Source organism: Mycobacterium sp. ACS4054, from assembly GCF_001667275.1.
Lineage (GTDB): Bacteria > Actinomycetota > Actinomycetes > Mycobacteriales > Mycobacteriaceae > Mycobacterium.
In genome coordinates this window covers 1-111,744 of record NZ_LZHV01000064.1, presented here as the reverse complement: position 1 = coordinate 111,744, position 111,744 = coordinate 1, and the positions used below count along the sequence as shown (strand labels likewise).

Annotated in this window: 91 protein-coding genes and 4 pseudogenes; 41 read left to right on the top strand and 54 right to left on the bottom strand. The window is 69.4% G+C overall.

The genetic code is table 11. The features are described from left to right. Positions 1–216, top strand: a pseudogene (locus A5730_RS25015) (hypothetical protein); the annotation flags it as partial. 1 nt (position 217) lies between these two features. Here the strand turns inward: A5730_RS25015 and A5730_RS21310 are convergent. Further along, positions 218–454 (bottom strand): hypothetical protein, encoded by a 237-nt coding sequence (locus A5730_RS21310; RefSeq protein ID WP_231994750.1) that lies wholly within the window; start codon positions 452–454, stop codon positions 218–220. A gap of 89 nt (positions 455–543) precedes the next feature. On the opposite strand from A5730_RS21310, the gene A5730_RS21305 reads away from it, so the two are divergent. Continuing rightward, positions 544–1,392, top strand: coding sequence for a sigma factor (locus A5730_RS21305; protein ID WP_067904958.1), 849 nt, complete (start codon positions 544–546; stop codon positions 1,390–1,392). 6 nt (positions 1,393–1,398) lie between these two features. On the opposite strand, the gene A5730_RS21300 is transcribed toward A5730_RS21305, so the two are convergent. From A5730_RS21300 to A5730_RS21260, 9 genes are all read right to left on the bottom strand, one after another. Next, positions 1,399–2,664, bottom strand: coding sequence for a hypothetical protein (locus A5730_RS21300; RefSeq protein WP_082946934.1), 1,266 nt, complete (start codon positions 2,662–2,664; stop codon positions 1,399–1,401). A 19-nt stretch (positions 2,665–2,683) separates the two neighbouring features. Next, positions 2,684–3,448 (bottom strand): SDR family NAD(P)-dependent oxidoreductase, encoded by a 765-nt coding sequence (locus A5730_RS21295; RefSeq protein WP_067904910.1) that lies wholly within the window; start codon positions 3,446–3,448, stop codon positions 2,684–2,686. Beyond that, positions 3,445–5,778: a CaiB/BaiF CoA-transferase family protein gene (locus tag A5730_RS21290; RefSeq protein WP_067904907.1), complete on the bottom strand. Its 2,334-nt coding sequence runs from the start codon at positions 5,776–5,778 to the stop codon at positions 3,445–3,447. Before A5730_RS21290 ends, A5730_RS21295 begins: the two co-directional genes overlap by 4 nt. A gap of 19 nt (positions 5,779–5,797) precedes the next feature. After that, the gene (locus A5730_RS21285) at positions 5,798–6,766 is read right to left on the bottom strand and encodes an enoyl-CoA hydratase/isomerase family protein (protein WP_067904905.1); all 969 of its coding nucleotides are present in this window, start codon (positions 6,764–6,766) and stop codon (positions 5,798–5,800) included. A 24-nt stretch (positions 6,767–6,790) separates the two neighbouring features. After that, positions 6,791–7,639 (bottom strand): mycofactocin-coupled SDR family oxidoreductase, encoded by an 849-nt coding sequence (locus A5730_RS21280; protein ID WP_067904903.1) that lies wholly within the window; start codon positions 7,637–7,639, stop codon positions 6,791–6,793. Beyond that, positions 7,639–8,841 carry a cytochrome P450 gene (locus tag A5730_RS21275; protein ID WP_067904900.1) on the bottom strand — a complete coding sequence of 401 codons (1,203 nt, stop codon included), beginning with the start codon at positions 8,839–8,841 and terminating at the stop codon, positions 7,639–7,641. Before A5730_RS21275 ends, A5730_RS21280 begins: the two co-directional genes overlap by 1 nt. A 229-nt stretch (positions 8,842–9,070) precedes the next feature. Beyond that, complete coding sequence (locus tag A5730_RS21270) at positions 9,071–9,757, bottom strand: TetR/AcrR family transcriptional regulator (protein WP_067904897.1); 687 nt, start codon at positions 9,755–9,757, stop codon at positions 9,071–9,073. A gap of 60 nt (positions 9,758–9,817) precedes the next feature. Continuing rightward, positions 9,818–10,714: a glycine betaine ABC transporter substrate-binding protein gene (locus A5730_RS21265; RefSeq protein WP_231994742.1), complete on the bottom strand. Its 897-nt coding sequence runs from the start codon at positions 10,712–10,714 to the stop codon at positions 9,818–9,820. Continuing rightward, complete coding sequence (locus A5730_RS21260; RefSeq protein ID WP_067904894.1) at positions 10,711–11,496, bottom strand: VOC family protein; 786 nt, start codon at positions 11,494–11,496, stop codon at positions 10,711–10,713. The genes A5730_RS21265 and A5730_RS21260 overlap by 4 nt, the downstream gene beginning before the upstream one ends. An 85-nt stretch (positions 11,497–11,581) precedes the next feature. Here A5730_RS21260 and A5730_RS21255 point away from each other — a divergent pair, with 85 nt between their 5' ends. Next, positions 11,582–12,181 (top strand): preprotein translocase subunit SecD, encoded by a 600-nt coding sequence (locus A5730_RS21255; RefSeq protein ID WP_067904890.1) that lies wholly within the window; start codon positions 11,582–11,584, stop codon positions 12,179–12,181. 1 nt (position 12,182) lies between these two features. Continuing rightward, on the top strand, positions 12,183–13,016 hold the full coding sequence (locus tag A5730_RS21250; protein ID WP_067904888.1) for a sugar phosphate isomerase/epimerase: 834 nt from the start codon (positions 12,183–12,185) through the stop codon (positions 13,014–13,016). A 15-nt stretch (positions 13,017–13,031) separates the two neighbouring features. On the opposite strand, the gene A5730_RS21245 is transcribed toward A5730_RS21250, so the two are convergent. The 4 genes from A5730_RS21245 to A5730_RS24495 form a co-directional block, all read right to left on the bottom strand. Continuing rightward, positions 13,032–13,766, bottom strand: coding sequence for a class II glutamine amidotransferase (locus A5730_RS21245; protein WP_231994741.1), 735 nt, complete (start codon positions 13,764–13,766; stop codon positions 13,032–13,034). Positions 13,767–13,881: 115 nt separating this feature from the next. Then, the gene (locus tag A5730_RS21240; protein WP_067904953.1) at positions 13,882–14,952 is read right to left on the bottom strand and encodes a putative zinc-binding metallopeptidase; all 1,071 of its coding nucleotides are present in this window, start codon (positions 14,950–14,952) and stop codon (positions 13,882–13,884) included. 534 nt (positions 14,953–15,486) lie between these two features. Further along, on the bottom strand, positions 15,487–16,710 hold the full coding sequence (locus A5730_RS21235; protein WP_082946933.1) for an FAD-dependent oxidoreductase: 1,224 nt from the start codon (positions 16,708–16,710) through the stop codon (positions 15,487–15,489). Beyond that, positions 16,710–18,311, bottom strand: coding sequence for an arylsulfatase (locus tag A5730_RS24495; protein WP_197506307.1), 1,602 nt, complete (start codon positions 18,309–18,311; stop codon positions 16,710–16,712). The genes A5730_RS21235 and A5730_RS24495 overlap by 1 nt, the downstream gene beginning before the upstream one ends. 113 nt (positions 18,312–18,424) lie before the next feature. Between A5730_RS24495 and A5730_RS21230 the strand changes: the two genes are divergently transcribed. Then, positions 18,425–19,444: a nitronate monooxygenase family protein gene (locus tag A5730_RS21230; protein WP_067904882.1), complete on the top strand. Its 1,020-nt coding sequence runs from the start codon at positions 18,425–18,427 to the stop codon at positions 19,442–19,444. Here A5730_RS21230 and A5730_RS21225 read toward each other — a convergent pair. The 5 genes and pseudogenes from A5730_RS21225 to A5730_RS21205 all read right to left on the bottom strand — a co-directional run bounded on the left by A5730_RS21225 (position 19,439) and on the right by A5730_RS21205 (position 24,485). Continuing rightward, positions 19,439–20,263 carry a class I SAM-dependent methyltransferase gene (locus A5730_RS21225; protein WP_067904879.1) on the bottom strand — a complete coding sequence of 275 codons (825 nt, stop codon included), beginning with the start codon at positions 20,261–20,263 and terminating at the stop codon, positions 19,439–19,441. The two genes, A5730_RS21230 and A5730_RS21225, sit on opposite strands and share 6 nt — an antisense overlap. Continuing rightward, on the bottom strand, positions 20,260–20,730 hold the full coding sequence (locus tag A5730_RS21220; protein ID WP_067822960.1) for a GbsR/MarR family transcriptional regulator: 471 nt from the start codon (positions 20,728–20,730) through the stop codon (positions 20,260–20,262). The genes A5730_RS21225 and A5730_RS21220 overlap by 4 nt, the downstream gene beginning before the upstream one ends. A gap of 94 nt (positions 20,731–20,824) precedes the next feature. Next, positions 20,825–22,092, bottom strand: a pseudogene (locus A5730_RS21215) (amidohydrolase family protein). A gap of 37 nt (positions 22,093–22,129) precedes the next feature. Next, on the bottom strand, positions 22,130–22,903 hold the full coding sequence (locus A5730_RS21210; RefSeq protein WP_067904876.1) for a class II aldolase/adducin family protein: 774 nt from the start codon (positions 22,901–22,903) through the stop codon (positions 22,130–22,132). Next, the gene (locus tag A5730_RS21205; RefSeq protein WP_067904873.1) at positions 22,890–24,485 is read right to left on the bottom strand and encodes a class I adenylate-forming enzyme family protein; all 1,596 of its coding nucleotides are present in this window, start codon (positions 24,483–24,485) and stop codon (positions 22,890–22,892) included. Before A5730_RS21205 ends, A5730_RS21210 begins: the two co-directional genes overlap by 14 nt. Positions 24,486–25,392: 907 nt before the next feature. Between A5730_RS21205 and A5730_RS21200 the strand changes: the two genes are divergently transcribed. After that, complete coding sequence (locus A5730_RS21200) at positions 25,393–25,752, top strand: SHOCT domain-containing protein (protein WP_067904870.1); 360 nt, start codon at positions 25,393–25,395, stop codon at positions 25,750–25,752. Here A5730_RS21200 and A5730_RS21195 read toward each other — a convergent pair. From A5730_RS21195 to A5730_RS21180, 4 genes are all read right to left on the bottom strand, one after another. Further along, positions 25,729–26,253, bottom strand: coding sequence for a hypothetical protein (locus A5730_RS21195; RefSeq protein WP_067904867.1), 525 nt, complete (start codon positions 26,251–26,253; stop codon positions 25,729–25,731). The two genes, A5730_RS21200 and A5730_RS21195, sit on opposite strands and share 24 nt — an antisense overlap. Further along, positions 26,246–27,598 carry a molybdopterin-dependent oxidoreductase gene (locus tag A5730_RS21190; RefSeq protein ID WP_082946937.1) on the bottom strand — a complete coding sequence of 451 codons (1,353 nt, stop codon included), beginning with the start codon at positions 27,596–27,598 and terminating at the stop codon, positions 26,246–26,248. Before A5730_RS21190 ends, A5730_RS21195 begins: the two co-directional genes overlap by 8 nt. A gap of 88 nt (positions 27,599–27,686) precedes the next feature. Then, positions 27,687–29,093 (bottom strand): acyl-CoA desaturase, encoded by a 1,407-nt coding sequence (locus A5730_RS21185; protein ID WP_067904865.1) that lies wholly within the window; start codon positions 29,091–29,093, stop codon positions 27,687–27,689. A gap of 16 nt (positions 29,094–29,109) precedes the next feature. Then, the gene (locus A5730_RS21180; protein WP_067904862.1) at positions 29,110–30,207 is read right to left on the bottom strand and encodes a ferredoxin reductase; all 1,098 of its coding nucleotides are present in this window, start codon (positions 30,205–30,207) and stop codon (positions 29,110–29,112) included. Positions 30,208–30,457: 250 nt separating this feature from the next. Between A5730_RS21180 and A5730_RS21175 the strand changes: the two genes are divergently transcribed. Next, entirely contained in the window at positions 30,458–31,306 is an 849-nt protein-coding gene (locus A5730_RS21175) for a DMT family transporter (protein ID WP_067822980.1), read from the top strand. Here A5730_RS21175 and fadD1 read toward each other — a convergent pair. From fadD1 to A5730_RS21130, 9 genes are read right to left on the bottom strand one after another with little or no spacing between them, the layout of a single operon-like run. Next, positions 31,303–32,895 (bottom strand): fatty-acid--CoA ligase FadD1, encoded by a 1,593-nt coding sequence (fadD1, locus tag A5730_RS21170; RefSeq protein ID WP_067904858.1) that lies wholly within the window; start codon positions 32,893–32,895, stop codon positions 31,303–31,305. The two genes, A5730_RS21175 and fadD1, sit on opposite strands and share 4 nt — an antisense overlap. After that, complete coding sequence (locus A5730_RS21165; RefSeq protein WP_067904855.1) at positions 32,892–34,493, bottom strand: NAD(P)/FAD-dependent oxidoreductase; 1,602 nt, start codon at positions 34,491–34,493, stop codon at positions 32,892–32,894. Before A5730_RS21165 ends, fadD1 begins: the two co-directional genes overlap by 4 nt. Next, entirely contained in the window at positions 34,490–35,446 is a 957-nt protein-coding gene (locus A5730_RS21160; RefSeq protein WP_067904852.1) for an alpha/beta hydrolase, read from the bottom strand. Before A5730_RS21160 ends, A5730_RS21165 begins: the two co-directional genes overlap by 4 nt. A gap of 29 nt (positions 35,447–35,475) precedes the next feature. Next, positions 35,476–35,877, bottom strand: a complete 402-nt coding sequence (locus A5730_RS21155) for a Zn-ribbon domain-containing OB-fold protein (RefSeq protein WP_067904849.1) — start codon at positions 35,875–35,877, stop codon at positions 35,476–35,478. Between the two features lie 2 nt (positions 35,878–35,879). Beyond that, positions 35,880–37,082 carry a thiolase family protein gene (locus tag A5730_RS21150; protein WP_067904846.1) on the bottom strand — a complete coding sequence of 401 codons (1,203 nt, stop codon included), beginning with the start codon at positions 37,080–37,082 and terminating at the stop codon, positions 35,880–35,882. Next, positions 37,079–37,522 carry a MaoC family dehydratase gene (locus tag A5730_RS21145; protein ID WP_067904843.1) on the bottom strand — a complete coding sequence of 148 codons (444 nt, stop codon included), beginning with the start codon at positions 37,520–37,522 and terminating at the stop codon, positions 37,079–37,081. The genes A5730_RS21150 and A5730_RS21145 overlap by 4 nt, the downstream gene beginning before the upstream one ends. Before the next feature lie 7 nt (positions 37,523–37,529). Continuing rightward, a complete protein-coding gene (locus A5730_RS21140; RefSeq protein WP_067904840.1) occupies positions 37,530–38,030 on the bottom strand; it encodes a MaoC family dehydratase N-terminal domain-containing protein in 501 nt (166 codons plus the stop codon). Then, a complete protein-coding gene (locus A5730_RS21135; RefSeq protein WP_067904837.1) occupies positions 38,027–39,145 on the bottom strand; it encodes an acyl-CoA dehydrogenase family protein in 1,119 nt (372 codons plus the stop codon). The genes A5730_RS21140 and A5730_RS21135 overlap by 4 nt, the downstream gene beginning before the upstream one ends. Positions 39,146–39,162: 17 nt before the next feature. After that, positions 39,163–40,341: an acyl-CoA dehydrogenase family protein gene (locus tag A5730_RS21130; RefSeq protein ID WP_067904834.1), complete on the bottom strand. Its 1,179-nt coding sequence runs from the start codon at positions 40,339–40,341 to the stop codon at positions 39,163–39,165. 247 nt (positions 40,342–40,588) lie between these two features. Here A5730_RS21130 and A5730_RS25010 point away from each other — a divergent pair, with 247 nt between their 5' ends. Beyond that, a complete protein-coding gene (locus A5730_RS25010) occupies positions 40,589–40,753 on the top strand; it encodes a hypothetical protein (protein WP_197281170.1) in 165 nt (54 codons plus the stop codon). An 11-nt stretch (positions 40,754–40,764) separates the two neighbouring features. On the opposite strand, the gene A5730_RS21120 is transcribed toward A5730_RS25010, so the two are convergent. Together A5730_RS21120 and A5730_RS21115 are read right to left on the bottom strand one after the other, a co-directional pair. After that, positions 40,765–43,437 (bottom strand): FHA domain-containing protein, encoded by a 2,673-nt coding sequence (locus tag A5730_RS21120; protein WP_082946935.1) that lies wholly within the window; start codon positions 43,435–43,437, stop codon positions 40,765–40,767. 309 nt (positions 43,438–43,746) lie between these two features. Next, positions 43,747–44,784 (bottom strand): alpha/beta hydrolase, encoded by a 1,038-nt coding sequence (locus tag A5730_RS21115; protein ID WP_067904828.1) that lies wholly within the window; start codon positions 44,782–44,784, stop codon positions 43,747–43,749. A 185-nt stretch (positions 44,785–44,969) separates the two neighbouring features. Here A5730_RS21115 and A5730_RS21110 point away from each other — a divergent pair, with 185 nt between their 5' ends. Then, positions 44,970–45,815, top strand: a complete 846-nt coding sequence (locus A5730_RS21110; RefSeq protein WP_067904825.1) for an SDR family NAD(P)-dependent oxidoreductase — start codon at positions 44,970–44,972, stop codon at positions 45,813–45,815. A 4-nt stretch (positions 45,816–45,819) separates the two neighbouring features. Here A5730_RS21110 and A5730_RS21105 read toward each other — a convergent pair whose 3' ends face one another. The 4 genes from A5730_RS21105 to A5730_RS21090 all read right to left on the bottom strand — a co-directional run bounded on the left by A5730_RS21105 (position 45,820) and on the right by A5730_RS21090 (position 50,265). Further along, positions 45,820–46,323 carry an isoprenylcysteine carboxyl methyltransferase family protein gene (locus A5730_RS21105; protein WP_067904822.1) on the bottom strand — a complete coding sequence of 168 codons (504 nt, stop codon included), beginning with the start codon at positions 46,321–46,323 and terminating at the stop codon, positions 45,820–45,822. Positions 46,324–46,334: 11 nt separating this feature from the next. Further along, the gene (locus tag A5730_RS21100) at positions 46,335–47,441 is read right to left on the bottom strand and encodes a type III polyketide synthase (RefSeq protein ID WP_369829906.1); all 1,107 of its coding nucleotides are present in this window, start codon (positions 47,439–47,441) and stop codon (positions 46,335–46,337) included. A gap of 114 nt (positions 47,442–47,555) precedes the next feature. Further along, positions 47,556–49,790 carry a molybdopterin-dependent oxidoreductase gene (locus tag A5730_RS21095; protein ID WP_082946930.1) on the bottom strand — a complete coding sequence of 745 codons (2,235 nt, stop codon included), beginning with the start codon at positions 49,788–49,790 and terminating at the stop codon, positions 47,556–47,558. A 49-nt stretch (positions 49,791–49,839) separates the two neighbouring features. Continuing rightward, a complete protein-coding gene (locus tag A5730_RS21090) occupies positions 49,840–50,265 on the bottom strand; it encodes a PPOX class F420-dependent oxidoreductase (protein ID WP_067904815.1) in 426 nt (141 codons plus the stop codon). Between the two features lie 176 nt (positions 50,266–50,441). On the opposite strand from A5730_RS21090, the gene A5730_RS24840 reads away from it, so the two are divergent. The 4 genes from A5730_RS24840 to A5730_RS21075 all read left to right on the top strand — a co-directional run bounded on the left by A5730_RS24840 (position 50,442) and on the right by A5730_RS21075 (position 53,579). After that, entirely contained in the window at positions 50,442–50,618 is a 177-nt protein-coding gene (locus A5730_RS24840; RefSeq protein ID WP_156349483.1) for a hypothetical protein, read from the top strand. Between the two features lie 45 nt (positions 50,619–50,663). Then, positions 50,664–51,107, top strand: coding sequence for a nuclear transport factor 2 family protein (locus tag A5730_RS21085; protein ID WP_067904938.1), 444 nt, complete (start codon positions 50,664–50,666; stop codon positions 51,105–51,107). Positions 51,108–51,261: 154 nt separating this feature from the next. Further along, positions 51,262–52,650, top strand: coding sequence for a wax ester/triacylglycerol synthase family O-acyltransferase (locus tag A5730_RS21080; RefSeq protein ID WP_067904811.1), 1,389 nt, complete (start codon positions 51,262–51,264; stop codon positions 52,648–52,650). Between the two features lie 26 nt (positions 52,651–52,676). Next, positions 52,677–53,579, top strand: coding sequence for an alpha/beta fold hydrolase (locus A5730_RS21075; RefSeq protein WP_197506306.1), 903 nt, complete (start codon positions 52,677–52,679; stop codon positions 53,577–53,579). Between the two features lie 62 nt (positions 53,580–53,641). Here A5730_RS21075 and A5730_RS21070 read toward each other — a convergent pair whose 3' ends face one another. Continuing rightward, the gene (locus A5730_RS21070; protein WP_067904809.1) at positions 53,642–54,124 is read right to left on the bottom strand and encodes a nuclear transport factor 2 family protein; all 483 of its coding nucleotides are present in this window, start codon (positions 54,122–54,124) and stop codon (positions 53,642–53,644) included. Positions 54,125–54,503: 379 nt separating this feature from the next. Here A5730_RS21070 and A5730_RS21065 point away from each other — a divergent pair, with 379 nt between their 5' ends. Beyond that, entirely contained in the window at positions 54,504–58,928 is a 4,425-nt protein-coding gene (locus A5730_RS21065) for an HAD-IC family P-type ATPase (protein WP_082946929.1), read from the top strand. Positions 58,929–58,933: 5 nt separating this feature from the next. On the opposite strand, the gene A5730_RS21060 is transcribed toward A5730_RS21065, so the two are convergent. Genes A5730_RS21060 through A5730_RS21050 form a run of 3 tightly spaced genes read right to left on the bottom strand, consistent with a single transcriptional unit; the run spans position 58,934 to position 61,934 of the window. Beyond that, the gene (locus A5730_RS21060; protein ID WP_067904804.1) at positions 58,934–59,530 is read right to left on the bottom strand and encodes a PaaI family thioesterase; all 597 of its coding nucleotides are present in this window, start codon (positions 59,528–59,530) and stop codon (positions 58,934–58,936) included. Further along, entirely contained in the window at positions 59,527–60,327 is an 801-nt protein-coding gene (locus tag A5730_RS21055; protein WP_067904801.1) for a mycofactocin-coupled SDR family oxidoreductase, read from the bottom strand. Before A5730_RS21055 ends, A5730_RS21060 begins: the two co-directional genes overlap by 4 nt. Further along, positions 60,324–61,934, bottom strand: a complete 1,611-nt coding sequence (locus tag A5730_RS21050; RefSeq protein WP_231994739.1) for an NAD(P)/FAD-dependent oxidoreductase — start codon at positions 61,932–61,934, stop codon at positions 60,324–60,326. The genes A5730_RS21055 and A5730_RS21050 overlap by 4 nt, the downstream gene beginning before the upstream one ends. A gap of 202 nt (positions 61,935–62,136) precedes the next feature. Between A5730_RS21050 and A5730_RS21045 the strand changes: the two genes are divergently transcribed. The 6 genes from A5730_RS21045 to A5730_RS21020 all read left to right on the top strand — a co-directional run bounded on the left by A5730_RS21045 (position 62,137) and on the right by A5730_RS21020 (position 67,614). Then, positions 62,137–63,321: an acyl-CoA dehydrogenase family protein gene (locus A5730_RS21045; protein WP_055405611.1), complete on the top strand. Its 1,185-nt coding sequence runs from the start codon at positions 62,137–62,139 to the stop codon at positions 63,319–63,321. Between the two features lie 9 nt (positions 63,322–63,330). After that, entirely contained in the window at positions 63,331–64,239 is a 909-nt protein-coding gene (gene bphC, locus A5730_RS21040; RefSeq protein ID WP_067904928.1) for a biphenyl-2,3-diol 1,2-dioxygenase, read from the top strand. Next, entirely contained in the window at positions 64,236–65,702 is a 1,467-nt protein-coding gene (locus tag A5730_RS21035) for an FAD-dependent oxidoreductase (RefSeq protein ID WP_067904798.1), read from the top strand. The genes bphC and A5730_RS21035 overlap by 4 nt, the downstream gene beginning before the upstream one ends. A 136-nt stretch (positions 65,703–65,838) precedes the next feature. After that, positions 65,839–66,648, top strand: coding sequence for an IclR family transcriptional regulator (locus A5730_RS21030; protein ID WP_156745882.1), 810 nt, complete (start codon positions 65,839–65,841; stop codon positions 66,646–66,648). Beyond that, positions 66,645–66,995 (top strand): hypothetical protein, encoded by a 351-nt coding sequence (locus A5730_RS21025; protein ID WP_067904792.1) that lies wholly within the window; start codon positions 66,645–66,647, stop codon positions 66,993–66,995. The genes A5730_RS21030 and A5730_RS21025 overlap by 4 nt, the downstream gene beginning before the upstream one ends. After that, complete coding sequence (locus tag A5730_RS21020) at positions 66,988–67,614, top strand: Dabb family protein (protein WP_067904789.1); 627 nt, start codon at positions 66,988–66,990, stop codon at positions 67,612–67,614. Before A5730_RS21025 ends, A5730_RS21020 begins: the two co-directional genes overlap by 8 nt. Positions 67,615–67,752: 138 nt before the next feature. Here A5730_RS21020 and A5730_RS21015 read toward each other — a convergent pair whose 3' ends face one another. Next, the gene (locus A5730_RS21015; protein ID WP_067904786.1) at positions 67,753–68,640 is read right to left on the bottom strand and encodes an SDR family NAD(P)-dependent oxidoreductase; all 888 of its coding nucleotides are present in this window, start codon (positions 68,638–68,640) and stop codon (positions 67,753–67,755) included. Then, positions 68,637–70,568 carry an NAD(P)/FAD-dependent oxidoreductase gene (locus tag A5730_RS21010; protein ID WP_067904783.1) on the bottom strand — a complete coding sequence of 644 codons (1,932 nt, stop codon included), beginning with the start codon at positions 70,566–70,568 and terminating at the stop codon, positions 68,637–68,639. The genes A5730_RS21015 and A5730_RS21010 overlap by 4 nt, the downstream gene beginning before the upstream one ends. A 102-nt stretch (positions 70,569–70,670) precedes the next feature. Here A5730_RS21010 and A5730_RS25460 point away from each other — a divergent pair, with 102 nt between their 5' ends. From A5730_RS25460 to A5730_RS20975, 7 genes and pseudogenes are all read left to right on the top strand, one after another. After that, entirely contained in the window at positions 70,671–70,964 is a 294-nt protein-coding gene (locus A5730_RS25460; protein WP_369829905.1) for a hypothetical protein, read from the top strand. Continuing rightward, entirely contained in the window at positions 70,964–72,103 is a 1,140-nt protein-coding gene (locus A5730_RS21000) for an acyl-CoA dehydrogenase family protein (RefSeq protein WP_067904777.1), read from the top strand. Before A5730_RS25460 ends, A5730_RS21000 begins: the two co-directional genes overlap by 1 nt. Then, positions 72,100–73,125 carry an acyl-CoA dehydrogenase family protein gene (locus tag A5730_RS20995; protein WP_231994738.1) on the top strand — a complete coding sequence of 342 codons (1,026 nt, stop codon included), beginning with the start codon at positions 72,100–72,102 and terminating at the stop codon, positions 73,123–73,125. Before A5730_RS21000 ends, A5730_RS20995 begins: the two co-directional genes overlap by 4 nt. A gap of 69 nt (positions 73,126–73,194) precedes the next feature. Continuing rightward, entirely contained in the window at positions 73,195–73,671 is a 477-nt protein-coding gene (locus A5730_RS20990) for a nuclear transport factor 2 family protein (RefSeq protein WP_067904774.1), read from the top strand. Next, entirely contained in the window at positions 73,671–74,540 is an 870-nt protein-coding gene (locus A5730_RS20985; RefSeq protein ID WP_067904771.1) for an SDR family oxidoreductase, read from the top strand. The genes A5730_RS20990 and A5730_RS20985 overlap by 1 nt, the downstream gene beginning before the upstream one ends. A gap of 1 nt (position 74,541) precedes the next feature. Next, positions 74,542–75,502 (top strand): annotated as a pseudogene (locus A5730_RS20980) (alpha/beta hydrolase); the annotation flags it as partial. A gap of 67 nt (positions 75,503–75,569) precedes the next feature. Beyond that, positions 75,570–76,646 (top strand): hypothetical protein, encoded by a 1,077-nt coding sequence (locus A5730_RS20975; protein ID WP_067904764.1) that lies wholly within the window; start codon positions 75,570–75,572, stop codon positions 76,644–76,646. An 85-nt stretch (positions 76,647–76,731) separates the two neighbouring features. On the opposite strand, the gene A5730_RS20970 is transcribed toward A5730_RS20975, so the two are convergent. Further along, positions 76,732–77,019, bottom strand: a complete 288-nt coding sequence (locus tag A5730_RS20970) for a ferredoxin (protein WP_067904922.1) — start codon at positions 77,017–77,019, stop codon at positions 76,732–76,734. A gap of 4 nt (positions 77,020–77,023) precedes the next feature. Next, complete coding sequence (locus A5730_RS20965; RefSeq protein ID WP_067904761.1) at positions 77,024–78,154, bottom strand: Rieske 2Fe-2S domain-containing protein; 1,131 nt, start codon at positions 78,152–78,154, stop codon at positions 77,024–77,026. A 102-nt stretch (positions 78,155–78,256) separates the two neighbouring features. Here A5730_RS20965 and A5730_RS20960 point away from each other — a divergent pair, with 102 nt between their 5' ends. Continuing rightward, entirely contained in the window at positions 78,257–79,957 is a 1,701-nt protein-coding gene (locus A5730_RS20960; protein WP_156745879.1) for a 3-ketosteroid-delta-1-dehydrogenase, read from the top strand. Positions 79,958–80,088: 131 nt separating this feature from the next. Here the strand turns inward: A5730_RS20960 and A5730_RS20955 are convergent, their stop codons facing one another. Continuing rightward, positions 80,089–80,778 (bottom strand): PadR family transcriptional regulator, encoded by a 690-nt coding sequence (locus A5730_RS20955; RefSeq protein WP_067904758.1) that lies wholly within the window; start codon positions 80,776–80,778, stop codon positions 80,089–80,091. A gap of 87 nt (positions 80,779–80,865) precedes the next feature. On the opposite strand from A5730_RS20955, the gene A5730_RS20950 reads away from it, so the two are divergent. After that, complete coding sequence (locus A5730_RS20950) at positions 80,866–81,786, top strand: TIGR03619 family F420-dependent LLM class oxidoreductase (protein ID WP_067904755.1); 921 nt, start codon at positions 80,866–80,868, stop codon at positions 81,784–81,786. Positions 81,787–81,790: 4 nt separating this feature from the next. Here A5730_RS20950 and A5730_RS20945 read toward each other — a convergent pair whose 3' ends face one another. Further along, positions 81,791–82,624 carry a hypothetical protein gene (locus tag A5730_RS20945; protein ID WP_231994748.1) on the bottom strand — a complete coding sequence of 278 codons (834 nt, stop codon included), beginning with the start codon at positions 82,622–82,624 and terminating at the stop codon, positions 81,791–81,793. Positions 82,625–82,695: 71 nt separating this feature from the next. On the opposite strand from A5730_RS20945, the gene A5730_RS20940 reads away from it, so the two are divergent. After that, complete coding sequence (locus A5730_RS20940) at positions 82,696–83,820, top strand: FAD-dependent oxidoreductase (protein WP_067904752.1); 1,125 nt, start codon at positions 82,696–82,698, stop codon at positions 83,818–83,820. Positions 83,821–83,829: 9 nt separating this feature from the next. Here A5730_RS20940 and A5730_RS20935 read toward each other — a convergent pair whose 3' ends face one another. Then, on the bottom strand, positions 83,830–85,278 hold the full coding sequence (locus A5730_RS20935; RefSeq protein WP_369829904.1) for a multicopper oxidase family protein: 1,449 nt from the start codon (positions 85,276–85,278) through the stop codon (positions 83,830–83,832). Between the two features lie 184 nt (positions 85,279–85,462). On the opposite strand from A5730_RS20935, the gene A5730_RS20930 reads away from it, so the two are divergent. The 10 genes and pseudogenes from A5730_RS20930 to A5730_RS25455 all read left to right on the top strand — a co-directional run bounded on the left by A5730_RS20930 (position 85,463) and on the right by A5730_RS25455 (position 94,903). After that, on the top strand, positions 85,463–86,719 hold the full coding sequence (locus A5730_RS20930) for an APC family permease (protein ID WP_067904748.1): 1,257 nt from the start codon (positions 85,463–85,465) through the stop codon (positions 86,717–86,719). Positions 86,720–86,743: 24 nt separating this feature from the next. Continuing rightward, positions 86,744–87,061: a helix-turn-helix transcriptional regulator gene (locus A5730_RS20925; RefSeq protein ID WP_067904745.1), complete on the top strand. Its 318-nt coding sequence runs from the start codon at positions 86,744–86,746 to the stop codon at positions 87,059–87,061. Continuing rightward, a pseudogene (arsB, locus tag A5730_RS20920) lies at positions 87,058–88,534 on the top strand (ACR3 family arsenite efflux transporter). Before A5730_RS20925 ends, arsB begins: the two are co-directional and overlap by 4 nt. A gap of 23 nt (positions 88,535–88,557) precedes the next feature. Then, the gene (locus A5730_RS20910) at positions 88,558–88,965 is read left to right on the top strand and encodes an ArsI/CadI family heavy metal resistance metalloenzyme (protein ID WP_067904736.1); all 408 of its coding nucleotides are present in this window, start codon (positions 88,558–88,560) and stop codon (positions 88,963–88,965) included. Between the two features lie 46 nt (positions 88,966–89,011). Next, positions 89,012–89,509 (top strand): flavin reductase family protein, encoded by a 498-nt coding sequence (locus A5730_RS20905; RefSeq protein ID WP_067904733.1) that lies wholly within the window; start codon positions 89,012–89,014, stop codon positions 89,507–89,509. Between the two features lie 2 nt (positions 89,510–89,511). Then, complete coding sequence (locus A5730_RS20900) at positions 89,512–90,192, top strand: pyrimidine reductase family protein (protein ID WP_067904730.1); 681 nt, start codon at positions 89,512–89,514, stop codon at positions 90,190–90,192. Positions 90,193–90,379: 187 nt separating this feature from the next. Further along, positions 90,380–90,673: a hypothetical protein gene (locus tag A5730_RS20895; protein ID WP_369829907.1), complete on the top strand. Its 294-nt coding sequence runs from the start codon at positions 90,380–90,382 to the stop codon at positions 90,671–90,673. A gap of 99 nt (positions 90,674–90,772) precedes the next feature. After that, positions 90,773–92,545, top strand: coding sequence for a serine/threonine protein kinase PknE (locus A5730_RS20890; RefSeq protein ID WP_067904724.1), 1,773 nt, complete (start codon positions 90,773–90,775; stop codon positions 92,543–92,545). Continuing rightward, positions 92,542–93,369, top strand: coding sequence for a DUF1707 domain-containing protein (locus A5730_RS20885; protein ID WP_067904721.1), 828 nt, complete (start codon positions 92,542–92,544; stop codon positions 93,367–93,369). Before A5730_RS20890 ends, A5730_RS20885 begins: the two co-directional genes overlap by 4 nt. A gap of 28 nt (positions 93,370–93,397) precedes the next feature. Next, a complete protein-coding gene (locus A5730_RS25455; protein WP_067904718.1) occupies positions 93,398–94,903 on the top strand; it encodes a serine/threonine-protein kinase in 1,506 nt (501 codons plus the stop codon). A 3-nt stretch (positions 94,904–94,906) separates the two neighbouring features. On the opposite strand, the gene A5730_RS20875 is transcribed toward A5730_RS25455, so the two are convergent. From A5730_RS20875 to A5730_RS20860, 4 genes are all read right to left on the bottom strand, one after another. Continuing rightward, positions 94,907–97,084, bottom strand: a complete 2,178-nt coding sequence (locus A5730_RS20875) for a glutamine synthetase III (protein WP_067904716.1) — start codon at positions 97,082–97,084, stop codon at positions 94,907–94,909. Positions 97,085–97,190: 106 nt separating this feature from the next. Further along, complete coding sequence (locus A5730_RS20870) at positions 97,191–98,672, bottom strand: MFS transporter (RefSeq protein WP_067904713.1); 1,482 nt, start codon at positions 98,670–98,672, stop codon at positions 97,191–97,193. Between the two features lie 58 nt (positions 98,673–98,730). Next, positions 98,731–100,524 carry an N-acetylglutaminylglutamine synthetase gene (gene ngg, locus A5730_RS20865; RefSeq protein WP_067904710.1) on the bottom strand — a complete coding sequence of 598 codons (1,794 nt, stop codon included), beginning with the start codon at positions 100,522–100,524 and terminating at the stop codon, positions 98,731–98,733. Then, positions 100,521–102,326, bottom strand: coding sequence for an N-acetylglutaminylglutamine amidotransferase (locus A5730_RS20860; protein WP_067904707.1), 1,806 nt, complete (start codon positions 102,324–102,326; stop codon positions 100,521–100,523). The genes ngg and A5730_RS20860 overlap by 4 nt, the downstream gene beginning before the upstream one ends. A gap of 460 nt (positions 102,327–102,786) precedes the next feature. On the opposite strand from A5730_RS20860, the gene A5730_RS20855 reads away from it, so the two are divergent. After that, positions 102,787–103,092, top strand: coding sequence for a DUF732 domain-containing protein (locus A5730_RS20855; protein WP_231994743.1), 306 nt, complete (start codon positions 102,787–102,789; stop codon positions 103,090–103,092). On the opposite strand, the gene A5730_RS20850 is transcribed toward A5730_RS20855, so the two are convergent. Further along, positions 103,093–111,744 (bottom strand): non-ribosomal peptide synthetase (locus A5730_RS20850; protein WP_156745878.1); only part of this gene is annotated, 8,652 nt, incomplete at its 5' end.

The following is a 111,744-nucleotide window of genomic DNA, read 5'->3' as shown; positions in this document are numbered from 1 at the left end:
TACGCCCGCAGCCGGCGCACCGACATCAACGACCTCACCTTCGCCTGCGGCCCGCATCACCGCCTGCTCAAACCCGGTGGCTGGCGCACCCGCAAAAACACCCAAGGCCACACCGAATGGATCCCCCCGCCCCGCCTGGACAGGGGCCGGCCCCGCACCAACACCTTCCACCACCCCGAGAAACTGCTTCGGGATGACGATGACGATGGGCCTTAGCTCAGTGAGGGCTTTGGTCAGGCAGCTCGGCGAATCGCTTCTTGACGTCGTTGTACCAGCCCATCGACTTAATCGGGTGACGCCAGCGGCCCTTCATGTCCTCGCGCGCGGGCACGTGGGCGTCATCGCCGGCCGCAACGATCTCTTTGAGGTGCCGGTCTTGCGCCTTGATGATCTCGTCGGCGCTCGCACCGCGGTGCACGAGGTCGCAGGGGCCACCGAGGTCCTGGCAAGTCATGGTCTTCAAGGGTCCTCCTCCTCTGGTCACACCGGGCCCTCCCGGTGCGTCAGGATGGTGACGCATCCGACGACGAAAGTGTGACCGCCATGGTGAGCGACCACCAGCTCCGCGACGGCTTCGAGACCGAGCGACCTCGCTTGCAGCGCATCGCGGCCGGGGTCCTGGGCGACGCCGACGCGGCACAGGACGTCGTACAACAGGCGTGGCTCCGCTTGCATGCCACCGAAGAACCGATCGACAACCTGCCGGGCTGGCTCACCACCGTGACCTCGCGGCTCTGCCTCGACCGGTTGCGGGCCCGCACGCCTGTGCCGACGGAGTCGATCGAAGTCGAGGCGACGGCACCCGATCCCGCGGACGACGTGGTGCTGGCCGACACGGTCGGCATCGCGCTGCAGGTGGTGCTGGACCGGTTAACGCCCACCGAGCGGGTGGCGTTCGTACTGCACGACAGCTTCGGCGTCGACTTCGAGTTGATCGCCTCGATGCTCGACACGACGCCGGTCGCGGCGCGCAAGCTGGCGTCTCGGGCCCGGGCGAAGGTCCGTCCGCCGGCGCCCGAGGATGCCCTGGCGGACTGGGAGATTGTGGACGCCTTCATGGCCGCGGCGCGGCAGGGCGACTTCACCCGCCTGCTGGAGCTGTTGGCTCCCGACGTAACGGTCTCCGCCGACGCGGCCGCGAGCGCGCTCGGCACGCCGACGCGCCTGGAAGGCCGCGATGAGGTGGCCAACTTCTTCAACGGCGCTGCCGCGGCTGCCTTCCCGGTCTTCGTCGAGGATCGCCCGGGCTACGCCTGGATCCACCGCGGCGAGGTCAAAGTCGCCTTCGACTTCGCCGTCGAGGCCGGGCGGGTGCACCGCTTGCAGTTCCGCGCTGCCGACGACTTGCTGGCCGGGGTGCGGCGCCGGGTGGGCGGGACCACGCGGGACTGAGCGCGGTCAACGCGGCAGTTCGGCGAGGGCGGCGTCAAGAAGCTCACCGACATCTTGCCGCTCCCAGAGGAACAACAGGTTCGACAGCATCTGCAGCGGCGCCCGCACGCTCTCCTCGTCGCGGATCAGAGGATGCTTGCGACTGTCCGGTATCGCCTCGAATCGCCTGCGGATCAACGCCGGCACGCCCAGGAGCCACCCGACGCCCATCGACGCCGCATACAGCAGCATGTGCCGGCGCAACCGCGCGGGATCGAGTTTCGGCCCGCCGCAACGACATAACTCGCCCACGAACAGCTCCAGCAGCTCGTCGAGATGAAACTCCCACAGCTCGGTTTCGGCGCCGGACATGGCTCCCCAGATCGCCATGCCCAGGTTCAGCTGGCCGACGCACCCCCAATCCATCAGGCCGCAGCGCAGAACTCGGTCGGCGTCGCGCCAGAACCATGCGTTGTCGATGTTGGCGTTCCAATGGCACAGGGCGACGTAGTCGGAGTCACCGGCCAGCAGGCCCGCGATCGTCTGCTCGTGACGCGCCAAACGCGGCACATCCGCGCGCAGTCGCGCGAGGAATTCCGGTGAACAGGCGGGAAGCAGCCCCGGCCGGTCCTGGGCGAATTGGGCCAGTTGGTCCACCCGGCGTTCCAGCTTGTCCGCCGTCAGAGGCGCGCGCTCCCCCACCGTTGCGGCGGCCACGTCCAGCGGGAAGGGTGCGGTGAGTTCCGGCGGCAGCCGCCCGGACCGATGGGTGCCGGCCAGCCGGGCCAGCGCGGCGAGCAGCGCGCGGTAATGCTCGACGGGTCGGGGCATCTGGTAATCGAGGCACTTGTGGTACTGCGGTTCGATCCCGTTGTCGCCGAACCGGATTCGCTCGGTGACGAGGATCCCGGTGCCGCTGCGGCGATGATAGTCGGCGAACTGCACCTCGGGGACCGCGATCGGAAACTCCGGCGCCCGCGACAGCGCGGCGAACCGAACCTCCAGCTCCATCTGTGTCTTTCCGCGATCACGCGCCGGGTCCTCGAAGTCGCGCGAAAACTTGACAAACAAATCGGTGTGCAGGCCCGGGGTGGGCTCGGCGTATTCCACCGAGAGCATCACCTTGCGCCCCGTGCTGCCGCCGTCGACCTCGCGAAGCGCCGCAACGCGGGTGATGCGGTTGTCGCGCAGCGCCCCCGACGCGAGAAACGCCTCGGTGAGAAACTCCGGCCCGCCGGTGCTCAGCGCGGCGGGGTCGGCCGGAAACGCCAACCGGTAGTGGTCTCCGACCACCCAATGCGAAGTCAATTGATTACCAGGTTTGTTCGGCCGCTCGCACCAGCATGTGATTGACGGCCACCCGGCGATCGCGCGTGATCATGAACAGCACCGCGTCGGCGATGTCCTCCGGACGCAACTTGACCATGCCGGCGGTCTGGCGCTCGAACGCCTCCCGCGACGGCTCGGCGAGGTGGCTGAAGATCTCGGTGTCGACCGTTCCGGGGCCCACCACGCCGACCCGCACCCGCTTGCCGAGCACCTCCTGGCGAATCCCCTCGCTGAAGGCGTTCACCCCGAACTTGGTCAGCGAGTACACGGCGGTGTTGGGTCGGGCGACCCAGCCGGCGGTCGAGCTGATGGTGACCAGATCGGCCACGCCGCGCGGCGAGTCGGCCGCGGCGTCGATCAGGTGCGGGAGCGCCGCGCGGGTGACATACAGGACCCCCTGCACGTTGACCGTCACCATGGCGTCCCAGTCCCGCAGCGAGGCTTCGGCCGCCGGCCCGGATTGCATCAGGCCGGCGTTGTTGACCACGGTGTCGAGCCGGCCGAACTCCGCGACCGTGCGCTGCACGGCCGCCGCCACCTGTTCGGCGTCGGTGACATCGGCGGTCACGGCCAGCGCTGTGCCACCGGCGGATTCGATGTCGGACGTCAGCTCGGCGAGCCGGTCCCCGCGCCGCGCGAGCAGTGCCACCGCCGCGCCCTCGGCGGCCAGCGCCTTGGCCGTCGCCGCGCCGATGCCGCTGCTGGCCCCGGTGACCAAGGCCGCTGTACGTGCAAGTATCCCCGTCATGCGCCCAGTATCTCGTGTAGCACGTACTCGGTGTGCTCGCCCAGCTCCGGCGCGCCCCGGCCGACGCGGGCCGGGTTCCACGCCATGCGCCAGGGCGGCCCGACGATCGGCCGCTGGCCCTCGCGGTGATCGCTGACGAACCGATACAGCTCGCGGTCCCACAGCCGTTGGTCGCCGATGACGTCGACCGAGGTGGCGCTCTTGCAGGCCGGAACCCCCGCCGCGCGCAGGCGGTGGGCGAGTTGCTCGGCGTCGTGGTTTCGCGTGAGCTGCGCCAGCTCGACGTCGAGTCTTTCGGCGTGACAACGCCGTTGGCTCGTGGTGGCGTAGCGTCGTTCCCGGGTCAGGGATTCGTCGCCGAGCACGCCGCACAGCGCGTGCCATTGCGCGTCGTCGGCCACGGCCACCGCTATCCAGGCGCCGCCCGCGGAGGGGTAGCAGCCGTGCGGGCACATGTCCGGGTGATGGTTGCCGTCGGGGCCGAGCGGCCGCCCGGTCAGCGCCTGCTCGAGGAGGCGGTCGCCGATCATCGACGACAGTGTCTCCACGGCCGAGAGGTCCACGAATTGCCCGGTGCCGGTGAGTTCGCGATGCAGCAGCGCCACCACGGCCGCGTACGCGGCCGCCGCGCCGACGGTCGAATCACCGTAGCGCATGCTCGTTCCGAGCGGCGGCCCACCGGGATAGCCGACCAGCGAGGCGACGCCCGCCAGGGCGGCAAAGCATGGCGCGTAGCCGGTTTGGTGGCCCAGCGGTCCGTCATTGCCCCACATCTTGATCGACACGGAGACGATGTCCGGCTTGATCCGGGTGAGCGCCGAATACCCCAGGCATTGGCGTTCCATCGCGCCCGGGCGCAGGTTGTTGATGACGATATCGCTGCGGGCGATCAGCTCGCGCAGACTGGCCATGCCCTCCGCGGACTTGATATCCAGGTCCACGCTCAGGATTTCGGGGTTGATGCTCAAGAAGTACGGCGCGTGGTCGATGTCGGTCCCGCCGTAGGCGCGCATCTCCTCGGGGCTGCCCGCGGTTTCGATCTTGATGACCTCGGCGCCCAGCATGGCCAGCAGCTTGCCCGCGTAGGGGCCGGCCCACACCTTGGTGAGCTCGACGACCCGCACCCCTTGCAGTGGGCCGCCGCGCGGCTGCCGGGGCGGCTTGAGTTGCGCGGACGCGACCCGCGGCCGCGGGCGCGGCGCGTCGAGGCCGTCCAGCACCGGCCTGCTGTGCTGGCCGAGAGTCGGTGCGGCGGAGGTGATTCGGGCCGGGGTGGCGCTGAATTTGTAAGGCACCGTCGGATACGCCGCGTCGCCCAGCACGGGGTGCCTGACCCGCTGGAAGAACCCCCGGTGGCGGTACTGCGCGGACCCGTGCAGGTCCGCGGCGCCGTTCACCGGCACGAGCGGCACGCCCAGGCGCTGCGCCCGGTCGGACGCCTCGTCCTTGGCGAGGTCGCGGACCCACGCCGCGAAGCCGCGCTGAAACGCCGCGACCTTCTCCGCGGTGACGGAGAACTCCAGCCAATCGTCCTCGAACGCGCACAGCCAGTCCGGGTGGCCCAGCAGTTCCTTCAGGCCCACCCAGTGGGCGCGGCTGGTCATGTACAGGTAGACGTAACCGTCGGCGCACGCGAAAAACGCTGCGGGGCCGGCCTGGTCGTAGTCGCCGCGATGACCCGCCGCGGTCACCTCGCCGGTGACGAATCGGCCGAGGATGCAGTCGGCGCGGGAGGCCAGCACGGCCTGTACGGAGAGGTCGATGGACTCGCCCTGGCCGCTGTGCAGGCGCCCGAAGAGCGACGCCGCGACGCAGAGCGCGGCGTCCAGTCCGGCTTCGTAATCGGCCAGGAACCGGCCCGGCCCCTGCAGGGGCGGCTTGGCGGGATCCGGGTGGCTGGGCGTGTGGTATCCCCAACCGCTGGCGTGGAAGACGTTGATGCTCTTGGCATTGCCGAACTCGGCGGCCGCGCCCCGCCCGAACGGGGTGATCGAACACAACACCACATCGGGATGGTGCTGCGACCAGTCGGCGTCGCGGTCGTCGATGACGGCGTCCGCGGTGCCGATGAGCCGGTGCAGGGCCTCGACGCCGGCCGTCGAAACCTGATCGAGCACCACCGACCGCTTGTTGGTGTTGAGGTACGCGAACAGCGCGCTGCCGTCGCGCCCGTCGGCAAGGATGGGCGCCATCGCCCGCGTCGGGCTGCCGCGCTCCGGCGCCTCGACCTTGATGATCTCGGCGCCGAAGTCGGCCAACAGCTTTCCGCAGTACTCCCCCGCGACGGATCCCGCCAGCTCGACGACCCGGAAACCCGTCAGCGCCGACATGCGAGCTCTCCCACGGCGGTCAGGGCTTGGCGCGTCCCGAGCGGCTCAGGCGCCACTCCGGCGGGAAGTTCAGGTCGTTGTCCTTAACGACGTTGTTCAGGCCCTTTTCGAAGGTGCCCTCGGTCAGGTCGACCTCTTGCGCGTCGTTGGTGATCAGCGGCAGCATGCCCTCGACCATGCCGGTCAGCAGGCTGCCGAAGTATTCGCCCTTGTGCTGTTTGTAGAGCTCCAGGAAGGTCTTCTGGACCGCGACGGTGTCGGTCGGGCGGGAGCGCGAGCACGCCAGCGCGTATTTCTCCGTCTCGGCCTCCAGCTTCTCCCGCGGCACCACGCTGTTGACGAAGCCGCAGTCGTACATCTCCTTGGCGCTGAATGGGCGCCCGGTGAACAGCATTTCGGAGAACTTGCGCAGGCCCATCGTCTCGGCCCACCACCACAGCCGCGGGCCCCAGCCCACGTAACGGAAGGCCGGGTGCCCGAACAGGGCGTCGTCGCTGGCGATCACCAGGTCGGCGTCGCCCGCCTGGTAGAAGTGCCAGCCATAGCAGTAGCCCTTGGCCTCGATTATGCTGATCTTGCGCAACTCCTGCAGCGGCCGGTTACCCGCGCGGGCCTTGGCGTAGAAGTCGGTGACGGTCGACAGGTAGCGATACGATCCGCCGGGCGGGTACTTCACGTCGTCGTCGTTGATCGCGAGCTCGTGCAGCAGCGACAGGCCCGGGTTCTCCAGCATCGGCCGCTGTTCGGGCAGGTCCCCGCCGCTGCCGAAATCCTCGCCCTCGCCGCGGATCACGACGACCTTCACGTCGTCGTCGACGTTGCACTTGTGGATCAGGTCGGCATAGTTCTGCCGCATGCCCAGGGTGGTGGCGTTCTGCGCGTCGGGACGATCGAACGTGATGTAGGCGATCCGGTTCTTCTTGTCCTTCTCGAACTTGATGTACTGCTCGGCTTCCTTTTTCAGTTCTTCGTAGTCGTATTCGGGCATCGTCTTCTCCTCTTGAATTGGCGCCTATTTGAGCAAGCTGCCCGCGTCGACGGGAAGCGAAACGCCAGTGACATAACGCGATTCGTCAGAGGCGAAGAACAACACCGCGTTGCTGATGTCCGCGGGTTCCACCCAGGGCACGGGCAGCGTGTGCATCATCTGGGAGATGGGGGCGAAGTCCTCCGGCCCAGGGTTTTCCAGGTCCGGACGGAAGAGCCGGAACGTGTTGTCGTTCATCACCATCGTGGTGCTGACCTGGGTGGGCAGCACCGAGTTGACCCGGATCATGTGCTGGCCCAGTTCGACGGCGAAGGCGCGCATCAGGCCGATCACGCCGTGCTTGGCCGCGACGTAATGGCCGGTGTTCGGGTACGCCTTGCGCCCACCGACCGAGCTGGTGAGCACGATCGATCCGCCGCGGCCGCCCGAAAGGATGTGCGGTACACCCGCTTTGACCGTGTGCCAAACGCCGGTCAGGTTGATGTCGATCATGTCCTGCCAGACGTTCTCGCGGATCTTGTGCAGCTTCCTGCCATCGGTCCCCACGCCGGCGTTCGCGACGATGATGTCGAGGCGCCCGAGCTGTTCGACACCCGCGTCCACCGCCGATTTCAGCGCCTCGTAGTCGCGGACGTCGACCTGCGCGGTGACGATGCGCCGGTTCTGGGCCTTCACCAAGTCGGCCGTCTCGGCCAGGTCCTCGGGTGTCGAATGCGGATAGGCCAGGTTCTCGATCGGGCCGCAGACATCGATCGCGATGATGTCGGCGCCCTCCTGCGCCAAGCGCACCGCGTGGCTGCGGCCCTGACCGCGGGCGGCGCCGCTGACGAACGCGACTTTTCCCTCTACCCGGCCCTGGACGCGACCCGTCATCAGGGCACCACGGTGGGCAGGGTTTCCCAGCCCCGCACCGACGACGTCGGGCTGAGCTTCGCGTTCGCCAAATCGGGCTCCCACTCCGGGAAGCGCTTCAGGATTTCCTCGAGCGCGACGCGCCCTTCCAGCCGGGCCAGCGCCGAGCCCAAGCAGAAGTGGGCGCCGACGCTGAACGTGAGGTGCGGCCGGGCCGGGCGGTGAATGTTGAATTCGCCTGCGTCGGGGCCGAACTGCCGCTCGTCCCGGCAGGCCGCCCCGAGCAGCATCAGCATGACGCTGCCCTCCGGCACCGTCTGGTCGTAGATGCTGACGTCGCGGGTGACATAGCGTGCCATGTGCGGTGCGGGCGGCTCGAAGCGCAGCAGCTCCTCGATGGCCTGCGGGATGAGTGCGGGGTTCTCGACGAGTTCACGACGCTGATCGGGATGTTCGGCGAGAACCTTGCCCGCCCAACCGATCAGACGCGTGGTCGTCTCGTTTCCCGCCCCCGCCACCACGTTGAGGTACACCAGGATCTCCTCGCGCCTCAGCCGCCGCGTGGTGCCGGTCTCGTCGACGAACTCGACGTTTAGCAGCTCCGTCATGATGTCGTCGGACGGATTGTTGGCGCGCCAGTCGATGTAGGCCTCGAACTGCTCGCCCACGGACAGGCCGTGTTCGGCGGCACTCATCGGCTTACCGGGCTCGGTGCGCAACTGAGCGTTGCCGCGGTCGCGGATGTATTCCTGATCCTCTTCGGGGATGCCGAGGAGGGCGCTGATGACCTTCATCGGCATGATCGCACCCAGGTCGGTGACGAAGTCGAACCGCCCCGACCCCACCAGTGGATCCAACGATTGCGCGCAGAACTCGCGAATCATCGGCTCCAACGCGGCGATCTTGCGGGGGGTGAACATGCGCGACAGCAGCTTGCGGTGCACGTCGTGGATCGGCGGGTCTTCGAAGATCAGCATGCCCGAAGGGATTTCGAGGTTGGCCTTGATCAGTTCCATGATCACGCCCCGCGCAGAGCTGTAAGTGGCGTGGTCGATGATTGCCTTGTTCACATCCGCATATCGACTCAGCGCGTAGAAATCGTATTCGGAGTTGTAATACAGCGGCGCCTCGTCACGCAGGCGCTTGAACATGGGATACGGGTCGGCAATCAGCTCGACGTCGTACGGATCGAATCGCACGTGGCTGTCGGTGCTCGTCGTCACGAAATCCCTCCTAGGGCTGCCGATTACCGGACATCCCCACCGCCTGGCAGCACCGGATCCGGGTCGGGCAATTTATACACTCCGCTTAATTGCATCGCTATATGACATGTGCACGGGCTGGGCTGAAATTGGCCCGTAGTGTGGCCTAACTCTATTCTCGTAGAGAACCACACGGGGAATGGTCTGGCAAGACCCCATGCCGCGTGGCTCGCCGTCGATCCAGGCGCGGTCATCCGAGCGCCGTGGCCCGGCGCTCGCCGGCGGGGCGCTGCCCCTCCGCGCCGGTCAGCCGGCCGCGGTGGGAACTTCCAAGAATGCCGGCCGCGATGGCCGACAGGATCCCGTCGAGTTGCTCGGGACTGTCGACGACCCGGTCGCCGTGCGCGTAGCGCACCAGAAGGCCGTTGATGAACGTCAGCGTCACGTTGCTCAGGTCCTCGATGACGGCGGGGTCCATGTCCGCGCCGTGCGGCATCAGCTGGACCAGAATCTCGCGGTGCAGCTTGGTGAATTCGTCGGTGGCCCGTTGCAGGATCGCGGCCAGCGACGGGTCGCGGGCGGCCTGCATGGTGAGCTCGTAGCGGGCCTTGGTCCGAAACAACTGCGGCTCGTTGCCGGATCGAATGACCACCTGGGACAGCCGCGAGGGCGAGGGGTTGTTGCCGCGACCGTCGGAGTCGTCGGCGACGGACTTCAGGTCGGCTAGGTCGAGCTCGGCCAGCCGCTCGGCCACGGCGCGCAGCAACGCGGAGCGGGTGCGAAAGTAGAACGACGTGGTGCCGTCGGGCACGCCGGCCTTGCGATCGACCTTGAGATGACTCAAGCCCTTGGCCCCGTCGTCGGCCAGCAACTGAATCGCCGCGTCGCATAAGTCGCGGCGGCGCTCCCCGGGATTGGGCTTACGGCGTTTGTCCATGGTCTTGGTGCGCCAGGCTACTCTATATTTGTAGTGTCGGCAAAGGTGCGGGCGAACCGGCTACCCGCTCCCGTCCGCACTCTCGATCGCCTGGCCGAGATCGCTGACCCTCCTCAGCCCGTAGCGCGCCGCGGTCGCGGCGGTCACCACGATGCCGTTCTTGTTCTCGGCCCGGGCCGGCTGCAGCGCAACGAGACCCGTTTTCTGCAGCGCGTCCGCGAGCACCGCATGCGCTTGATGGGGATCGGAGATCCCGGCCCGGCCCCCGTCCAGGTAGGCGAGGAGACTACCCACGTACTCAGGAACGAGCCCCACCGCGCCGTCACGGAGCAACGGAAAGTATTTGTCGCGGTTACCTATTCCGAGCCGCCGCTCGACCGGGAAGCCGGCCCCCTCCAGCGCGCGGGCATACAGCTCGGCCACGGTCACGCTCTCGGCGAAGTTGGCCGAGCCGAGGACGATCGCCGGTCGGTCTATCCGCGATACGAGCGGCGCCCGGCCGTGCCCGCGCTCGGAGAGGAATTCGGCCGCCGCCGCTGCGGGAGATGATCCGAGAAGGACCCGGCGATTGAGCTCGGCGAGGCGCTCGGTCGTGAGTTCGGCGTTGACGGCATCGATCGTCGCGGCGAGGCGCGCGCCGTACGTCACGCGCAACTCGTCGCGCAGGATCGGCGTCACGCTCTCGGCGGGCTGGGCGTGCCGGTCATCCTCGAGCAATACGAAGTCGCCGGCGAGGAGGCGTGGATCGGTCGTGAAGAGCACGCCAACCTGAATCGCTCCCGTTTCGAGCGCGTCGACGGTGCGCGGCCCTCCAGCGTCGGTGACACGAAACTCCTTGAACGTGAGCCCATACCGTGCGTGCAGCAGCGGCAGACAGAGCAGTTCGCTTGGGCATTCGGGACCGGAGCCGAACACCAACGTCTCGGCCAGCATCACGTTCGGCTCCGCCCCATTCACGGGTCGAGCTTGTCGCTCTCGAAGACCAGGAAGCTCGCCCCCTGGGGGTCGCGCAAGACGCTGAAGCGACCCTTCGGCTGCTCCGTCGGCCCCTCGATAACCGCGCCCCCGTTGGCGACGGCGGTGGCGCCGGCCTCGGCGACGTCGGCCACGACGAAGTAGGGCAGCCAGCGCGACGGCACGCTGGCGTCGGCAGCCGGCAGCGAGCGCAATCCGCCGTTGTCGCGCGCTCCCACACGGATCACCCAGTAGGGCACGGGCATGCCGGCAAGGAACTCGATGCGCCAGCCGAAAAGCCCGGAGTACAAGGCGATCGCGGCGTCGACGTCCGGGGTGGCAAGCTCATTCCAGGTCAGGCATCCGGGCTCGTTCACACGGGTCGCGCCGAAGTGGCGGCCCGGCTCACAGAGGTGGATGACGGCCCCGTACGGATCGCGCACGACCACCAACCTGCCTCGGTCTCCGAAATCCAGCGGCCCAGCGAGGATCGCGCATCCCAGCGCACGCGCGCGGGCGGCCGCCGCGTCGACGTCGGCGACCGAGACGTGCGAGTTCCAGCGTGGCTGCGCACCGGCGGGGTCGGTCGCGGGGAGCGCATAGAGCCCGGCGACTTCCTGCTGCTCGCGGCGCAACACCGTGTACGCGTGGCCGTCCGCCATGCGCCGCTCGTCCGGCGTCCAGCTGAAGAGCGTCCCATAGAACGCTGTGGCGGCCTCCGGGTCGGTGGTAGCGAGATCGACCCAGCTGAACGTCCCCGCCGGGTACCCGGTGCGCGCTCCCATCCGCCGCAGCCTACCCACGCGCCGGCCGCGCGCCAATCATGCGCGGCGTAACCGCCTGCGGGACGATGACTGGAACAATGGCCGAATGGTTCAACGCCGAACGGATGTCAATGCGGGCGCTTGGCTCGCATGCGTCGGCCTGATCGCGGCGCTGGTGTGCGGCTGCCACTCGGCGCGGCACCAGGCCACACCCACCACGTCGAGCACCACCGCCACCACGGCGCGCACGACAAGCGCACCGCCCCCGCCGATCGTGAAGATCGCGCCGCTGCCCGTGCGCCCGGTGACCAAATCGCAGCCGGCCAGCCCGCAGAAATGCCCCGCCACCGACCCGAATCGACCGGCGGCACCGACCGATGCGCTCACCGCCTGCGACATCGGCCGGACCACCCTGTACAACCTGGGCCCGGAGTCCATGCAGCTCGGGCTGCTAAACGTCGACCCGCCAAAGTCGCTGACGGCAGATTTCTACGAGGTGACCCTGACCCTGGACCCACCCTCGGCGGCCGCGTGGGCCGCATACACCGCCGCCCACCTGCAGGACCACGTGGCCTTCGTCCGCGACAACCTCGTTCTGGAGGCGCCGATCATCGAAGATCAAGTGACGTCCGGGCGCATCGCGCTGACAACCCAAACCGCGCAGGGCGCAGCGCAATTGGCCCAACTGGCCGGGCGCCCCTCCTGACATGACGGCGAGCACCGACCGGCTCGGCATCGGCATGCTCAGCGTGTTCGGGCTTCCCCCAGTCGAATTGGTGGACCTGGCAGCGGACCTGGGCTGCCGCCATGTCTCCGCCGCACTGCAAGGAATGCCGTTGGTGCCGCTGGGCTATCCCCGCTTCTCGCTCACCGACGACGTCGGCCTGCGGACGGCCCTGCTGTCGGCGATGAATGACCGCGGCGTGACCATCTCCCTCGGCGACGGGTTCCTCGTGCTGCCCGGCGCCGACGCGAGCGGGTTCTGCACCGATCTCGATGCACTGGCCGAACTGCGCGTCCCGCGGATCAATGTGGTCAGCCTCGACCCGGACCTTGCGCGCAGTTTCGACCAATTCGCCGCCCTGACCGAGCTTGCCGCGCAACGAAACATCCAGACGCTCGTCGAACCGGTGCCCGGCCTGACCGTCGGCGACCTGCCGACGGGACTGGCCGCACTGCGGCATGTCGGTAGGCCGGACTTCCGGTTGCTTATCGACACCATGCACCTCGTGCGCTCGGGCTCCACCGCGGCCGATCTGGGGGCCCTCGACCCCGCCCAGGTGGGGTACGCCCAACTCAACGACACCACGCTGCGCCCGCGCATCGAAAACTACATGGAGGAAGCCATGTTCGAGCGGATGGTTCCCGGCGAGGGCGAGCTGCCTCTGGCGGACATCCTCTCCGCGTTACCGGCCGACGTCGTGATCGAAATCGAGGTGCCGCGACGGTCGTTGGCGTTGGCCGGGGTCAGCCCGATCGATCGGCTCCGCCCGTGCGTCGAGGCGGCGCGGCGGTTGCTGTCCGGGCTCCCGGGTCGCTGAAATGGCGGGAGCGGCTTAGGCAGCCGCCGGACTGATGGGTTGGAAGGGCCGTTCCTCGATGTCATCGCCGATGATGAGTGCAGTTCCGGCCGGCACCTCGCGCCACGCGCCCGGCAACGTGGTCAACGGTTCGGAGACGACCACCCGCGCGTCGTCGCCGAAGTGGCCCGCTCCCTCGTCCTGCGGGTAGAGCATGCGCACCGACTGCTGATCCTCGTTGACGAACAGCGTGTTCACCTCCGGCCCGCTGGCGTAGCGGACCGCGTACAGGCGCGCGCCGTCGCTCACCCCGACCGTCATCTGCAGCGCGGGTTCGGCGACGCCGGCCGCGTCTGCGACCGCCTCCACGAAGCCCGCCATGCGAGCGATCCCGGTGATCGGATCCTCGGTGAGGCCGAACGTCAGCGCGAGGTGGAACATCACCTCCGAATCGGTGGATCCCGCTATGTTTCCGAACAGGTCCGGGTCGACGGCGAACAGCAGTTCCCGGCGCAGCCGCGAATACCCGCCGACATGCCCGTTGTGCACGAAGAGCCAGTTGCCGTAACGGAACGGGTGACAGTTGGTCTGTTGCACGGGAGTTCCGGTTCCTGCGCGCACATGAGCTAGAAACAGGCGGGTGCGGATCTCGGTCGCCAGTTCCAGGAGGTTCTCGTCGCCCCACGCCGGGGTGACGCTGCGGAACAGCGCCGGTTCGGCGCGGTGCTCATACCAGCCCAGCCCCGTCCCGTCGCCGTTGGGAATGTCCATGTTTGGCGCTTGCCTGCGGCTCTGCTCGATCAGCGAGCACCGTGGATCGTGTAGCAGCTCCCTGGGCGCGATCGGGCTGCCAACGTATCCAACCCAGCGACACATCTGCCTCTCCTCACCGACTCCTGAGCGCGGTCTCCCGGATCAGTTTGTGCACGAACGCAAGTTTGCGGACCACCGGTGGCCGGATCTCGAACGGGTAGAGCGGATTCTTGCCCATCGCTGCGTTCACCCGATTGAAGAAGAGCGACAACCACTTCCAGTCATCCAAGAGTTCCTCAATCGACGTATCGTCGTGCTGTGCGTGCGGGACGATGTCCCGTGCGAAGGAGAAGCGAACCCTGTCGGCGTGCAGGACGAGTCCCGCCTCGTACGAGGTGTCGACGATGTCGGTGATGTGCAGGTAGTGCGCGAAGCACTCGGCGAAATCCTCCCAGGGATGCATCGTGGCGTATTCGGAGATGAAGGACCCGCTCCAGTCCGCGGGCGCGCCTAATTTGTAGTGCCGCGCGATCTCGCTCTGGTAGTCGGCGCGCTCGTCGCCGAAGATTTCGCGGCATTCATCGAGGTAGCGCCCCGCGCCGGGCTCCCGCTCGACGAGAATGCTCTGGTAGTAGTGCCCGACCTCGTGGCGGAAGTGACCGAGCATCGTGCGGTAGGGCTCACCGAGGTGCACCCGCAGCGATTCACGGTATGCGTCCAACGACTCGACGAGATCGATGGTGATCACGCCGCCGGCGTGCCCAATCGACACGCGCTCGCCGCCGCTGTAACTGGACACCAGGTCGAACGCCAGACCGCCAGGTTCGCGCCAGTACGGCTCGACGGGTAGCCCGTTGTCAATGAGCTGATAGACCAAGCGCCGCAACGCAATTACCGTGGACCCCAGCTTTTCGACCGCGATGGTGTCGTCCGCCTCGGGCTCGCGGCGGATCAGCGAATCGGCGAGACATCGCCCCCGCTGCCCGCCGACCTCCACCTCCTCCGGCACCAGCCAGTTGCAACCCAGCGCGGCGGATCTGGTGCACCGGAGCCACATTTGGCCGTCGATGAGTGCCGTGCCCGACGGAATCGCGACCATCGCCCGGCTCTGCACATGCAGACCCAGTTCGGCCGAGCAGTTCGGGCAGCGCAGCGATTCGAACGGGGCGAAGCCCCGACAGACCGGGCAGGCGAATGCGCGCACGGGAACCATCGTGGCAGGTATGACGACGCCCGTATCGCGGTTGACGCGAGAAAGCTCCGGACACGCCGACGTCCGCCCCGCGCGCGGCGAGGCGGACGTCAGCCGGGTTGAACTACGTGCAGGGAACCCCGTGCGGGCCGCCAATCCACTGACCGGGCGGCGACTGCCAGGGACAAATCTGCTTGACCTGCCCAGGCGGCAGCGGGTTCCAATGACCGTTGTCCACGACGTGCGGGCCCGGCGGAACCGGCGGCGGCCACGGACCCGGGTGCGCCTGCGCCATACCCGTACCAAGCCCGAGCGCCGCCGCGCTCAACGCGCCGACGATCGCGGTCTTACCTGCGAATTTCTTGACGTTCACTCTGCTGGCCTCCTCTCGGTCCCGTGGCTTCCCATAGGGAAGTCCGCGGTGTGCGGGGATGGACCGATCTCACGACCCCCAAATTGTCCCGAGAAGAGTACCCGCGATCGCGACCTAGCAAACCGCGCCCGCGTTCGAGGGCTTCCGACCTGCCTAGACTCGGCCCGCCCCGATCAGCCGTTTCCGCGGCGGGCGAACGCCGGCGCGTGCTCCGGTAACACCCCGACACCGACGAAGTAGGCCGGCACGACCGAGAGCCACGGCAGCCGTTGCATCAGGCCTAGGAATGCCGATGGCGGCGTGGGGTCGGCGCCGCGCAGCAACGGCCCGAGCAACACGCGGTGCAGCACCTGCTGCACCAATTGCGTCACCACCGTGGGCAGGACGCGCCGGCGGTGCACCGCGGCGAGTTCGCGATCGCCGACGCGATGCCGTCGCAGCGGTTCGGCCAGGATGGTCGCGGCCGCGACCGCATCCTGGATCGCCAGGTTGATGCCGACGCCGCCGAGCGGCGACATCGCGTGTGCGGCGTCGCCGATGCACAGCAACCCGTCGGTGTGCCAGCGGCGCAGCCGATTCACATGCACGTCCAGATGCTTGACGTCGTCCATGGATTGCAGCGCCGCCACCGACTCGGGCATGTCGGGCAGCAACTCCGCGACGTCCTGCCGAAACGCTTCGATGCCGCGCGCCCGCAACTGGGCGTCGGTGCCCTTGGGCCCCAAATAGGCGATCTGGAAGTAGCGCTCGCGCGGGATCACGGCAAGACCCTTGCCCGGACCGAGGCGAGGGAGGAACGAGTATTCCACGTCTTCCTTGTGGGGCAACCGAAACCACCACACGTCGAACTTCACCGGGAACTCGCGCGCCTTCAGCCCGGCCTCCTGACGCGCGATCGACCAGCGGCCGTCGCACGCAACCGTCAATTCCGCCCGCAATTCGCCCTCGCCGTCGGGCCCCCGGTAACGCACCCCGGCGACCCGGCCGGCCTCCCACAACAGCCCGGTCACCTCGGTGTTCATCCGCAGCGAGAAGTTCGGTTCCGCCTGGGCCGCATCGGCGAGCAGGTTGAGCAGGTCCCACTGCGGCACCATCGCGACGAAGGGATGGGGCTGGCGCAACCGTTCGAAGTCGACGTAGGTCACCGATCGCCCGTTGGATTCGAGCTTCGCGGTGCGCACCTCGGTAAAAGGCAAGGCCGAGAAGGGTTCCCACAAGCCGAGCTCGTCGAGGAGGCGCATGGTGGTCGGATGAACCGTGTCGCCGCGGAAGTCGCGCAGGAAGTCGCCATGCTTTTCCATCAGCGTGACCTGCACGCCCGCCCGGGCCAGCAGCAGCCCGAGCACCATGCCGGCCGGGCCGCCGCCGATGATCGCGCACGTCGTGTTGTCAGCCATCAGAATTCAACATCGAATACGGAGACGGGATCGAGGATCACACCGGTCTCCGCGACATAACGGTCCCAGAGCGCCAACAGCTCGGCCAGCTTCTCCGGGCGCGAGCCGGCCAGGTCGTGGATTTCGCCCGGATCCGAGGCGAGGTCGTACAGCTGCCAGTCGCCCGGACCGTACGGTGCGGGCAGGTGCAGCGCCTTCCAGTCCCCCTGGCGAATTGCCCGGCGGCCGAACAACTCCCAGCCCGTGCCGGTGTCGGCGTCGTGGACCGCCTCCGCGCCGCCGGACAGGTAGGGCACCAGGGAGCGGCCGCGGACGGGCGCCACCTCGCGCCCGCGGTAGACCGTGCCGGGGTGAACGGCCCCGGCCAGTTCGAGCACCGTGGGGGCGATGTCCATCACGGTGCTGAACGCGGTGCCGATCTCTTGGCGCCGCTCAAACCCCGGCCAGGTCACGAAACCGACCACGCGGATGCCGCCTTCGGTGGTGAACGCCTTGTGCAGGCGCGACGGCGCGGTGGCCGCTTGCGCCCAGCGCGGCCCGTACCAGATGAACGAGGAGGGCCGGCCGAGGTTGTCCAGGCTGTTGTCGCAATGCTTTTCGATCTGGGCGGCGATTCGCGGACCGTGCAGCGGCATCGCCTCGACGATGGCGCCCTCGGCGCCGTTGTCGGACAGGAAGATGACGACGGTGTCGTCGAGCTCGCCGCGCTCCGACAGGTAATCGATGACCCGGCCGATGTTCCAGTCCATCCGGTCGACCATCCCGGCGTAGACCTCCATGCTGCGGGCCGACACCGCCCGCTGCTCGTCGGTCATGTCGGCCCATTCCGGCGCGCCGTCCGCAACGACCGGGTGCGCCTCGACATCCGGCGGGCACAGGTCCAGCCGCTTGAGCGCCGCCAGTCGCTCGTCGCGAAGCGCGTCCGGCCCGGCGTCGTAGCGGCCACGATATTTCGCGATCGATTCGTCCGGCGCCTGCAGCGGCCAGTGCGGGGCCTGGAAGGGCAGATACGCGAAGAACGGCCGGTCGTCGTCGGGTGCGCGTTCGCTGAAGTATTGCAACAGCTTGTCGGTGTAGAAGTCCGACGAGTAGAAGTCGTCGCCGACGGTGACGAATTGATCGTCCTCGGTGTAAAGCGTTGGCACGGGCGAGAAGCTGCGTGCCCCTCCGCCACCGAAGTGGCTGGCCCCCGCGGGCAGCAACGCGAACGAGCGGTCGAACCCGCGGGCCCAGGGCGACGTCTCGATGGTGGCGCCCAGGTGCCACTTGCCCGACATCAGCGTCAGGTATCCGGCGTCGCGCAGCAGTTCCGGCAACGCCACCACCCGGTCGTTGAGGTAACCCTCGTAACCGGGCGCGCCGCGGAAGGCGGGGCCGGCGACCTCCAGCATGGTGCCGATGCCCGCGATGTGGTGGTCCGTGCCCGTCATCAGCATCGCCCGGGTCGGCGAACACGCCGGCGCGGAATGGAAATCGGTGAACCGGATGCCCGCGTGCGCGAGCCGGTCGAGATTGGGCGTGTCGATTTCGCCGCCGAACGCGCCGATGTCCGAAAAACCGAGGTCGTCCGCCACGATCACGAGGAAGTTGGGCCTCTTCACGCTGAAGCATCCTGCCAGGTGCCGAGTCCGGGCGGAATGCTGCCGCGTCGGGTCGTCGTTATTCTCGGGGCGGCGCTATCCGCGCCCGCACTGTGTCGTCGGGAGGGCTGGAGATGCTGGCACCGTTCGAAATGTCCATTCCGCTGGTCGCCGCCCCGATGGCGGGCGGCCCGACCACCCCGGCCATGGTGTCGGCCGCCACGCGCGCGGGCGGTCTCGGCATGCTAGCCGCCGGCTACAAGACCGTGGAGGCCGTCGAGGCCGAGCTCAAAGAGATCCGCTCGGAAGGAATCCCGTTCGGTATCAACCTCTTTGCGCCCAACCCGCTGCCGATCGACCCCGCGAGCTACCGGACGTACGCCGCGATCGTCCAGCGCGACGCCGATCAGTTCGGGCTGACCCTGCCCCCGGACCCGATCGAGGACACCGACAAGTTCGACGAGAAGGTCGCGCTGCTGCTCGACGACCCGGTACCGCTGGTGTCGTTCACCTTCGGCATCCCGCCGCGCAGCGTCCTCGCCGCGTTGCGCAAGGCCGGCACCGTGGTGGCGCAGACGGTGACGACGCCCGAGGAGGCGGTGCAGGCGCGCGACGCCGGGGTCGACGCGCTCGCCGTGCAGGCGGCGGCGGCCGGCGGACACTCGAGCACGCTGTCGCCGCGGAAGCCGTTGACGCCGGTGCCGATCGCCGAGTTGGTCGAACGGATCGTCGCGGCGGTGCCGCTGCCGGTGATCGCCGCCGGCGGGCTTGCCACCCCGCCGGCGGTCGCCGAGGTGATCCGCGCGGGTGCCGCCGCGGCCGCCGTGGGAACGGTGCTGCTGCGCGCGGACGAAAGCGGCGCTTCCGCCACACATCGGGCGGCGCTGACCGATCCCGCGTACACCGAGACGGTCCTCACGCACGCGTTCACCGGCCGCCCCGCTCGCGGTCTGCGCAACGCGTTCATCGACGCCCACGAGGCGCAGGCACCGCTGGGTTATCCGGCCATCCACTACCTCACCAGCCCGCTGCGCAAGGCCGCGGCCGCGGCGGGCAAGCCCGACTACGTCCACCTGTGGGCGGGCACCGGATACCGGAACGCCACCGCGGAACCCACCTCGGTTATTCTGCGGCGGTTGGCTTCCGGCCTATGAGTATTCGAAGCGATTGAGCACGTCGTAGTTGCGGGCGCCCGCCACCCACATGACCTGATAGATCAGCCGCACCGGCGTCGAGTCGATCTGCCGGTAGCCGGCCAGCGTCGAGGTCTGCTCGAGCAGCCGCAGCCGCGGGTTCCACGCCTGAAGGGCCCGCGCGTCGCGGATGCCCCACTTGATGATGCCCCTGGTGAACGCCTTTGACAGCAACGGCGCCAGTGCCGACAGCGTGTCGAAATGCATTTCGCCACTTTGGAATCGGTCCGTCAGGCGCTGCAGCAGCCGCCGAACCTCGTCCTGTGCCAGATACATCAGCAGGCCCTCGGCGATCACCAGCGTGGGGCGCCCGGTCGGCGTCTGCTCCAGCCACCGCGGGTCGGTCACCGACGAGCCGATCATGCGGTAGCGCTCGGTGTCGTGGTAGAGCCGGCGCCGGAGCTCGATGACACCCGGCTGGTCGACGTCGAACCAGGAAACCGATGGCGGCACGGCGAGCCGGAACGCGCGGCCGTCCAGGCCGCAGCCCAGGTGCAGCACCACGGCGTCGGGGTGACGCCGCAGGAAATCGGCGCACCAGTCGTCGAGCCGCTTGGCCCGCAACGCGACCAGGTATTGGTTGGAGGCCGGCAGCGAGCTGCGATGGATTCGCTTGAAGTCGTAGTCGATGCGCTCCACCGCTTCCGCGGCCGCCCTGTCGCCCAAAATAGGCCGGCGCGAGCGGCTTTCGTGGGCGCGAAGGTACAGCGTGACGAGGTTTGTCCACTCCACCGAGCCCCACGGCACGCCGGTGCAGTCGACCTTCTCCGTCGAGGTCATGGTTTCCTTCTTGCCGCCCGATATTCGGTCCACATCTGCATCAGCTTCTCGCGGTAGGCATCGGTGCAGAACTCGCAGAAATCGCGGAAATCCTCGACGCGCTGCCGCTGTTCGGCCCGGTCCTCATCCAGCACGGAAAGCGCGAACTCGGCGGGTTCGATGCCCAGCCGCATCAGCGAGAGCTGCGTTCCCAACACGCTGGTGAACCCGCCCGGCGTGACCCGGTAGAGGTGTTGACGGTCCGGGCTGGGCAACCGCTCCACCATGCCGCCCTCGAGGAGCTGCCGGGCGACGGTGCTGATGGAAGCCTTGCTGACCGACAACGCGTCGGCCAGCTGGGTCAAGGACTGCTCGGGCGGATGGCAGATCAGCAGCCACCCGTATAGCCGGCCCATGGTCCGGGTGGCGCCGAGCATTTCGAAGAACAGCCCCAGGCGGTCGACGAACTCGGACTCTTCCGGCGACATGATCCTCCATTACGTTTAGTACATACTGAACGTAGTTTACGCAATGGAGGTCGGTCAAGGGGGGCCGCTTGCGGCGATAGCGATGCCCCGGAGATCAGAACGCGTCCGGGTTACGCTGCACTTCTGTCGGCACCGGGTGCCGATACAGGCGAGAGGCGTTCTCCCAGCTGAACTTTCGTATCACGTCGGGCGGCAGGTCGCCGATCTGCTCGTGGATCGTCTGTTGGGTGTGGGGCCAGGTGGAGTCGCAATGCGGGTAGTCGGCCTCCAGCATGATGTTGTCCACGCCGATGCGGTCGCGTTGCACGAACGACGACTTGTCCTCCACCGCGCAGAACCAGAAGTTGCGGTGAAAACCTCCGCGGGAGTCAGGCTTTCGCCGAGCGCTTCCCAGGTGCCGTACATCGCGTGATAGCTGAGCATGTGGTCGAGGCGATCGAGCAGCCCGGCCACCCACCCGATACCGCCTTCCGACAGGCAGATCTTCAGGTTGGGGAACCGGCTGGGCAGGCCCGAGTACAGCCAATCGACGGCCGCCGAGATGGCGTAGGCGAAGAACAGCACGCCCTGCACGTCCGGGGGCGCGTCGTCGGTGGTGGACGGCGAAGAGCCCGACGACCCGATGTGCAGGTTGACGACCGTGTCCGTCTCGGCGCACGCCGCCATCATCGGGTCCCAGTGCTTGGAGTGAATGCTCGGTAACCCCAGCATCGCGGGGTTCTCGCTGAATGTGACGGCGTGGAAACCGCGCTCGGCGTTCTCGTAGATCATCCGCGCGCCGAGCTCGGGGTCCAGCAGCCACGGCAATTGGCAGGGAATGATGCGTTCGGGGTAGGAGCCCGCCCACACCTCGAGGTGCCAGTCGTTCCACGCGCGCACCGAGGCCAGCGCCAGATCGCGGTCGCTGGTCACCTGCTGCAGGCGCTGGCCGGCGAATCCCGGCAGAAACGACGGGAAATTGAGCGAGGCGTAGATGCCGTTGAGGTCCATGTCCCTGACGCGCTCGTGGATATCCCATGCGCCCCTGCGCATCTCGTCGAAACGGACCGGCTCGAAGCCGTACTCGGCCACCGGCCGGCCGACGACCGCGTTGAATCCGACGTTGGGCAGTTCCCGTCCGTCGTAGACCCACGTCTGTCCCCCGCCGTCGGTCTCCACGACTTTGGGCGCCCGGTCGGCCAACTTGCGCGGCAGCCGGCCGGTGAACGTGTCGGGCGGCTCCACGATGTGATCGTCGACCGAGATCACCGTGTACCGCCGCGGCGAGCGCGGCGGGTCCGGCAGGAACGTCACCGAGCGCTGCCCGCCGGTCTTCGCGGTGGTGAAGTTCAGGTCGGCGGCCAGCTCGTCGATCGATTTCACTCGTCAATCCCCTTGCCGGACGGGTGGCTTACGGTGTTCACGTGAGCACGTCGGGATCGGCCTTGATGGTCATCCTGGCCGCCCCCGCCCAATACACGTCGGCGGCGCGTTCGACGAGCGACCGCTGCATGCCCGCCATGTCCGACCACTTCATCGACACCGGTTTCTTGCCGGTGAGCAGCACGTCGTAGGCCAGCTTGCACACCCGCTCGATGGACGCCGCGCGGTAGACCGCCTCGGGCAGGTTGCGGCCGGTCGCGATGACGCCGTGGTTGACCAGGATGGTCAGGTTGGCCGAGCCGATGCGGGCCGCGAGTTCGGCCGCCCGAGCCGGGGTGTCGATCTCGCCGTCGTAGGTGTCCACCAGGCAGAGATCGTCGAGGAACAGCGAACCGGTCTGGTGCACCAATTCGGGCAGCCGGCCCAGCGCGGCGAGCACGCACACGTAGTAGGGGTGGTTGTGAATGACCACCCGGGCGTCGTCGCGGACCCGGTGCAGCTCGGTGTGGATGTGGATGGCCGGGGTGACGTCCCACCGGCCGCGCAGCACCCGGGCGTCGTCGTCGACCACGCAGATGTCGGACGCGGTGATCTCCTGCCACCACAGCCCCCACGGATTGACCAGCATCTCCGTCTGCCCGTCCGGCTGCCAGGTGATGTGTCCGGCCATGTTCTCGGCGAATCCGATGCCGGCCAGGTGCCGGAAGGCCACGGCGAGCGCCTGCTCGTCGGTCAGCTCGACCCCGATGGGCGGGACCACCGACGGCGCCCACACCTCCAGGCCGCCGCGGCGCGGATCAGGAGCGGTCATCTTCGGCCTCCGTTCTGGCTCGAATATCCTCGCGCAACCGGCCTTTGGCAACCTTCCCGCCCGAGGACCGCGGCAGCTCATCGACCACGACGAGCCGTTCCGGCCAGAGCTCCTTCGACACGCCCAGCACCGATAGGTGATCGAGCAGCTCGGGCAGGTCGATGGTGGCCGAGTCGACGAGTTCGGCGTAGAGGCAAACCCTTTCGCCGAACAACGGGTCGGGCATCGCGACCGCCGCCGCGACCGCGATGGCGGGGTGGGTGGTGGCGGCGTCCTCGACCTGGGTCGCGCTGATGTTCTTGCCGCCGCGCAGGATGAAGTCGGAGGTGCGCCCGGTCACGGTCAGGTAGCCGTCCGAGTCGATTTCACAGATGTCGCCCATGCGCATCCAGCCGTCGCGGGTGAACAGCTTGTCGTGATCGGTCCGGCCGAGATAGCCGAGGCTGGTCGCCGGACCGCGGCACGCGGGCTGGCCGCGCCCCGACGCGGTCACATCCCGTTCCCCGTCGAAGAGCCGGACCGCCATCTCGGGAACGATCCGGCCACCGGTCCGCAGCCGGCGTTCCCGCGGGTCCTCGACGGTGGTCGCGCTGAGCATCCCGGTTTCGTTCGAGCCGTAGAACTGCAGAATCGTGGCGCCGGTCAGCTCCTCGAACTCGGCGGCCGGGCGGTACGGCAGCGCCTCGCCGCCGGTGAACACCACGCGCAGGGAACTCAGGTCGTAGCCGGGCGTGGCGGGATCCGCCATCAGCATGGTCAATTGGGTGCTGACGCAACACAATACGGTGGCCCGGTGGCGGGATATCGCCTCACAGGTGGCCGCGGTACTGAACCGCTCCAGGATGACCGCGGTGGCGCCGAGGTAGATCGGCGTGGTGTGGCTGGTCCACAGCCCGAAGCCGAACGGCGTCGGGATGACCGGCAGAAAAACGTCTTCCGGCGTCAGCAGGCCGTTGGCGACGGCCTTCTGGTGGAAATAGTGCCAACGATTCTGGGTGTGCACCACGCACTTGGGCAGGCCGGTGGTGCCGGAGGTGGAGTTGATCAAGAAGACGTCGTCGGGCCCGAGCCGGCATTCGGCCGTGAGCGGCTTCGGCTCACCGTCCAGTCGCGGGGCCTCGGCGCCCAAAACCAGCGCGGGCAGCGAAAGCTCGTCGGCAACCGCCGTCGCGGCACCGCCGTGCTGGGAGTCGCTGATCAGCATCCTCGGTTGCGAGCTGCGCAGTATCGCGGCGACTTCGCGGGCTCCGGCGCGCGCGCCGACGCCGACGACGACGGCCCCGCACCGCTCGATCGCCACGAACAACACGTGCAGGGCGGCGGAATCGCCATGCCACACCGCCACCCGATCGCCGGGCGCAACCCCGGCCCCGACCAAGCGCTCGGCTAAGTCCGTTGCGGCGGCGTCGAATTCGTTCCAGGTCAGTGACTCACCCGGATGGTCGACGTAAGCGAGACGGCCCGGTGATCGTGCGGCGTTGCGCCGCACCGCATCCGACAGCGTCGTGTCGGACCACCAGCCGGCGGCGTGGAAGCGGGCCACGTCCTCGTCGGTGAACGCCGGCGACGACGGTGTCTGCATGAGCCGATCATAGGAAAGCCATGGACGGGCCCGTGCGCCAATCGCCGCTAGGGGTTGTCCGGGGCCGGCGCGGGTGCGTCGTGTTGCGGGTCGCTAACGGGACCCGGAGGACGGGGGCGCGGCTTATGGCAGTTGCGCGTGCACCCGCAGTTGAGGCCGATGATGCAGCCGCCCCCGCCGGCGGGTTGCACCGGCAGGGCGGCGCCCGGAGCGGGCGGGGGCGCCGGCGTCACGTGGGACGAAGACGTGGGGTTCGCGGCCCGGGTGACCATGCCGGCGTCGGGCCAACCGAACGCCAGGACGAGCGCTGCGAAGACACCGCAAACCGCGGCCACGGGCTGGGCTTGTCGAATCTTCACGATCTCTCCAGTGTGCTTTCTCGCCTCATGGCGGGCAATTACGTTGTTGGACTAGGGATTTGGCGGCGTGGACGCGGGCGGGGCGTGCTGTGGATCGCCGGCTACAGCCGGCGGATGTGGGCGCGGCGGCGATTGGCAGTGTTGAACACATCCGCAGTTGAGGCCGATAAAACAGGGCGAGCCGGGCAGTCCGAGGGCACTGTCGTCGATCGGTGAGGATGGGGCCGACGCGACGGGTCTTGTCGGCTCCGTCGTCGCGGTGACGCCGAAAGGCGTCAAGACAAGTGCGGCCAGGCAGGCGCACAGCGCCGTCGCCTTCCCGGTCCGCCCGTTTACCATGCTGACCAGAGTAGTTACTCCCTGCGCAACGCGCAGAACACGCGCGGGCTTTCAAAGAACACGCCAAGAAGTCGCCAAGAATCCTTCAAGCGCGGCCGTGGACGGTGAAGTCGCCCAGTGCCCTTTGGGATCGGTAGCGGCGCGGGTCGGTTGCACTTGCCCGACCACCGCTGCCGCCCGCAGCGAACTACACGGAAGGTACACCGCGGATGAAAAGCAAGGTCGTCGTGCTACTGGCCGGCGGGATGCTCGCGCTCGTGCTGCTGACGCGCTATTTTGCGCTGAGCCGGGCCGGGATGCCGTTGGGGTGGATGCTCTACCTCGGCCTGCCGATCACCGGCGCCGGAGTGTTGTTCGCGCTGCGGCTTCTCGACCTCGGCGCCGGGTGGACCACCAAGGACGCGGCGCTGCGCCACCACAGCGGCATCCAGGCCCAGCCGGTCGCGCTGCCGGTATCCGAACCGCCGCTCTACCAGCGCCTCAGGCAGCTCGAGGACCTGCACGCCAGGGGCGCGATCTCCGACACCGAGTACAGCGCCCAGCGCCTACAGATCATCGCCAACATGTAGGCCGGGCGCGGGCTCGGGTCGCCGACGCGCCCTCGCCACGCGGATCGCATAGATCGCCGCGCTGAGCCCGAACATCGCCGCGGTCAGCAGCAGCCACCGCCCGAGAAATGGATCCTGGGTTTGACCGGTCGCCGCCGAATACGTCGGGGCGCCCTGCTTGATGATGCCGGGAAGGAACACCAGCAGCGTCAGGCCCGCACCCAGCGCGGGCACCCGGACGTGATTGATCACCGGCACCCGGGGCGGCGCCGGACCGACGACGGTCCGCGACAGCACCGCGTCGAGGAGCGCATAGACCGGGAACAACACCAGGTCGTGCGCGACGATGGCCGCGGCGAACCACACGATGATCGACTGCCACCACACGTGTGGGTTCCACAGCGTGACCGGTTTGATGGTGACCACCACGTAGCCCAAAAGCGCGAACCCGGCGATCAGGGTGAGCAGATGCACCGGGCCGGATCCGTAGAGCCTGGCGAAACCCGTTCGGGCGCTACGCATTTGCGGCCGCCCGAAAGACGATGGACTCCACCCACTTGGTGTTGTGCACCCCGGGCAGCGCCGGCACGATGATGCGCGCCGGGTAGCCGTGATCCGGTGACAGGTCGGCGCCGTTGACGCGCAACGCAAGCAGCGCGTCCGGGTGCAGCACCTGGCTCTTCTGCAGCGTCGCGCGGCCGAACGCGCCGTTGCGCTCCAGCGACGCGACGTACGCCGACTCGGGTGCGGGGACGCCGGCCCGCCGGGCCAGCTCCGCCAACCGCACCCCGGTCCACGTCTGGGTGGTCGACCAGCCTTCCACGCAGGCGATCGGAAGCACGGCGGTGTGCTGCGGCATGGCCAGCAGCGCCGCGCGGTCCAGCACCACCGGGGCGACACCGCCGCTCAGGGTCAGTCGCCAGCGCTCGCCGGCGTCCGCGGCGGAGATGCCGGCCACCCTCGCGGTCCGGTTGACCTCGAAGTCGTTCGGTCCGTCCCCGCGAGTGCGTCCGCGGGGTAGCAGCAGCGCGGCGGGCCGGGCGTAACCACCCAGCGTCTGACCCGCGGTGATGACCGCCATGAACAGCGCGCCGCCGCCCACCAGCGCCAGGGCGCCGCGGCGGCTCATCGTCGCGGGGCGCGGGTCCGCGGCGACCAACCCGTCCGGCTCCCACGGCTCCGCAACGGTGTCGTCACGCCCGGTGCGCAAAACGTCGCGCGGCGCGATCGAGCGCAGGCCGGACCACATCGCCGGGATCTTGATCGTGATGTGCACGACGAACCCGGCGATGAACACCCACGCGCCGAAGTAGTGCGCGGTGTAGAAGCTGAACCCGAAGATGTAGTCGTACTGGATGTTCAGCACCCCGGTGACGATTTCGAACAGGATGCCCCCGACCAGCATCAGCAACGAAACCCGTTCCAGCAGTTGGGCTGCCGACCGGGCGGGCGGCCACGCGAACAGCCTGGGTATCACCGACCACAGCTTGGCCAGCACCACCGGGATCAGGACCAGCCCGAGCCCGACGTGCAGGCCCTGGGTGAGCCGATACAGCCACGACGGGTTGGTGGGCCAGTCGAACGTCGGCAGCTTGAGCCACCCGACGTCGGCCGGAATGGCCTGGCCGAACCGCGGCCCGTAGGCGATGTACGACAGCAGGCCGGTGATGATGACGATCGGCAGCGTGACCAGCAGCACCGACCCGAACACCGATGTCAGCCACGGCCCCCGCAATGGGCTTCGCCATCGCTGCGCCCGCCGGACGCCCGGTGGCGGGTGTTCGTCCAACCGGCGCCACAGCCCGGCGGGGAACCCGTACCCGTCGGAACCACCCGGCGCGTCGGTGTCGGCTTTCGGTTCGCCCATGCCGTGCATCATCGATGATGAGACACGGCGGGCCGGCGGAAATGGTTCAGATTCGCCGTTCGGCGCTAAGCGTCAGGCCGGCCCCGCGTCAGTCCTTGCCGCGCGGGGGCGGCTGCACGTTGACCCCGCCGGAGTCGTGTTCGGGTCCGGCGGCCGGATGCTCGGCCGGGACGCGGTCGCGGGATTGGGTGCCCTCACTGGGCCGCTCGGGGTCGGGCCGATGGACGTTGCCGTGGTACGGGCCGGGCTTGGGCCGCGGCTTCCCGCCCGGGAACGCCAGGCGGAAGATGCTGCGGTGCACCATGAACCACTGCTTGCCGAACGGACCGGAGTTGTACGGCAGCTCGTAGCGCTCGCAGATCTCCTTGACCTGCGGCGCGATCTCCGAGTAGCGACTGCTCGGCATGTCCGGGTAGAGGTGGTGCTCCACCTGATAGCCGAGGTTGCCGCTGATGATGTGGAACAGCGGGCTGCCGTCGATGTTTGCGGCGCCGAGCAATTGGCGCACGTACCAACCGCCGCGCGTCTCGTTCTCGACCTCTTCCTGGGTGAACGTGTAGGTCTGGTCCGGGAAGTGCCCGCAGAAGATGATGGCGTGCGCCCACACGTTGCGGATCACGTTGGCCAGCGCGTCGGCGGCCAGGGTGCGCAGGTAGGTGCTCTCGACGCCGGGCGCGACTTTGTCGAGGAAGTTCGCCGCGGCGCCGACGCGGCGGCCCTTCGACACCCTGCGGAGCCTTCGCGCGATGCGGGACTGCGACGGCTGTTCGAGCCGGCCGCCCAGCGCCAACTGGGTGAGCGCGAACGCGCCGGCGCTGATGGCCGGCCAGCCGAGGTAGTCCTTATAGATCTGCGCGCGCGCCTTGACCCCGATGCCCCGTAGGTCCTTGCGCACTTCCGACCACGGCTTCTCGCGCTTGCGGATGGCGTCGATGTCCATGTCGTGGACGGCCACGCCCCACTCGAACAGCAGCGTCAGCAACAGGTTGTAGATCGGCTGGCCCAGGTAGCGCGGAGCCCATTTCTGATTGGGGTCGATGCGCATGATCTCGTAGCCGAGATCCTTGTCCTTGCCGAGGATGTTGGTGAACGTGTGATGAATGTAGTTGTGGGAGTGCTTCCACGACTCGGCCGTCGAAGCCGTGTCCCAGTCCCACACCGACGAGTGGATGTCGGGATCGTTCATCCAATCCCACTGGCCGTGCATGACGTTGTGGCCGATCTCCATGTTCTCCAGGATCTTGGCCATGGAAAGGCACGCGGTGCCCAGCAGCCACGCGGTCTTCGACCGCGATGCGAGCAGCAGGATGCGGCCGGCCACCACGATCTGCCGTTGCGCCGAGATGACGTTCTTGATGTAGCGGCGGTCGCGGTCGCCGAGATCGGCGAACACCTCGTCGTGAATCGCGTCGAATTCCTTCGCGAGCTTTTCCAGTTCTTGTTCCCCAAGGCGGGAAAGCGGAGACTCCCCGGCCCTCTTCACGGCAGTCGTCACAGGCCGATCCTTTCGATCAGAGTTCGAGTTCGACGTCGCCCTCGGCGGTGTTGATGCAGATTCGGACGTCCTGTTCGGTCGGTTCGCTCACGTCACCCGAGCGCAGGTCACGCAGCTTGCCGGACTTCAGCGTCCCGACACAGGTGTGGCAGATTCCGATGCGGCAGCCATAGGCGAGGTTGAGTCCCGCCTTCTCGCCGGCTTCGAGAATCGATGTGCCACCGTCACATTCGACTTCCTTCTCGCTGTCTAGGAAGCAGACGGTGCCGCCCTCGCCGGCGTTGGCGTCGCCGCCGATCTTGGGCTGGAACCGCTCGAAGTGCAGGCGATCGCAATCCCCGTTCTCTTTCCAATGCTCGATCAGGGCGTCGAGCATTTCCCCCGGACCCGAGCAGAACGCCTCCCGTTCCCGCCAGTCCGGGCAGACGTCGTCCAGCTCCTCGGGTGTCAGGCGCCCCTGCTCGGAGGTGAGCCGGACATCCAGCCGCAGCCCTTCGTGGCGTTCCTCGAGCTCTTCCAGGGCCGACAGGAACATGGCCTGCTCGCGGGTCCGCGCCGAGTGGATGACCACCGCGTCGCGCAATTCGTCGCGATGGTCGAGGTCACGCAGCATGCTGATGATCGGCGTGATGCCGCTGCCGGCGCTGATGAACAGCAGCTTCGGCGGCAGCGGGTCCGGCAGGGTGAAGACGCCCTCGATCTCGCCGAGCCGCACCAGGTCCCCCGGCTGAATCTTGTGCACGAGATACGGCGACACGACGCCGCCGTCGACCCTCTTCGGCGTGACGCTGATCAGCCCGTCCTCGGGCCTGGGATCAGACGTCAGCGAGTACGCGCGCCAGTGGTAGACGCCGTCGATGACCACGCCGAGGCGCACGTACTGACCGGGCTTGTGGCCGGGCCACTCGTACCCCGGGCGGATCAGGACGCTGGCCGCTTCCGAGCCCTGCGCCTCAATGCCCTCGACCTTCCCGCGCAACTCCTTGGTGGTCCACAGCGGGTTGATCATCTCGAGGTAGTCGTCGGGCTGCAGCGGGCTGAACAGTCGCCGCACCGCCCGCAGGAACAGCCGACGCCCGCGTGGGACCTGGGGTTCAGCGCCGCGCTCAGCCATGCAATCAGAGTACACAGTTGTACACCGACTTTAAACGTCGATATTGAATTGAGCTGTACCACCAGGTAACCCGACATTTTTCCGGCGCTACCCAGAAGACACGCCTGTTCACTATTGCCGATGCTGTGTGACTGGACCTGGCGCGATGCGTTACCCCCCGCGTGCCCCGATCCCGCAACGCCCAAACATTTGTTCAGCGGATTCTCAGCTGACGCGCCGGCGCGGGACTGGTGCGCCTATTGTTCGACGTGTGCTGATCGGCTTCCTCCTCGCGCTGGGCTGCTCGGTCTGCTACGGCACGGCGTCGGTGTTGCAGGCGGCCGCGACGCGATCGGTGGAAGCGGGCAGCGGCTCGGGCGTCGACACCGTGCTGCTGATGCGCGCCGCCCGGCAGTGGCGCTATCTAGTCGGCGTCGGCCTGGACGGGCTCGGCTTCCTGCTTCAGGTGGCGGCGCTGCGACTGGTGCCGATCTACGTGGTCGCCGCGGCGCTGGCCGCCTCGATCGCGGTCACCGGCGTCGCGTCCGCGTGGCTGCTGTCGGCCCGGCTGTCCCGGGCCGAATGGACGGCGGTGGGCGTGGTGTGCGTGAGCCTCGTCGCGCTCGCTCTGGCGGCCGGGCCCGGGCACTTCCGGCACGCCCCGGCCGGGCTCGGCTGGGCGCTGCTGGGCGTGGTGGCCGTGGTGTTCGTCGCCGGCGCCGTTGCGGGCCGGTTGCCGGACCGGCCGCGGGCGCTGGCGTTGGGGTTGGCGGCCGGGACCGGGTTCGGTGTCATCGAGGTCGGCGTCCGGCTGATCGAGGTGATCGACCCGACCCGGCGCGCCTTCTACACCAACCCGGCGTTGTACGCGGCGGCCGCGGGCGGGGTCGCGGGTTTCCTGCTGCTGACCTCCGCCCTGCACCGCGGATCGGTCACGACGGCCGTCGCCGGGATGGTCGTCGGTGAGACCATCGCGCCCGCGTTCGTCGGGGTGGTCTGGCTGGGCGACAACGCGCGCGACGGGCTCGGCTGGTTGGTGATCACGGGGTTTGTGGTGGCCGTGTCCGCCACCCTGGTGCTGGCGCGGTTCGGGGAAGCGCCGCAGGAAACCGTCGCCTAGCTCACCGGCAGTTGGCTCTCCGAACGGTATGTCGCGTCGCGCGCCGCGCGGGTCCACAGCACGCCGCCCTGCGCGCTGGCGCCCGCGGCGACCAGCGCGCGTTTGAGTATCTTGTTCGTCGCGGTGGTGGGCAGGTCGGCGTTGATCCGCACGTACCGCGGCCAGGCCTTCGGTGACAGATCGGGTTGGGCGGCAAGGAAACTCGCGAAATCGTCGGGCCCCAACCGCGCGCCCGGGCGCAACACCAGCGCGGCCATCACCTGATCGCCCACCCGCTCGTCGGGCACCCCGTAGACGGCGACCTGGCTGACCTCGGGCAGCCGCCCCAAAATCCGTTCGATCGGGCCCGCCGCCAGGTTCTCGCCGTCCACCCGCAGCCAATCCGCCGTCCGCCCGGCCAGGTAGATCCAGCCGTCGGCGTCGCGGTAGGCCAGGTCACCGGACCAGTACATGCCATGCCGCATCCGTTGCGCGGTGGCGTCCGGGTCGTTGTAGTAGCCGACGAACGGCCCCGCGCCCTGGGTGTTGACGAGCTCGCCCACCGCGTCGTCGAAGTTGGTCAGCGCCCCGTGCTCGTCGAATTGGGCGACGGCGCATTCGCGCAGTGTCTCCGGGTTGTAGACGCTCACCCCCGGATACGGCCGGCCGATCGATCCGGGCGGGGTGCCGTCCTCCCGGACGACGATCACCGCGAACTCGCTGGAGCCGAAGCTGTCGACCACCCGGCAGCCGAAACGCCTTGCGAATTCGGCGATGTCGCGGTCGGTCGCCTCGTTGCCGAAGGCCACGCGCAACGTGTTGTCCGCGTCGTCGGGGCGCTCGGGGGTGGACAGGATCAGCGCGAGCGGCTTGCCGACATAGTTGAGGTAGGTCACGCGGTAGCGGCGCACGTCGTCCAGGAACCGCGACGGGGAGAACCGGGCCGGGACCATGGTCGCGCCGGCCCCGATGGCAACCGCCCATCCGGCGGCGACGCCGTTGGAGTGGAAGAGCGGCATCGACAGGTAGCAGACGTCCGAGGCGGTGACGTCGTACTGGTAGATCAGGCTGGCGCCGCACATGACGGTCATCGCGTGGGCGAGCCGCACGACCTTCGGGTCACCACTGGTCCCGGAGGTGAAGATCATCATCAGGGTGTCGGCGCCGGCGACCTCGCGATGCGGGACCAGGGCCGGCGCCGCGGCCACCAGGTCGGCGTAGCGCCGGCCGGTTACGTCGAGCACCTCAATCCCGTTGAGGTCCAAGCCATCCAGCAGGGCGAGGTGCTCGGGATCGACGAGCAGCAGCTGACAGTCGGAGCGCCGGATGTCGGCCAGCAGGCCCGCCCCGCGCCGCGTCGTGTTGATGCCGCACAGCACGTAGCCGCCCAGCGCGGCCGCGGCCATGGCGCGCAGCATCGCCGGGGAGTTGGGCAGCAGGGCCCCGACGTGCAGCGGGCGCGCGGGGTCGGCGAGGGCGATCAACGCGGCGGCCTGCGCCGCGGCCTCGGCGAGGTGTTCGCGCCAGGTCCACACGCGGTCGCCGGAGGCCAGCGCGGGGGTGTCGTCGTTGCGGCGTTGCCGCAGCAGCTGCTGGACCGTCTCGATCATCGGGTGGTCAGCACTAGCCCGGCGTAGTGCCGACGGGCCACCTCGTCGCAGTGGCGCCGATAGTTGCCGAAGCCACCGGCGTAGGGCATGAAGACCCGTTTCTTGCCCTCGATGTTCGCGCCCAGGTACCAGGACGAGGCCGCCTTCGGGAACAGCGTCTGCTCGGCGGCCTCGGCGACGTGCTCGGTCCAGGTGTCGGCGACGTCGCGGCGCGGTTCCACCTCCGTCACCCCGAGGCGGCGGGCGGTCACCATCAGCTCGGTGACCCAATCAACCTGCACCTCGGCGTGCAGCACCATGTTGGCCAGCACCGAGGGGCTGCCCGGGCCGCTGATGGTGAACAGGTTCGGCAGGCCGGGCACCATCAGGCCCAGGAACGTCACCGGGCCGTCCGCCCAGACGTCGCTCAGCCGCACTCCCCCGGGCCCCTCCGGGTCGATGCGGGTCAGCGCGCCGGTCAGCGCGTCGAAACCGGTGGCGAATATCAGGACATCGCAGGGATAGGTCGCCGCGCCCGTGCGCACGCCGTCGGCGGTGATCGCCTCGATGGGCTCGCGACGCAGGTTGACCAGCGCGACATTGTCGCGGTTGAACGCGTCGTAATAGCCGCCGTCGGTGCAGATTCGCTTCGACCCGATCGGGTGGTCGACGGGGATGAGGTCGGCGGCCACGTCGGGGTCGGCGACGATTTCGCGGATCCGCTGCTCGGCGAACTCGCGGGCGATGTCGTTGGCCGCGAGGTCGGAGTTCTGGTCGGGGAACGTCTTGGCGAACAGCACGCCGCCCTCGCGCCAGCGCCGCCACAACGCCTCGGCGCGTTCCTGCGGTTCGGTGTCGACGGCCCGCTTGTGGTAGGTGCCGTGCGGGGTGCCCGCCGCCGCGTAGGCCGACATGCGGCGTCGCTCGGGATACTGCTCCCGGATCTGTTGTTGCTCCTCCGGCGTCCAGGGGCGGTTGGGCATCGGGATGCTGTAGTTCGCCGACCGCTGGAACACCACCAGGCGATCGGCCTGCGCGGCGACGATCGGAACCGCTTGGATGCCAGACGATCCCGTGCCGATCAGGCCCACGCGTTTGCCACGCAGGTCGGGGTCCTCGCGCGGCCAGGCGGCGGTGAAATACATTTCGCCCGCGAAGTCGTCGACGCCGGGGATCGCCGGGCGGTTGACCGCCGACAGGCAACCCGTCGCGCAGATGAGGAACGACGCGGCGTGGGTCCGCCCGTCGCGGGTTCGCACCCGCCATACGCCTTGCTCGAAGGCCGCGCCGACGACGTCGACCTCGAATCGGTAGTGCCGGCGCAGATCGAATCGGTCCGCGACATGCCGCAGGTAGGCGAGGATCTCCGGTTGCGCGGCGAACCGTTCGCTCCACGTCCAATCCTGCTGCAGCGCGTCGTCGAACGAGTAGGAGTAGTCCACACTTTCGACGTCGCACCGGGCGCCGGGGTACCGGTTCCAGTACCAGGTGCCGCCCACGTCGGGCGCCGCCTCGAGGCCGATCACCGACAGGCCGGCCGAGGCCGCCCGGTGCACGGCGTAGAGCCCGGCGAACCCGGCCCCGATGACGATGACGTCGGTGTTTGTCTTCGGGGTCATGTCGACTCGCAGAGGGTGGGCTGCAGCAGTTCCCGCAGGTCGGCGTAGATCATGCCCTGCGCCGAGGCCGCCGGGAGGAAGGAGGGAATGGTCAGGAAGCCGTGGAACAGGTCCGGGAAGTCGCGGTGCACCACCGGTACCCCGGCGTCGCGCAGGCGGCGCGCATAGTCGCGGCCCTCGCCGTGCAGCGGGTCGAGGCCGGCAGTGACGATCACGGCGGGCGGCAGGCCGGCGTGCGAAGTCGCGCGCGCCGGCGCGACCAGGTGCGGCGGGTCCAAAAGCGTTGCGCCGTCCAGGTATTGACCCCAATACCACCGCATTGCGGCGCGGGTGAGGAAGTAGCCGGTGGCGCAGCGCCGATAGCTCTCGGTGTCGAAGGACGGGTCGATGACCGGGTAGATCAGCAGCTGCGCGGCTGGCGGGGCGACCGCCCGGTCCCGGCACAGGATGGCGGTGACGGCGGCGAGATTGCCGCCGGCGCTGTCGCCGGCGACGGCGGTCCGCGCTGGGTCGATGCCGAGTTCGCCGGCGTGGTCGACCACCCAGCAGAACGCCGCGAACGCGTCCAGCGCGGCCGCGGGGGCGCGGTGTTCGGGCGCGAGGCGGTACCCGACCGACACCACGACGGCCTCGGTGCCGCGGGCCAGCGCGCGGCAGAAGCCGTCGTGGGATTCGATGTCGCACAACACGAATCCGCCGCCGTGGCAGAACACGATCGCGGGGCGGTCCTCGCGCTCCTCGCCATGGGGGTGATAGACGCGCACGGGGATGGCGCCGGCGGGGCCGGGGATCGACCGGTCCTCGGTGCGGCGGACGTCCTCGATGTTGTTGACCGGCTGGCGCCGCTGCGCGACGGCGGCGCGGGCCTGGTCGGCGGTCATGGTCTCGATGCGCGGGAACCCGGCGTCCAGTTCGCGCAGCATCGCCTGGATGCCGTCGAAGGGACCGTCCATGTGAACCTCCGCTCGTATCACCGGGCCGCTCATGCCGGCCGGTACTTCAAGAGGGTGATCCCGTTTCCGGGCAGATCGTAGAACACCGGTCGCACCCGCATGCCGACGACGACGTCGGCGGGGTCGACGTCGACCAACTCGGTGCTGCATTTCGGCCCGGCGTCCCACTGCACGACCGCGAGCAACTGCGGCACCGCGTCGGCCCACGGTGGCGCGGTGGGCCGGCGGGCGATGGTGAACGTGTACAGCGTTCCGGCGCCGTCGATTTCGCGCCATTCGAGGTCGCCGGCCAGAGTCCCCGGGGCCAGGGTGCGCGGGTAGAACACGTACCGCGCCAGCGAGGGTGAGTACTGCACCAGGATGCGGTGCCGGGTCAGGCCGTCCCAAAAGGGCCGCGACACGGGCGTGGGCTCGGGAACGGGGATGCTCATCGCTAGTCCCCCCGCATCAGCAGCGCGACCTGTTCGCTCATGATGCCGCCGTTGCCGGTGACGAACGCGGTGTGGCAGTCGCGGACCTGCGCGTCGCCGGCCCGGCCCATGACCTGCCGGGCGCCGTCGACGACGTGGTGCATGCCGCCGGCCATGCCGGCCTGCCCGAAGGACAGCTGGCCGCCGGCGGTGTTGAGCGGAAAGTCGCCGCGGTAGGTCAGGTCGTGGCCGGCGATCCACGCCATCGCCTCGCCCTTGCCGCAGAAGCCCGCGTCCTCGAGGCTCATCAGCACGGTGATCGTGTAGCAGTCGTAGATCGACGCCATGTCCACCTCGGACCGGGTCAGGCCGGCCATCGCGAACGCCCGGTCGGCGGCGCGGGCGATCGGGGTGCGCAGCATGTCTTCGGCGTAGGTCGGGGTCTTGAAGGCGATGTGTTCGCCGAAGCCGGTGACCCACACCGGCCGGTGGCGGCCGCGACCGGCGATGTCGGCGTTGGCGATCAGCACGCCGGCTCCCCCGTGCACCCGCATCACGGTCTCCAGCATGTGGATCGGGTCGGCGATCATCGGGCTGGCGAGCACGTCGTCCACGGTGAGCGGGGTGCCGTGGAAGACCGCGCCGGGGTGGGCGCACGCGTTGGTGCGCTGGTCCACCGCGATCTTGGCCAGCGCGGCGGGGTCGTAGCCGAACTCGGCGGCGTAGCGCTGGGCGATCTGCGCGTACGGTGCGTTCTGGCCCACGTTGCCGTACGGGATCTCGAATTCCGCTTGCGGCGATCCGTAGTTGTTCGACGACGCCCCATACCAATTCGGTGCCGGTGGCGGCCGCTTCTCGGACTGCGGCTGCGACGACGAGCCGGGAACCACGGCCAGCACCGCGTCGCAGATGCCGAGCTCCACGGCGGCGGCGGCCCGCCAGATCATGCCCGCGGCGGTGGCCCCGCCCAAGTCGACGCGCTCCCCGAAATCCAGTGCCAGGCCGAGGTATTCGCACAGGGTGGCGGGTGCGAACATCGTCGACTCGGCGATGCCGTGCGTCAGCAGGCCGTTGACGCACGCGGGGTCGACGCCCGCGTCCTCGACCACCATCTTGGCCAGCAGCGCGTACTGGTCGAGGGTGAACAGCGGCGGGCGGGTGGGACGGCGTTCGGCCGGCAGCTCCGCGATGCCGACGATCGCGGCCTCGCCACGCAGCCCGGTCACGACGGCGTTCCGCGTCGGGGCAGCGCGACCGTCGCCGTGCCCGGCATGAGCACGGTGTCCTGGCGGCGGCCCGCGATGTCGAGGTCCACCAGCCCCGCGCCGTCGTCGGAGAGGCGTTTGCCGGTGACCGTCCCGCCGAAGCTCAGGGGTTGGCCGGGGTGGGCGACCGCACGGTTCTGCACGGAAAAGGACACCAGGCGGCCTCGCCCGCCGATCCAGTCGCCGATGGCGCGGCCGAGGAGCGCGGCCTGCAGCGGACCGTGCACCAGCACGTCGTCGTACCCCTCGACGCTGCGCGCCCAGTCCTTGTCGTAGTGGATGCGATGGCCGTTGTAGGTCGCGGCGCTGAAGAAGAACAGCTGCGTTTCGTCGACGGTCACGGTGAGTTCGGGCATCCGGTGGCCCACCTCGACGTCCTCGTAAAAGACTTGGTCGGTCATGGCGCTCCTAGGGGCGGGCGATCATCGAGGTCGAGGCTTCGGCGAGCAGTTCGCGGTGTTGGTTGTGGTACACGGTGGTCCAGGTGACCAGAACGAATCTGCCCGAGCGGCCCTGCTTTTCGACGATGGAGTCGATGGTGCGGACCATGTCGATATCGTCGCGGTGGTAGGCCGGCAGGTGGAAGGTGAAGCTCTCCCCGCCGGCCATCCGCTTGGGCGCGCGGGGAAACGCGAGGCTGCCGGAGATCGCGCCGGAGGAACCGTCGGGGCGCAGCGCTTGCAGGTGGCTCACGCCCAGCACGGCGTACTGCAGGAAAAGCGGCGGGCAGATGATGTCGCGAAACCCGTTGGCCCTGGCGTAGTCCGGGTCGAAATACAGCGGGTTGTGGTCACCGACCGCCGCCGCCCATCGCTGCCAGTCGCGCCGGTTCACCTCGCCCGTCGCGGACGCCGCGACGGTGCCGACCCGCGACGCCGATTCCGCGTCGATCAAGCTGTCCTCGCTCACCGGCCCTCCTCTGCGTCCAAGGTTTCCTCCAGCCACGACGCGGCGACGTCGGCCCCGCCGCCCCACGTCGAGCCCAGCCGCGCCCGCTCGGTCCACAGGTGCAGATCGGTCTCGGTGACATACCCCATGCCGCCGTGCAATTGGTGGGCGTCCAAGGTGATCAGCCGGGCGGCGGTGGCCGCGTGCATCCGCGCGATGGCGGTCTCCCGGGTTGCCGTGTGGCCGCGCGCGATCCAGAAGACGGCCGCATGCGCGGCCAGTCGCGCCGCCGCCAGGGCGATGTGCATGTCAGCGACCAGATGCTGGGCGGCCTGGAAGGACGCGATGGGCCGGCCGAATTGGTGACGCACGGTGGTGTAGTCGACGGTGCGGTCGATGACCGCCTGCCCGACGCCCACCAGGTCGAGCGACCCGAGGGCCACCGCCGTGTTGGCCACCCGCCGCAAGGCCGAGGCGGGGGCGTCACCGAGCAACGTGTCGCCGCCGACCAGGACGCCGTCGAAGCGGACCGTGAACGCGCGGTGCCCGCCCGCCATGGCGAGCGGCTCCATCGTCACGCCGGTGGCTCGGGCGTCGACGACGAAGGCCAGCGTATGCCCTTGCGCCGCAGCTGAAATCACGATGACGTCGGCGACGTCGGCGTCGGCGACGTAGTCCGCGGCGCCGGTCAGTCGCCACTGCGCCGACACGGGTTCGGCGCGCACCGAGGCCGACACCACGGCGGCGTCGCGCGCGCTGAAGAGCGCCGTGGTACCCCGGGTCGACCCGCGCGCCAGGCCCGGCAGCAAGTCCGCCTTGGCATCCGGGGAGCCGAGCTGGTCGATGGCGAGCGCGGCCTGGATGCTGCTGTGGATGGTCGTCGGGCACAGCGCGCGGCCGGCCTCGGTGTAGAAGACGCCGAGGTCGGCCAGCGAGCCGCCGGCCCCGCCGTATTCCTCGGCCAGGGCCAGGCCGGGGACACCGGCGTCGGTCAGGGCCTTGTATAGCGCGGGGGTGCGGCGATCGGCGCCCGGTTGGCTGAGCCCGCGCACCAACTCCACCGGGCACTCGGCCGCCAGCAGGGCGCGCAGCGAAGCTGCGAACTGGCGCTGTTCAGCGGTGGGGATCGCTCTCATGGTGTCCGGTCGGCCCGTCAGCGCCCGTAGCTGGGCATCTTGTGCCCGCGCTGGGCGATGATGTCGCGAAGCACCTCGTTGGTCCCGCCGCCGAAACGCATCAGGGGCGCGGCCCGGTACAGTCGCTCGAACTTGCCGGCCACCGGCGCGTTTTCGCTGCGGTGCGCCAGCAGCCCGTCCGGGCCGAGGAGATCGAGCGCGAGCACGGCGATGCGCTGGCGCAGTTCACTGGTGAACACCTTCTCGACGCTGACCTCCACCGACGGGATCACGCCGCTGTCGAGGATCGAGGCCGCCTCGTAACCCATCAGCGTGGCGACCGCCACGTCGGCCTCGGCCTGCGCAAGCCGGCGTCGCAGCGACGCGCTCTCGGCCGGCACCGTGCCGTCCCGGCGCGGCCGCCGCGCGAGCTCACGCAGCTCTTCCACGGCGCGCCGCAGGTCGCCGGCGTTGGTCAGGGCGCCGCGTTCGAGGTCAAGCGCACCGGTGATGTACGTCCAGCCGCGGTTGACCTCGCCCACCAGGTTGGTGACCGGGACGCGCACGTCGCGGAAGTGCACCTCGTTGGTGCGATAGCCCGACCACGCGTAGAGCGGCCGGATCGTCACGCCGGGGCTGTCGATCGGCACGATGATGACCGAGATGCCCCGGTGCCGAACGGCGTTGGGATCGGTGCGGACACACAGCCACTCGTGGGTGGCGCGCTGCGCGCCGCTGTTCCAGATCTTGGTGCCGTTGATCACCCACTCGTCGCCGTCCCGCACCGCGCTGGTGCGCAGGCTGGCCAGGTCGGTACCCGCCTCGGGCTCGGAATAGCCGACGGCGCAGACCATTTCGCCCCTGGCGATCGGCGGCAGCCATTCGGTCTTGTTTCGTTCGGTGCCGTGCCGCATGATCATCGGCGCCACCGATGTGACCGTCAGATCCGGCCCGGGCACGCCCCAGTACTCGAATTCGGTGGCGAGCAGATGCAAATGGACGGCGCCCAGGCCGAGTCCGCCGTACTCGCGCGGCCAGTTCAGCCCGAACCAGCCCCTCTCCCCGATCTTGCGGCGGAACCGCGCCACCTCGCCGTCGGGGTACTCCAGGTCATGCTGGGCCAGCTCGGCTCGCAACTCGGCGGTGACGTTGGCGCGGAGAAACTCGCGGACCTCGGTCAGCCATGCGCGCTGCCCGGCGTCGAGTTCGAAGTCCATCCGGGCGCCTGTGCCTTTCCGCGAGCCTTACACCGAGCAGCGTCAGCGTAACGCCACGGCGAGATCGCGCCGGGGATTTCGCCGTGACGGTAGGCCCGGCCGAGGCCCGGACTGTAAAGACGCTGTCAAACTCCCGTTAATTCGCATCGGCGCTCTCGTAGTTGGGTGGCCGGGCTGCGAAGATTTGCATACCGGCCGGTCGACGGGGACCGGGCACTCTGCCCAGCCGCAGCCTGAGGGAGAAGTCATGCCCACTGTTGAGACACGCCTCCGTGACGACCTGCGTAACTACTCGGTCGAATTGCGCCAGCTGGCCTACACCCTTCCGCTCGGCGTCGGCGAGCACGATCTCCTTGCGCTGTCGGATCGCATGCGCGCCGCGGCCGACCAGGTGATGCGCAAAGGGGCCTGACCGGCGCCGCCTCAGCCGCCCCTGAGCCTGATCTTCCAGCGGACGAAGCCCAGGTAGAAGAGGCTGATCAGCACGAGCATGGCGATGTCGAACCACCACGCGCCCGGCGTGTGGCGCCAGTGGGAGTCCTTCGGGCTGAGCGGGCCGGGCACCAACGCGGTGAGGTCGGCGGTGGAGGCCGACGCGGCGAACCCCCAGCGCGCCGGCGTCGCCCAGGACATCTGGTCCAGGCCCAGCCGTCCGGTCACCGGGATCATGCCGCCGGAGAACACCAGCTGCGACATGACCGCCACGACGAGCAGCGGCATGATCTGTTCGTTCGACTTGGCGATGGCCGACAGCGCCAACCCCAGCATCGCCGAGGCCACGCACGTCAACGCCACGTCGGCGAACAGCTCGAGGCCGGGCCGGCCCAGGGCGACGGCCCCGTGGGTCGGTCCGCCCTTGCCCAGCAGCACGATGATCGTCACGATCGCCGATTGGATGATGGCGAAAACCGTGTAGACGCAGACCTTCGCGAGCAGGTAAGCGGTGGTGGACAGGCCGACCGCCTGTTCGCGCAGGAAGATCGGGCGTTCACCGATGAGGTCGCGGATGGTGAGGGCCGTTCCCATGAACACCGCGCCGACGTTGAGCAGCACCAGGATCTGACCCGGCTCGTTGGGCGCGGCGCCCATCGGGTTGGGGGTGCCGAAGCCGACGGTGCCGGGCACCGACATGGATAGCGAACCCATGATGAACGGCAGCAGCGCCAGGAACACGAAGTAGCCGCGGTCGGAGAAGATCAGCCGGACCTGCCGCCTGGCGATCGTGGAGAACTGCCGGAACAGGCTGGTGTGCGAGGGGTCGCCGAGGTCGGCGGGCTGTTGCGCCGGGGGCGGTGGCGGCTGCGGTCCCGTGCGCGCCAGGTATCGCGCCTTGGACCCGTCCGGATCGCCGGCGACCGTACTGAAGATGTCGGCCCAGTTCGTGGTCCCCATGGCGGGGCCGATCTGGCTGGGCGGCCCGCAGAACGCGGTCTTGCCGCCCGGGGCCAGCAGCAGGACCTGATCGCACACGTCCAGGTACGTCAGCGAGTGGGTGACGACGAGCACCACGCGGCCCGCGTCGGCGAGCTGCCGCAGCATGGTCATCACCTGGCGGTCCAGCGCCGGGTCCAGGCCGGAGGTGGGCTCGTCGAGGATCAGCAGCGACGGCCCGGTCAGCAGCTCCAGGGCGACCGACGCGCGCTTGCGCTGGCCACCGGAGAGCTTGTCGACCCGGGTGTGCAGGTGCTGGGTCATCTCCAGCTCCTCGAGCACCCGGGCCACCACCTGAGCCCGGTCGTCCTTGGTGGTGTCGGGCGGCAGCCGCAGCTCTGCGGCGTACATCAACGCCTGCTGCACCGTGAGCTGCCCGTGCACCACGTCGTCCTGGGGCACCATGCCGATCCTGCTGCGCAGCGAGGCGTACTCGGCGTGGACGTTGTGGCCCTCGAACGCGACCGTGCCGCGGGTGGGGTGCGTGTACCCCGCGACCAGTCGGGCGAACGTCGACTTGCCCGCCCCGGAGGGGCCGATCACCGCCGTCAGCGTGCCGGGCTGCGCGCCCAGCGAGATGTCGTCCAGCAGCGTCTTGTTGTTCTCGATCGTCCACGTCACACCGCGCACGTCCAGCCCGCCGGTGCGGGTGGCGGTGGCGCTCTCGTCGCGACGGGCCAGGGTGCCGCCGGCGAAGACGAGGTCGATGTTGCCGATGGTGACCACGTCACCGTCGTGCAGCACCGCCGAGTCGACCCGCGCGCCGTTGACGAACGTGCCGTTGATGCTGCGGTTGTCGTGGATCTCGGTGCCGTGCGGCGTCGGGACCAGGGTGGCGTGGTGCCGCGACGCGAGCACCTCGGGGATGACGATGTCGTTGTCGTTGGCGCGGCCGATCTTGATTGCGCCCGGGGTCGACTCGACCGCCCGGCCCGGCCGCAGGATCTTCATCATCGACGTCGCGAGGTTCGACGCGTCACCACTGACGCGCTGAGTCTCCAGTCCCGGCGGCTGCGCGGCCTGGGCCGGGGGCAGATTCATCGGCTGCGAGCGGTAGATCTGGGGGGCGTGCTGCGGCCCGCTAGGAGGGGGCGCCGGCTGGCCACCGGTCGGGTACCGGGGCTGGGCGGCCGACGGCGGGCTGGGCACCGAACCGCTCGGCGGATGAACGGGCTGCGGTGCGCTCGGCGGATGAACGGGCTGCGGGCCGCTGGGCTGCCGAAAGGCGGCCGACGCCGACTGCTGGCCGGGCCATGGCGCGCCGGACTGAGGCGCGGAAGCCTGCGGGCTCGCCGCAGTGGCGGGGTTGACGATCGGTATCGACGCCGTCAGCGGGGGCCGTCCGGCCGAGCCCTGGTGGCGGCCGACCTCGAAGGTCAGCGCCGGACCGTCCGGGTTGCCGATGTTGACGCGCATGCCGTCCTGGATGTCGACCATGGACACGCGATGGTGGTTGACGAATAGCCCGTTGAGGCTGCCGTTGTCGATGGCTACCCATCGGCCCTGGTCGAAACGGGCGATGAGGTGGGTGCGGGAGATCAGCGGATGCGCCACGCGCACGTCCGCGCGTAGGTCGCGCCCGATCGCTACGTCGTTGCCCGGGGCGAACGTGCGCTCGGATCCCTCGTACCGCACGGTCAACACAGGAGGGGATGGTCGGCTCATCACGACCAACTGTATCGGCAGCCGCGCGAATCGGGACGGCCAATCTCGATCGGGCCCTCGCCGGCCGCGAGGCCGCGTGGTTGCCGCCGCGTGTTGGACCGTGGGACCGCGGGCGACCGCCCGTGGATGCCCGAGCGCGACGATGGCCTTAACGACGGCGTTTCCGTCGGCGACGCCCCACCCTGCGATCCGCAGGACACGGTCCCACTCGAGGCCCCGGCACGGGGCGGCCCAGAACCGCGTGGAGCGGTGTGCGGAGGCTGGCCGGTCATCAGATGGGTTGTGGCGCAGCCGATTACGAGACTTGCGTTAGCCCGCCGCGGCGGTGGCATGCAGGTGGTGGCGCCACGGCGAGGCCGCCGCGGTGACGTCCTTCACGAAGTCACCGATGTAGCGAATGGCCCGCCTGCCCTCCGGCAGGATGTCCGCGGCCAACGGGAAGTCGTGAATCTGGCGGTCCCAGAGATGCAGATCGCACGGGATTCCGCTGGCTTCCAAGCGCTTTGCCATCAGTTCGGCGTCGGGAAGCAGCAACTCGTCGGAGCTGGCATGAATGGTGACCGGCGGCAGGGCGGACAGCTCGGCGTCCACCGGCGATGCCACGGCCGAATCGCCCCGCCCCTGAAGGACCTGCGCCTGGCTGAGGTATCGGGCGAACATGGACAACGCGCCGCGAGTGAACATTGAACACTTGCGCGCGTTGGGGTGCTTGAGCTTTCGTGCCGGGTCGGCATCGGTGAACGGTGAGATCGTGGCGATCCCGGCAGGCCTCATGAACTCGCTGTTGATGGCCAGCAGCGTGGTCATGAAGGCGAGATATCCGCCGGCCGAGTCGCCGGCGACCACGATCCGATCGCCGGTGAAGCCGCGTTCCTCCAGCCAGCGCAGCCCGGCCATGCCGTCGTCGATCGCGTCGGTTATCTGATGCGTGGGCAGCTTTCGATATCCGACGGTGAGCACCGCGGCATCGGCGGCCTTCGACAACCGGGTGACCACCGAGCGATGCGTGTTGAGGCCGCAGGTGAGGAAGGCCCCACCGTGCAGGTAGAGGATCGCTCGATCGGTCGAGGCGCCGGGCGCGCAAACCCACTCGGCGGCACAGTTTTCCAGCCGCACCGGCTCGACCTCCGCCGAAATGCCAAACCGCGGCATCAATCCCGCGAAGCCATCGACATATTCGAACGGCCAGTGCAGGTTCGGCGTAACCGCCCACGCACGGATGGTGTTCTTCACGATCAGCCGGCTGGCCAGCGAGACCGCTACCGATTGTGGGCTGTGGCGATGGTGGACTCGCCGCTTCATTGCGCCACTTGGCAATAAGCGATGTGGATCGGTGGTGCCAACCATGCAATCCTCCTAAGTGCGGACGGAATACCCGTCCGCGGCCAGGAAAAACTGCGGGTGAAGACGGCGCGAATGTTGGCTACATCACGGTTTATCGAGGGTGGCAGGTGGGTACAACAAATGATTCTAGTGTTCCGCTGACCCCCGGCCCTGCACGTCTTTTTGCCTGGTGGCGCAAGATATGAGCGATGAACGACGAAACGCGCCCCGACGCGCTGCGGGCCGGCCGGGTGGCCGTGGTGACGGGCGGCGGCGGCGGCATCGGCGCCGCGACCGCGCGACTGTTCGCCCGGCAGGGCGCCCACGTGGTCATCGTCGACATCGACGGCGGGCTCGCCGCCGGCGTCGTGGACGACATCGCCGACGCGGGGGGTTCGGCCGACGCGGTGGTCGCCGATGTGCGGGACGCGGCCGCGGTCGACGACCTGGCTCGATCGGTGCTCGATCGCTACGGCTGGGTGGATGTGCTGGTGAACAACGTGGGCCACTGGTTGCGGCATCCGGGGAATTTCGCCGACACCGATCCCGGCCTCTGGGACGAGCTCTACCGGATCAACCTGCATCATGTCTTCCTGGTCACCCACGCCTTCCTGCCCGCGATGGTGGCCCGGCGGGCCGGTGCGATCGTCAACGTGTCGTCGGTCGAGGGCCTGCGCGGCTACCCGGAAGACCCCGTCTACGCCGCGTTCAAGGCCGCCGTCATCCAGTTCACCCGCAGCCTTGCAGTGCAGGTCGGTGGCCACGGGGTGCGGGTCAATGCGATCGCGCCCGACGTCACCGAAACCCTTCAAGTGCCTTACTCGCGGTGGTTGTCGGCCGACGAGCAGGCCCAGTGGCCACAGTGGGTTCCGGTCGGCCGGATGGGCGTGCCGGAGGACCAGGCGCGGGTGATCCTGTTTCTGGCCTCGGATTTGTCGGCCTTCGTCACCGGCCACACCGTCCCGACCGACGGCGGTACCGCCGCGGCGGGCGGCTGGTTCCGCTCGCCGCGCCACCCCGACCGCGAGTGGACGAATCGCCCCATCGCTCCGTGAGCGCTCACGCATAACCCAAGGCGGCGTTCTCCGCGCGGATCCGCACCCGCAACACCGCCGCGTTCGCAACGCTGAACACGATGGCCGTCAGCCACGCCGAATGGACCAGCGGCAGTGCCGCCACCTCCGCCGTGACCGCCGCGTAATTCGGGTGGCGCACCCATCGATACAGCCCGTCGCGAACCAACGGTGCTCCCGGGAGCACGATAAGCCTAGGGTTCCAACGCTTTCCGAGCACACTCACGCAGCGCCAGCGCACCAGTGTGCTGAGCGCAACCACCGCGAGCATCGGCCAGCCCAGCCAACCGACGAACGGCCGCGCCAGCGCGGAAGTCTCGACCAGACACGAGACCAGCAGCAGGGCGTGCATGCTGACCATCGCCGGATAATGGTCGCGGCCGAACTCCTTGCCGCCCTGCGCCAGTGACCATTTCGTGTTGCGTTGCGCGACGGCCAGCTCGATTAGGCGCTCGGCGGCGATGGCCAGGATGAACAGGAAGTAATACATAACTTCCCCCGTCACCACTGCAGCAACAACAGTTCGAAGCTGAAGCCCGGCCCCATCGCCAGCATGACCCCGAAAGACCCCGCTTCAGGTGGCTGGTTGCCGGTGCGGCGCAGCACGTCGAGCACGGACGCCGAGGAGATGTTGCCGTTGTCCCGCATCGAGTCCCGGCTGTGACGCAGGGCTGCGGGCGGCAGCCCCAGCGCGTCCTCGATCGAGTCGAGCACCTTCGGGCCACCGGGGTGACACACCCAGGCCGAGATGTCGGCGAGGGACAGGCCGTGGTCCGCCAGGAACCGGTCGACCTCGTCGCGGAGGTAGGTGTCGGCCATTTTCGGCACGTCGCGCGACATCACGAGCTGAAAGCCGCTGGAGCCGACGTTCCACCCCATCACGTCAACCGTCTCGGGAATCACGCGACTCCTGGTCGCGAGCAGCCGCGGGGCGTGCCGGCCGTTGCGGCGCAGCGGAATTCGTTCCGCGCCCGTGGCGACCACGGCGGCGGCGCCGTCGCCGAACAAGGACACACCGATGAGGGCGGGGATTGAGGTGTCGTCGCGTTGCAGGGTCAGCGAACACAACTCGACCGACAGCAGCACGGCCACATCCTCGGGGTGGCCCTGCAGGTAGTCGTGCACGCGCGCCATTCCGGCGGCGCCCGCCACGCAGCCCAGGCCGAACAGCGGAACGCGTTTGACGTTGGGCCGCAGGCCGATCCGGGTCATCAGCCGCGCGTCGATGGTCGGTACCGCGATGCCGGTGCTCGAGACCATCACAATCGTGTCCACCTCGTGCGGGTCAATGCCGGCCTCGGTCAGCGCCGAGCGTATCGCCCGCTCGCCGAGGTCCACGGCGACCTCGAGATAGGCGTCGTTGGCTTCGGTGAAACCGCTCAACCGTGGGTACCGCGCCAGCGGCAGCGCGAGGCTGCGTTGGTCGACCCCCGTTGTCTGCGCGAAGCGCAGGAACCGCGGGTCGGTGAACCCGGTGAGCTCGCGCGCCACTTCGTCTTGGTTGTAGCGGTGTTGGGTGAAGGCCATCGCGGTCCCGGCGATGTGCGCCGCGCCGCGCCGTCGTGGAGCGGGCCGGCCCTCGGATCTCAAATACGTTGTTGCAGTCATGCCTATGCCGACGACCGGCTCGCGTCGACGGTTCAGCCGAAGGCGCCCCGGGTGAGATGAACCACAGGCCGCCACATGCCGTTAACGATGCGACGGGGGAAAGATCCAAGCGGCTCAGGGTGTTTGCGCGGGTCGGAACCGGGCTTGGTCGTCGATGATCGTGACCGGTATGCCGTTCAGCGCGCCGTTGCCGGACGGCTCGTCGATAAATGTCGGCGGGGAAAGCACATTCGTGTTGGCGCCCGGCGAGCCGTTTGCCACGGCCATCCGGGTGCCCGGCTTGCCGTGTCCCCAGCCGTGGGGCATCGATACCACGCCGGGCTTGATCGCGTCGGTGACCTCGACGGGCACTTTGATTTCACCGGCCTCGGACTTCACCGTGACGACGTCGTTGTCCGCGACGCCGCAGCGCGCCGCGTCGTCGGGGTGAATCAGCAACGTGCACCGGTCCTTTCCCTTCATCAGGGCGGGCACGTTGTGCAGCCAGGTGTTGTTGGAGCGCAGGTGCCTGCGGCTCACCAGGACGAGCGGTTCGGCCGGTCGCTCCAGCCGGGCGGCGAGCCGGGGCACGTCGTCGAGCAGGTACTGCGGGGCGAGCCGGATCTTCTTGTCGGGCGTGTCCAGGATATCGGGCAGCTGCGGCACCATCGGCCCGAAGTCGATGCCGTTGGGGTTGGCCTTGAGCAGGTCTAGTGTGAGGCCGCCGGGGTTCTTGCCGTATTGATCCCCGAACGGGCCGGTTCGCAGCGTGAGGTCCAGCATCCGCTCGGGGCCGCCGTGATCGTAGAGCTTGCGGATCTCGGCCCCGTCGAGCCCCCGCGTGAAGGCCAGGTAATCGAAGAAGCCGTCGTCGATCGCGGCGACGTCGACGTCTTCGGCCGGCGTGCCGGTGCACAGGCCGGTCAACCGGATCAGGATCTCCCACTCGTGCGGGCGATCCCCCGGGTCGAACACCGGCGCCGAGTAGTTCGCGATGCTGCGGATCGCGAAGAGCAGGATCAGGTCGTCGTGGTGCGGCTGCTCGAGCGGGGACAGCCCGGGCAGGATCACGTCGGCGTGCCGCGTCGTCTCGTTGAGCCAAAGGTCAACGGAGATCATCGCTTCCAGCGTCGGCAGCACCTCGTCGAGTTTGTCGCCGCCGGGGGTGGACAACACCGGGTTGCCGGCGACCGTGATCAGCGCCTTGAGCTGCCCGTCTCCCGGGGTGGCGATCTCCTCGGCCATGCACGACACGGGCGCCTGCCCGAGCACCTCCTTGGCCCCGCGCACCCGGGTGTGCCATCGCCCGAACTCCGCGCGGCCGCCCTCGAGGCCGGGCAGCGGCTGCGTGGTGATCGACCAGGCCGCTGGCCGGGGAAACATCGCTCCCCCGGGCACGTCGAAATGACCGGTCAGGATGTTGATGACGTCCACCATCCAGCTGGCCAGGCTGCCAAATTCTTGGTTGCACAGGCCAATTCGCCCGTACACCACCGATCTCTCGGTGCCGGCGAGCTGGCGTGCCAAGTCCCGGATGCGGTCCACACCGATACCGGTGACCGCGCTGACCCGTTCCGGCGGCCAGTCCGCGGCGACCCGGCGCATCGTGTCGACACCGTCGACGTGCGGTCCCGGATTGATCAGGTCTTCGTCGAACAGCGTGTGCGCCACCGCAAGTAGCAGCGCGGCGTCGGTCCCTGGCACGATGGGCAGCCATTCGTCGGCGCGGGCCGCCGTCTGCGTGCGCACCGGGTCGATCACGATCACCTTGCCGCGCTTGCGGATTCGATCGATCAGGCCCATCACGTCGGGCGCGGCCAGCAGTGAGCCCTGCGACGCGGCGGGGTTCGCGCCCATGATGACCATCAGGTCGGTGCGTTCGATGTCGGGCACCGGGAAGTTCCACCACAGGCCGTACATCAGGTGTGACGACAGGTTCTTCGGCCATTGGTCGACCGTGCCCGGCGAGTACGTGACCGGCATTCCCGACATGCCCATCAGGACGCCCGCATATCGGGCCAGTGAAAACGAGTGCGCGAGCGGGTTGCCGGTGTAGGCGGTGACCGCGCCGATGCCGTACTTGGCGATCACCGGCGTCAGCAATTCGGTGCAGCGCCGAAACGCCGCGTCCCAGCTCACTTCGCGCCATTGCCCGTCGACCTTGATCATGGGCCGGCGGATGCGGTCCGGGTCGTCGTGCAGCGCCGCGAGTGAGACGCCCTTCGGGCAGATGTGCCCGCGGCTCCACACGTCGTCGCGATTGCCGCGGATGCCGGTGACCCTGCCGCCGTCGACGTGAATCTCCAAGCCGCACATGGCTTCACACAGGGGGCAGGTGCGCAGGTGCCTGCCGTCTTCGCCCGTCGTCACCCACCCACTGTATTCCGCTACGGGTCGTCGCGGAAGTGGCAATCGGGCGTCAGGCCGCCCAGGGGCCGATGCCGCCGACCTTGTCGATGCGGATGCGGGTCAAAAATCCCGGCGGCGCGCCGTCCGGCGGGAACTTCATGTTCGGGTCGCCCAGGATCGGGTTGAGCTCCTTTAAAAGCTCCGGTGCGCCGCCCTCGACGATTCGCGCCGTCCCGGTGATCGAAAGGTATGGCCGCATCCCGGCGCCGGACCCGTCCAGCGAAACGATGGTGACGGCCACCCGGGGGTCGCGACGGACGTTGCGAACCTTCTTGTGGGCGGCCAGGTGTGCGGTGACGAGCTCGTCGCCCTCCGGCGTCGACCGCAGCGCGACCCAGACCAGGCTGACCTGGGGGCTGCCGTCGGGGTTGAGGGTGACCAGCGTGGCATCGGCGCCCTCGCCGATGAGGTCGCGGGCGGCGGCGTTGAGTTCCATGCCTGTTGTACGACTCCGGGCCGGGATTCATTCCCGCGCGCGCCGGCACATTTGAGTTTGGCCAGTTGGCTGTACACCGACGACGCGCGGCACTTAGCGTCGACGCAGGAACTTTGCCCGAAGGGAGCTGGCTCGTTGATCACCGAACCGGGTCCCTCGCGCGACCGGGATGCGCGATGAGCGACCTGCCGTCGGGCATCGATTATCTGCGCGACGAGGTCCTCAGTCGCCTCGACGCCCAGCCCTTCGAGGACTGGTCCCCCGCCCTGCTGCGGGCACTGATCGCCGTCTTCGACCTCAACGGCGTGACACCGGCGGCCCCGATCGGTTTCCGGCCTCACATCGTGAAGTAGCGATCGCCCTTTCGCGTATTAGGCTGCGCGCGAGGAGTGATCACGGTGGAGATCTGGGAATTGGTCGCGCGGGAACGGATCCGCGACACCCTCGCCCGATACAACTGGGCCGGCGACGCCGGCGACTCGGGCGGTCTCGCCGACACGTTCTGCGCGGAGGGCGTCCTCGAAATCCGCGGCATGGAGCCGCTGCGCGGGCGATCGGCGATCGCGTCGTTCCTCGGCCGCGTCGACGTCGCCGGGCAAGCCGATGTCAAGCCGGTCGTCCGGCACAACCTCACCAACGTGCTGTTCACCGGCCTGACCCCCGACACTGCGCACGTGTCGTCGTATTTCACCGTGGTCACCCATGTCGGGCTCGACCATTTCGGTCGCTACCGGGACACCCTGGTGCCCGACGGCGACAGCTGGCTGATCAAGCACCGCAAGGTGTCCACCGACTGGGCGGCCCCCAACTCGGCGATGGCCCGGGGCCCGGCGGACCGCTGACTTCTCGATGTTTGCCCGAGACCGCTCAACGGCTACAGACAGTCATCACATCTAGAGATTGCGGTCGGTCCTGATCGCGTTCGCCCGCGTGGACCGGGGCTGACCACAGGTCATCTGACCAGCGGTCACGGCCGCGCAAAAGAGACGAGCGGAAATGCAACGACTCAGTGGGTTAGACGCGTTCTTTCTATACCTGGAATCGCCGACGCAGCCGTTGAATGTTTGCTGCGTAATGGAGCTGGATCCCGGTGACATGCCGGACGGCTACACGTTCCACCGGTTTCGCGACGCGCTGTCTGAGCGGCTGGACGCGGTGCCCGAATTCCGGCTCAAGCTGGCCGACAACCAACTGAACTTCGACCATCCGGTCTGGGTGGACGACGATCGATTCGACCTCGGGCGCCATCTGCACCGCGTCGCGCTGCCCGCGCCCGGCGGCTCCAGGGAGTTAGCCGAGATCTGCGGGCACATCGCCGGGCTGCCGCTCGATCGCGATCGCCCGCTGTGGGAGATGTGGGTGATCGAGGGCATGCACGGCGGCGAAGCGCTGTCCGTCGTCCTCAAGGTCCACCACGCGGTGGTCGACGGGGTGGGTGGGGCCGACCTGTTGGCCAAGCTGTGCAGCACCGCCCCGGACGCCCCCGCCCCGGAGCCCGCCACCCGCGCCGGCGGGGCGAATCCCCTGCAGATCGCGGCGTCCGGGCTGATCGGTGCCGGGCTGCGGCCGTGGCGCCTGGCCAAGGTGGTGCCCGCGACGGCGCTGACGGTGGCGCAGACGATTCTGCGCGCTCGCGGCGGGGGCCAGACCATGGCCGCCCCGTTCGCGGGGCCGTCGACGGCGTTCAACGGGCCGTTCAGCCGGCGGCGCAACGCCGCCTTCGCCACCCTGGACCTCGACGACGTCAAAACGGTCAAGAACAGGTTCGGCGTCACGGTCAACGACGTAGTGACGGCGCTGTGCGCCGGGGCGCTGCGCCAGTTCCTGTCGGACCGGGGCGAGCTGCCGGACCGGTCGATGGTCGCCAGCGTGCCGGTGTCGGTGCGGGGCAGGTCCGGCCGGCCGGGCCGCAACCAGACCAGCTGGATGCTGTGCCGGCTCGAAACCCACCTCGACGATCCGGCCGAGCGGCTGAGCAGCATCGCGGAGGGGAACGCCGCGGCCAAGGACCACGCCGCCGCCATGGGACCCAGCCTGCTGCAGGACTGGACGCAGGTGGTCGGGCAGACCATGTTCGGCGCCGCGCGGAGGCTGCTGCCCCGCACGCCCTTGTCCGAATACCCGCCGCACAACCTGGTGCTGTCCAACGTGCCGGGACCGCAGGAACAGCTGTACTTCATGGGTTGCCGTGTCGACGCCATGTATCCGCTGGGCCCGCTCATCGCGGGTGCCGGGCTGAACATCACGGTGATGTCGCTGGGTGGCCGGCTCGGCGTCGGCCTCAATTCCTGCCCCGACCTGGTTGCTGACCTGTGGGAGCTCGCCGACGCGTTTCCGGCGGCGCTCAAAGAGCTGCTGAACTGCAGCGAGCCCAGCCACGATTAGCCCGGTGAGCGGAACCGCGTCCGGCGATGCCGCAACGGCGTGGCAAGGTGACATGCGTGGCGAACCCCGTTGAACAGCCAGAGCTGCGCGAAATCAGCACGCCGAAGGGCGCTTTGCGCTACTACGACACCGGCGGCGAGTCCCGTCCGGTGCTGCTCTTCCTGCACGGCTCCGGCCCCGGCGTCACCGGCTGGCGCAACTTCCGCGGCGTCCTGCCCGCCTTCGCCGAGCGCTTCCGCTGCCTGATCCTGGAGTTCCCCGGGTTCGGCGTCAGCGACGACTTCGGCGGCCACCCGATGGTCACCGCGTTCGGCACGGTGTCGCCCTTCCTGGACGCGCTGGATGTGCGGCGGGTGCACATCGTCGGCAACTCGATGGGCGGCGGCGTCGGCATCAATTTCGCCACCCACAGCCCGGATCGCGTGGACCGGCTGGTGACAATCGGCGGCATCGGGACCAACATCTTCAGCCCGAGCCCCAGCGAGGGCATCCGGCTGCTGCAGGAGTTCGTCGAGGACCCCACCCGGCAGCGGCTGGTCGACTGGCTCAAGTCGATGGTCTATGACCAGGCCTTGATCACCGAGGAGCTGATCGAGGAGCGTTGGGAGCTGGCCACCGACCCGGACACGCTGGCCGCCGCGCGCCGGATGTACGGCAAGGCGGCCTTCGCCGCGATGAACGCCGCGATGGCCGCTTCCGACCGCCCGCAGCCGTGGGCCGTCATGCACAAGCTGACCGCGCCCACCCTGCTGACCTGGGGACGCGACGACCGGGTGAGCCCGCCGGACATGGCGCTCATCCCGATGCGGACCATCCCGAATGCGGAGCTGCACATCTTCCCCAACTCCGGCCACTGGTCGATGATCGAGGCCAAGGAGGCGTTCGAGAGCACCGTGCTGGCGTTCCTGTCGCGCGGCCGTCAGGGCTAGCGGCGATCGCGAGCGCGGCGAAGCCGGGCGATGCGGGTCGCCGCCATCAGGGCTAGCGGCGACTAGGCCTCGGGCCGCCCCGCCAGGCCCGCGGTCAGCAGCGCGTGGGCTTCGGGTTTGCCGTCCAGAATCCGGCTGGTGCGCGCACCGATGTGCCACCGGCCGTCGATCCGGCTCAGCACGAAATGATTTGCGGTGCAACGCCACACGCGATACCCGTTGCCGTCACGAACCAGCACCAGGGATTCGCACACCGCCACCGCCGAGTCGCCGGTGACCGTGACGACGCACGGCCCGAGGAAGTGACAGCACCCCTTGGCCACCAGGTTCCGGTGCGCCGACGAGTTGACCATGGCGTGCACGTCCGCCCTGCCTTGCATCCGCCAGCCGTCGACGTCGTAGCTGCCGTCGCTCGCCCAAAGCCCGGCGGCGACCTCGGGATCCGCGGCGTCGACGGCCGGCCCGTACGAGGCGATCAGCCGCTCGATGTCGCGCTCGTCCTCGAGCCGGCGCAGCCGCGCCTTCAGGTCGTCGATGTCGCTCATGGTTGCTCCTCATCGCCGGGATCGCGGCAGCGGACCACTACTAATCCCCCACACGTTAGGACGGACGGCACGAGCATCAGGGGCTAACGGCCGCAATCCGGGGCGGGCGTAACCACAACGGCTGGTTCGGGTTTGCTCCAGCTTTGAATCCGGCGGCCCGAACAATTTGATCGATGCTCCCTAACAGCCGCGATCACTTTTAACATGTTATTTACGCGGCTCCATCTCAAGTTGCTGGCCCCTTGACCGCGGGTTAGGTTGGTCGGGTTTGCGGTCCCGGCCAGCGTCGGTCGTCGGCCTCCCTCGCGGAAAACCGCGAAGCAACCATTCGTCATGTGCGTGAAAGGGGTTGCGCGTGCGACAGCTTTCACCCCTGGGGATGGTGTCGACGGGACTCGGCGCCGCCGCGGGACTCGGCGACGCGGTCGGCAGGCTGGCGATCGCCGGCCTCGATGTTGTCGCGCTGCCGGTCCGGGTCGGCGCACAGGTGCTCTCGGGCGAGGTCTCGCGCTCCACGCTGACCCGGCGGTGCGGCCGCGGCGACGGCCGCGTGTGGATCGAGGTGCGTGGCCTCCACGGCGCGGGTGGGGCGGCGCGTGGCCGCGCCGTCCTCGACGCGCCGGGCGCGCACCCCGGCGTCACGAACGTCGTCCTGAACCGCCCGCTTTCGCGGGTGGTTGTCGAGACCGACGGCGACGGGGTATCGCTGAACGAGCTGTGCACGGTGCTCGATGACACCGAAAAGGACCATGGCGCAGTCGATTCCACGCGGTCCCGCAGCTTGCCCGGTGACGGGCTGCCGTTGGCCGCCCGCGGCGCGATGGTGGCCGTCAACGCCGCCGGGTTCGCGGTCGCGGTCGCGGGCCGGGCGTTGCGGTTGCCGGCGGCGCCGATCGCCGTCGAGGCGGTGTCGGCGGTCGCGAATCATCAACCGTGGCTGCGTCGTGCGCTCGAGGCGGGGATCGGCTCCGGCGCGACGGACACCGCGTTGTCGGTGTTCGCCACCGCCGCGCACGTGGTCACGCTGTCGCCGGCGAAGCTTTCGGTCGACCTGGCGGTGCAGGCCTTCAAAGCCGCCGAGTGCCGGGCCGCCGCGCGGGCATGGGAGCGCTGTGAACCAGAGCTGGCCCGTCACGCCGACGAGGCGGAGTCGCAGCACCTGCCACGCCCGGTACCCGCGCCGGCCGGGCCGACCGAACGCCACGGAAAGCGCGTGGCGTGGACACAGCTGATCGGCATCGGCCTGACGGGTGCGCTCACCCGCAACGTCACGATGGCTTCGAATGCGGCACTGGCGGCTTCGCCGAAGGCGATGCGCACGTCGCAGGAGGCGTTCGCGACCACGCTCGGACGGGGGTTGGCGGACCGGCACGCGGTCCTGCCGCTGCGGCCGGAAAGCCTGCGCCGCCTCGACACGGTGGACGCATTGCTCATCGATCCGCGCGTGCTGTGTGGCGAGCAGATGCGGGTGGTGCGCGTGCGCGGCGCGCGCGACGGTGAGTTGCTCAGCGCCTGGACCGGCGCGCAGGAATTGCTCGACGAGGGCGTGGGCGCGGGCTGGCACAGCGTTGTCGCCACGTCGGATGACGGCGAGGTTGTCGAGGCGCTCATCGCCCCGGCCCCCCACCCGCTCGCATCCGCAATGATCACCCAGGCGCGCGACTCCGGTGCGCGTGTGGTGTCGGTCGATACCGACCTGCTCGGCGACCTGCGGCCCGCGTTCGATGACGTCCGCCCCGTCGGTGACGACGGCATCGACCACGCACTCGCCGACGCGGTGTCCGCACTGCAACGCGACGGGCATACCGTCGCGGTGGTGTCATCGACTGCCGCGCAAGCGCTTTCGGGTGCCGACGTGGCCTTGGGCATCAGGCCGGACGCCGACGGCCCGCCGCCCTGGAACGCGGACCTGATGCTGGATGACCTGGCCGCCGCGTGGCGGGTGCTGCACGCGATGCCCGCCGCCAGGAGGGCGAGCGAGCAGGGCATCGCGATCTCGGTGGGCGCTTCGGCGCTGGGCGCGTTGTTCATGGTGCCCGGGGTGCGCAGGCTGCGCGGGCCGGGCCCGGTGACCATGGGGGGCATCGCGGGACTGCTGTCCGGATACCTGTTGGCCCGCGGCACGATTCACGCGCAGGTGCCGCGGCCGGCCCCGGCGTTCGAGTGGCATGCGATGTCGGTCGAGCGGGTCCGCGACGTGCTGGCGGCGCTGCACGAACCGCAGGAGCGTTCTGCCGGCTCCCAACCGGGACGGGGCGGCGCGGCGTGGGAATTCGCCCGGGCCGCCGTCGCCGAACTGACCGGTGACCCGCTGACGCCGATCCTCGGATTGTGTTCGGCGGCCACCGCCGTGCTGGGCTCGCCCACCGACGCGGTGCTGGTCGGCACCGTGCTGACCGGGAACGCGTTGCTGTCGACGGCCCAACAGCTTCGGGCCGAGAACCGGCTGAACCGCCTGCTCGCTCAGCAGACCCCACCGGCCCGCGTCCTCAGCGAGGGGTCCGGCTACCGAGAGGTCGTCATCGAACAGCTGCGGCCCGGCGACGTGATCGAGGTGCGCAGCGACGAGGTGGTGCCCGCCGACGCCCGGGTGATCGAGGCGCACGACCTCGAGGTCGACGAATCGTCGCTGACCGGTGAATCTTTGTCGGTCCAGAAGCAGGTCGAGGCCACCCCCGGGGCCGAACTGGCCGAGCGCCGCTGCATGATCTACGCCGGCACCACCGTGGTGGCCGGCACCGCGGTCGCGCTGGTGACCGCCGTCGGGGCCGACACCCAGAGCCGCCGCGCGGCCGAACTGGCGTCCGGCGAGCTGCCGACCGTCGGCCTGCACCACCAACTCAGCCAGCTGATGAGCCGCGCGTTCCCGTTCAGCGCGGGCGGCGGCATCCTGGTCGGTGCGCTCGGCCTGCTGCGCGCCGGCGGCCTGCGCCAAGCCCTCGGCAGCGCCATCGCCGTCGCGGTGGCGGCCGTCCCCGAGGGCATGCCGCTGATGGCCACCCTCGCCCAATCCGCGTCGGCGCAGCGGCTGGGCGAATGCGGGGCGCTGGTGCGGGTGCCGCGCGCGGCCGAGGCGCTTGGCCGCGTCGAGGTGGTCTGCTTCGACAAGACCGGAACGCTGAGCGAGAACCGCCTGCGCGTCGCGGAGGTTCACCCGGTGGCGGGCCATTCCCGCGACGACGTCCTGCGGTGCGCCGCCCAGGCCGCACCAGCGGACGACGGCAATCCCCACGTGCACGCCACCGACGAAGCCATCGTCAAGGCGGCGGACGCGGTGGCGGGGTCCGCTATCCGACCCGCGGCCGACGCGCACCTGCCGTTCCGGTCCGGCAGGGCGTTCTCGGCGTCGGTGACGGGCACTGCGCTGACCGTCAAGGGCGCGCCGGAAGTGGTCCTGGCGGCGTGCCGGGAAGCGGGCCCGCAGGTGCACGACGCGGTCGCGGCCCTGACGACCGCGGGGCTGCGGACGATCGCCGTGGCGCAACGCCGCCTGAGCGCGCAACAGGCCCGGTCGTTGCGGAAGGACCCCGACCGCATCACCGAACTGTGCGGCGCCGGGCTGACGCTGACCGGATTCCTGGGGCTCTCGGACACCCCCCGCCCGCAGGCGCCGCAGTTGCTGGCCGACCTGGCCGAGCGGGGCGTGGCGATCCGGTTGATCACCGGCGACCACCCCGTCACCGCCACCGCGATCGCCCGCGAACTGGGGGTATCGGTGAGCGCCGACCAGGTGATCACCGGGTCCGAATGGAACGCGCTGTCGCGCCCGGATCAGCAGCGCGCGGTTTCCGAGCGGGTGATCTTCGCCCGCATGTCGCCGGAGAACAAGGTGCAGGTGGTCCAGACGCTCGAGCGCGCCGGGCGCGTGTGCGCCATGGTCGGCGACGGCGCCAACGACGCCGCCGCGATCCGGGCGGCCAGCGTCGGCGTCGGTGTGGTCGCGCGCGGCAGCGACTCCGCCCACACGACCGCCGACCTGGTCCTCACGGACGGCCGCATCGAGACGCTGGTGGCCGCCATCGACGAGGGACGCCGCCTGTGGCGCGGGGTCCAGGCGGCCGTCGCGGGCCTGCTCGGCGGCAACGCCGGGGAGGTGATCTTCTCGGTCATCGGCACGGCGCTCACCGGCACCTCACCGCTGAACACCCGGCAGTTGCTGCTGATCAACATGCTCACCGACGCGCTGCCCGCGACCGCGGTCGCCGTCAGCACCCCGGCGGGGCCGGTCCAGCGCGTCGGGCGCGGCATCGACGAACGGGCCCTACGGCGAGCGGTGGCGGCGCGCGGGGCACTCACCGCCACCGCCGCCACGACGGCCTGGATGATGGCGTCGGTCACCGGGCTACCGCAACGGGCCTCCACCGTCGCGTTGATCTCGCTGGTCGCGGTCGAGCTGGGCCAGACCGTGGTCGATTCGCACGCGCCCCTGGTGCTACTCACCGCCGCGGGCTCCTTCGCCGCGTTCACCGCGATGATCAGCACCCCGGGGATCAGCCAACTTCTGGGCTGCACCCCGGTCGGCCCGTTGGGCTGGGCCCAGGGGCTGGGCACCGCCACGGCCGCCGTCCTCGCCGTCGCCGCCACGAATCGGTTGCGCTCGGGCCGCCGGGACGAAGACTCACCGCACACCGATGACACGGAACCGCACGAGCCTGCCGAGTCCCCACAACCCCCGCAGCACAGCGGATCCCGGGCGCCGCATACCGCGGTCCTGATGGCTCCCGCGAAGGCCGCGCGTGCACTGAAATTGGTGGACCAACACCAGCATCGGATTTCGGCAGAGCCCGTCACCGATCGCCCGTGAGCTCCTCAGTCACGGTCACCGCGCGGCTTGATGAACACGCCCTCCGCACTGACCGTGATTCCCTGGCCATCGGTGATCTGTCCCTTCGCGAAGGTTTTCACGCCCTCGACACGGTCGACCCACGCTTCTGCCCGCACCAGACCCAACGGCGTCCCCCGGACATAGCGCAGCGTGAGCATGCCGGTGTAGGCAGGTCGACCGGGTTCGTGCGCGGTCGCGCCCAGGATGTGGTCGAGGACCATCGCGCACACTCCGCCATGGACGTGCCCCGGGGGCCCCTCGTAAGCGGCGCCCAGTGTGATCTCCGTCCACACGGCGCCGTCGGCGCCGCGGTGAATCACCAACGGAGGTGCGAACGGGTTCCGCGCGCCGATCATCACGTTGCCGGAGGTGACGGGTTGTCCGTCGGACCGATCACGCATAGCGAACGAGCCCGGCATGAGGCTTTCGCTCAATTGCTCTACCGCGCAATCAATGTGCGCCTTCGCCGACATAACGGCGGCGGCGCCGGCCTCGGTGCGGATCGTCGCGTCGATCAGTCGCCGAACGGACTGGGCGAGCGGTTCATACGCCGGTGCGCCGCCGCCGTCGGTTTCGGTCATGTCGCCTTCTGCGAGAGGCCGGCGTCGACGACGAGCTGGGTGCCCGTGATGTAGCGGCCCTCCTCGGAGGCCAGGAACACCACCGCGTTGGCGACGTCGACGGGCTCAACCCAAGGCACCGGCAGCAGGTTGCGCGCCCGGAAGACTTCCGCGGCATCGGCGGCGGTCGGGTTCTTGAGATCCGGGCGTAAGCGTCGAAACGTATTCTCGTTGAGCACCATCGGGGTGGCGACCGGCCCGGGATGAACCGTGTTGACCCGGACGCCGGACGGTCCGAGCTCGTTCGCGAGGGTGCGCGCCAGCCCGACCACCGCGTGCTTGCTCGCGGTGTAATGCGCGGAATTGGGCGTCCCGCGAAGACCATTGGTGGAACTGATGATCACGATGGAGCCCCCATGGCCCATGTGCGGTACGCCGGCCTTGACCGTGTGCCATACGCCGGTCAGGTTGATGTCGAGCGTGCGATGCCAGTCCCGGGGGTCGAGTTCCCATGTTCGTCCGCCCGCTATGTGGATTCCGGCGTTCGCGATGATGGTGTCGAGGCGCCCCAGCGCCGTGACGCCATTGGCTACGGCGTCGGTAACAGCATCCAGATCACTCACGTCGGCAACGCCCGTCACGCAGCGTCGGCCACGGCTTTCGACATCCCTTGCGGTTGCGAGCAACTCGTCGCTCGCTGGGGCGGCATCGAGCGCGATCACATTTGCGCCCTCGTCGGCGAAGCGCTGACAATGCACCCGTCCCGTTCCCTTGGCGGCGCCGGTCACCAGCACTACCTTGCCAAGCAGTCTCGTCATCGTGGCCCCTTAATCAGATCGAAGCCCCGGTACCCGGCCCCGGCCACCTCGGCGCAGATGTCGTTATAAGTGGCGAAGCCGCCGACGAATAGCATGAATCCCCTTGGCTTTCCGGGCACGTTCGCGCCCATGTACCAGGACTCCGCCTTGGTGAACAACGTGGCGTCGGCGAGTCGGGCGCATTCGGCTCCCCAGCCGTCGACGGCATCGCGGGTCGCCTCGATCGCGGCCAGCCCGTGGTCATCGAGGTAAGCAATCGCCGCGGCTATCCAATTCACCTGCGCCTCGGCATGTAGCACCATGTTCGCCAGCACGGCGGGCGCCCCGGGACCGGAGATCAGGAACAGGTTGGGGAATCCGTCGACGCCCAGCCCCAGGTACGTGCGCGGCCCTTGCGCCCAGTCGTCGCGCAATCGACGACCGCCGCGCCCGATGATGTCGATCTTGGCCAATGCACCGGTGAGGGCGTCGAAACCCGTTGCCAGCACGATCATGTCGACGTCGTAGTGCGCGCCGGCGGTTGCGATCCCGTTGGTGTCCACGGATTCGATCGGTGTGTCACGCACGCTGATCAGCGACACGTTCGGCCGGTTGAAGGTGCTGAAGTAGTTGCTGTCGGTGCAGATCCGCTTCGTGCCGATCGGGTGATCATTGGGAATGAGCAGGTCGGCCAGCGCAGGGTCGTCGATGACCGCGCGCACCTTCTCCTCGTAGAACTGTCGGGCCTCGTCGTTGGCCGTCAGGTCGGTCATCTGGTCGGGGAACGTCTTCGAGAACAGCACACCGCCCAGCCGCCAACGCTTCTCGAACGCCGCCCGACGTTCCTCCGGCGTGAGCTCCATCGTCGGCTTCGGCGCCGTAATGTGCGGTGACCCGCCGCCGCTGCGCCACGAGAGCCGCCGCCGTTCGGCGTAGTTCGCCTTGATGTCGGCGAGTTCGGTTTCGCTCAACGGCTTGTTGCCGGCCGGGACACTGTAGTTGGGCGTGCGCTGGAAGACGAAGAGATGTTCGGCGTGTTCGGCGATGATCGGAATCGATTGAATGCCAGACGAACCGGTGCCGATGACGGCGACCCGCTTTGCCGTGAAATCGACGGCATGCTTCGGCCACGCGGCGGTGTGGTAGATCTCGCCCGCGAACGAATCGAGGCCGCGGAAGTTGGGCGTCAGCGCCGCTGACAGCGGGCCCGTCGCCATCAGACAAAAGCGGGCGGACAGCACGTCACCGCCGTCGGTGGTGATACCCCAGCGCAGCGTGGTTTCGTCTAGTGCGCAGGACACGACGCGGGTGCGAAATGTGATGTCGCGGCGCAGGTCGAGTTTGTCGGCCACCCAGTTCAAATACGCGAGGATCTCCGCCTGGGTCGCGTATTTCTCGGTCCAGTTCCACTCTTGCTGCAATTCATCGGAGAACGAATAGCAGTAATCGACGCTTTCGACGTCGCAGCGCGCGCCCGGATAGCGGTTGTAGTACCAGGTGCCGCCCAGCTCCGGCGCCGCCTCGAGGACCCGCACGGACAGTCCCCGACTGCGGAGCTTGTGCAGGGCGTAGAGGCCGGCGAACCCGGCGCCGACCACGACAACGTCGACCGGCTCCGCGCTACTCACGGGCAGGGACGTTATGCCGTACCACCCCGATCGCGGAGACCGATTCCCGGTCACCGGACACTGAGGTGACCCGTCCCGGCCCGCGAGCGCCACGTCGTGTAGTCAATGGCGACCGCTTTTTCGCCCGCTCATCGGGAAGGGCTTCGGCTGGGGCACGAACTGCGGTAGACCATTACTAAGCCCCCAGACGTAAGGAACCAACATGAGCGAACGGGTACTCGACCGGGTCGTGGCGATGGCTGATCAGTTGCGCGACCAGGCCGCCGAGGCCGAGCGGATCGGGCGGCTGACCGATGACACGGTCAAGCTGATGAAGGGCGCGGGCCTGATCCGGCTGCTGCAAACCAAGCAATACCAAGGCTTCGAGGCGCACCCCCGCGAGTTCGCCGAGACGACGATGGCGACCGCTGCGCTGGACCCCGCGGCCGGCTGGATCGTCGGCGTGGTCGGCGTGCACCCCTATCAGTTGGCGTACGCGGACCCCAAAGTCGCCGCCGAGATCTGGGCCGACGACGTCGACACCTGGATGGCCTCGCCCTACGCGCCGCAGGGGGTGGCCAAACCCGTCGACGGTGGCTACATCTTCAACGGCCGCTGGCAGTTCAGCTCGGGCACCGACCACTGCGACTGGATCATCCTCGGCGCGATGCTCGGCGACGAAAAGGGCATACCGATCATGCCGCCCCAGATGCTGCACATGATCCTGCCCCGCAAGGACTACGAGATCGTCGAGGACTCGTGGAATGTGGTGGGGTTGCGGGGAACCGGATCCAAGGACGTCATCGTCAAGGACGCCTTCGTCCCGTCGTATCGGACGATGGACGCGACGAAGGTGATGGACGGCACCGCCCAGCGCGAGGCAGGCATGACCGAACCGCTCTACCTGATGCCGTGGTCGACGATGTTCCCGCTGGGCATCTCGGCGGCCACCATCGGCATCGCCGAGGGGGCGCTGGCCGCGCACCTCGACTACCAACGCGAGCGCGTCGGCGCCACCGGAACCGCGATCAAGGACGACCCCTACGTCATGTTCGCCATCGGCGAGGCCGCCGCCGACATCAACGCCGCCCGCCAGGAACTGCTGGCCAACGCCGACCGGATCTACGACATGGTCGCCGCCGGCAAGGAGGTGTCGTTCGCCGACCGCGCGGCCGGCCGGCGCACCCAGATCCGCGCGGTGTGGCGCGCGGTGTCGGCGGTCGACGAGATCTTCGCCCGCTCGGGCGGCAACGCGGCCCGCATGGACAAGCCGCTGCAACGTTATTGGCGCGACGTGCACGTCGGCCAGCTGCACGCCATCCACATGCCGGGCACCACCTATCACGCGTCGGCGCTGAGTTCGCTGGGCATCGAACCGCCCGAGGGCCCGCTGCGGGCCTTGATCTAGGAGCAGATGTTGACCGACCTGAAAAGCCTGGGCTACATCACCATTTCGACCAACGACATCGACCGCTGGCGGCAATTCGCCTTCGGCGTCCTGGGTTTCGCCGAGGGTAAGGGCCCCGACCCCGAGGCGCTCTACCTGCGGATGGACGAGCGGGCGGCGCGATTGATCGTGGTGCCGGGTGAGACCGACCGGGTGCTCACCATCGGCTGGGAGGTGCGCGACCACCCGGCGCTGCAGCGGGTCAAGGCGACGCTCGACCGCGCGGGGGTGCCGTTCAAGCAGCTGTCCGTCGACGACGCCGAGGCCCGCCGGGTGGAAGAGGTGATCAGTTTCGAGGACCCGGCGGGCACCACGCTCGAGGTTTTCCACGGCGCGGTGCTCGATCACAGCCCGGTGATCACCCCGTTCGGCGCGCGGTTCGTCACCGGCGATCAGGGGATGGGCCACGTCGTCGTGCCCGCGATGGATCCGGGCGGCGTGTTCGACTTCTACACCGAGATCCTCGGCTTCCGTTCCCGCGGCGCGTTCCGGGTGCCGCTGCCGAAGGAGTTCGGCCCGGTGCGGGTTCGCTTCCTCGGGATCAACGAGCGCCACCACAGCCTGGCGATCGTGCCGGCCGCACACATGCGCGACCCTCGCCTGGTGCACATCATGGTCGAGGTCGACACCCTCGACGCGGTGGGCCAGGCGCTGGACCGCGTCAACGCCGAAGGCTTCCAGTTGTCGTCCACGCTCGGGCGGCACACCAACGACAAGATGATCTCCTTCTACGTTCGCGCGCCGGGCGACTGGGACATCGAGTTCGGCACCGAAGGCATGCGGGTTGACGAAAACTATTACACGGCAGAGGAAATCACCGCCGACAGCTACTGGGGTCACCAGTGGATCGGCGAAATGCCCGCGGCCATGCGGCTATGACGCCGGACACCGACGTCACGCCGGTCCCGGCCGCGTCGATCACCTCATGGGATGACGAGGCCGACGTCGTCATCGCCGGCTACGGGGTGGCCGGCGCCGCGGCGGCGGTCGAGGCGGCGCGCTCGGGCGCCGAGGTTCTTGTCCTGGAACGCACCGGATCCTGGGGCGGCGCGGCGGCGATGGCGGGCGGGTTCATCTACCTCGGCGGTGGCACTCCGCTTCAAAAGGCCTGTGGCTTCGACGATTCCGTCGACAACATGGCGGCCTTCCTCAACGTCGCGATGGGACCCGGCGCCGACGACGACCGGATCGCCGACTACTGCGCCGGCAGCGTCGCGCACTTCGACTGGCTGGTCGGCTGCGGTGTGCCGTTCAAGGCGGAGTTCTTCTCCGAGCCCGGCTGGGAACCGATGGGTGACCAGGGCCTGATGTACAGCGGCGGGGAAAACTCCTACCCGTTCAACACGATCGCCTCCCCCGCCCCGCGCGGGCACGTCCCGCAGATGTCGAACAAGAAGCAGGGCGAAGCGAGCGCGGGCTACATGCTGATGAAGCCGCTCGTCGAAACCGCCACGGCCGCCGGCGCGCGCGCCCTCTACGACGTGCGGGGGCAACGCCTCGTCGTCGAGGCCGACGGCAGGGTGGTCGGGATCCGCGCCCGCCGGTACGGCGGCGAGATTTCGGTCCGGGCGCGGCGCGGCGTGGTGCTGGCCATGGGCAGCTTCGCCTACAACGACGCGATGGTGGCGCGCTACGCCCCGCGGATCGCCGGCCGCCCGGCCGCCTCGATCGAGCAGCACGACGGCCAGGCGATCCGGATGGCGCAGGCGCTGGGCGCCGACCTGGCGCACATGGACGCGACCGAGGTCGCGATCTTCATCGACCCCCAGCAACTGGTGCGCGGCATCCTGGTCAACGGCCGCGGTCAGCGCTACGTCGCCGAGGACACCTACCCGGGTCGCGTCGGGCAACTCACGCTCTACCACCAGGACAACACCGCGTACCTCATCATCGACAACGACGCCAACGAAGAGGCGAACGCGTCGTGGTCGCCCAAGTTCATGCTGCGCCCGGCGACCTGGGTCGCCGACACCGTGGCCGATCTGGAGCGCGACATGGGGCTGGCGCCCGGCTCGCTGCAGGCGACCGTGGCCGCCTACAACGAGGGCGCCGCGCGCGGCGAGGACCCCCTGCTGCACAAGAAGCCCGAATGGCTCAGGCCGATCGGCTCGCCGGTGGGCGCCATCGATTTGCGGGAGAACACCGGCGGTTTCACGTTGGGCGGGCTGGCCACCACGCTGAACGCGGAGGTGCTGCACGTCAGCGGGGAACCCATCCCCGGCCTCTTCGCCGCCGGGCGCTGCACCGCGGGGTTGGCCGCGTGGGGTTACGCCAGCGGCATCTCGCTCGGTGACGGCAGCTTCTACGGCCGCCGCGCGGGCCGATCCGCGGCCAAGGGCTGAGCCCAGCCGCATACTTCGCGGCCGGCCGAAACTCGCCGACCTCCGTTATGCGTGACAACCGCCACGCCCGTGTGCTAGGAATATATTCCTAATAGGAATATAACGGTCAGGCACACTTGGAGGATCGATGTCAGGCATCGCCGAACCCGCCACCCCAACGGCCGTCATCGACCGCATATCGCTGGTCCTCGACGCCTTCGAGGGGCCGGGGCGGCTGACCCTGGCGCAGATCGTCAGGCGCACCGGCCTGCCCCGCTCGTCGGCGCATCGGATGCTCGAACGCCTGGTGCAGCTGCGTTGGCTGCGCCGCAGCGGCCGGGATTACGAGTTGGGCATGCGCCTCGTCGAACTCGGATCGCTCGCCGTGCATCAGGACCGGCTGGTGCGGGCCGCCGGCCCGCTGCTGGGCGAATTGCACCGCGCCACCGGCCTCGTCGCGCACCTGGCCGTGCTCGACGGCCCGGACGTGGTGTACCTGGACAAGATCGGTGACCAGAGAATCCCCACCCGGGTGGGTGGTCGCCAGCCCGCCCACTGCACCGCGGTCGGCAAGGCGATCCTCGCCTATCGCGACGAGGATGCCGAGCTCGATCTGCGGGTTCGCAAGACGAGGTACTCGATCTCCAGCGGCACCCAGCTGGCCGTCGAGTTGGCCAAGGTGCGGGCCCATGGCGTCGCGTTCGAGCGCGAGGAGTCGCTGCTGGGCTTCGGCTGCGTGGCGGCACCGATCGGCGGGCCCGGTGAGGCGGTGGCGGCGGTGTCGGTCTGCGGGCCGATGAACCGCATGATGTTCGACCAGCGACTGACGGCCCCGGTGCGGATGACCGCGATGGGCATCTGGCGCAACGTCGAGGGTGGTCCGCAGCGCGTCGCTCCAACCCTGCAGCCGCTCCGCCCGTTGCGTCCCGCGGGTCCGGCGGCGCGGCCCGCCCTTCAGTACGCGTGACCGCGGGCGGCCGGGTCTTCGTGATCGACCGGGTGGTCACCCGGCCCGGGTGCGCCCGGCGATTCGTCGACGCCTACCGCGCCGAGTACGCCCCTGGCGCGCGGGAGCGCGGCATGACGTTGCGCGACGTCCTGGTCAGCCCGCCGATCTGGTTCGATGACGAAACCAACACCGTGACGATCACCTGGACGCTGCCCGACGTGCGGGCGTGGTGGGAGATGACGTGGAAGGGCAGGCCCGACCCGGCCCTCGGTGAATGGTGGTGCGGCATAGACGATCTCGTGCAGGAGCGGTCCCGATCGTTCGCCGCGGCCGCAGCGGACGTGGATCGACTTTGCGATGTTTAGCGTCACGCGGTTGTTAGACGTCGTCGAGGACGAACGCGACCGGATGCTCACCGCGCTGCGCGAAGCCACCGCCGCTGCCGAACCGCTGCGTTCGGCGGTGGCGCCAACGCTGCCCGGTTCCCGAAATGGCGGTGACATCCTCGTGCATCTGCGTTTCGCCACCCAGGGCCAACGAGACCGCGCGGCAAGGGGATTCGAGGGACTGCTGGACGATCCGGCGGTCACCCGGGTCAACGGTGCCGACTATTCGGGCGCGCCGGTTCGCCGCGCCGATACGCCCGGCACCGTGTACCGGACGCTGCTGCTTCGCGTCCTGCCCGACACGGATGCGGCCACAGTCGCCCGCTTCGAGCACGAACTGTCGTCGATGGCGCGCTATGTCTCGTCCATCCGCGCGTGGCAACTGAGCCGGGTGTCCGATGGCGTCGGCACTTCCGCCTGGACGCACGTGTTCGAGCAGGAGTTCTCCGACGTCGACGGGCTGATGGGGCCGTATTTGATGCATCCCATCCACTGGGCCGTCGTGGACCGCTGGTTCGATCCCGAATGTCCCGACGTCATCATCCGGGATCGGGTGTGCCACAGCTTCTGTCACACCACCGAGCCGCTGCTGATCTGACTGTCAGCGCCCCGCCGGTAACGGCGCCACTGCGCGGACGACCATCGCCATACCGGCTCGCAGCGCCGACACCAGGCCGAGTGTGCGGCCTGCCGCACGCTCGAAGAGGCGAACCCTTCTGCGTCTGGACGAGCAGACCTAAATCCCGGCGGGCTGCACGTGAGGATTGGCCGTCGGTGGTGGCGGCAACGGCGGCAACAATCGGGTGCCGTCCAGGCTGTGCACGGGCAATTGCTGCGACCACGGAAAGTGCAGGCTGAACGCAACCAGTCCGGTGCGCTCGGCGGCCGGCAGGTAACACATCGCCAGCACGGTCTCGACCAGGTATTCCACCGGCTCGGTCGGGAAGCCATCCGGAATGAGCTGGGCCGCACCGGGTGTGCGAACGGCCGTCGATGGGCCGACGCAGTTCACCGCGATGCCGGCATCGAGCAGTTCGGCGGCGACGCCCTGGGTGAAGCGATGCAGCGCCGCCTTGCATGACGCGTAGATCACGTCGCCGGAGGTCTTGTTGTAGTCGCGATACGGTCGCACCGGGGCGACGCCGGTCACGGAGCCGATGTTGACGATCCAGCCCGCTCCCTGCTTGCGCATCTGCGGCACAACGGCTTTCGTCAGAACGAACGGTGTGCGCAGGTAGTGATCCACCGTGCGGTCGAACGTTTCCAGACTCATGTCCTCAACCAGACAGTAGTCCGCGAAACCCGCGTTGTTGACCAGGATGTCGATGCGGCCGGTGCGGTCGACCACCTCGTCGATCAGCCCGCCGCGCCGCCCGGCATCCTCGAGATCGGCCGCGACCGCGAACGCCTTCCCGCCGGCGGCCTCGATCAACTCGACCGTCTCGCCGATGGTGCCGGGAAGCCTGCTGGCCGCTCCACCCCGCACGGACGACGACGCGTCGTGCGAACGGGCCGTGACCGCCACGGTGGCGCCTTCCGCCGCCAAGCGCTGGGCGATGGCCCGACCGATCCCGCGGCTACTGCCGGTGACCAAAGCCGTCCTCCCGGGAAGCAACTCGGTCATCGCAACTCGAAATCGCCCTCAACGGGTGTCCGGTGGTCACGCCATACGTCGAGCAGCCGGTAGGGGAAGGCCGTCACGATCCGCCCGCCGCCCGAACGGTAGTACGTGTGCGCGGACGGGGTGTGACACCACACCGTGCCCTCCATCGTCGTGTCGATGTCGGCGACGTAGTCGTCGTAGGCGCGCTGCTTCACTTCGATGGTCGACGCCGCTCGCAGTGCCATCAGCTGGAGGCATTCCATCACGTAGTGCACCATCACCTCGACGCCGAAATTGTGTCCCGCGCCGTGTCCCGGGCTGTAGTTGGGCGCCGACGAGATGAACAAGTTGGGAAACCCGGGGACGGTCCCACCGCGGTAGGCCCGCGGCCGGTTGCCCCACTCGTCGGCCAGCTTCTTGCCGCCGCGCCCCTGAATGTCCATGGTGGACAGGAAATCCAGGTGATAGCCGGTCGCGTAGACGATGACGTCCAAGTCGATCTGCCTGCCGTCGACCGTCACGATGCCCGCCTCGTTGACACGGGCTGGTTCGCTCGCTTCGACGTCGACGTGCTCGCGGGCCAGCGCCGCGTAATATCCGCCGGGATCGCGGATGATCCGCTTGCCGTAGGGCGCGAAGTCCGGCGTGACCTTCCGCGCGAGTTCGCTGCCCGCGCCGAAAACGTCGTCGATGTACTTCAGGCACATCTGTAGCAGCGCGTCGTTGGCCCGCGAAATGGACAGATGGTCGCGCGCCCATTCGGCGTCGTACAAGATCACGGGATAGTTGTTGTCCGCGGTTCCCCAATAGGATTTGAGCCGAATCCAATTGGCGTAGAACGGCAACCGGGTGCCCAGCCATCGCTGATAGTCGGGCACGTCATCGGTCAGCCGCCGCCGCGGTGCCACCCAGTGCGGCTGGCGCTGGAACACCGTCAGGTGCGACACCTCATCGACGCACGCGTCGACGATCTGCACCGCGGTGCACCCGGCACCGATGACGGCAACCCGCTTGCCGGTCAGATCGAGGCCGGGATCCCACTGCGCCGAATGGACTTCGACTCCCGCGAAAGTCCCCCTTCCGTCCAGTTGTGGCCAGCGTGGGCGGTTGAGATAGCCGGCGGCCGGGATCACCACATTGGCGTGGCTGATCTCACTGGCACCGCCGGGGCCCACCGCACGGATTTGCCACTGCTGACGCTCGTCGTCCCACCGAAGGGCTTCGACTTCGGTACCGAAGCGGGTGCGTCGCCGCAGTTCGTACTTGTCGGCCACCGACACCAGATAGGACTGATACTCCCGCCCCATCGGGTAATAGCTGGACCAGTCGCCGTTGATGTCGCGCGACAACGAGTAGTACGCCGAGGGCGTGTCCACACCGATACCCGGATAGGTGGTCGTGTACCAGGTGCCGCCGACCTCGTCGTGGCGGTCGAAGATCTCGTAGTTCACGCCGGCGTCGGCCAACTCCAACGCGGCGGTCAATCCCGCGATGCCGGCGCCGATGATCGCCACCCGGAAGTCGTCGGGGAGCTTCGCGGTGCGAGGCAGCACCGGCTGGGGCGGTTGGAATCCGCCCTGTTCCAACAGCAGCGGGAGGTATTCGGGGTCGATCGTTCCGCCGAGCGCGACCGGCGCGATCCGCGCGAACAGGTCGGAGTCGTCGGCCCGGGCGGCGTGCAGGAGCCGGGGCCTCTGCAGCGCGCCGACCACAGCCTCGACGATGGCCGCCCGCGTCTCCGGGTCGGTCGTGCCCGCCTGCTCCGGCGGGTCGGGCACGTGGGTGATGTTCGGCGCGAAGCGGTCGACCACCGCGGGGTCACCAGTGAGCTGCGCCAGCACCGCGACGAGCACGCCGGGGTCGGCGCGAAGCAGGTTGGCCCGCAGTTCGTCGCGATCGACGCCCACGGGCCCGGTGCGGTCGGCTCTCGCGGTTGCGCCCGTGCTCATGACGCCGAGTATCGCCGCCGTCCGTCGCGATCGGGCGGCCCTTGTCTACTCAGCGGGACACCGGCTACAAGCCGTCGAGCATCGGCGCCTACGGTGGCCGGCATGCAGTTGGGCGAGTTGGACGTCACCGTCGCGCGCGCCCGCGGCCATGCGCCCCGCGATGTCCCCCGCCGGTCGGCGCACAGGCACCCGGACAAGATCGCGATTGTCGACGGTGACGTCGTGCTGAGTTTCGCCGACTTCGAGAACCTGGTGGACCGCGCGGCCGCGGCGTTGGGCGACAACGGTTTTAGAGCTGTTCGGGTCGAGGCCGTCGTCGCGGCGGTGGTGCTGCGCGACGGCGTCGACCTCGGGACCAACGGATCGGTGAAACGCGCGGGGTGCAAGATACGGTGATGGCCTCTTCCCGGCTGGTGCCGCCGATCGCGGTCGACCCGTTGTCGACCCAGGGGCTGCGCGACGAGGTGCGGCAGTTCCTGGACGACCAACGGGCTGCCGGGGCGTTCACCCCGTCGGTGGACGCCTGGCTGTCGGGATGGGACGAGAACTTCACCGCCGCGCTCGCGGCGCGCGGCTGGTTGGGAATGACGGTGCCCGTCGAATACGGCGGCCACGGGCGTTCGTTCCTGGAGCGGTTCGCCGTCACCGAGGAGCTGCTCGCCGCCGGCGCCCCCGTCGCTGCGCACTGGATCGCCGACCGGCAGATCGTGCCGTCGTTGCTGAAATACGGCACGGAGTCACAGAAGCTGGCTTTCCTGCCGCGGATCGTGCGCGGCGAGTGCTTCTTCGCCATCGGCATGAGCGAGCCGGAGTCCGGCTCCGACCTGGCCAGCGTGCGCACCAAGGCGGTGCGCGTCGACGGGGGGTGGTCGCTGACCGGCACCAAGGTGTGGACGTCGGGGGCGCACCTCGCGCACGCGTTCATCGTGCTCGCCCGCACGGCGCCACTGGATCCAGAGCACCGGCATGCCGGACTGAGCCAATTCATCGTCGATCTGCGTGGGCCCGGCGTCGACGTGCGCCCGATCGTGTCGATGAACGGCGCCCACCACTTCAACGAGGTGATACTCGATGAGGCGTTCGTCCCCGACGAGATGGTGTTCGGCGCAATCGGTGACGGCTGGCGGCAGGTGACTTCCGAGCTGAGCTTCGAGCGCAGCGGACCCGAGCGGTACCTGTCCACCTTCGTCCTGCTGGCGGCCTGCGCCGACCGGATGGCCGCGAACGCCATTCCCCGCAACGCGGAGCTCGGGAGGCTCGTCGCGCGAGTCGCTGGTCTGCATCACATGTCCACCGCGGTTGCCGGCGCGTTGGAACGACGCGAGCCGGCCGATATTCCCGCCGCCCTGGTCAAGGTGCTCGGCACGACCACCGAGGGCGACATCGCAGAGTTCGCCGACCTGCAGGACTCCCCCGACCGGATCTTCGCGGCGTTGGTGCGTGCCGGCGTGGATCAGCGGCCGGGGTTCACCCTGCGCGGTGGCACCAACGAGGTGCTTCGCGGAGTCATCGCCCGCGCATTGGGGCTGCGGTGAGCGCCGGGCCGTCCGTCGACGAAGCCCTGGCCGACATGATGGGCGCCGTCTTCGCCGGTCACCGCGAAAAGCTCGGGGGCGAAACGATCGTCGAGCGGGGCTCCGGTCTGTGGCGGCAGCTCGCTGAGCTTGGTCTGCTGCGCCTCACCGGTGCGGTCGAGCACGGCGGCAGCGGGGCCGGGTGGTACGAGGCGGCCGAACTGCTGAACGCGGCGGTGCGCAATGGTATTCGAATCCCGTTGGCGGAGCACGACTTGTTGGCGTGCTGGCTCCTGGAGTCCAGCGGATTGGGCGCCGACGGCGCGGCGCGCGCGGTGTGCGTGGTCGACGCCCGCGGCGTCGCGACGCACGTGCCATGGGCGAGCACGGCCGAACGCGTGGTGGTCGTATGGCGCGCCGACGGGCGGTACCGCGTCGCCGACGCCGCGGCCGAGATGCTCACCATCACCCCCGGCGCCAATTCGATCGGTGAACCACGTGACACCGTGGCCGCCGAGCTCTCCGTCCTGCAGGGAACGCCCATCGGCCCGACCCTGGTCAGCCAGCTGCGGCTGAGGTCGGGGTTGGTGCGGGCGATCCAGGTGTGCGCCGCCCTGGACGAAGCACTGCGACTCTGCATCGAGCACGTGACCTCACGAACGCAGTTCGGGCGGCCGCTGGCGAAGTTCCAAGCGATTCAGCACCTGGTTTCCGACGTTGCCGCCGAGGCCGCGCTCGCCCGGGCCGCGACCGAGGCGGCGTTGGCGGCCGGCGTCAGGGGCGAGTGGTCGAGCCCGGCGCTGGAATTCCTTGTGGCCGCGGCGCGTTCGTGTGCGGGTCACGCGACCTCCGTCGTGGTGAGGAACGCCCACCAAGTGCACGGCGCCATCGGCACCACCCGCGAGCACCGCCTGCACGAATTCACCAGGGCCGCGCTGGCGTGGCGGTCGGAGTTCGGTTCGATGCGCTACTGGGACGACGTCGTCGCCGACGCGGCCATGCGCGCGAGCGCCGGGGGTTTGTGGAGCCTCATCACGGAATGATGCGGATGTGTTCCACTCATCGGGCGGTCACCGTGCCGCCGCGCCCACAGTGGAGTTTCATTCGATGCCATGAACCACGACATCACGCTGTCGGAACTGCAGGAGTTCATCGGCGAGTTCTGGTACCACTACGACGAGGCCCACTACGACGAGCTGGCGCTCAGATACGCCCCTGACGTGCGCTATGTGACCAGAAGCGACTCGGGCGCAAGTCCTTTCGAGGACCTCATGTCGCCCGAGCTCAACGGCCGAGACGCGGTGATCCAGTGGTTGTCCCAACACCGCATGCAGAGCCCGTACCCGCTGCGCCACCACGCCACCAACATCCACCGCGTGGGCGCCGACGGTGACGTCACCCGCGCGCGGTTCTACATCCTCGTCAACCAGATCGCCAATTTCGTGCCGTTCGCGGTTTCCAGCGGGGTTGTCAACGTCGCCGTCCGGCGCGGCGACGATGGGCTGCAATTCAGCGAGATGGACGTCGTTCTCGATGCGACCAACTCGGTCCTGCTGGCGGACCTGCACGCCGACAGCACCACCCCCTGATGACCGCCCGCGGCATCTTCGCCGGCGGCGTCGCCGTCATCACCGGCGCCGGATCCGGGATCGGTGCCGGTTTGGCGCGGCACGCCCACCGGCTGGGCATGACCGCGGTGCTCGCCGACATCGACGCCGACGGCATCGCCGCGCTGCGCGACGAACTGTGCGCGACCGGAGGAACGGCCGTCGACATCGTTTGCGACGTGCGGGATCCCGAGGCGGTGCAGGACCTCGCGGACCGGGTCTATCGGGATTTCGGCGCGGTGCGGCTGCTGGTGAACAACGCCGGTATCGAACAGTTCGGCTATCTGTGGGACACGCCGGTGACGAACTGGCGGCGCGTCGTCGACATCAACATCAGCGGAGTCTTCTACGGCGTGCGCGCGTTTCTGCCGAAGATGATGGCCGTCGACGAACAGGCGTGGGTGTGGAACGTTGCGTCGGTCGGCGCCGTCGTGACGATGCCGTTGCAGACGCCCTACATCGTGAGCAAGCACGCCGTGCTGTCCATGACCGAATGCCTTTGCACCGAGGTCCAATTGGCGGGACACGACCACCACATCCATGTGCAGGCGGTGCTGCCCGGGCCGGTGGTGTCCAACATCTTCGAATCCGCGGGGGGTGTCGACGCCACGGCGGCCGCGGATGTCGGCGCCGCGGAGACGCATCGCGAAGCGATGCTGGACATCAAAGCGGTGGCGATGGACGCGTTGGCGGCCGCCGAAACACTGTTCGAACAGGCCGCGGAAGGCCGCTTCTACCTGCTCACCCATCCGGATGTGGGGTCGGCGATGGCGGAGCGCGCGGAAGTGCTTGCCGCGCAACGACCGCCCGCGCTGCGCACAGAACGCCGGTTCGGTGCGCAGCAGCTCTGACATGGGAACCTGCCGGCTGGACCCCGACGCCGCCGCCCGCGTCGCCTCGTTCGGTGACATTCCACCGATGCGCCAGCGCGGGCTCGCGGCCGTGCGCGCCGCGCTCGAATCCGCGCCACCGCCCGACTCGATGGCCGCGATGGCCGCCGTCACCCAAGCAGCCATTCCCGGTCCGGCGGGTGACATCCCGGCACGGGTCTATCGCCCCGATGCCGGAAGCGGTGGACCCGTGCTGGTGTATTTGCACGGCGGCGGGTTGGTGATGGGTTCGAATGACTCGTTCGAGCCGCTGGCCCGTGAGCTGGCCGCGGCGTCGGCGGCCACCGTCGTCGCGGTCGGCTACCGCCTGGCCCCGGAGTGGCCTCCGCCCGCGCAGTTCGACGATGCGTACGCCGCGACGGAATGGGTGTCACGGAATGCTCGCCATCTGGGGGTCGACCCCGAACGGCTCGGGGTGATCGGCGACAGCGCGGGTGGCGCACTCGCGGCCGGTGTTGCGCTCGCCGCGCGCGACCGTGGCGGTCCGCCAATCGGCGCGCAGGTGCTGCTGTATCCGGGTTTGGATCGCGACATGACGGCCCCGTCCGTCACCGCCCTGGCGGACGCCCCGATGCTCAGCCGCGACGACATCGACTACATGCACTGTCTGGTCGACGGGGACGCGGGCCCGCCCACCGACCCGTACCTGGTTCCCGCCTACGCATCCGAGCTTGCCGGCCTCCCCCCGGCGATCGTCGTCACCGCGGAGTGCGACCCGATTCGGGATTGGGGTGAGCGGTATGCGACACGGCTGCGCGACGCCGGCGTGCAGACCACCCTGACCCGTTATCCCGGGATGTGCCACGGATTCCTGATGCGTTCCGACGCCACGGCGCGGGGCCGGCTGGCCATCGCCGAGATCGGCGCGCTCCTGCGGGCCAAGTTCGGCCATCCGGTCCGGGCCTGACGTCCCGGTGACCGGGCCATGGCCCCCCGCATCGGAATCGCCCCGCCCACAATCAGGGCACGCACTGCAAAAGGAGACAGCTGATGCTCAGCGACGACCGGCGGATGGAGCTTTCCGACGTGTTGCGGCCCGCCGCGCCGCCCCGCGAGGTCGACAACGTCTATACCGACGGCCAACGCGAACGCCTGCTCGACGTGGTACGCACCGAGGGGCCGTGGCGGTTGATCATCGCGCAACACTTCGCCTCCCCCGATGAGCTGATCGCCACCATGAGCGGCCTTTTCCCAGAAGGCTTCACCCCATCGCTCGACCTGTTCCTGACCCCGACCTTCCGCGGCTACCTCGCCAACTACGGCGCGGTGCTCTACCCGGAACTGCACGACTGCTTCTACAACGCGCGGTTCCTCGAGATGGCCAAAAGCTACTGGAACGCCCAGTACGCCAAACCCCAGCTGATGCTCTTCAACATCAACGGGCCCTGCGCCAACCGCGATCCCGGGCACCTCGACTCGCCGAGCTTTCGCGGCGTGCGTCACGAGAACGCGCCGACGTGGCTCACCAGCGTGATGGGCAAGTCCGGCCTGTTCGGCGACTACCTGGTCAAAATGGCGCAGGTGATCACTTGGTTCTCGCTCGACCCCGGGAGCGGATTCACCTACTGGCCCGACGGTCCGCTCAAGGCCCCCAAACGCGTTCTGCCGCCGATCAACAACCGCGGCGTGGTGGTGCAGAACGAAATGATGGTGCATCGCGGCGAAGCGAACGGACCACTCGAGCAACAAATTCCGGCCGGATTGTCCTTCGACACCGTCTTTTCCGGCGACCCCGACGACCCGGATCAGTGGTTGCTCAAGAACGGCGACGAGGTGATCGCCCGCCACCACACCGACCAACTGCGGTTCCTGGTGCACTGGTCCGCCGAGGTCTTCACCGACCACGACGAGCTGAAGAAGAACATGGAGGGCTCGCACGACCTGACCATCGAGAAGGCCATCGACATCATGGTCGACGACCTCAAGGGCAGGGGCATCAAGCTCGACATCCCCAGCGAACCACTGCACGACCCGGCGTTCATCAGCGCGCTCAACGCCGGCTACGACCTGGGCGGCCCCGCCGTCTACCCCGAAGAGGCACCCATCAGTGCCTTCCAGCTCGCATGATGGGATCACCCCGCCGCCGAGCGTCGATTTGTTTGGGTGAAAAGGCCCTCAACGGCACAATAATTCGACGTTTGGCGGAATAAGGTCAAGCAGTTCCGTCGACGATCGCCAGCTCTCCGGCCGCGACGGCGCACTCGATCGATTCCCGCAGTGCCGAGCAGGCCAGGAAAACCACGCGGTGATCGCCGGCGATCCGGACGGCGTCCGCACGCTCGACGCACCGGGCCGTCGCGTCGGCGTTCCACTGCACACTGGTCTGATTCCAGCTGCTTTTGCGAGCAAGCACCTGCGCCCCGCACCTGCGACACCCCACGGGGCGCATCGGCATCTCGTCGAGGCGATTGTCCTGCCGCGCAGACGAATCGAGCGACATCACACTAGCCGGCGCCCTGCGCGGCCATGTTGGCCTCGACCTCTTTCATCCACGCCTCATAGGGCCTGGTGGTGTCGAGCTCGAACTCGAAGCGGTCCACCATATCCGGCTGGACGTCGGCGGCGTCGACGTAGAACTGCTGGTACCAGCGGCGTAACTGGTAGACCGGGCCGTCCTCCTCGACGAGAAGCGGGTTGTCGATGCGCGCCTTGTGGCGCCAGATCTGGACGTCCTGTTCGAACCCGATCTTGACGAAGTCGCCCAGGCTGACCGCGGTCTTCAGCGCCTCATCGCCAGGTAGGTTGCCCGACTTCTTGACGATGATTCCATATTGCAGCACAAAGGAATTCGAGTCGATCGGATAATGGCAGTTGATCAGGATCGTCTTGGCGTCGCCGTCGGTGTAGTGGTAGGTCAGGTCGTCGATCATGAAGGACGGCCCGTAGTAGGACGCCACCGACGTGGTGCCCAGCATCGTGGTCCCCTCGGGGCTACCGATGTCGGGACGACTCCCCCCGTTCATGTACTGCGTGGCCACATGCCCCTCGAAGATGTTCTTGAAGTACGTGGGTAACGAGCCGTGGATGTAGAAAAAGTGGGCCATGTCCACCACGTTGTCGATGATCTCGCGACAATTGCTCTGCACGACCGTGGTGTACCAATGCCAGTCCGTCCACTCGTCGCTGGTGGCACCCTCGATGCGCGGGATCGTGACCTCCGGCGGCGGCGGTTTGCGCTCCGGGTCGTTCCACACGAACAACATCCCGTCCTGCTGCAGCGTGGTCCACGCCCCGGTGCGCGCCAGCTTTGGCGTGCGCCGGCTGTAGGGCACCTGCTTGCACCGCCCGTCCCCGCCCCAGCGCCAGTCGTGGAACGGGCAGGCGATCTCGTCCCCCTTGACTTCGCCCTGCGAAAGATCACCGCCCATGTGCCGGCAGAAGGCGTCAAGGACGTTGATGGCGCCGTTCGCGCCGCGGAAGACGACGAGCTTTTGTCCGAAGGCGTTGATCGCGTGCGGCTTGCCATCGCCGAAATCCCGGATCAAACCCAGGCAGTGCCAGCCGCGGGCGTACCGCGTCGGCACGGCCTGTGCTTCGATCTGCCGAACTTCGTCGACCTCGGACTGCGTCGTCATGGGGACGATTAAACTCCCGTCCGCCCGTTCGCGGGGCCGCTTGTTCCCACTGATCAGGACGGCTCTTCCGCTGCCGGGCGGCGTCGGCATACGGTTTTGCGCGTGAACCCCCAGAGCGCGACGATCCCCGCCGGGCTTTCCGTGGCCGATACGACGGTCGACCTGCTGGTGGTCGGGTCCGGGACCGGCATGGCCGCGGCATTGGCCGCCCGCGAACTCGGGCTGTCGGTGCTGATCGTGGAGAAGTCGTCGCACGTGGGTGGGTCGACAGCCCGGTCGGGCGGCGCGTTGTGGCTACCCGCCAGCCCCGTGCTGCGAGAAGCGGGCGCCGGGGACTCCCCCGAGCGCGCCGCCGCGTACTTGGACTCGGTGGTCGCGGGTTCGGCCCCGCCGCAGCGATCGGCGGAATTCCTGGCTCACGTGCCCGCGACGGTCGACATGCTGCGCCGAACCACCCCGTTGCGGCTGTTTTGGGCCCGTGACTACTCCGACTACCACCCCGAGGAACCGGGTGGCAGCGCGGCGGGCCGGACGTGCGAATGCCACCCCTTCGACACATCGATACTCGGCCGGTACCGCACCCGGTTGCGGCCCGGCGTGCTCGAGGCCGGCGTCTCGATACCCACCACGGGCGCCGACTACCGGTGGATGAACCTCGTGGCCCGGGTGCCGCGCAAGGGCATTCCGACGTTCGGCAAGCGGGTGGCGCAGGGCCTCGGCGGCAGGCTGATCGGTCGGCGCTACGCCGCGGGCGGCCAGGGTCTGATGGCCGGGCTGTTCGCGGGGGTGCTGCGCGCCGGTATCCCGGTGTGGACCGGCTGCCCGCTCGTGCGCCTGGAAGGCGACGGCAAGCGCGTGACGGGCGCGGTCGTCGACCATGACGGGCGCGAGGTGAGGATCAATGCCCGGCGCGGAGTGGTGCTGGCAACCGGCGGTTTCGACCACAGCATGGACATGAGGTGGAAGTTTCAGTCCGAGTCGCTGGGCGCCAACCTGAGCCTGGGTGCCCAATCCAACACGGGCGACGGCATTCGTGCGGGGCAGGAATTCGGCGCCGACATCGCGTTGATGGATCAAGCCTGGTGGTTTCCCGCCATCGCGCCCCTGCCGGGCAGGGCGCCGGCGGTGATGCTGGCCGAACGTTCACTGCCGGGAAGTCTCATCGTCGACCAGAGCGGCCGACGCTTCGCGAACGAGTCCGCGGATTACATGTCGTTCGGCCAGCGGTTGCTCGAGCTGGAGCGGTCGGGCGGCCCCGTGGACGCGATGTGGATCGTGTTCGACCAGCAGTACCGCAACAGCTATGTCTTTGGCGCCGAACTGTTCCCGCGCATGCGCATCCCGCAAGCCTGGTACGACGCGGGCATCGCGGTGCGGGCGGACAACCTCGGCGAGCTCGGCGCCCGGATGAACGTTCCGGCGCCCGAATTCCGCGCGACGATGACTCGCTTCAACGAAAACGCCGCTGCGGGTGAGGATCCCGACTTCGGCCGGGGGCGCAGCGCCTACGACCGCTACTACGGCGACCCCACGATCAAGCCGAATCCCAATCTGCGCCCGTTGGTCAGGGGCCCGTTCTACGCCGTGCAGATGGTGCTCAGCGACCTCGGCACGTGCGGCGGACTGAAGGCCGACGAGCACGCACGGGTGCTCCGCGAGGACGGCAGCGTGATCGCCGGCCTGTACGCGATCGGCAACACCGCCGCCAACGCGTTCGGCACGACGTACCCGGGCGCGGGGGCGACGATCGCGCAGGGCCTGGTGTACGGCTTCGTCGCGGCCCGCGATGCGGCGGCGGGCTAGCGGCGATCGCGAGGGCGGCGAAGCCGGGCGAAGCGGGTCGCCGCCATCGGGCTAGCGGCGATCGCGAGGGCGGCGAGGCCGGGCGACGGGGGTACCTCCCGCTTGCGGGGGACGGGTCGCCGCCACCAGGATCAGTCCGCTTTGCGTTTGGCCTCGACCTGCTTCTCGACCTCACGCCAGTAGCCGGGCATCGGGCGCGGCTGCCCGAAACCACCCTTGGCCGCCTTCTTCAGAACGGCGTCCGCCTCGTCGATGTCCTTCATCAGTTCGAGCGCGAATTCGCGCTCCGCCGCGTAGTACTTGGCCGCCCAGCGCAGCGCGATCACCGAATACGCCCACGCGGGTTGGGCCTCGGCGCCGTCGGCGTCCTCGACCGCTTTGCGGTGCCTGGCTTCGGCGTAGGCGACGTGTTCGGCCAGCAGCTCCTTGAGCCGGGCCGGGTTGCTCAGGTGACCGAACGTCACCCGCAGCAGGACGCTGTGCTTGAGCACCGGGGGGTCCACCGGGGCGTTGTTGGTCCAGTCGGTGACGGCGGCCATCCCGGCGGGGGTGATCCTGTAGAGCCGGCGACTGCGCGTGCCCTCGTCGTGCTCGACGCGTGAGGTCACCAGGCCCAGCCCCTCGAGCTTCTTCAGCTCGGTGTAGATCTGGCTGTACGACGGACTCCAGTAGTACAGATCGACGCTCCAGTCGATCCACTTTTTCAGGTCGTAGCCGGAGACCTCCTCCTCGTAGGACATCATGCCCAGCAGTGCCCAACTCGTGGCGGCAAGCGCCGCCTTCGACTTGTTTTCGCCGGTAGGGTCCGGTTCGGAGTCCACGGCGCAAGGTTAACAACCCCGGACGAGGACCGGTTTGACGCGGACCGCTGGGCGGGATGCGGTGATGGCTTGGAGGAGCACTGAAAGATGAAGTTCGCCTTCCCCCTGCCGCACATGGTGCGCCTGCCCGCGATGACGCAGCCCTGGGAGGCCGCGGTCACCGGGCCCGACCAGACCCGGATGGTCAAATGCGCCGACCGCTGGGGCTACGACATGATCGCCGTCCCCGAGCATTTCGTCATCCCCGCCGAGCACGTCGAGCTGTCCGGGCCGCACTACCTGCACTCGACGGCGGCCCAGGCCTACATCGCCGGGGCGACCGAGCGGGTCGCCGTCAACTCGTGCGTCACCATCCTCCCGCTGCACCAGCCGATCGGCCTGGCCAAGGCGCTGGCCACCGCCGACTGGATGAGCGGGGGCCGGATGATGGTCACCTTCGGGGTGGGCTGGCTGGCAAGGGAATTCGAGCTTCTCGGCGTTCCCTTCGGCGAACGGGGCCGCATCGCCGACGAGTACCTGGCGGCCATCATCGAACTGTGGACCAGCGAGGCGCCGCGCTTCGACGGCCGCTACGTGTCGTTCGACGGCATCGCGTTCGAACCGAAACCCGTTCAGCGGCCACACCTTCCGATCTGGATCGGCGGCGACGCCGACGCGGCGCTGCGCCGGGCGGCCCGGTTCGCGTCGGGCTGGTGGCCGTTCCTCACGCCGCCCGAGCGGATCGCCGAAAAACTCGACTACATCAAGTCCCAGCCCTCCTACGACGGCCGGCCGTTCGAGGTGATGCACGGGCTGAGCACCAACCGGGTCGGCGAAGGACACGTCGCCCGCGACGACCCGAACGCCCGGCCCGGCATGAGCGCGCAGGCGATCGTCGACCGGTTGGGCTGGCTCGCCGAACAGGGCGTGACGATGAGCGCCGTACCGATTCCCGCCGTCGGCGGCGTCGACGAGTACCTCGACTACGCGCAGTGGGTGATCGAGGAGATCAAGCCCGCGGTGCCGTGACCGGTCATCGAATCGCCAAGCCGCGCCTGCGAACCCACAACACCGCGACGGCCGTGCCGAGGACCCAGACGGCCACGGCGATCCCCAGGTGAACGAAGCTCTTGGTGTCGCGGCCGAACACCGGCCAGATCAACGCCGGCACCTTGGTCCAAAGCACCTGGTGCTCCACCCCGTTCATCGGGTCGGCGACGTAGTAGACCGCATAGGGCAGGGTCAGGGCGGCGATCCAGCCGCCGGTGCGGCGCCGGTCGGCGCGCTGGCGCCAGCGCCGCGTCAGCGGCTCGACGCCCACCGGGTGCAGCGCGGAGATGAGGTTGCCCAGCCCCAACCAGGACACGATCGGCACCGCAACGGTGGGGATCGTGATCCCGAGCCGCCCCGGCGTTTCCAGGCACAGCGTCAACACCATCGCCGCCACCAGGGTGGGCAGCCCGACGATCGCAAGCAGGGCAAGGTTTTTGATCACCAGGATCCGCCAGAACGGCACGCCGTCGGACAGGCCGGCCAGGACGCGGTAGTGGTCGGCGCCGAACAGATTGGTGGTGGTGACGTCGGCCAGCACCCAAGACGAGAAGTACGTGCCGATCAGGATCACCCAGTCGGTGTGGTGGCGCCCGACGGTCAGCGGCTGCACCAGCAGCCACACGGCGGCGAAGATCACGTTGGCGACCACGCCCATCAACCAGGTGCGCGGCGAGGTGAACGCCCACCGGATCTCGGCGAGCACCGCCGCCACGCCCGGCTTTTCGAAGTCCTTGGCGGCCCGGCGGGCCGCGGCGGGGCGGGGCGCCGACGCGCGCACCGCGGCGCGCAACGCGGCACGCGCGCGCGGGTGCATCGGCCGGTGCGGATCGGCGATGTCGATGGTCACTCGGCAGGCCCGAACTTCATGCCAGGCAGGATAGCGACATGAACCGCAAGCGCGTCGTCATTGCCGGGCTTGGAGACGCTGGTGTCCTGGCCGCGATCCGGTTGTCGCCCCACGCCGACGTCGTCGGCATTTCCGCCAAGCCCGCGCTGGTCAGCGGTCAGGAGCTCGGCGTTCGGCTCTCCCGCCCGCACGACTGGGCCCGCGACTACTGGATTCCGTTCGACAGGTTCCGCCGCTTGGACGGGGTGCGGACGGTGCAGGCGCAGCTGACCGGGCTGGACCTGGCCGGTCGTACCGTCCTGGGCACCGGCGCCGACGGCGCCGCCCTCGCCGAGGAGTACGACGCGCTGATCATCTCGACCGGGGTCAGCAACGGCTTCTGGCGCCGGCCGACGCTGCAGTCGGCCGCCGAGGTGGGCGCGCAGCTGCGGGCCGCCCATGACCGGCTGGCCGCCGCCGACTCGGTCATCGTGGTGGGCGGCGGCGCGGCCGCGGTCAGCAGCGCGCTCAACATGGCCACCACCTGGCCGGGCAAGCGGATCGACCTGTACTTCCCCGGGCAGTCGGCGCTTCAGGCTTACCACCCGCGGATCTGGGGACGGATCCGGGCACGGCTCGCCGGCCTCGGTGTCGGCATTCACCCGGGCCACCGCGCGGTCCTGCCCGACGGGTTCCCGGGCGACGAGATCACCGGCGAGCCGGTGCGCTGGAGCACCGGCCAGCCCACGGCGGTCGCCGGCGCCGTGCTCTGGGCGATCGGGCGGGTGCGGCCCAACACCGATTGGCTGCCGCCGGAGCTGCTCGACGAGCGCGGCTTCGTCCGGGTCACGCCGGAGCTGCGGGTGCCCGGGCAGCGCGGCGTCTTCGCAGTGGGCGACGTCGCGGCAACCGACCCGCTGCGCAGCTCGGCCCGCAATCGCGGGGACGCGCTGGTGGCCCGCAATGTCCGCGCCGAGCTCACCGGCGGGAAGCTGGGGACCTACCGGGCGCCGACGCGGCGGTGGGGGTCGTTGGTGGGCATCCAGCCCGACGGGCTGGAGGTCTTCATGCCGACCGGCCACGCGTTCCGGTTCCCGTTGTGGTCGGTCGAGCGGGTGGTGATGCCGTGGATCGTCCGGTGGGGCATGTATCGCGGTGTGCGGCAGAACAATCCGCTCGGATAGTTCCGGCGATCAGGCGCTGTTGAGCAGCAACATGAGGCCGTAGTCCATGTGGATCTGCTGGTGGCAGTGCAGCAGCGACAGGCCGGGCTGGTCGGCGACGAAGTCGACGTCCATGCTCTGATAGCCGCCCAGCATCGCGACGTCCTTGCGCACCCCGGCGGTGGGCGTGCCGGCGAAGCCGGTGATTTCGAACGTGTGCCGGTGCAGGTGCATCGGGTGCAGATCGTCGCTGGCATTGCGGAAGCGCAGCCGGTAGCGCCCGCCCCGGCGAACATCGAGCACGGGCTGGTTGGCGTCCATGGCGAACGCCGTGCCGTTGATCGTCCACGCGTTGAAACCGTCGTCGGCCGCGTTGCGCTTCTCGATCAGCAGCTCGATGGTGTGGTCGGGCGGCGGGACGGCCGCGGGGCGCGCGAACAGCCGGTAGTCCCACGCGAACGGCGGCGGCGCGGTCCACTGCGGGTCCCCGCCGCGCCCGGCGTATTCGACCACCACCCCCATGCCCCGGCCCCGGTCGTCGTCGGAGAGGTCGCCCAGCACCCACACCCCCGGATTCGTCATGCGCACCAACGCGGAGACGCGTTCCCCGGCGCCGAGCCACAGCACCGGCACGGGCGCCGGGTTGGGCACCGGGTTGCCGTCCAGCGCAATCACGTTGAAGGCGTGCCCGGGCAGCGCCAGGCTGCGGGTCTCGGTGGCGCTGCCGTTGAGCACGTGCAGCAGCACCAGCTGGCCGGTGCGCACCCGGATGGGATCGCCGTGGCCGAGCGCGCGGCCGTTGACGGCGAACGCCGCGTAGCCCACTTCGAAGCCACGCGGGTCGCCCCGGGCCAGGGAGGCCGCCATCGACGATTCGCCCCGCGCTCGCAGATCCGGGTCCGGGGCGCCGGCCAGGAAATCGCTCGCCATGTCGCCGCCGCGGCTCAGCGAGGGCTCGAATTCCTTGAGCGTCAGGAAGATCTCCTGGTCGTAGCCGCCGGTGTTGTGGCGGGGCTCGATGTAGACCGGGCCGACCAGGCCGCTGTACTGGCCGCGCGACAGGTCGGCGCGCGGCACCACGTGGGTGTGGTAGAAGCGGAACCCCGCAGGCCCGGGGACGAAGGATATCCGTCGCATGCCGTGCGCGGGGATGTAGGGCGTGCCCTCCTCGGCGGAACCGTCGACGTCGACGCCCACCTGTTGACCGTGCCAATGCAGCTGCTCGGGGGAGCCCGTGTCGTTGAAGACATCGACGACCGTCCGCCGGCCCTCGGTGAACCGCAGCAGCGGGCCGGGGAATTGGCCGTTGTAGGTCAGGGTCGACACGACGTGGCCGGGTGCCAATTCGACTGCGCCGGTGGCGATCCGCAGCGTGTAGTCGGCCTTGTCGCCGGGCCGTGCGCAGCCGGCCAAGGCCCCGGCGCTCGCGCCCGCGGCCAGCGCGGCCCATTTGAGGAACTCCCGTCGATCCGGTGACATCGTCACCGCGTCCGGGGGCAAGCGTCCAGGACCGGTGACGGGAAGTCGATGCGGCAGTCCAATTCGCTTGCCAATCAGCGGGATTCGGGTGGGTGGCGCCAGCGGCGGGCTGCCGCCGTCGTAGCCGAGAATACCTCAGATCCCTTCTGCTAGGTTGGCGTCTGCGCGCGCGTGAGGAGAACGATTGTCCGACAGCGACACCGGCGAGCTCCGCCGAAGCCTGGGCCTGTTCGACGCGGTGACGATCGGGCTGGGCTCGATGATCGGCGCCGGGATCTTCGCCGCGCTCGGCCCGGCGGCGCGCGCCGCGGGCTCCGGACTGCTGCTGGGACTGGCGGTGGCCGCGCTGGTGGCCTACTGCAACGCCACCTCGTCCGCGCGGCTGGCCGCCCGCTACCCCGCCTCCGGCGGCACCTACGTGTACGGCCGCGAGCGGCTGGGCGCCTTCTGGGGGTACCTGGCGGGGTGGGGTTTCGTCGTCGGCAAGACCGCCTCGTGCGCCACGATGGCCCTGACCATCGGCGCCTACGCGTGGCCGGCGCACGCGCACCCGGTGGCCGGGACCGCCGTGGTCGCGCTCACCGGCGTCAACTACGCCGGCGTGCAGAAGTCGGCGTGGCTCACCCGTGTCATCGTCGCCCTCGTGCTGGCCGTGCTGGCCGCGGTGGTCGTCGCCGCGTTCGCCTCGGGGACGGCGGTCACCGACCACCTCCGCCCGTCGGGCGCCACCGTCGGCGGGGTCATCCAGGCCGCGGGGCTGTTGTTCTTCGCCTTCGCCGGCTACGCGCGCATCGCCACCCTGGGCGAGGAGGTGCGCGACCCGGCGCGCACCATCCCGCGCGCGATACCCGTCGCGCTCGCCATCGCGCTGGCCGTCTACGCCCTGGTGGCGGTGGCCGCGCTCGCGGTGCTGGGGCCGCAGCGCCTCGGCCGGGCGGCGGCGCCGCTGGTCGACACCGTGCGGGTGGCCGGCGCGGGCTGGCTCGTGCCCGTCGTGCAGGTGGGTGCGGCCGTCGCCGCGCTCGGCTCGCTGCTGGCGCTGATCCTGGGCGTCTCGCGCACCACGCTGGCGATGGCCCGTGACCGCCACCTGCCCCACGCGCTGACCGCCGTGCACCCGCGGTTCGGCGTCCCCCACCGCGCGGAGCTGCTGATCGGCCTGGTGGTGGCGATCCTGGCCGCCACCGCCGACCTGCGCGACGCCATCGGGTTCTCCTCGTTCGCCGTGCTCATCTACTACGCCGTGGCCAACGCCTCCGCGTTCACCCTGGGAAGCGGCGAGGGCCGCCCGCACCGCGCGATTCCGATCACCGGATTGGTCGGCTGCGTGGTCCTCGCGTTTGCGATGCCGCTGTCGTCGGTGGTGTCCGGCCTGGCTGTGCTCGCCATCGGCGTCGCCGCCTACGCGATTCGACGGGGCCGCGCAGGGGTGGCGCATTGATTCGATAAGTGTTTATATAGAAGGATGTCGAATCAACGGGCGTGCTGTCCGGCGCTGGGGACGATGGCCGAGTCCCAGGCGGTCGAGCTGGCGGCGATGTTCAAGGCGCTGGGCGACCCGGTGCGCCTGCGGTTGTTGAGCCTGATTGCCGGCCACCCAGGCGGCGAGGCGTGCGTCTGCGAAATCTCGGCCACCTTCGACCTGTCGCAGCCGACGATCTCCCATCACCTCAAGCTGCTGCGCTCGGCGGGGCTGATCGACTGCGAACGCCGCGGCACCTGGGTGTATTACTGGGTGATTCCCGCAGCGCTGCAACAGCTTTCGTCGGTCTTGAGCCAATGACGAATACCCCGACGCCGGCCCCGACAGCGGCGGCGACCCGCCTCCCCATCATGGACCGGTTCCTGCCGGTCTGGATCGGCGCGGCGATGGCCGCCGGCCTGTTGCTGGGACGGATCGTTCCAGGGCTGGGTTCGGCACTGGGTGCGGTTGCCGTTCAAGGTGTTTCGTTGCCGATCGCGGTCGGCCTGCTGGTCATGATGTATCCGGTGCTGGCCAAGGTTCGCTACGACCGGCTCGACGAAGTCACCGGCGACCGCAAGCTGATGGTCTCGTCCGTGTTGCTCAACTGGGTGGTCGGGCCGGCGGTGATGTTCGCGTTGGCCTGGTTGCTGCTGCCAGACCTGCCCGAATACCGCACGGGCCTGATCATCGTCGGGTTGGCGCGCTGCATCGCGATGGTCATCATCTGGAACGACCTGGCCTGCGGGGATCGTGAGGCCGCGGCCGTGCTGGTCGCGTTGAATTCGCTGTTCCAGGTGGTCATGTTCGCCGCGCTGGGCTGGTTCTACCTGTCGGTGCTGCCCGGGTGGCTGCACCTGCCCCGAACCGGGATCGACGTCTCCCCGTGGCAGATCGCCAAGGCGGTGCTCATATTTCTCGGGGTGCCGCTGCTGGCCGGGTACTCGTCGCGCCGGCTGGGCGAACGGTTCCGTGGCCGCCAGTGGTACGAGACGCGGTTCCTCCCCCGCATCGGGCCGTGGGCTCTGTACGGCTTGTTGTTCACCATCGTGATTCTCTTTGCGCTGCAAGGTCATCAGATCACTTCCCGACCGTGGGACGTGGCCCGCATCGCGGTTCCGCTGCTGGCCTACTTCGCGATCATGTGGGCGGGCGGCTACGCACTGGGACACGCGCTGCGCCTCGGCTACGCCCGCACCGCCACCCTCGCGTTCACCGCCGCCGGCAACAATTTCGAGCTCGCCATCGCGGTGGCCGTCGCGACTTACGGTGTCACGTCAGGGCAGGCCCTGGCCGGGGTTGTCGGCCCGTTGATCGAGGTGCCGGTGCTGGTCGGCCTGGTGTACGTTTCGCTCGCACTGCGTTCACGGGTTTTCGCCGATGACCGGTAGACCCAGCGTCCTGTTCGTCTGCGTGCACAACGCCGGACGCTCGCAAATGGCCGCCGCCCTGCTGAGTCGGCTGTCCGAAGGACGCATCGACGTCCGTTCCGCGGGAACCCAGCCGGCCGACGAGGTCAACCCCGTTGCCGTCGCAGCCATGGCCGAGCGGGGCATCGACATCACTGCGGCCAAGCCGCAAGTCCTCAGCGGTGCGGACGTTGAGATCAGCGACGTCGTGATCACCATGGGCTGCGGTGACACCTGCCCTTACTTTCCGGGAGTGTCCTACCGCGACTGGAAAGTGCCCGACCCCGCCGGCCAGCCGCTGGCCACCGTGCGTGCGATCCGCGACGACATCGTCCAGCGCGTCGAGGCGCTGATCGCCGAACTCCTACCCACCACAACCTCCTAGCCGCACCGAAGGAAGGACACCCCATGTCTCGTGTGCAACTCGCCCTCAACGTCGACGACCTCGACGAGGCGATCGCCTTCTACTCGAAGCTGTTCGGCACCGAACCGGCCAAGGTCAAGCCCGGCTACGCCAACTTCGCGATCGCCGAACCCCCGCTCAAGCTGGTGCTCCTGGAGAACCCCGGGCACGGCGGCAGCCTCAACCACCTGGGCGTGGAGGTCGCCTCCAGTGACACGGTGCACGCCGAAATCGCCCGCCTGGCCGAGGGTGGCCTGGTCACCGAGGAGGAGCTCGACACCACCTGCTGCTACGCCAACCAGGACAAGACGTGGGTGACGGGCCCCGGCGGCGAGCGCTGGGAGGTCTACACCGTGATCGCGGACTCCGACACGTTCGGAGAAACCACCGACGAACCCTGCTGCCAAGCCTGAGGGCACCGCCGGATTCCCGGGCGGGCGAAAGGGGAAGACTGAGCGGATGCCCGAACCGGGAGAAGACGCCTTCGAAAAGCTGGTCGCCCTGCTCAACTATCCGATGTTCGTCGTGACCACGCGGGCCGACGGCGTCGCGGCGGGCTGCCTGGTCGGATTCGCCAGCCAGACCAGCATTCACCCGCCCCGGTTCCTGGTCGGGCTGTCGAAGAAGAACCACACCTTCCGCGTCGCTAGCAAGGCGACCCACCTCGCGGTGCATGTCTTCGACCACGACCACCTGGACACCGTGGAGCTGTTCGGCACCCAGACCGGCGACACGACCGACAAGTTCGACCGCTGCTCGTGGCACAGCGGCCCGGCGGAGCTGCCCATCCTCGACGACGCGGCCGCCTGGTTCGCCGGCGAGATCCTCGAGCGTTTCACGCTGGGCGACCATGTCGGACATCTGCTCGCGCCCGTCGACGGCAGCCCGCCGCGCGAACTGGAAAGCTGGGTGTCGTTTGGCGACGTCCGGGACTTCGAAGCCGGCCACGAGGCGTAGCGGTGATCCCCCGGGTGGGCACCGTCGCCGACATCACCGAACTCGCGTCGTTCTACGCCGATCCGCCACGGGGCGTGCGGGCCAACATGATCTTCAGCGCCGACGGCGCCGCCGCGTTCGCCGGCCGGGCCGGCCCGCTGTCGTGCCCCACCGACCAACAGCTGCTGAGGATCCTGCGCGGCTTCGCCGACGTCGTCCTGGTGGGCGCGGGCACCGCGCGCGCCGAGAACTACGGCCCGGTGCGGCTCACCGACTCGGAACGAACCGTGCCGCCCCCGATCGCGGTGATCAGCCGCAGCGGCCGGCTCCCCGAGAGGCTGTTCAGCCGCCCCGAGCAGCCCCCGATCGTGGTCACCTGCGCGCGCGCCGCGGCCGCGCGCGACGACGCCGGCCGGCGGCTCCTGGTGGCCGGTGAGGACTCCGTCGACGTGGCGCGCGCCGTCGCCCTGCTGCGCGAACAGGGCATGCACCGCATCCTGTGCGAGGGCGGTCCGACCGTGCTGGACGAGCTGGTGGAAGCCGACGCCGTCGCCGAGATCTGCGTGACGCTGGCCCCCAAACTCGCCGCGAGCCAGCCCGCGGGCCACCGGCCCACCCCGTCGGCGCTGCCCGCGCCGGTGGCGATGCGCCTCGAGCACGCGCTGGCTTGCGACGACTACGTGTTCTTGAAATATCGCCGCTGAATTCCGCTCGACATGCAGCCGACCACACCGCTTCCTATGATGGAAATGCCCGGTTGCGTGCGCGTATCGAATCGCCTGCGCGGCATCATCTTCAGTTCATCGCCGTCCACTTTCTCGAGCCACACAGAGGAGGAATATCGGCCAGGTGACCAGCGCAAAAGACGACCACGACTACCGCAATCTGGCGGTGAACCGGCTGCGGCCCAGCGAAGTTCAATGGGCGCTGAACCACGACGCCGTGCACGGGATCGCGTACGCCTTCAAGAATCCCGTCGCCGTCGCCGAATCCCTCGACGATCCGGACGACGACAGAATGACCTATCTCATCCGCGTCAAGCGCGACGATCTGGCGAACGCGCTGGGCAGGATCAACGACTGGATCACCGAAAACCCCGGCCCCGCCGGGATGCAGGCGTTCGGATTCGTCCGGGCGCTGTCACGCGAGGGGCTGCGCGAACGCACCACCGGTGACGACGATTAATCGGTTGCCCAACCAGCTGGCTTTCGCTATTCGTCGTGCCCTCCGGCCGGCGAAACCTTAGCCTTATGCCTGCGCACGGTCGGTGACTGAGGAGTCGGGATGGGTGACACGACCGCGGATACGCGGGAGGGTTCGCAGTTCGGGCCCTATCGGCTGCGGCGGCTGATCGGCCGCGGCGGCATGGGCGACGTCTACGAGGCGGAGGACACGGTCCGGGAGCGCACCGTCGCGCTCAAGCTGATGTCGCAGACGCTGTCCAACGACCCGGTCTTCCGCTCCCGGATGCAGCGCGAGGCCCGCACCGCGGGCCGGCTGCAGGAACCCCACGTCGTCCCGATCCACGACTTCGGCGAGATCGACGGCCAGCTCTACGTCGACATGCGCCTGATCGACGGCAAAGACCTGGCCTCGATGCTGAGCCGGTACGGGCCGCTCGCCCCGCCCCGGGCGGTGGCGATCGTGCGCCAGATCGGCTCGGCGCTGGACGCCGCCCACGCCGCCGGGGTCCTGCATCGCGACGTGAAGCCGGAGAACATCCTGGTGAGCGGCGAGGACTTCGCCTACCTGGTCGACTTCGGGATCGCCAGCGCCACCGCCGACGAGAAGCTGACGCAGATCGGCACCACGGTGGGCACGGTCAAGTACATGGCCCCGGAGCGGTTCAGCGACTCCGAGGTGACCCAGCGGGCCGACATCTACGCGCTGGCCTGCGTCTTGTACGAATGCCTGACCGGGTCCCCGCCCTACACCGGCGACCAGATCAGCGTGATGGGCGCCCACCTGCACCAGGCGATCCCCAAGCCCAGCGCCGCGCGGCCCGCCATCCCCGCGGCCTTCGACGGGGTGATCGCCCGCGGCATGGCCAAGGACCCCGCGGATCGCTACGCCACCTGCGGGGACCTGTCGTCGGCGGCGTACGCGGCGCTGGCCGAGCCGGACCAGGACCGGGCCACCGACATCCTGCAGCGCAGCCAAGTCGCACGGATACCGGCCGCGCCCGCCGAACAGCGGCCCTCGGGGGTCCCCCAGGCTCCGCCCGCGTACGCCCCGTCGTCGGGCCCGATGTGGGCGCCGACGCCCCCGGTGCCCCAGCCGACGGGCTGGGGCCGCTCCCCCACCTGGGGGCCCGCCACCACCGGGACGCCGTGGGGTCAACCGCCGCGGCCGAGCAGGAAGCCGTGGCTGTGGGCCGGCGCCGCCGGCGTCGCCCTGGTGGCCATCGTCGGCGTGGTCCTCGCCGTCGCGCGGCCGTGGGAGCCGTCGTCGCCGCCGACGACGACGCCGACCAAACCCCCGCCACCGGCGGACGCCGTCGCGCTCCGCGTCCTCGACGACGGCGTGTTCGTCGGCAGCTCGGCGGCCGCGACGACGATCGACATCTTCAACGAACCCATCTGCCCGCCGTGCGGAAGCTTCATCCGGTCGAACGCGGGGGACATCGAAACCGCCGTGAACAACAAGAAGCTCGCGGTGCGCTACCACCTGCTCGACTTTCTCGACGACAAGTCACACAGCAAGAACTACTCGACGCGGGCCGTGGCGGCGTCGTACTGCGTGGCCGCGCAAAACGACCCGAAGCTGTACACCGACTTCTATTCGGGCTTGTTCGCCAGCAACTTCCAGCCGGCCGAGGACGCCGCGGAGGACCGCACCGACGGCGAACTGGCGCAACTGGCCAAGTCCGTGGGCGCGGACGCCGAGGTGATGACCTGTATCAAGTCCGGAGACGACGTCGGCTCGGGCAAGGCGAAATCCGCGGCCGGTTACGCGACGCTGTCCGGGCTCAACGCCAACTCCACCCCGTTCGTGTGGGACGGCACCGCGTCGGTGAACTATTCCGACCCGACCTGGCTGACGAAGCTCCTCGGATGACGATGAGCGATGACATCAGGGCGACCGACGACGACCGCAACCGGACGTGCCAGCTGCTCGACGCGGCGCTCGGTGACGGCCAGCTGTCCACCGAAGAGCACCGCGAACGAGTGAGCGCCGCCACCCGGGCCACGACGCTGCGTGAGCTGCAATCGCTGGTGACGGACCTGCAGGCGCACCCGGCCGTCTCGCCGGCGTCGCCATCGCGGATCGACCGCCGGGTCTGGATCGCCGCGGCCGTGGCCGTCGTGCTGCTCGGCGCCGGCACCACCTGGGCGCTGCAACGCGACACCGACTCGGCGCCGACGGCGTCGTCGAGCACCTCCACCGCCACGGCGGCGAGCGCCCCCTCGGCCGCGACCACCAGCCCGACACCCCCGCCGCCGCAGCTGTTATCGCTGAGCGGGGTGACCGGGGTGCTGGCCCAGATGCGGGCCCAGTTCGGCGACACGCTGGGCTACCAACTGAACATCTATCAGGACCAGGTGGTGGTCCAGCGACCCGACACCGCGAACGCCCAGAAGCTGGTGACCTGGCTGTACCGCGACGGCAATTGGGCGAGCGTGGGATCCAAGAGCTCCGTGCCCTCCCGCTTGACGGTCGGCGACCTCGGCAAGTTCGACGTGCAAGCGGTCGTCGGCGTCGTGCAGCAGGCGCCCCAGACGCTGCACGTCTACGACGCCAACCGGGTGTTCCTGGCGATCGAGTCGCGCAAGGACGGCGGCCTGAACCTGCGCATCAACGTCTCCGACGGCGCCCTGTCCGGCACCATCGCGTTGGCCCCGGACGGCACCGTCACGCAGGTCTCGCCCCCGGCCCGCTGACAAGTTTGATCGCGAAGGGAGTCAGGCGATGACCGGCGCGCAGGGCTCGCGGGTCGGGACGATGTTCGGCCCCTACCGCCTCAAGCGGCTGCTCGGCCGCGGCGGGATGGGCGAGGTCTACGAGGCCGAGCACACCGTCAAGCAGTGGACGGTGGCGCTGAAGCTGATGTCACACACCTTCAGCCAGGATCCGGTGTTCCGCAAGCGCATGGAACGCGAGGCCCGCATCACGGGCCGGCTGCTCGAGCCCCACGTGGTCCCGATCCACGATTACGGCGAGATCGACGGGCAACTGTATCTCGAGATGCGCCTCATCGAGGGCGTCGATCTGGCCAGCCTGCTGGAACGGGACGGACCGCTTCCGGCGCCGCGGGCGGTGGCCATCATCCACCAGATCGCCTCGGCCCTCGACGCCGCGCACGCCGCCGGCGTGACCCACCGCGACGTCAAACCGCAGAACATCCTGATCACCGGCGACGACTTCGCCTACCTCGCCGACTTCGGGATCGCCAGCGCGACGTCCGACGAGAAACTCACCCAACTGGGAACCGCGGTCGGCACCATGAAATACATGGCGCCCGAACGGTTTTCGAGCGAGGAGGTAACCCCCCGCGCCGACGTCTACGCGCTGGCGTGCGTGCTGTATGAATGCCTGACCGGCGCGCCGCCCTACCGTGGCGACAGCACCGCGACGCTGATCAGCGCGCACATGATGCAGCCCATTCCCAAGCCCAGCGAGCACGGGTCCGGCGTGAGCCCGGCGTTCGACTCGGTGGTCGCCGGCGGCATGGCCAAGAATCCGATCGAGCGCTACCCCACCGCCGGCGCCCTCGCCGAGGCCGCGCACAGGGCGCTCAGCAGCCCCGAGCGCGAACGCGCCGAGACGATCCTGCGGGAAAGTGAAATCGTCTCTCCCGCAACCGGACTCGGGCAGCAGGCCGAGCCGCGCGGGCGCCACCGCTGGCCGATCGTCGCCGCCGCCGTGGTGGCCGTCGCCGCCGTCGGCGCCGTCGGGATCTGGCTGGCGCTCAAACCCTCCGGCCAGCGGCACGCCAAGGCGACGGTCGCGAAAACCCCACCGCCGTCATCGGCCGCCCCCAACGACCAACAGGCCCGGCTGATCAGCCTGCTCCCGCCCGGCTACCTGGCCGGCACGTGCACGCCCGCCACCCCCGAGTCGGGCAGCATCTGGGTGCACGCGGTGGCGATGGTGACCTGCGGGCAGAACACCCAGCCCGGCGGCCCCAGCCGGGCCACCTATGGGCTGTTCGCGACGCCCGACCGGCTGAAGAAGGCCTTCAACGACGACATCGCGAACGTCAGCCTGGTGAACTGCCCCGGCGAGGGACGCTCGCCCGTCAGCTGGCACTACGACCAGACGCCCAACGACATGGCCGGGCTGATCGCCTGCGGCACCTACAACAATCACCCGAACGTGATCTGGACCAACGACGAGAAGCTCATGCTCAGCGACGTGTCCGGCGACCCGGCCAGCGTCGAGGACCTGCACACGTGGTGGGACGCCTACGGCTGATCCCTACAGGATGTAGAGCATCTCCTGGTAGGTCGGCAGCGGCCACAGGTCGTCGGCCACAACGCCTTCCAGCGCGTCGGCGGCGGCGCGCACCGCGTCCATCGCCGGCAGCAGCGCCTCCTGGGCGTGCTTGGCCTCCTCGAGCGCCGAATCCGCCGAATGCTGCGACAGCGCCTCGGTCAGGGCCCTCAGCGCGGTGGTGAGGTCGGCGAGCGGGGCCGAAACCGCTTCCAGCGCGGTCATGTTCGGCTCCACCCCGGCGGCCTTCAACGTCGCGACGTTCTGGGCCAGCTCGGTCTGGTAGCGCAGCGCCGCGGGCAGGATGACCGTCGTCCCGATCTCCAGGGCCAACTTCGCCTCGACCCCGATGGTCAGCGCGTACTGCTCCAGCCTGACCTCGTAACGGCTGTGCAGCTCGCGTTCGTTGAAAACGCCATATTTCTCGAAGACTTCGACGGATTCGGGCTTGATGAGTTCCGGAATGGCGTCCAGCGTCGTCTTGAGGTTGGGCAACCCGCGCTCGGCCGCCTCGATCTGCCAGTTCTCCGAATAACCGTCCCCGTTGAACACCACCGCGCCGTGATCGGTGATGATCTCGGTGAGCAGCTTCTGCACCGCCGCGTCGAAGTCCTCGCCTGCTTCGACCGCCCGCTCCAAAGTCGTTGCGATGTAGTCGAACGAGTCGGCCATGATGGTGTTGAGGACGATCATCGGCACGGCGACCGTCTGCCCCGATCCTGGCGCCCGGAACTCGAACCGGTTGCCGGTGAACGCGAACGGGCTGGTCCGGTTCCGGTCGCCGGGATCGGTCGGCAGCGGCGGCAGGGTGTCCACCCCGATGATCATGGTGCCCTTGCCCTTTGACGAGGTCGCCGCGCCCTTGGCGATCTGCTCGAAGACGTCGGCGAGCTGCTCGCCGAGGAAGATCGAGATGATCGCCGGCGGAGCCTCGTTGGCGCCCAATCGGTGGTCGTTGGTGGCGGACGCGACCGAGACGCGAAGCAGCCCGCCGAACTTGTGCACGGCGCGGATCACCGCGGCGCAGAACACCAGGAATTGGGCATTCTCGTGTGGGGTGTCGCCCGGCACCAGCAGCGAACCCAGCTCCGCGTTGCCCACCGAGAAGTTGACGTGCTTGCCCGAGCCGTTGACGCCGGCGAACGGCTTCTCGTGGAAAAGACATTCCATGCCGTGCTTTTTCGCCAGCGTCTTGAACACCGTCATCAGCAGCTGTTGGTGGTCGGACGCGATGTTGGCGCGCTCGAACATCGGCGCCACCTCGAACTGGCCGGGGGCGACCTCGTTGTGCCGGGTCTTGGCGGGGATGCCGAGTTTGAACAGCTCCCGTTCGGTGTCCATCATGAAGCCGAGCACCCGCTCGGGCACCGACCCGAAGTAGTGGTCGTCGAATTCCTGCCCCTTGGGCGGCTTGGCGCCGAACACGGTCCGCCCGGCGTTGATCAGGTCCGGCCGCGCCAGGAAGAAGTGCCGGTCGACGAGGAAGTACTCCTGTTCCGGCCCGCAGAAGGACACCACCTTGTCGAGGTCCTTGTGGCCGAACAGCGTCAGAATCCGTTCGGCGTGGACGCCCATCGCCTGCTGGCTGCGCAGCAGCGGCGTCTTGTAGTCGAGCGCCTCACCCGTCATCGACACGAATACCGTTGGGATGCAAAGGGTGTTGCCGTTCGGGTTCTCCAGCACATAGGCGGGGCTGGTCACGTCCCAGCCGGTGTAGCCGCGCGCCTCGAAGGTGCTGCGGAGCCCGCCCGAGGGGAAGCTGGAGGCATCGGGCTCACCCTGGATCAGGGTCTTGCCGGCGAACTCGGCGAGGGTCTGGCCGTCGGAGACGGGTTCCAAGAAGCTGTCGTGCTTCTCGGCGGTCAGCCCGGTCATCGGGTAGAAGACGTGCGCGTAATGGGTGGCGCCCTTCTCCAGCGCCCAATCCTTCATCGCGACCGCGACCGCGTCGGCCACCGCGGGGTCCAGCTTGGCGCCCTTGTCGATGGTCGCCACGACGGACTTGTACACCGCCTTGGGCAGCCGCGCCTGCATCTCGGCCTTGGTGAAGACGTTGGAGCCGAAGATCTCCCCCGGCAGTTCGCCCGGGACGAAGCTGACGGCGGGGGGAATGTATGCCTCGACATTGTTGATCGCCTGAAGGCGGACCGCGTTACCGCTCAATGGAATTCCTATCGCTGAGGGGGCCCCCGTCTAGGGACCGTGTCACATTAGGAACTCTCGATGGCGGATTTGTTACGCCCGCGTCACCAGTATCGCCGCGATGGTTTCAAACAGAAGACGGGCCGCGGTCGTCGGCCCCGGCCTCGTCGACCGTCAGCGGCAGCGCGAGCTCCTCGAGCGGGCGCCGCTCGGCCGCGATCCCGAGCCACAGCTCGACCAGGCCCGCGATCGCCATCACCGCGGCGCCGGTCAAAAACGACCACATCACCAGGCCACGTTCCCCGGAATTGATCAGCTGCCCGAACAGCAACGGGCCGGTGATGCCGCCGATCGCGGTTCCCACCGCGTAGAAGAACGCGATCGCCAGCGCCCTGGTCTCCATCGGGAAGATCTCGCTGACCGTCAGGTAGGCGGCGCTCGCGCCCGCCGAGGCCAGGAAGAACGCGACCGCGAGGACGGCGATGAACGTCCAGACGCCGCCGGTCCGGGTCACGAAGAGCACCGCGAGGACCACGGCCACAACCGCCGACCCGAGGTAGGTGGCCGTGATCATCGGCTTGCGGCCGACGGTGTCGAACAGGTGGCCCAGCGCCAGCGGCCCGACGAAGTTGCTGAGCGCCCACAGGATGAAGAACAGCGGCACCTTCCCGGACGGCACGCCGTAGAACCCGCTCAGCAGCGTGCCCAGGTTGAACGTCACGCCGTTGTAGAGGAACGCCTGCCCGGTGAACAGCGCCAGCCCGAGCACCGCGCGCCGCGGGTAGAGCTTGAACGCCACCCGGGCGATTTCCCGGAACGAAATCGTCTGCCGCTGCCGGATTCTGAGCTTGCGCCCCTGCGGCTCGGGCAGCGGCTCCCCGGTTTCGCGCTCCACCGCCTCCTCGATCTCGCCGACCACCCGCTCGGCCTCCTCGTCGCGGCCGTGGATGAACAGCCACCGCGGGCTTTCCGGGACGTTGCGCCGGACCAGGAGCACGAAGATGCCGAAGATGGCGCCCACGCCGAAGGCGAGCCGCCAGCCGATGTTGGGCGCGAAGTTCGACGTGTCGAGCAGGACGAGGGCGCCGGCGGCCCCCGCCGCCGACCCGAGCCAGTAGGTCCCGTTGATGATGAGGTCGACGCGGCCGCGCAGGCGCGCCGGGATCAACTCGTCGATCGCCGAATTGATCGCGGCGTACTCGCCGCCGATGCCGGCGCCGGTGAAGAACCGGGCGACGAAGAAATACCAAGGGGCGAAAGCGAATGCGGTCGCGACGGTGGCGGCCAGATACACGGCGAGGGTCAACATGAACAGATTGCGCCGGCCGAAGCGGTCGGTCAGGTGACCAAAGAACAGCGCGCCCAGGCACGCGCCGGCGATGTAGAACGCGGCCGCCATGCCGATCTGCGCCGCGTTCAGGTCGATGCCGCTGCCCTTCTCGGTGAGGCGAGCGGACACGTTGCCGACCATCGTCACCTCGAGCCCGTCGAGGATCCACACCCCGCCGAGCCCGATGACGACGCGCCAGTGGAACCGCGACCAGGGCAGCCGGTCCAGCCGCGCCGGCACGTGGGTGGTGATGGTTCCGGTTTGCACGCTTCCGCTCATCTGGCTCCAATCCGAATGACGTTCCCCAGCATTACCCAGACGAGCCGCAAGGCAAGCATCAACCGCGGTCGGCGCGCGACTCCTCGGGGGTCCAGGCCGCCGGCTGGCCGGGGTGGCCGGGGAACAGGAAGTCGATGAAAGCCGCGGCGGTGGGCTGGGGTTCGTGGTTGGCCAGCCCCGGTCGCTCGTTGGCCTCGATGAAGGCGTACTCGGCGCCGGTGACGTCGGGCACCAGCAGGTCGATGCCCGTCACGGGGATGCCGATCGCCTCGGCCGCCGTCACCGCGACCCGGCACAACTCCTGGTTCACCACGGCGGTGACGTCGTGGATGGTTCCGCCCTGGTGCAGGTTGGCGGTGCGGCGCACGCGCAGGCGGCTGCCCTGGGGCAGCACGTCGTCCAGCGACCAGCCCGCCTCGGCGACCGTCGCCTCGGTGAGGTCGTCGAGCGGGATGCGGGACTCGCCGCCGGTGGCCGCCGAGCGCCGCCGGCTCTCGGCCGCGATCAGGTCGCGGATGCTGTGCTCCCCCGTGCCGATGACCTCGGGCGGCATCCGCAGCGCCGCCGCCACCACCCGGCCGTCGATCACCACCAGCCGCAGGTCGTCGCCTTGCACCCGCTGCTCGATCAGCACGTCCGGGTAATGCTGGCGGGCGCGGGCCAGCGCGGCGGCCAGGTCCTCGGGGCCGTTGTCGGCGGTCACGCCGACCGTGATGCCCTTCCCCTGCTCGCCGCGGGTCGGTTTCACCACCACCTCGCCGACCTCGGTGAGGAAGTTGTAGTCGCCCTCGTCGAAGGTGGCCAGCCGAGCGCGGGGCACCGTGATCCCGGCCTCCGAAACCAGGCGGCGCGTCAGGCGCTTGTCGTCACAGCGGCACATGGCCACCGCCGAGGTGTATTCGGACAGCGATTCGCGCGTGACGACGCTGCGGCCGCCGTGGGTGAGCCGCATCTCGCCGGTCTCGGCGTCGAGCACCTCGACCCAGATGCCGCGGCGCAGCGCCTCGTCGGCGATGATCCGGGCGTAGGGGTTGAGGTCGTCGACCGTCTCGGGCGGCGGGCTGAACAGCGGCTCGTTGATCGCGTTCTTGCGCTTGATCGCCAGCACCGGAACGCGGACGAAGCCGAGCTTCTCGTACAGGCCGATGGCGGCGGCGTTGTCGTGCGCGACGGACAGGTCCATGTAGGCGCGGCCCGCGTCGCGGAAGCGCTCGGCCAGGGCCCGGGTCAGCGCCGCCCCGATGCCGGGGAGGCCGGCCGCGGGGTCGACGGCCAGGGTCCACAGGCTCGATCCCTGCTCCGGGTCGGAGAACAACAGCTCGTGGTCGACGCCGGTCACCGTGCCCACCACCGCGCCGTCGGCGTCGCGCACCGCCAGCAGGTAGGTCACCGCCGGCACGTTCAGATGGTTGTTCCAGATGACGTCGACGCCGGCCGGGACCATTCCGCAGCGCACGTAGACGCGGTTCATCGCGTCGGCGTCGACCGGGTCGTTCAGCGTGCGCACGGTCACGCCGAGCGGCGCGGCCGCCAGCTCCTCGGCGGTGGACTCGGTGAACCGCAGCCGATAGGTGTGGCTGGGGTCGATGAAAAGCTCGGTGGGCGCTTCGGCGACCACGACGTGGGATTCGCGTGCGTAGATGCAGATGTCGCGGCGCCCGGGCCCCTCCCGCCGCAGCGCCTCCACCAGCTGGTGGGCATCGGCGAAGGTCTGGCCGAAAATCAGTCGACCCCAACCCAATTCGAGCTCGACATCCTTAGCCATCGCCTCCACCAGCTCCGGCGGTGACGCGTCGTGCAGGCCGAGTGTGATCGCCTCGGTGTGGTCGCCGGAGGGATCGATGAAGGTCATGCCACGGGGCCCGAAATGCCGTGCCGCTGCAGCCAGAGTTCGAGCAGGGCGATCTGCCAGAGTTCGTTGCCGCGCAACGGGGTCAGCTTGCCGTTGGGATCGGCCAGCAGGGCGTCGACCGCCTCGGTGCGAAACAGGCCGCGCTCCTTGGCAACTGGCGCATAGAGCGCGTCGCGCACCATGTCGAGGTAGGGGCCCTCAAGGTGGGTCAGCGCCGGAACGGGGAAGTATCCCTTGGGCCGGTCGATGACCGCCGACGGAATCACCCGCCGCGCCGCCTGTTTGAGGACGCCCTTGCCTTCGTGGGCGATCTTGAGCTCCGGCGGGCAGGTCGCCGCGAGCTCGACCAACTCGTGGTCCAGGAACGGCACCCGGCCCTCCAGGCCCCAGGCCATGGTCATGTTGTCGACGCGCTTCACCGGGTCGTCCACCAGCATCACGGTGGTATCCAGCCGCAGCGCCCGGTCGACGCCCGTCTCGGCGCCGGCGCGGGCGAAGTGCTCGGTGACGAAGCGCTCGCTGGGGTCGTCCGCCGCCATGATGCCCGGGCCCAGCAGGCCCGCCAGCTCCGCCGAATCGCGATCGAAGAAGGCGCCCCGGTATTCGGCCACCGAACCCTGCAGCGACGCCGCGGCCGGCGAACCCATCGGCGGGTACCAGTGGTAGCCGGCGAACACCTCGTCGGCGCCCTGGCCGGACTGCACGACCTTCACGTGGCGCGCCACTTCCTGGCTGAGCAGGTAGAAGGCGACGCAGTCGTGGCTGACCATCGGCTCGCTCATCGCGCCGATGGCGCCGTCGAGCGCGGGCAGCATCCGGTCGGTGCCGATGCGGATCTGGTGGTGGTCGGTTTCGAAGCGCTGGGCGATGATGTCGGACCACCGGAACTCGTCGCCCTCGACGCCACCGGCGGATTCGAAGCCGATGGAGAAGGTCATCAGGCCGTGCTGGCCCGCCTCGGCGAGCAGGCCGACGATCAGGCTGGAGTCGACGCCACCGGACAACAGGCAGCCGACCGGCACGTCGGCCACCAGCCGGCGCTTGACCGCGACGCGGAGCGCGTCCAGCACCGCGTCCTCCCAGTCGCTCTCCGACCAGCCGGCGCGGTCGGCGCGCCGGGTGAAGTCGGGCGTCCAGTAGGTGGTGGTGGTGCGCCGGCCGTCGGGTTCGATGGCGATAAGCGACGCGGGCGGCACCTTGCGGACGCCCCGCAGGATGGTCAGCGGCGCCGGGACCACCGAGTGGAACGTCATGTAGTGGTGCAACGCCTGCGCGTCGATGCGGGTGTCCACGCCGCCGCCGGCCAGCAGGGCGGGCAGGGTCGAGGCGAACCGGATCCGGTGGCTGTCCTCGGTCAGGTAGAGCGGCTTGATCCCGAGCCGGTCGCGGCCCAGCAGCACCCGGCCGCTGTCGCGTTCGACGATGGCGAAGGCGAACATGCCGTGCAGGTGGCTGACGAAGTCGTCGCCCCAGTGGCGGTAGGCCTTGAGCAGCACCTCGGTGTCACTGTGCGAGAAGAACCGGAAGCCGTGCCCGCTGAGTTCGCGGCGCAGCTCCTTGTAGTTGTAGATGCAGCCGTTGAAGGCGATGGCCAGACCCAGTTCCGAGTCGACCATCGGCTGGGCGCCGGCCTCGCTCAGGTCGATGATCTTGAGCCGGCGGTGGCCGAGCGCGACACGCCCCTGCGACCAGGCGCCCGACGCGTCGGGGCCCCTTGGGGCCATCACGGCGGCCATTGCGGACACCGCTGCTACGTCGGGGACCCGCCCGTCGAGCCGTACCTCCCCGGTGACTCCGCACACTCCTTGGACCATACCGAAGGCGGTCGCGGCGCGCCCTAACGGCCACTGTGAAATGCGTCGGTGCGGCGGTCCGGTCCGCGGCGGTGTCGGCGGCAAAGCGGATGCCGCGGGCGGGTTACACCGCGCCTGTTAAATCTTGGTTGCGCTCTGCTCTCGCCGTTCGCGGTCGCGCGGTCCGGCCGTCGCCGTCCGTCCCGAGCGGGTTGTCTCGTCGCCGAGAGGCGCGCAGCGCCGCCGGTGAACGGGACTGCAGGCGGCGCAAGCCTTTTCGATGCTCCGCCGCCGGCCCGGACCCGGGCGCCTTCCGGGGGTGACCACCCATTTTCCGGGCCCAGTGGGCCCCATTTATGTGAGGTGGCGCGATCAACGCCGGCGCGAAGGGTGCCCCGGTCCTGGTTAATGTTCAGCCACCGTTATGGCAGGGAGCGCGGTGGCCACTTTGAGGAAGACCTTGACGCGAGTGTTTGTCGGCGCGGTGACGCTTGCGGGGGCCGGATTGCTTTTCGCGGCGCCCGCGTCCGCCGATCAAAACGATGACGCGTTCATCGCGGAGATTCAGCGCAGCGGGATCGTCTTCACCGATCGCGGTGCCGCGATCGCCGCCGGGCACAACCTGTGTGCCGGGCTCGACAAGGGCAAGACGCCGACCTCGCTGGTGCTGAACGTCGTGCGGGCCACCGACCTGTCGGCGCGCGAGGCCGGCTACCTGCTCGGCGCCTCGGTGGCGTCCTATTGCCCCCAGCACAGGGCCGCCGTCGGCAACTAGTCAGCCGGCTCGCTCCCCGGGACGCTTGTCGTCCCGCGACGCGTGCTGGCCGTCGTGGGCCAATTCGAGCCGCCGTTCGGCGAGCACGAGCAGATGCCTGAGCCGCTGCCCGTACAGCCCCACCGAATCGTTGGTCAGCATGTCGTCGTGCGCGCACTCGATCGAGTAGGTCAGGATCTCGCCGGACACATACGGCCGCCACGAGGACGCCAGGAACGCGGCGCGGTCGCCGCCGTCCGCCGTGGCGGCGAAGGCGGTGATGTTGCCGCGGAACACACCGGGCCGGTGCGCCCGGTACCAGTCGGCGTTCTTGCGGGCGTTGTCGGTGAGCAGGTCGACGACCCGCCTGGATCGCGAGGCGTCCGGGTGGTGTTCGGCCAGCGCGTCCGGCAGGACGACGCCGTCGCCGACGGCGGGCTGGGCGTCGAGCAGGATGAGTCGGGCGACGTCGCACCCGCGGCGCTGCAGCGCGATCGCGACCTCGTGGGCGACGACGCCGCCGAACGACCAGCCGAGCAGGTTGTAGGGACCGGACGGGTACACGCGCTGCAGCCTGTCGGCGTAGGTTTCCGCCAGCTCCCGGATTGACCGGGCTTCGCTTTCTGCGGGCTCCGGCACCTGTTGTATCCCGATGATCGGGCAGTCCAGGTAGTTGCCGAGCACCTGGTACGGCCAGCTGATGCCGCCCGCGGGGTGGATGCAGAACACCGGAATGCCGGCGCCGCGCTTCAGGGTCTGCACCGGCACGACGTCCGGGGTGGCACCGGAGTCCGTGACCAGCCGCCGGCCCAGGCTTCGCACCGTGGGCGCGTCGAACAGGGTGCGCACCGCCAGGTCCACGGACAGGTCGGCGTTGAGCGTGGCGATCAACCGCATCGCCGAGATGCTGTCGCCGCCCAGGTCGAAGAAGGAGTCGTCCACGCCCACCCGCTCGACGCCGAGCACCCGGGCGAAGGTGCCGGCCAGGATCTCCTCGGTCGCGTTCGACGGCGCCCGGTATCCGCGGCCGGTGTACTCGGGCGCGGGCAGGGCGCGGGTGTCGAGTTTGCCGTTGGGCGTGAGCGGCAGCGCATCGAGCCCCAGCACGGCGGCGGGCACCATGTACACCGGCAGGCGCCCGGCCAGCGCGGTGCGGGCCTCGGCGGGGTCGGCCGTTCCGGTGATGTAGCCGACCAGCCGCTTGTCTCCGGGGCGGTCCTCGCGGGCGATCACCACCGCCTGCTCGACGCCGTCCAACCGGGCCAGCGCCGCCTGGACCTCACCGAGTTCGATGCGGTAGCCGCGGATCTTGACCTGCTCGTCGGCGCGGCCCACATAGCTGAGCTGGCCGTCGGCCCGCCAGAGCACCAGGTCGCCGGTGCGGTACATCCGCGCCCCTGGCTCGCCGAACGGGCAGGCGACGAACCGCGACCCGGTCAGCCCGGCCCGCCCGGCATAGCCTGCGGCCACGCCGGTGCCGGCCACGTAGAGTTCGCCGACCACCCCGGGCGGCACCGGCCGCAGCCAGGCGTCGAGCACGAACAGCGCCGCGCCCGCCACCGGCGAGCCGATCGGCGGCACACCCGACCCCGCCACCAGCGGGGCACTGATCGCCACGCACATCGTGGTCTCGGTGGGGCCGTAGGCGTTGACCATCACCCGCCCCGGCGCCCAGCGGTCGACGACCTCGGCCGGGCAGGCCTCACCGGCCATCACCAGCGCCACCCCGTCGAGACCGGCCGGGTCCAGCGCCGCGACCGCCGACGGGGTCTGGGTCAGGACGCTGACCCCTTCGTCGACCAGCAGGGCGTGGAAGTCCCGCGGTGAGCGCACCACCGACTCGGGCACCACGACCACGCGCCCGCCGCGCAGCAGCGGGGCGAAGATCTCCCACACCGACACGTCGAAGGCGTACGAATGGCACTGCGTCCACACGCCGGGGGCCGGCAGGCCGGCGTCGAGCGAGCCGATCAGCCGGGTCACGTTCTGGTGGGTGACCGCCACGCCCTTGGGCACGCCGGTGGTCCCGGAGGTGTAGATGAGGTAGGCGACGCCGTCCGCCGGGGGCGCCAGCAGCGCGGTGCGCGGGTAGCCGGCGCTCCGCGCGTCCTCGATGTCGATGACCCGGACGTCGCGCCCGTCCAGCCGCGACCGCAACCCTTCGGTGGTGATGGCGGCGATCGGCGCGGCGTCGGTGAGCATGAACCGGATCCGGGCGGCCGGGGCCGCCGGGTCGATCGGCAGGTACGCCGCGCCCGTCTTGAGCACCGCCAGGATCGCCACGATCGCCTGCGCCGAGCGGGAAAACAGCAGGGCCACCGACTGTCCCGGGCCCGCGCCCTCGGCGACCAGCAGGTGCGCCAGCCGGTTCGACGCGTCGTCCAGCTCGCGGTACGTCAGGGACAGGTCGTCCCAGCCGACCGCGACGGCGTCGGGCCGGCGGCCGACCTGCGCGCCGAACATCTCGGGGATCGACACCGGGGTGGGGGCCGGCCGGGCCAGCACCGCCCGGTTGCCGATCCCGTCCAGGTGCGTGTGCTCCGGGGCGTCCAGCAGGTCGACCGAGGAGAGCCGCCGGGCGGGGTCGGTGGTCATCGCCACCAACACCCGCTGCAGCCGCTGGGTCAGCGCGTCGATGGCGCCCGCGTCGAACAGGCCCGCGTCGTATTCAACCCGGAGTCCGAGCCGGTCGCCGGACAGGGCGGCCTGCATCGTCAACGGGTAATGGTTGCGCTCGAACATGTTGAAGTCGGTGATGGACAGCTCGTGGTTGACCGCCATCGCGGAGGTTTCCAGCGGATAGTTCTCGTACGCGAACAGCGTGTCGAAAAGCCGTTCGTGACCGGTCATCCGGTGGATTTCGCTGAGCGACAGGTGTTCGTGGTCGAGCGTCTCGTTGTGCGCGCCCTGCAACTGGTCCAGCAGCTCCCGGGTGGTGGTGGCGGGCGTGATGCGGGCGCGCACCGGGATCGTGTTGATCAGCAGGCCGACCATCGATTCGGCGCCCACCACCTCGGCCGACCGGCCGGAGACGGTGGTGCCGAACGCGACGTCGTAGTTGCCGGTCAGCCAGGTGAGCAGCTGCGCCCACGCGGCCTGCAGCACGGTGCTGACCGTGGTCTGGCAGGACCGGGCCAGCTCGGCGAGCGCGGCGGTGGTCTCGGCGGGCACCGCGAACGTCGTGAGGCCCCGGGCGCCCGGCTCCAGCTTCGTCGGCGGTGCGACCAGCGTCGGGGTGTCGAAGCCGGCGAGCACCTCCCCCCACGCCGCCCGCGCCGCGTCGGGGTCGCGCCCGGCCAGCCAGGTGACGAACCGGCGATAGGGCGCGGGCGGGGCCAACCGTTGCCCGGTGAGGCTGGCGAAGGTCTCGTTCACCAGGATCGGCACCGACCAGCCATCCAGCACGATGTGGTGAATCGTGAGCACCAGCCGGTGCCGGTTCTCGGCCGTGCGAATCATGGCCACCCGGAACGCCGGCCGGTCGGCCAGGTCGTAGACCGCGGCGCGCTCGGCGGCGCAGAGTTCCTGGACGCGCTCGTCGGCGCCCCGGAGCTCGAGGTACCGCCACGCCATCACCGGCTTGGCGGGGATGACCTGCACCGGCTCGTCGAACTGGTCGCGGAACCGGGCCACCAGGTGCGGATGTCGCTCCACCACCGCTTGCACCGCCTCGCGCAGCCGGTCGGGGTCGAGCGGGCCGGTGACGCCGATGTCCAGCTGCACCACGTACAGGTCGTCGTGGCTCGCCCGCGTGGTGGTGGCGTGGAAGAGCAGGCCCTGCTGCAGGGGGGTCAACGGCAGCACGTCGGCGACGGCGTCGAGGCGCTCGAGCTCGTCGATCTGCCGTTGGTCCAGCCGGGCGGGCAGGATGTCCGACGGGGTCAGCCCCCCGCCGCCGCCGCGCACGTGGGCGCAGATCCCGGTCAGCGCCTCGAACCAGAGCCGGCTCAGCCGGGTGACCTGCTCGCGGTCCAGCGCCGAGGGCGCCCACGTCCAGTTGGCGTGCAGCTGCGGGCCGGCCTCGCCGTCGGCGGTTCCCGTGTTGAGGTCGACGGTGTGCATCAGCGGCATGGGGACCGCCGTGCTGGTGGCGGTGATGGCCGAGCCATCCCTGCAGATGCGCCACAGCTCGTCCGACATCTCGGCCGCGGCGCCGCCCAGCCGGCCCAGGTAGTTGAAGCCGATCGGCGGGTCGGAGCCGTCCACGTCGACGTCGGCGTTCAGGTAGCGCAGCAGCCCGTAGGTCAGCGGATCCGGCATGCCGCGCAGCTGCTCCTTGGCCGCCTTGAGCACCTCCCCCAGCGCCGGGTCACCGGAAACCACTTGCGCCCAAGGCAATTCGCCCACCGCCAGCGACACCGGGTACTTGGTGGTGAACCAGCCGACGGTGCGCGACAGGTCCACGCCGGCGGCCAGTTCCTCGTGCCGCCCGTGACCCTCGACGTCGATGCCGACCGGCGCTCCGCCAGGAAGGGCGGGGCCCAGGAACTCGGCCCACGCCAGCGCGTAACCGATCAACAGGATGTCGTTGACGCCGGCGTGGAAGGCCGCCGGCGCCTCACCGAGCAGCGTGCGGGTGGTCTCCACGTCGAGCCGCACCAAGAGGTGCTCGGCCGTCTCGTAGGTGTCCGCGTCGGGGCGCACCGCCGGCAGCGCGGGCGGGGTCGCCGCGATGCGCTTCCAGGCGTCGGCCCGCGCGACGACGGCCGGCGCGTGCGCGTGCTCGCCCAGGAGCGCGGCCCAGCGGGCGAACGACGTGCCACCCGGCGGCAGCGCCACCGGCTGCCCGCCACGGCGCTGCGCCCAGGCAATGTTCAAGTCCTCCAACAGGATTCGCCATGACACGCCGTCGACGGCCAGGTGGTGGATGATCAGCACCAGCCGGCGGGTGGAGCTGACCCACAGCGCGCTCAGCATCACCCCGTCGGCCGGGCTCAGCCGCGACCGCGCCGCCTGGATCGCCGCGTCGGACAGCGCGTCGACCGCGCGCAGGTGGTCGGCGGCGCGCACGGCGCCGGCCTCCGGCACCGTCAGGGACCAGTTCGCGTCGGCGCGCAGCCGCAGCATGGCGTGCCGGTCGAGCAGGGCCTGCAACACCGCCACCGCGTCGGCCTGCCCGGCGCCGACGGGGGCCTCGACGACCATCGTCTGGTTGAACTGGTCGACGGGACCGTCGACCCCCTGCAGCCAGCGGATGATCGGCGTCGCGGGCAGGTCGCCGGTGCCCTGGTCGGTCACGCCTGCGTCGCCGTCGGCCACCCCGACCACGCGGGCCAACCGGGCCACCGTCTGCTCGACGAAGATGTCGCGCGTCCGGCACGTCAGGCCGGCGGCGCGGGCCCGCGTCACCACCTGCATCGACGAGATGCTGTCGCCGCCCAGGTCGAAGAAGGAGTCGTCCACGCCGACCCGCTCGACGCCGAGCACCTGCGCGTAGATGCCGGCCAGGACCTCCTCGGCCGGGGTGCTCGGGGCGCGGTAGCGCTCGGCGTCGCGGTATTCGGGCGCCGGGAGAGCACGGCCGTCGAGCTTGCCGTTGGGCGTCAGCGGCAGCGCGTCGAGCGTCACCACCGCCGCGGGAACCATGTAGGCGGGGAGGCGGTCGGCCAGCCGGGCGCGCACCTCGGCGGGATCCGCCGACCCGGTGACGTAGCCGACCAGGCGCTTGTCCCCGGGTCGGTCCTCACGGGCGATGACGGCCGCCTGCCGCACCCCGTCCAGGTCGGCCAGCGCCGCCTGGATTTCGCCGAGTTCGATGCGGTAGCCGCGGATCTTGACCTGCGCGTCGGCCCGGCCCAGGTATTGCAACTGCCCGTCCGTGCCCCAGCACACCAGGTCACCGGTGCGGTACATGCGCGCCCCGGGCCCGCCGAACGGGCAGGCGACGAACCGCGACGCGGTCAGCGCCGCCCGTCGCCAATACCCGCGGGCCAGCCCGGCGCCGGCCACGTACAGCTCGCCGACCACCCCGGGCGGCACCGGCCGCAGGGACTCGTCCACCACGAACAGCGCCGCCCCGGCCACCGGAGAACCGATCGGAACCACGCCGTTGCCCGCCCTCAGCGGCGCGCTGATCGCCGCGTACACCGTGGCCTCGGTCGGTCCGTAGGCGTTGATCATCACGCGCCCGGGCGCCCACCGGTCCACCAGTTCGGTCGGGCAGGCCTCGCCGGCCACCACCAGCGTGGCGGACTCCAGCCCCTCTGGATCCAACATGGCTGCGGCAGAAGGGGTTTGGCTCAGCACGCTGACCCGCTCGGCGATCAGCAGGGCGTGCAGGTCCTCCGGGGACCGCACCACCGCGTCGGGCACCACCACCAGCCGCCCGCCGCGCAACAGCGCGCCGAAGATCTCCCACACGGAGACGTCGAAGCCGTAGGAGTGCCACTGCGACCACACGCCGCCCTCCGGCAGGTTCGCGTCCGCGCACGCGATCAGCTGGGTCACGCTGCGGTGGCTCACCGCAACGCCTTTGGGCACCCCGGTGGTCCCCGACGTGTAGATCAGGTAGGCGATGTCCTCGGCGCTGGGTGCCGGCAACGCCGCGGCGGGCCGGGTGGCGACGGCCGGGCCGTCGGCTTCGATGACGAGCACGTCGTGCTCGCCCAGCCGGTCGGCCAGCTCGGCGGTGGTGATCGCCGCGACGGGCGCGGCGTCGGCGAGCATGAAGCCGATGCGGGCCGCGGGGTGCGCGGGGTCGATGGGCAGGTAGGCCGCCCCGGTCTTGAGCACCGCCAGGATGGACACGATCGCCTCGGCGGATCGGTCGAAGAGCAGCGCGACGGTGCGTCCCGGGCCGGCGCCGTACTCGATGAGCAAGTGCGCCAACCGATTCGAAGACTCATCGAGCTCGCGATACGTCCACTCGCGGGTGCCGCAGCCCAGCGCCGGCGCGTCCGGCGTGCGGGTCACCTGGGCGGCGAAGGACTCGGGGATCGACACCGGCGCGGTCTTCGGCGCGGTGAGCGCCGCCCGGTTGCCGATCTCGTCCAGCCGGGCGTGTTCGGCCGCGTCGAGCAGGTCGACCGACGACACGGACCGGCTGGGATCGGTGGTCATCGTCGTCAGCACCCGCTGCAGCCGCCCGACCAGCGTCCCGATGCTGTCCGCGTCGAACACGTCGGTGCGGAACTCCACTCGCCCGCCGATCCCGGCGGGCTCGCTCGCCTCGGTCCAGCGCTCGGCCAGCGAGAACGTCAGGTCCATGCGGGCGACCTGGGTGTCCAGCGGTATCGAGCTGACGCGGACGTCGCCCAGCGCGAGCCCGGTGGCGGGGTCGTTGTCCTGCCCACCGAAGTTCTGCCACGCCAGCATCACCTGGATCAGCGGGTGATGGGTCAGGCTTCGGGTCGGGTTGACCCGTTCGACCAGCACCTCGAAGGGCACGTCCTGATGTTCGAAGGCCTCCAGGCTGCGCGCGCGGACCCGGTCCAGCAGCTCGGCGAAGGTGGGGTCGCCGCCCAGCTCATTCAGGTCGACCCGCAACACCAGGGTGTTGACGAAGAACCCGACCAGGTCGTCGAGCGCGGGGTCGCGGCGCCCGGCGATCGGGAAGCCAACGGCCACATCGTTACTCGCGCTGACCTTGGACAGCAGCACCGCCAGCGCGGCCTGCACCACCATGAAGCTGGTCGCGTTGTGTTCGCGCGCCACCGCGGCGACCTGCTGCTGCAGATCCGCCGGCCAGTCGATGGCCACCGTGGCCCCGCGCTGGTCCGCCACCTGGGGGTAGGGCCGGTCGGTGGGCAGTTGCAACCGCTCCGGCATGCCGGCCAGGGTCTTTTCCCAGTAGGCAAGCTGCGCGGCGATGCGGCTGTCGCGATCCTTCAGATCGCCGAACTGGCCGCGCTGCCACAGCGTGTAATCGACGTACTGGACCGGCAATTCGGCCCAACGGGGTGCCTCGCCCGCGCACCGGCTGGCGTACGCGATGCCCAGGTCGGCGGCCAAGGGCCGCAACGACCAGCCGTCGGCGGCGATGTGGTGCACCACGGCGACCAGCACGTGTTCGTCGTCCGCGACGCGGAACAGCCAGGCGCGCAACGGGATATCGGTCGCCAGGTCGAAGGTCTCGCGGGCCGCGGCCCGGACGGCCCCGTCCAGCCGGCCCGACGACCAGCCGACGGCGTCGATGACCTGCCAGCCGAAATCGGCTCGCTCCGCGGGGATGACCACCTGCTGCGGGGTTCCCTCGGGTGCGGTGAACACGGTCCGCAGGCTCTCGTGGCGGGCGATGACGTCGGCCAGCGCCGCGCCGAGGGCCGGGGCGTCGAGCCGGCCGCGCAACCGCATGGCCGCCGCCATGTTGTAAACCGGTGACGGGCCTTGCAATTGGTCGAGGAACCACAGCCGGCTCTGGGCGAACGACAGCGGAACCACGGCGGGCCGGGGACCGGCCGTCAACGGCTCCAGGCCGCCCCCGCTCTCCCCGATCCGGGGGGCCAGCTGCGCGACCGTGGGCGCCTCGAAAATGGCGCGGACCGAAAGGCATTCGTCCAGGTCGGTGTTGACGGCCGCGATCAGGCGCATCGCCGAAATGCTGTCGCCGCCGAGGTCGAAGAAGGATTGGTCGATGCCGACGCGCTCGACGCCGAGGACTTGGGCGTAGATGCCGGCGAGGATTTCCTCGGTGGGGGTGGTGGGGGCGCGGTAGCCGGTGGCGGTGTATTCGGG

Bases quoted from the DNA above. Each gene is read 5' to 3' on its own strand.
- A5730_RS20910 (WP_067904736.1), top strand. From the start codon at position 88,558: ATGTCTCGTGTGCAACTCGCCCTCAACGTCGACGACCTCGACGAGGCG.
- A5730_RS21285 (WP_067904905.1), bottom strand. From the start codon at position 6,766: ATGCCCGAATACGACTACGAAGAACTGAAAAAGGAAGCCGAGCAGTAC.
- A5730_RS21200 (WP_067904870.1), top strand. From the start codon at position 25,393: ATGAAAAGCAAGGTCGTCGTGCTACTGGCCGGCGGGATGCTCGCGCTC.
- A5730_RS21160 (WP_067904852.1), bottom strand. From the start codon at position 35,446: ATGGACGGTCCCTTCGACGGCATCCAGGCGATGCTGCGCGAACTGGAC.
- A5730_RS21280 (WP_067904903.1), bottom strand. From the start codon at position 7,639: ATGACGGGTCGCGTCCAGGGCCGGGTAGAGGGAAAAGTCGCGTTCGTC.
- ngg (WP_067904710.1), bottom strand. From the start codon at position 100,524: ATGACCTTCATCGATCCCTCCGGCGACCACACCGAGGCGATCACACTC.
- A5730_RS21015 (WP_067904786.1), bottom strand. From the start codon at position 68,640: ATGACCGAGTTGCTTCCCGGGAGGACGGCTTTGGTCACCGGCAGTAGC.
- A5730_RS21055 (WP_067904801.1), bottom strand. From the start codon at position 60,327: ATGACGAGACTGCTTGGCAAGGTAGTGCTGGTGACCGGCGCCGCCAAG.
- A5730_RS21115 (WP_067904828.1), bottom strand. From the start codon at position 44,784: ATGGTTGGCACCACCGATCCACATCGCTTATTGCCAAGTGGCGCAATG.
- A5730_RS21060 (WP_067904804.1), bottom strand. From the start codon at position 59,530: ATGACCGAAACCGACGGCGGCGGCGCACCGGCGTATGAACCGCTCGCC.
- A5730_RS21000 (WP_067904777.1), top strand. From the start codon at position 70,964: ATGGCCTCTTCCCGGCTGGTGCCGCCGATCGCGGTCGACCCGTTGTCG.
- A5730_RS20975 (WP_067904764.1), top strand. From the start codon at position 75,570: ATGCTCAGCGACGACCGGCGGATGGAGCTTTCCGACGTGTTGCGGCCC.
- A5730_RS21105 (WP_067904822.1), bottom strand. From the start codon at position 46,323: ATGTATTACTTCCTGTTCATCCTGGCCATCGCCGCCGAGCGCCTAATC.
- A5730_RS21190 (WP_082946937.1), bottom strand. From the start codon at position 27,598: ATGGGCGAACCGAAAGCCGACACCGACGCGCCGGGTGGTTCCGACGGG.
- A5730_RS21035 (WP_067904798.1), top strand. From the start codon at position 64,236: ATGACGCCGGACACCGACGTCACGCCGGTCCCGGCCGCGTCGATCACC.
- A5730_RS21180 (WP_067904862.1), bottom strand. From the start codon at position 30,207: ATGGCTGAGCGCGGCGCTGAACCCCAGGTCCCACGCGGGCGTCGGCTG.
- A5730_RS21255 (WP_067904890.1), top strand. From the start codon at position 11,582: ATGGTTCAACGCCGAACGGATGTCAATGCGGGCGCTTGGCTCGCATGC.
- A5730_RS24840 (WP_156349483.1), top strand. From the start codon at position 50,442: ATGAGCGACCTGCCGTCGGGCATCGATTATCTGCGCGACGAGGTCCTC.
- A5730_RS20990 (WP_067904774.1), top strand. From the start codon at position 73,195: ATGAACCACGACATCACGCTGTCGGAACTGCAGGAGTTCATCGGCGAG.
- fadD1 (WP_067904858.1), bottom strand. From the start codon at position 32,895: ATGATCGAGACGGTCCAGCAGCTGCTGCGGCAACGCCGCAACGACGAC.
- A5730_RS21130 (WP_067904834.1), bottom strand. From the start codon at position 40,341: ATGGACTTCGAACTCGACGCCGGGCAGCGCGCATGGCTGACCGAGGTC.
- A5730_RS21070 (WP_067904809.1), bottom strand. From the start codon at position 54,124: ATGAGCGACATCGACGACCTGAAGGCGCGGCTGCGCCGGCTCGAGGAC.
- A5730_RS21220 (WP_067822960.1), bottom strand. From the start codon at position 20,730: ATGTCGCCGGAAGAGTCCGAGTTCGTCGACCGCCTGGGGCTGTTCTTC.
- A5730_RS21100 (WP_369829906.1), bottom strand. From the start codon at position 47,441: ATGACTGCAACAACGTATTTGAGATCCGAGGGCCGGCCCGCTCCACGA.
- A5730_RS21195 (WP_067904867.1), bottom strand. From the start codon at position 26,253: ATGCGTAGCGCCCGAACGGGTTTCGCCAGGCTCTACGGATCCGGCCCG.
- A5730_RS21270 (WP_067904897.1), bottom strand. From the start codon at position 9,757: ATGGACAAACGCCGTAAGCCCAATCCCGGGGAGCGCCGCCGCGACTTA.
- A5730_RS21120 (WP_082946935.1), bottom strand. From the start codon at position 43,437: ATGAGCCGACCATCCCCTCCTGTGTTGACCGTGCGGTACGAGGGATCC.
- A5730_RS20970 (WP_067904922.1), bottom strand. From the start codon at position 77,019: ATGTCGCTCGATTCGTCTGCGCGGCAGGACAATCGCCTCGACGAGATG.
- A5730_RS20870 (WP_067904713.1), bottom strand. From the start codon at position 98,672: ATGAGCGGAAGCGTGCAAACCGGAACCATCACCACCCACGTGCCGGCG.
- A5730_RS20945 (WP_231994748.1), bottom strand. From the start codon at position 82,624: ATGCACCCGCGCGCGCGTGCCGCGTTGCGCGCCGCGGTGCGCGCGTCG.
- A5730_RS21235 (WP_082946933.1), bottom strand. From the start codon at position 16,710: ATGGCTGACAACACGACGTGCGCGATCATCGGCGGCGGCCCGGCCGGC.
- A5730_RS25460 (WP_369829905.1), top strand. From the start codon at position 70,671: ATGCAGTTGGGCGAGTTGGACGTCACCGTCGCGCGCGCCCGCGGCCAT.
- A5730_RS21065 (WP_082946929.1), top strand. From the start codon at position 54,504: ATGGTGTCGACGGGACTCGGCGCCGCCGCGGGACTCGGCGACGCGGTC.
- A5730_RS21110 (WP_067904825.1), top strand. From the start codon at position 44,970: ATGAACGACGAAACGCGCCCCGACGCGCTGCGGGCCGGCCGGGTGGCC.
- A5730_RS21135 (WP_067904837.1), bottom strand. From the start codon at position 39,145: ATGAGAGCGATCCCCACCGCTGAACAGCGCCAGTTCGCAGCTTCGCTG.
- A5730_RS20985 (WP_067904771.1), top strand. From the start codon at position 73,671: ATGACCGCCCGCGGCATCTTCGCCGGCGGCGTCGCCGTCATCACCGGC.
- A5730_RS21090 (WP_067904815.1), bottom strand. From the start codon at position 50,265: ATGGAACTCAACGCCGCCGCCCGCGACCTCATCGGCGAGGGCGCCGAT.
- A5730_RS20885 (WP_067904721.1), top strand. From the start codon at position 92,542: ATGACGATGAGCGATGACATCAGGGCGACCGACGACGACCGCAACCGG.
- A5730_RS21305 (WP_067904958.1), top strand. From the start codon at position 544: ATGGTGAGCGACCACCAGCTCCGCGACGGCTTCGAGACCGAGCGACCT.
- A5730_RS21075 (WP_197506306.1), top strand. From the start codon at position 52,677: ATGCCGCAACGGCGTGGCAAGGTGACATGCGTGGCGAACCCCGTTGAA.
- A5730_RS21250 (WP_067904888.1), top strand. From the start codon at position 12,183: ATGACGGCGAGCACCGACCGGCTCGGCATCGGCATGCTCAGCGTGTTC.
- A5730_RS21020 (WP_067904789.1), top strand. From the start codon at position 66,988: ATGTTTAGCGTCACGCGGTTGTTAGACGTCGTCGAGGACGAACGCGAC.
- A5730_RS21230 (WP_067904882.1), top strand. From the start codon at position 18,425: ATGCTGGCACCGTTCGAAATGTCCATTCCGCTGGTCGCCGCCCCGATG.
- A5730_RS21010 (WP_067904783.1), bottom strand. From the start codon at position 70,568: ATGAGCACGGGCGCAACCGCGAGAGCCGACCGCACCGGGCCCGTGGGC.
- A5730_RS20940 (WP_067904752.1), top strand. From the start codon at position 82,696: ATGAACCGCAAGCGCGTCGTCATTGCCGGGCTTGGAGACGCTGGTGTC.
- A5730_RS21310 (WP_231994750.1), bottom strand. From the start codon at position 454: ATGACTTGCCAGGACCTCGGTGGCCCCTGCGACCTCGTGCACCGCGGT.
- A5730_RS21155 (WP_067904849.1), bottom strand. From the start codon at position 35,877: ATGAGCATCCCCGTTCCCGAGCCCACGCCCGTGTCGCGGCCCTTTTGG.
- A5730_RS21145 (WP_067904843.1), bottom strand. From the start codon at position 37,522: ATGACCGACCAAGTCTTTTACGAGGACGTCGAGGTGGGCCACCGGATG.
- A5730_RS21210 (WP_067904876.1), bottom strand. From the start codon at position 22,903: ATGACCGCTCCTGATCCGCGCCGCGGCGGCCTGGAGGTGTGGGCGCCG.
- A5730_RS21260 (WP_067904894.1), bottom strand. From the start codon at position 11,496: ATGGGAGCGCGCACCGGGTACCCGGCGGGGACGTTCAGCTGGGTCGAT.
- A5730_RS20950 (WP_067904755.1), top strand. From the start codon at position 80,866: ATGAAGTTCGCCTTCCCCCTGCCGCACATGGTGCGCCTGCCCGCGATG.
- A5730_RS21045 (WP_055405611.1), top strand. From the start codon at position 62,137: ATGAGCGAACGGGTACTCGACCGGGTCGTGGCGATGGCTGATCAGTTG.
- A5730_RS21165 (WP_067904855.1), bottom strand. From the start codon at position 34,493: ATGACCCCGAAGACAAACACCGACGTCATCGTCATCGGGGCCGGGTTC.
- A5730_RS20965 (WP_067904761.1), bottom strand. From the start codon at position 78,154: ATGACGACGCAGTCCGAGGTCGACGAAGTTCGGCAGATCGAAGCACAG.
- A5730_RS25010 (WP_197281170.1), top strand. From the start codon at position 40,589: ATGCCCACTGTTGAGACACGCCTCCGTGACGACCTGCGTAACTACTCG.
- A5730_RS20905 (WP_067904733.1), top strand. From the start codon at position 89,012: ATGCCCGAACCGGGAGAAGACGCCTTCGAAAAGCTGGTCGCCCTGCTC.
- A5730_RS21225 (WP_067904879.1), bottom strand. From the start codon at position 20,263: ATGACCTCGACGGAGAAGGTCGACTGCACCGGCGTGCCGTGGGGCTCG.
- A5730_RS20935 (WP_369829904.1), bottom strand. From the start codon at position 85,278: ATGTCACCGGATCGACGGGAGTTCCTCAAATGGGCCGCGCTGGCCGCG.
- A5730_RS21205 (WP_067904873.1), bottom strand. From the start codon at position 24,485: ATGCAGACACCGTCGTCGCCGGCGTTCACCGACGAGGACGTGGCCCGC.
- A5730_RS20925 (WP_067904745.1), top strand. From the start codon at position 86,744: ATGTCGAATCAACGGGCGTGCTGTCCGGCGCTGGGGACGATGGCCGAG.
- A5730_RS20890 (WP_067904724.1), top strand. From the start codon at position 90,773: ATGGGTGACACGACCGCGGATACGCGGGAGGGTTCGCAGTTCGGGCCC.
- A5730_RS21080 (WP_067904811.1), top strand. From the start codon at position 51,262: ATGCAACGACTCAGTGGGTTAGACGCGTTCTTTCTATACCTGGAATCG.
- A5730_RS25455 (WP_067904718.1), top strand. From the start codon at position 93,398: ATGACCGGCGCGCAGGGCTCGCGGGTCGGGACGATGTTCGGCCCCTAC.
- A5730_RS21290 (WP_067904907.1), bottom strand. From the start codon at position 5,778: ATGTCGGCGCTGACGGGTTTCCGGGTCGTCGAGCTGGCGGGATCCGTC.
- A5730_RS21245 (WP_231994741.1), bottom strand. From the start codon at position 13,766: ATGGACATTCCCAACGGCGACGGGACGGGGCTGGGCTGGTATGAGCAC.
- A5730_RS21295 (WP_067904910.1), bottom strand. From the start codon at position 3,448: ATGACGGGGATACTTGCACGTACAGCGGCCTTGGTCACCGGGGCCAGC.